Annotated in this window: 95 protein-coding genes and 2 tRNA genes (2 of these 97 cut by a window edge); 38 read left to right on the top strand and 59 right to left on the bottom strand. The window is 31.5% G+C overall.

Annotated elements, in window-relative coordinates:
• The 11 genes from EOV51_RS11530 to EOV51_RS11480 form a co-directional block, all read right to left on the bottom strand.
• Positions 1 to 635, bottom strand: partial view of a beta-N-acetylhexosaminidase gene (locus EOV51_RS11530; RefSeq protein ID WP_128152679.1) — the 5' portion only. 2,050 nt of this gene lie to the left of the window's left edge; the window shows 635 of its 2,685 coding nt (coding positions 1-635); its start codon is at positions 633 to 635; its stop codon lies off the left edge, out of view.
• A 28-nt stretch (positions 636 to 663) separates the two neighbouring features.
• The gene (locus EOV51_RS11525) at positions 664 to 2,235 is read right to left on the bottom strand and encodes an OprD family outer membrane porin (RefSeq protein ID WP_128152678.1); all 1,572 of its coding nucleotides are present in this window, start codon (positions 2,233 to 2,235) and stop codon (positions 664 to 666) included.
• 117 nt (positions 2,236 to 2,352) lie between these two features.
• Positions 2,353 to 3,153 carry a glucosamine-6-phosphate deaminase gene (gene nagB / locus EOV51_RS11520; RefSeq protein WP_128152677.1) on the bottom strand — a complete coding sequence of 267 codons (801 nt, stop codon included), beginning with the start codon at positions 3,151 to 3,153 and terminating at the stop codon, positions 2,353 to 2,355.
• Between the two features lie 4 nt (positions 3,154 to 3,157).
• Positions 3,158 to 5,146, bottom strand: a complete 1,989-nt coding sequence (locus EOV51_RS11515) for a glucosamine-6-phosphate deaminase (RefSeq protein ID WP_128152676.1) — start codon at positions 5,144 to 5,146, stop codon at positions 3,158 to 3,160.
• Between the two features lie 32 nt (positions 5,147 to 5,178).
• Complete coding sequence (locus EOV51_RS11510) at positions 5,179 to 6,042, bottom strand: ROK family protein (protein ID WP_128152675.1); 864 nt, start codon at positions 6,040 to 6,042, stop codon at positions 5,179 to 5,181.
• 462 nt (positions 6,043 to 6,504) lie between these two features.
• Positions 6,505 to 7,677 carry a C1 family peptidase gene (locus EOV51_RS11505; protein WP_128152674.1) on the bottom strand — a complete coding sequence of 391 codons (1,173 nt, stop codon included), beginning with the start codon at positions 7,675 to 7,677 and terminating at the stop codon, positions 6,505 to 6,507.
• 18 nt (positions 7,678 to 7,695) lie between these two features.
• Positions 7,696 to 9,312 carry a signal peptidase I gene (lepB, locus tag EOV51_RS11500; RefSeq protein ID WP_128152673.1) on the bottom strand — a complete coding sequence of 539 codons (1,617 nt, stop codon included), beginning with the start codon at positions 9,310 to 9,312 and terminating at the stop codon, positions 7,696 to 7,698.
• Positions 9,313 to 9,356: 44 nt separating this feature from the next.
• On the bottom strand, positions 9,357 to 10,061 hold the full coding sequence (dapB, locus tag EOV51_RS11495; RefSeq protein WP_128152672.1) for a 4-hydroxy-tetrahydrodipicolinate reductase: 705 nt from the start codon (positions 10,059 to 10,061) through the stop codon (positions 9,357 to 9,359).
• Between the two features lie 13 nt (positions 10,062 to 10,074).
• Entirely contained in the window at positions 10,075 to 10,689 is a 615-nt protein-coding gene (locus tag EOV51_RS11490; protein ID WP_128152671.1) for a DUF5683 domain-containing protein, read from the bottom strand.
• On the bottom strand, positions 10,686 to 11,570 hold the full coding sequence (locus EOV51_RS11485; protein ID WP_128152670.1) for a ParB/RepB/Spo0J family partition protein: 885 nt from the start codon (positions 11,568 to 11,570) through the stop codon (positions 10,686 to 10,688). Before EOV51_RS11485 ends, EOV51_RS11490 begins: the two co-directional genes overlap by 4 nt.
• 4 nt (positions 11,571 to 11,574) lie before the next feature.
• A complete protein-coding gene (locus tag EOV51_RS11480) occupies positions 11,575 to 12,351 on the bottom strand; it encodes a ParA family protein (RefSeq protein ID WP_128152669.1) in 777 nt (258 codons plus the stop codon).
• Between the two features lie 242 nt (positions 12,352 to 12,593).
• Between EOV51_RS11480 and EOV51_RS11475 the strand changes: the two genes are divergently transcribed.
• The 3 genes from EOV51_RS11475 to EOV51_RS11465 all read left to right on the top strand — a co-directional run bounded on the left by EOV51_RS11475 (position 12,594) and on the right by EOV51_RS11465 (position 15,065).
• Entirely contained in the window at positions 12,594 to 14,147 is a 1,554-nt protein-coding gene (locus tag EOV51_RS11475; protein WP_128152668.1) for a sodium:solute symporter, read from the top strand.
• On the top strand, positions 14,144 to 14,590 hold the full coding sequence (locus tag EOV51_RS11470; RefSeq protein WP_128152667.1) for a GAF domain-containing protein: 447 nt from the start codon (positions 14,144 to 14,146) through the stop codon (positions 14,588 to 14,590). Before EOV51_RS11475 ends, EOV51_RS11470 begins: the two co-directional genes overlap by 4 nt.
• A gap of 85 nt (positions 14,591 to 14,675) precedes the next feature.
• Entirely contained in the window at positions 14,676 to 15,065 is a 390-nt protein-coding gene (locus tag EOV51_RS11465) for a MerR family transcriptional regulator (RefSeq protein ID WP_128152666.1), read from the top strand.
• 64 nt (positions 15,066 to 15,129) lie between these two features.
• Here the strand turns inward: EOV51_RS11465 and EOV51_RS11460 are convergent, their stop codons facing one another.
• The 3 genes from EOV51_RS11460 to EOV51_RS11450 all read right to left on the bottom strand — a co-directional run bounded on the left by EOV51_RS11460 (position 15,130) and on the right by EOV51_RS11450 (position 19,726).
• Positions 15,130 to 16,980, bottom strand: coding sequence for an ABC transporter ATP-binding protein (locus EOV51_RS11460; protein ID WP_128152665.1), 1,851 nt, complete (start codon positions 16,978 to 16,980; stop codon positions 15,130 to 15,132).
• A 45-nt stretch (positions 16,981 to 17,025) separates the two neighbouring features.
• Positions 17,026 to 18,633 carry a BamA/TamA family outer membrane protein gene (locus EOV51_RS11455; RefSeq protein WP_128152664.1) on the bottom strand — a complete coding sequence of 536 codons (1,608 nt, stop codon included), beginning with the start codon at positions 18,631 to 18,633 and terminating at the stop codon, positions 17,026 to 17,028.
• Between the two features lie 151 nt (positions 18,634 to 18,784).
• Positions 18,785 to 19,726: an alpha/beta hydrolase family protein gene (locus EOV51_RS11450; RefSeq protein ID WP_128152663.1), complete on the bottom strand. Its 942-nt coding sequence runs from the start codon at positions 19,724 to 19,726 to the stop codon at positions 18,785 to 18,787.
• Positions 19,727 to 19,872: 146 nt separating this feature from the next.
• Here EOV51_RS11450 and EOV51_RS11445 point away from each other — a divergent pair, with 146 nt between their 5' ends.
• Genes EOV51_RS11445 through pafA form a run of 3 tightly spaced genes read left to right on the top strand, consistent with a single transcriptional unit; the run spans position 19,873 to position 22,810 of the window.
• The gene (locus EOV51_RS11445) at positions 19,873 to 20,208 is read left to right on the top strand and encodes a translation initiation factor (RefSeq protein WP_128152662.1); all 336 of its coding nucleotides are present in this window, start codon (positions 19,873 to 19,875) and stop codon (positions 20,206 to 20,208) included.
• A 53-nt stretch (positions 20,209 to 20,261) separates the two neighbouring features.
• On the top strand, positions 20,262 to 21,146 hold the full coding sequence (locus tag EOV51_RS11440) for a nucleoside phosphorylase (RefSeq protein ID WP_128152661.1): 885 nt from the start codon (positions 20,262 to 20,264) through the stop codon (positions 21,144 to 21,146).
• A 20-nt stretch (positions 21,147 to 21,166) separates the two neighbouring features.
• Positions 21,167 to 22,810, top strand: a complete 1,644-nt coding sequence (pafA, locus tag EOV51_RS11435; protein ID WP_128152660.1) for an alkaline phosphatase PafA — start codon at positions 21,167 to 21,169, stop codon at positions 22,808 to 22,810.
• Positions 22,811 to 22,841: 31 nt separating this feature from the next.
• Here pafA and EOV51_RS11430 read toward each other — a convergent pair whose 3' ends face one another.
• From EOV51_RS11430 to EOV51_RS11420, 3 genes are all read right to left on the bottom strand, one after another.
• The gene (locus EOV51_RS11430; RefSeq protein ID WP_128152659.1) at positions 22,842 to 23,228 is read right to left on the bottom strand and encodes a T9SS type A sorting domain-containing protein; all 387 of its coding nucleotides are present in this window, start codon (positions 23,226 to 23,228) and stop codon (positions 22,842 to 22,844) included.
• A 26-nt stretch (positions 23,229 to 23,254) separates the two neighbouring features.
• Complete coding sequence (locus EOV51_RS11425; protein WP_128152658.1) at positions 23,255 to 24,217, bottom strand: hypothetical protein; 963 nt, start codon at positions 24,215 to 24,217, stop codon at positions 23,255 to 23,257.
• Between the two features lie 68 nt (positions 24,218 to 24,285).
• Complete coding sequence (locus EOV51_RS11420; protein WP_228427784.1) at positions 24,286 to 25,710, bottom strand: amino acid permease; 1,425 nt, start codon at positions 25,708 to 25,710, stop codon at positions 24,286 to 24,288.
• A gap of 171 nt (positions 25,711 to 25,881) precedes the next feature.
• Here EOV51_RS11420 and EOV51_RS11415 point away from each other — a divergent pair, with 171 nt between their 5' ends.
• Positions 25,882 to 27,066 carry an MFS transporter gene (locus EOV51_RS11415; RefSeq protein WP_128152656.1) on the top strand — a complete coding sequence of 395 codons (1,185 nt, stop codon included), beginning with the start codon at positions 25,882 to 25,884 and terminating at the stop codon, positions 27,064 to 27,066.
• A gap of 2 nt (positions 27,067 to 27,068) precedes the next feature.
• Here EOV51_RS11415 and EOV51_RS11410 read toward each other — a convergent pair whose 3' ends face one another.
• The 4 genes from EOV51_RS11410 to EOV51_RS11395 all read right to left on the bottom strand — a co-directional run bounded on the left by EOV51_RS11410 (position 27,069) and on the right by EOV51_RS11395 (position 30,904).
• The gene (locus tag EOV51_RS11410; protein WP_128152655.1) at positions 27,069 to 27,926 is read right to left on the bottom strand and encodes a glycosyltransferase family 2 protein; all 858 of its coding nucleotides are present in this window, start codon (positions 27,924 to 27,926) and stop codon (positions 27,069 to 27,071) included.
• A complete protein-coding gene (gene recR, locus EOV51_RS11405; protein WP_128152654.1) occupies positions 27,927 to 28,541 on the bottom strand; it encodes a recombination mediator RecR in 615 nt (204 codons plus the stop codon). It abuts the gene before it with no gap.
• Positions 28,542 to 28,570: 29 nt separating this feature from the next.
• Positions 28,571 to 29,524 carry a thioredoxin-disulfide reductase gene (gene trxB, locus EOV51_RS11400; protein WP_128152653.1) on the bottom strand — a complete coding sequence of 318 codons (954 nt, stop codon included), beginning with the start codon at positions 29,522 to 29,524 and terminating at the stop codon, positions 28,571 to 28,573.
• Positions 29,525 to 29,674: 150 nt separating this feature from the next.
• A complete protein-coding gene (locus EOV51_RS11395; protein ID WP_128152652.1) occupies positions 29,675 to 30,904 on the bottom strand; it encodes a hypothetical protein in 1,230 nt (409 codons plus the stop codon).
• Between the two features lie 88 nt (positions 30,905 to 30,992).
• Between EOV51_RS11395 and EOV51_RS11390 the strand changes: the two genes are divergently transcribed.
• On the top strand, positions 30,993 to 31,934 hold the full coding sequence (locus EOV51_RS11390) for an HAD family hydrolase (RefSeq protein ID WP_128152651.1): 942 nt from the start codon (positions 30,993 to 30,995) through the stop codon (positions 31,932 to 31,934).
• Between the two features lie 14 nt (positions 31,935 to 31,948).
• Here EOV51_RS11390 and EOV51_RS11385 read toward each other — a convergent pair whose 3' ends face one another.
• Positions 31,949 to 33,142 carry an aminotransferase class I/II-fold pyridoxal phosphate-dependent enzyme gene (locus tag EOV51_RS11385; protein WP_128152650.1) on the bottom strand — a complete coding sequence of 398 codons (1,194 nt, stop codon included), beginning with the start codon at positions 33,140 to 33,142 and terminating at the stop codon, positions 31,949 to 31,951.
• A 169-nt stretch (positions 33,143 to 33,311) separates the two neighbouring features.
• Between EOV51_RS11385 and EOV51_RS11380 the strand changes: the two genes are divergently transcribed.
• Positions 33,312 to 34,214: a TIGR01777 family oxidoreductase gene (locus EOV51_RS11380; RefSeq protein WP_128152649.1), complete on the top strand. Its 903-nt coding sequence runs from the start codon at positions 33,312 to 33,314 to the stop codon at positions 34,212 to 34,214.
• 496 nt (positions 34,215 to 34,710) lie between these two features.
• Here the strand turns inward: EOV51_RS11380 and EOV51_RS11375 are convergent, their stop codons facing one another.
• From EOV51_RS11375 to EOV51_RS11360, 4 genes are all read right to left on the bottom strand, one after another.
• Positions 34,711 to 35,466 carry a hypothetical protein gene (locus tag EOV51_RS11375; RefSeq protein WP_128152648.1) on the bottom strand — a complete coding sequence of 252 codons (756 nt, stop codon included), beginning with the start codon at positions 35,464 to 35,466 and terminating at the stop codon, positions 34,711 to 34,713.
• Between the two features lie 294 nt (positions 35,467 to 35,760).
• The gene (locus EOV51_RS11370; protein WP_128152647.1) at positions 35,761 to 37,047 is read right to left on the bottom strand and encodes an adenylosuccinate synthase; all 1,287 of its coding nucleotides are present in this window, start codon (positions 37,045 to 37,047) and stop codon (positions 35,761 to 35,763) included.
• A gap of 200 nt (positions 37,048 to 37,247) precedes the next feature.
• Positions 37,248 to 38,081: a DUF4846 domain-containing protein gene (locus EOV51_RS11365; RefSeq protein WP_128152646.1), complete on the bottom strand. Its 834-nt coding sequence runs from the start codon at positions 38,079 to 38,081 to the stop codon at positions 37,248 to 37,250.
• 132 nt (positions 38,082 to 38,213) lie between these two features.
• The gene (locus tag EOV51_RS11360; protein WP_128152645.1) at positions 38,214 to 39,677 is read right to left on the bottom strand and encodes an aminoacyl-histidine dipeptidase; all 1,464 of its coding nucleotides are present in this window, start codon (positions 39,675 to 39,677) and stop codon (positions 38,214 to 38,216) included.
• A gap of 375 nt (positions 39,678 to 40,052) precedes the next feature.
• Here EOV51_RS11360 and EOV51_RS11355 point away from each other — a divergent pair, with 375 nt between their 5' ends.
• Both EOV51_RS11355 and EOV51_RS11350 read left to right on the top strand, forming a co-directional pair.
• The gene (locus EOV51_RS11355; RefSeq protein ID WP_181951000.1) at positions 40,053 to 41,417 is read left to right on the top strand and encodes an MFS transporter; all 1,365 of its coding nucleotides are present in this window, start codon (positions 40,053 to 40,055) and stop codon (positions 41,415 to 41,417) included.
• A 47-nt stretch (positions 41,418 to 41,464) separates the two neighbouring features.
• Entirely contained in the window at positions 41,465 to 41,932 is a 468-nt protein-coding gene (locus EOV51_RS11350; RefSeq protein WP_128152643.1) for a GyrI-like domain-containing protein, read from the top strand.
• A gap of 14 nt (positions 41,933 to 41,946) precedes the next feature.
• Here the strand turns inward: EOV51_RS11350 and EOV51_RS11345 are convergent, their stop codons facing one another.
• Positions 41,947 to 42,813, bottom strand: coding sequence for a BadF/BadG/BcrA/BcrD ATPase family protein (locus EOV51_RS11345; RefSeq protein WP_128152642.1), 867 nt, complete (start codon positions 42,811 to 42,813; stop codon positions 41,947 to 41,949).
• 171 nt (positions 42,814 to 42,984) lie between these two features.
• Here EOV51_RS11345 and EOV51_RS11340 point away from each other — a divergent pair, with 171 nt between their 5' ends.
• The 3 genes from EOV51_RS11340 to EOV51_RS11330 all read left to right on the top strand — a co-directional run bounded on the left by EOV51_RS11340 (position 42,985) and on the right by EOV51_RS11330 (position 45,519).
• Positions 42,985 to 44,286: an aminopeptidase P family protein gene (locus EOV51_RS11340; protein ID WP_128152641.1), complete on the top strand. Its 1,302-nt coding sequence runs from the start codon at positions 42,985 to 42,987 to the stop codon at positions 44,284 to 44,286.
• 34 nt (positions 44,287 to 44,320) lie between these two features.
• Positions 44,321 to 45,193 carry a cupin-like domain-containing protein gene (locus tag EOV51_RS11335; protein ID WP_128152640.1) on the top strand — a complete coding sequence of 291 codons (873 nt, stop codon included), beginning with the start codon at positions 44,321 to 44,323 and terminating at the stop codon, positions 45,191 to 45,193.
• A gap of 83 nt (positions 45,194 to 45,276) precedes the next feature.
• The gene (locus tag EOV51_RS11330; RefSeq protein WP_128152639.1) at positions 45,277 to 45,519 is read left to right on the top strand and encodes a hypothetical protein; all 243 of its coding nucleotides are present in this window, start codon (positions 45,277 to 45,279) and stop codon (positions 45,517 to 45,519) included.
• 72 nt (positions 45,520 to 45,591) lie between these two features.
• On the opposite strand, the gene EOV51_RS11325 is transcribed toward EOV51_RS11330, so the two are convergent.
• The 3 genes from EOV51_RS11325 to EOV51_RS11315 form a co-directional block, all read right to left on the bottom strand.
• The gene (locus tag EOV51_RS11325) at positions 45,592 to 46,794 is read right to left on the bottom strand and encodes an acetate/propionate family kinase (RefSeq protein ID WP_128152638.1); all 1,203 of its coding nucleotides are present in this window, start codon (positions 46,792 to 46,794) and stop codon (positions 45,592 to 45,594) included.
• Between the two features lie 209 nt (positions 46,795 to 47,003).
• A complete protein-coding gene (ahcY, locus tag EOV51_RS11320; RefSeq protein ID WP_128152637.1) occupies positions 47,004 to 48,317 on the bottom strand; it encodes an adenosylhomocysteinase in 1,314 nt (437 codons plus the stop codon).
• Between the two features lie 66 nt (positions 48,318 to 48,383).
• Positions 48,384 to 49,577, bottom strand: coding sequence for a DegT/DnrJ/EryC1/StrS family aminotransferase (locus tag EOV51_RS11315; protein WP_128152636.1), 1,194 nt, complete (start codon positions 49,575 to 49,577; stop codon positions 48,384 to 48,386).
• Positions 49,578 to 50,018: 441 nt separating this feature from the next.
• On the opposite strand from EOV51_RS11315, the gene EOV51_RS11310 reads away from it, so the two are divergent.
• The 3 genes from EOV51_RS11310 to EOV51_RS11300 all read left to right on the top strand — a co-directional run bounded on the left by EOV51_RS11310 (position 50,019) and on the right by EOV51_RS11300 (position 60,253).
• A complete protein-coding gene (locus EOV51_RS11310) occupies positions 50,019 to 55,079 on the top strand; it encodes a T9SS type B sorting domain-containing protein (RefSeq protein ID WP_128152635.1) in 5,061 nt (1,686 codons plus the stop codon).
• An 87-nt stretch (positions 55,080 to 55,166) separates the two neighbouring features.
• Complete coding sequence (locus EOV51_RS11305) at positions 55,167 to 55,376, top strand: heavy-metal-associated domain-containing protein (protein ID WP_128152634.1); 210 nt, start codon at positions 55,167 to 55,169, stop codon at positions 55,374 to 55,376.
• Between the two features lie 509 nt (positions 55,377 to 55,885).
• Positions 55,886 to 60,253 (top strand): T9SS type B sorting domain-containing protein, encoded by a 4,368-nt coding sequence (locus tag EOV51_RS11300; RefSeq protein ID WP_128152633.1) that lies wholly within the window; start codon positions 55,886 to 55,888, stop codon positions 60,251 to 60,253.
• Between the two features lie 81 nt (positions 60,254 to 60,334).
• On the opposite strand, the gene EOV51_RS11295 is transcribed toward EOV51_RS11300, so the two are convergent.
• Positions 60,335 to 60,757 (bottom strand): hypothetical protein, encoded by a 423-nt coding sequence (locus tag EOV51_RS11295; RefSeq protein ID WP_128152632.1) that lies wholly within the window; start codon positions 60,755 to 60,757, stop codon positions 60,335 to 60,337.
• Between the two features lie 73 nt (positions 60,758 to 60,830).
• Entirely contained in the window at positions 60,831 to 61,691 is an 861-nt protein-coding gene (pdxY, locus tag EOV51_RS11290; protein ID WP_128152631.1) for a pyridoxal kinase PdxY, read from the bottom strand.
• 208 nt (positions 61,692 to 61,899) lie between these two features.
• Here pdxY and EOV51_RS11285 point away from each other — a divergent pair, with 208 nt between their 5' ends.
• Positions 61,900 to 63,450: a Do family serine endopeptidase gene (locus EOV51_RS11285; protein ID WP_128152630.1), complete on the top strand. Its 1,551-nt coding sequence runs from the start codon at positions 61,900 to 61,902 to the stop codon at positions 63,448 to 63,450.
• A 333-nt stretch (positions 63,451 to 63,783) separates the two neighbouring features.
• Here the strand turns inward: EOV51_RS11285 and obgE are convergent, their stop codons facing one another.
• The 4 genes from obgE to EOV51_RS11265 all read right to left on the bottom strand — a co-directional run bounded on the left by obgE (position 63,784) and on the right by EOV51_RS11265 (position 66,525).
• Complete coding sequence (gene obgE, locus EOV51_RS11280) at positions 63,784 to 64,770, bottom strand: GTPase ObgE (RefSeq protein ID WP_128152629.1); 987 nt, start codon at positions 64,768 to 64,770, stop codon at positions 63,784 to 63,786.
• A 73-nt stretch (positions 64,771 to 64,843) separates the two neighbouring features.
• Entirely contained in the window at positions 64,844 to 65,422 is a 579-nt protein-coding gene (locus EOV51_RS11275) for an adenylate kinase (protein WP_128152628.1), read from the bottom strand.
• A gap of 16 nt (positions 65,423 to 65,438) precedes the next feature.
• Positions 65,439 to 65,978 carry a hypoxanthine phosphoribosyltransferase gene (hpt, locus tag EOV51_RS11270; protein WP_128152627.1) on the bottom strand — a complete coding sequence of 180 codons (540 nt, stop codon included), beginning with the start codon at positions 65,976 to 65,978 and terminating at the stop codon, positions 65,439 to 65,441.
• Positions 65,979 to 66,075: 97 nt separating this feature from the next.
• Positions 66,076 to 66,525 (bottom strand): universal stress protein, encoded by a 450-nt coding sequence (locus EOV51_RS11265; RefSeq protein ID WP_128152626.1) that lies wholly within the window; start codon positions 66,523 to 66,525, stop codon positions 66,076 to 66,078.
• A gap of 116 nt (positions 66,526 to 66,641) precedes the next feature.
• On the opposite strand from EOV51_RS11265, the gene rseP reads away from it, so the two are divergent.
• Complete coding sequence (rseP, locus tag EOV51_RS11260) at positions 66,642 to 67,973, top strand: RIP metalloprotease RseP (RefSeq protein ID WP_128152625.1); 1,332 nt, start codon at positions 66,642 to 66,644, stop codon at positions 67,971 to 67,973.
• A 55-nt stretch (positions 67,974 to 68,028) separates the two neighbouring features.
• Positions 68,029 to 68,102 (top strand) — tRNA-Asn (locus EOV51_RS11255).
• 176 nt (positions 68,103 to 68,278) lie between these two features.
• Here the strand turns inward: EOV51_RS11255 and EOV51_RS11250 are convergent.
• The 8 genes from EOV51_RS11250 to EOV51_RS11215 all read right to left on the bottom strand — a co-directional run bounded on the left by EOV51_RS11250 (position 68,279) and on the right by EOV51_RS11215 (position 78,695).
• Positions 68,279 to 69,538, bottom strand: a complete 1,260-nt coding sequence (locus tag EOV51_RS11250; protein ID WP_128152624.1) for an NUMOD1 domain-containing DNA-binding protein — start codon at positions 69,536 to 69,538, stop codon at positions 68,279 to 68,281.
• 114 nt (positions 69,539 to 69,652) lie between these two features.
• A complete protein-coding gene (locus EOV51_RS11245) occupies positions 69,653 to 70,513 on the bottom strand; it encodes a hypothetical protein (RefSeq protein ID WP_128152623.1) in 861 nt (286 codons plus the stop codon).
• A gap of 13 nt (positions 70,514 to 70,526) precedes the next feature.
• Positions 70,527 to 72,152 carry a DUF4280 domain-containing protein gene (locus tag EOV51_RS11240; protein ID WP_128152622.1) on the bottom strand — a complete coding sequence of 542 codons (1,626 nt, stop codon included), beginning with the start codon at positions 72,150 to 72,152 and terminating at the stop codon, positions 70,527 to 70,529.
• Positions 72,140 to 72,892, bottom strand: coding sequence for a hypothetical protein (locus EOV51_RS11235; RefSeq protein WP_128152621.1), 753 nt, complete (start codon positions 72,890 to 72,892; stop codon positions 72,140 to 72,142). The genes EOV51_RS11240 and EOV51_RS11235 overlap by 13 nt, the downstream gene beginning before the upstream one ends.
• Complete coding sequence (locus tag EOV51_RS11230) at positions 72,870 to 74,336, bottom strand: phospholipase effector Tle1 domain-containing protein (RefSeq protein WP_228427622.1); 1,467 nt, start codon at positions 74,334 to 74,336, stop codon at positions 72,870 to 72,872. The genes EOV51_RS11235 and EOV51_RS11230 overlap by 23 nt, the downstream gene beginning before the upstream one ends.
• A 134-nt stretch (positions 74,337 to 74,470) precedes the next feature.
• Positions 74,471 to 75,583: a DUF2931 family protein gene (locus tag EOV51_RS11225; protein WP_128152619.1), complete on the bottom strand. Its 1,113-nt coding sequence runs from the start codon at positions 75,581 to 75,583 to the stop codon at positions 74,471 to 74,473.
• 53 nt (positions 75,584 to 75,636) lie between these two features.
• A complete protein-coding gene (locus tag EOV51_RS11220; RefSeq protein ID WP_164875299.1) occupies positions 75,637 to 76,710 on the bottom strand; it encodes a DUF2931 family protein in 1,074 nt (357 codons plus the stop codon).
• A gap of 53 nt (positions 76,711 to 76,763) precedes the next feature.
• The gene (locus tag EOV51_RS11215) at positions 76,764 to 78,695 is read right to left on the bottom strand and encodes a type VI secretion system Vgr family protein (protein ID WP_128152617.1); all 1,932 of its coding nucleotides are present in this window, start codon (positions 78,693 to 78,695) and stop codon (positions 76,764 to 76,766) included.
• 843 nt (positions 78,696 to 79,538) lie between these two features.
• Here EOV51_RS11215 and EOV51_RS11210 point away from each other — a divergent pair.
• Together EOV51_RS11210 and EOV51_RS11205 are read left to right on the top strand one after the other, a co-directional pair.
• Complete coding sequence (locus EOV51_RS11210) at positions 79,539 to 80,255, top strand: hypothetical protein (protein ID WP_128152616.1); 717 nt, start codon at positions 79,539 to 79,541, stop codon at positions 80,253 to 80,255.
• A gap of 93 nt (positions 80,256 to 80,348) precedes the next feature.
• The gene (locus tag EOV51_RS11205) at positions 80,349 to 80,663 is read left to right on the top strand and encodes a hypothetical protein (protein ID WP_128152615.1); all 315 of its coding nucleotides are present in this window, start codon (positions 80,349 to 80,351) and stop codon (positions 80,661 to 80,663) included.
• Positions 80,664 to 80,858: 195 nt separating this feature from the next.
• Here EOV51_RS11205 and EOV51_RS11200 read toward each other — a convergent pair.
• The 3 genes from EOV51_RS11200 to EOV51_RS11190 all read right to left on the bottom strand — a co-directional run bounded on the left by EOV51_RS11200 (position 80,859) and on the right by EOV51_RS11190 (position 85,246).
• Positions 80,859 to 80,932: transfer RNA gene (locus tag EOV51_RS11200), tRNA-Arg, on the bottom strand.
• A 31-nt stretch (positions 80,933 to 80,963) separates the two neighbouring features.
• Positions 80,964 to 84,509 carry a glycosyltransferase family 117 protein gene (locus EOV51_RS11195; protein ID WP_128152614.1) on the bottom strand — a complete coding sequence of 1,182 codons (3,546 nt, stop codon included), beginning with the start codon at positions 84,507 to 84,509 and terminating at the stop codon, positions 80,964 to 80,966.
• Between the two features lie 113 nt (positions 84,510 to 84,622).
• Positions 84,623 to 85,246, bottom strand: coding sequence for a porin family protein (locus EOV51_RS11190; RefSeq protein ID WP_128152613.1), 624 nt, complete (start codon positions 85,244 to 85,246; stop codon positions 84,623 to 84,625).
• Between the two features lie 179 nt (positions 85,247 to 85,425).
• On the opposite strand from EOV51_RS11190, the gene EOV51_RS11185 reads away from it, so the two are divergent.
• From EOV51_RS11185 to EOV51_RS11160, 6 genes are all read left to right on the top strand, one after another.
• Positions 85,426 to 86,922, top strand: a complete 1,497-nt coding sequence (locus EOV51_RS11185) for a GH3 auxin-responsive promoter family protein (protein WP_128153346.1) — start codon at positions 85,426 to 85,428, stop codon at positions 86,920 to 86,922.
• 151 nt (positions 86,923 to 87,073) lie between these two features.
• Positions 87,074 to 87,928: a glycosyltransferase family 2 protein gene (locus EOV51_RS11180; RefSeq protein WP_128152612.1), complete on the top strand. Its 855-nt coding sequence runs from the start codon at positions 87,074 to 87,076 to the stop codon at positions 87,926 to 87,928.
• Positions 87,925 to 89,037: a hypothetical protein gene (locus tag EOV51_RS11175; protein ID WP_128152611.1), complete on the top strand. Its 1,113-nt coding sequence runs from the start codon at positions 87,925 to 87,927 to the stop codon at positions 89,035 to 89,037. The genes EOV51_RS11180 and EOV51_RS11175 overlap by 4 nt, the downstream gene beginning before the upstream one ends.
• Complete coding sequence (locus tag EOV51_RS11170; protein ID WP_128152610.1) at positions 89,034 to 89,828, top strand: FkbM family methyltransferase; 795 nt, start codon at positions 89,034 to 89,036, stop codon at positions 89,826 to 89,828. Before EOV51_RS11175 ends, EOV51_RS11170 begins: the two co-directional genes overlap by 4 nt.
• Positions 89,829 to 89,841: 13 nt before the next feature.
• Entirely contained in the window at positions 89,842 to 91,323 is a 1,482-nt protein-coding gene (locus tag EOV51_RS11165) for a lipopolysaccharide biosynthesis protein (protein WP_128152609.1), read from the top strand.
• Positions 91,324 to 91,442: 119 nt separating this feature from the next.
• Entirely contained in the window at positions 91,443 to 92,276 is an 834-nt protein-coding gene (locus EOV51_RS11160; RefSeq protein WP_128152608.1) for a hypothetical protein, read from the top strand.
• Between the two features lie 288 nt (positions 92,277 to 92,564).
• Here EOV51_RS11160 and EOV51_RS11155 read toward each other — a convergent pair whose 3' ends face one another.
• A complete protein-coding gene (locus EOV51_RS11155) occupies positions 92,565 to 93,512 on the bottom strand; it encodes an electron transfer flavoprotein subunit alpha/FixB family protein (protein WP_128152607.1) in 948 nt (315 codons plus the stop codon).
• Positions 93,513 to 93,544: 32 nt separating this feature from the next.
• Positions 93,545 to 94,291, bottom strand: a complete 747-nt coding sequence (locus EOV51_RS11150) for an electron transfer flavoprotein subunit beta/FixA family protein (protein WP_128152606.1) — start codon at positions 94,289 to 94,291, stop codon at positions 93,545 to 93,547.
• A gap of 285 nt (positions 94,292 to 94,576) precedes the next feature.
• On the opposite strand from EOV51_RS11150, the gene EOV51_RS11145 reads away from it, so the two are divergent.
• Both EOV51_RS11145 and EOV51_RS11140 read left to right on the top strand, forming a co-directional pair.
• Positions 94,577 to 97,735, top strand: a complete 3,159-nt coding sequence (locus EOV51_RS11145) for a TonB-dependent receptor (RefSeq protein ID WP_128152605.1) — start codon at positions 94,577 to 94,579, stop codon at positions 97,733 to 97,735.
• 25 nt (positions 97,736 to 97,760) lie between these two features.
• On the top strand, positions 97,761 to 98,531 hold the full coding sequence (locus EOV51_RS11140; protein WP_128152604.1) for a glycerophosphodiester phosphodiesterase: 771 nt from the start codon (positions 97,761 to 97,763) through the stop codon (positions 98,529 to 98,531).
• A 77-nt stretch (positions 98,532 to 98,608) separates the two neighbouring features.
• Here the strand turns inward: EOV51_RS11140 and EOV51_RS11135 are convergent, their stop codons facing one another.
• The 3 genes from EOV51_RS11135 to EOV51_RS11125 all read right to left on the bottom strand — a co-directional run bounded on the left by EOV51_RS11135 (position 98,609) and on the right by EOV51_RS11125 (position 100,706).
• A complete protein-coding gene (locus tag EOV51_RS11135; RefSeq protein ID WP_128152603.1) occupies positions 98,609 to 98,896 on the bottom strand; it encodes an ATP-dependent Clp protease adaptor ClpS in 288 nt (95 codons plus the stop codon).
• On the bottom strand, positions 98,886 to 99,719 hold the full coding sequence (prmA, locus tag EOV51_RS11130; protein WP_128152602.1) for a 50S ribosomal protein L11 methyltransferase: 834 nt from the start codon (positions 99,717 to 99,719) through the stop codon (positions 98,886 to 98,888). The genes EOV51_RS11135 and prmA overlap by 11 nt, the downstream gene beginning before the upstream one ends.
• Positions 99,720 to 100,238: 519 nt before the next feature.
• Positions 100,239 to 100,706 carry a hypothetical protein gene (locus EOV51_RS11125; RefSeq protein ID WP_128152601.1) on the bottom strand — a complete coding sequence of 156 codons (468 nt, stop codon included), beginning with the start codon at positions 100,704 to 100,706 and terminating at the stop codon, positions 100,239 to 100,241.
• A gap of 93 nt (positions 100,707 to 100,799) precedes the next feature.
• On the opposite strand from EOV51_RS11125, the gene EOV51_RS11120 reads away from it, so the two are divergent.
• Both EOV51_RS11120 and EOV51_RS11115 read left to right on the top strand, forming a co-directional pair.
• Positions 100,800 to 101,639: a hypothetical protein gene (locus EOV51_RS11120; protein ID WP_128152600.1), complete on the top strand. Its 840-nt coding sequence runs from the start codon at positions 100,800 to 100,802 to the stop codon at positions 101,637 to 101,639.
• 10 nt (positions 101,640 to 101,649) lie between these two features.
• Positions 101,650 to 102,264, top strand: a complete 615-nt coding sequence (locus EOV51_RS11115) for a deoxynucleoside kinase (RefSeq protein ID WP_128152599.1) — start codon at positions 101,650 to 101,652, stop codon at positions 102,262 to 102,264.
• Between the two features lie 211 nt (positions 102,265 to 102,475).
• On the opposite strand, the gene recQ is transcribed toward EOV51_RS11115, so the two are convergent.
• Positions 102,476 to 104,677, bottom strand: a complete 2,202-nt coding sequence (gene recQ, locus EOV51_RS11110) for a DNA helicase RecQ (RefSeq protein WP_128152598.1) — start codon at positions 104,675 to 104,677, stop codon at positions 102,476 to 102,478.
• Positions 104,678 to 104,766: 89 nt separating this feature from the next.
• Here recQ and EOV51_RS11105 point away from each other — a divergent pair, with 89 nt between their 5' ends.
• Complete coding sequence (locus EOV51_RS11105) at positions 104,767 to 105,729, top strand: KpsF/GutQ family sugar-phosphate isomerase (RefSeq protein WP_128152597.1); 963 nt, start codon at positions 104,767 to 104,769, stop codon at positions 105,727 to 105,729.
• 40 nt (positions 105,730 to 105,769) lie between these two features.
• Positions 105,770 to 106,606 (top strand): twin-arginine translocase subunit TatC, encoded by an 837-nt coding sequence (gene tatC / locus EOV51_RS11100; protein ID WP_128152596.1) that lies wholly within the window; start codon positions 105,770 to 105,772, stop codon positions 106,604 to 106,606.
• Positions 106,607 to 106,617: 11 nt separating this feature from the next.
• On the opposite strand, the gene EOV51_RS11095 is transcribed toward tatC, so the two are convergent.
• Genes EOV51_RS11095 through EOV51_RS11085 form a run of 3 tightly spaced genes read right to left on the bottom strand, consistent with a single transcriptional unit; the run spans position 106,618 to position 109,102 of the window.
• The gene (locus tag EOV51_RS11095) at positions 106,618 to 107,469 is read right to left on the bottom strand and encodes a fructosamine kinase family protein (RefSeq protein WP_128152595.1); all 852 of its coding nucleotides are present in this window, start codon (positions 107,467 to 107,469) and stop codon (positions 106,618 to 106,620) included.
• Between the two features lie 56 nt (positions 107,470 to 107,525).
• Complete coding sequence (locus EOV51_RS11090) at positions 107,526 to 108,407, bottom strand: hypothetical protein (protein ID WP_128152594.1); 882 nt, start codon at positions 108,405 to 108,407, stop codon at positions 107,526 to 107,528.
• Positions 108,407 to 109,102: a hypothetical protein gene (locus EOV51_RS11085; protein WP_128152593.1), complete on the bottom strand. Its 696-nt coding sequence runs from the start codon at positions 109,100 to 109,102 to the stop codon at positions 108,407 to 108,409. Before EOV51_RS11085 ends, EOV51_RS11090 begins: the two co-directional genes overlap by 1 nt.
• Before the next feature lie 168 nt (positions 109,103 to 109,270).
• Between EOV51_RS11085 and EOV51_RS11080 the strand changes: the two genes are divergently transcribed.
• From EOV51_RS11080 to azu, 4 genes are all read left to right on the top strand, one after another.
• On the top strand, positions 109,271 to 109,714 hold the full coding sequence (locus EOV51_RS11080; RefSeq protein WP_128152592.1) for an RrF2 family transcriptional regulator: 444 nt from the start codon (positions 109,271 to 109,273) through the stop codon (positions 109,712 to 109,714).
• Between the two features lie 20 nt (positions 109,715 to 109,734).
• A complete protein-coding gene (gene ric / locus EOV51_RS11075; RefSeq protein WP_128153345.1) occupies positions 109,735 to 110,445 on the top strand; it encodes an iron-sulfur cluster repair di-iron protein in 711 nt (236 codons plus the stop codon).
• A 10-nt stretch (positions 110,446 to 110,455) separates the two neighbouring features.
• Positions 110,456 to 111,667, top strand: a complete 1,212-nt coding sequence (locus EOV51_RS11070; protein ID WP_128152591.1) for a hypothetical protein — start codon at positions 110,456 to 110,458, stop codon at positions 111,665 to 111,667.
• Positions 111,668 to 111,770: 103 nt separating this feature from the next.
• Positions 111,771 to 112,316 carry an azurin gene (azu, locus tag EOV51_RS11065; RefSeq protein ID WP_128152590.1) on the top strand — a complete coding sequence of 182 codons (546 nt, stop codon included), beginning with the start codon at positions 111,771 to 111,773 and terminating at the stop codon, positions 112,314 to 112,316.
• Between the two features lie 64 nt (positions 112,317 to 112,380).
• Here azu and EOV51_RS11060 read toward each other — a convergent pair whose 3' ends face one another.
• The 3 genes from EOV51_RS11060 to EOV51_RS11050 form a co-directional block, all read right to left on the bottom strand.
• Complete coding sequence (locus EOV51_RS11060; RefSeq protein ID WP_128152589.1) at positions 112,381 to 113,661, bottom strand: replication-associated recombination protein A; 1,281 nt, start codon at positions 113,659 to 113,661, stop codon at positions 112,381 to 112,383.
• Positions 113,662 to 113,890: 229 nt separating this feature from the next.
• Entirely contained in the window at positions 113,891 to 114,271 is a 381-nt protein-coding gene (locus EOV51_RS11055; protein WP_128152588.1) for a hypothetical protein, read from the bottom strand.
• Between the two features lie 37 nt (positions 114,272 to 114,308).
• Positions 114,309 to 115,343, bottom strand: the 3' portion of a protein-coding gene (locus tag EOV51_RS11050; protein ID WP_370449519.1) for a GH3 auxin-responsive promoter family protein. 477 nt of this gene lie beyond the right edge of the window; the window shows 1,035 of its 1,512 coding nt (coding positions 478-1,512); its start codon lies off the right edge, out of view; it ends in the stop codon at positions 114,309 to 114,311.

The following is a 115,343-nucleotide window of genomic DNA, read 5'->3' as shown; positions in this document are numbered from 1 at the left end:
GATAGTAGGGTAATTGTTTGATCCTGTTCAAATCTACTTTCAGGGTTCATTAAAATGTTGTGATCTTCTGGAGTTCTCTTCCATAAATCTCCAGTAATCGGGCTTACATAAAAAGAGGTATCTTCCGTATCTGTATTTGTGATAATTTTGGGTTGAGCCTGTCCTGAAGTGACATACCATCTGGGCATTACATCTGTTTCCTGCAATTGCCAGTATTCTCCAATAATGGGTATATCAGTTACTTTGTTCGATTGAAAACCTGTAAATAGATTTGTTGGTTCCAATTTATGTAAATCACCGGTTATATGACTAATTTTGAATTGAGGATTATCTACTTTTAATATTCTTCTTATGCTGTGAAAATATATGGTCCAGTTTTTATCATTTATATCTTTACCTTTGTTATAAAATGATATAAGAGCTTTATTACACGATCCCCAATCAGCTCCCAGAGCAGAACAATCCACTCCGTGAGAAGCTGCGAAATTGTCAACGATTTTATAATTCAATTGTAATTGGCTACTCATTACATCTACAATCATCTGCTCTGAAGTATGGTTGTTTGTTTGTGCCACAATGTATGGAGACATACATATAAAAAAAGCAGTAATTAAAGAAATTTTTAAGGTTCTCATAATTTATTATTTTAGTGAGCTAAAGAGTTTATTTTTGTGGTGATAAAACCGTAAAAGGCAAAATCACAAATATTTTAAGGTCATGTTCATCCTGGAAAATGTTTCCATATCCACCAGACCACGGAGCGTTTTTCGAATTATTATTGTAATTGGTATAATGTATTTGAAACAAAGTACCTTTGAAACTACCTTTGGGAATAACATAACCTAAATCCAGATTCCAGGCTCTTTCCCAAATTTTCTGGGTTTGATCATATATTGGATTTTTGCTGGGTCGTGCATCCCAACCGTAAGCATAAGATGCTGCAATTTTAAAACCTTCAAGGAAAGAAAACAGATTTTTTAAATCATAACTTATTTCTCCAAAAATCGCTTTTTCATCATGAGCATCAAAATCAGAACGAGAATTCCACCAGATATCTAACCTTCCTTGCGTAGATGCATAAGCTGAAGTCATTCTTTGTAGGAAAAATCCTTGTTCACCTTTTGCCTGTACAGCTGTTCCCTCTAATTTCCATCCAACAGGGCCCGTTTGATAAAATAATGTGATTCCCTGTAACCAAGCCAATCCGTCATATACTTTTGTTCCTGAATGATCTTGATCCTGTGAACCGTAAAACTGGTAACTCATGCTTAGCGGATTGTTTGCAATATTTGTTTTATAAGATATTTTACCTAAATATTGATTGAGATAATGTGCACTTTGTCCAAAAGCAGCTTCCAATACCAAATTATTTTTAAAATCGTACTTTGCTCCTAAGGAATGCAAATAATTTACTCTTTCTGAATCAGGACCCATTCTGTAAAACTTATCCAGTTTTCTATACCAAGGAGTTTTATATCGATCGGTCCACATATAGGAGGCAGAAAGAACACCTGATTTTCCAAAGTCTAATACTGTTCCAACTTCGAAACCTTCATAAGTTCCAGGTAATAAACTCCAGTGTGGAGCTAACAAAGTCTGACCAGAAGGTTGAATATACCCTACTTTTGCCCAAAGATAATTTTTTAATCTAAAATCGATTAAGGCTTTATAAAAGCTTACTCCGTCAGAATCTTCATCCCAGGTTTCTCTCCAACGCGATTTATGGTTACTGAAAGCTATTTCACTAGGTAAAGTAGTTCCTCCGCTATGTGGCTGCCAAACTCCATAACCACCCAGTTCTACTGAAAACATTTTGGCTATAGGTGCCGATTTAAAATTTAATTCGGCAGTAAAAGTTGTTTGTATAATGTCATTTACATAGTCTTTGGTGATTACGTTTTTACGCTCTCTGTTCCTATCCCAAAAATATAATGTACCACCCAATGAAGATTTTTTTAAAAATCCTTTTTTACTATTTTGGGTAGTGAGATCATCAGCAGCATAAATTTCATTTTGTAATAAAGAATCGGGAGGTGTGTTAAGTCTCTCTTTTAATTTTGTGCTATCTGTGTCTATTTTAATATTCTGCTCTATTGAATAAAATATGTAATTAACCGAATTTAGGTTTATTCTAGCTTTAAAATCAGAATTATAATAATCTGATATTGCACAGATGCTACCGGATAAAAATATTGGAGAAAGCAGAATGAGTGATAATGAATATATATATCTCATTATTTTGTGGTTAAAATGTTAATATTTATCTGGCATTTACATGTAATTTAATAATATAAAGAATCTCCCCCTATATCATTTTATTAAATAAATGCCAGATAAGCAATAAGTTACTGTTTAATCTATGTGTATAAGATTATCTTTCTCTAATTGTTTAAAATACCTGTAGGTACCTACAGTTATTTCATAAACAGCCAGTTCATCACAAACAATAATACCTTTAGGATGCAACTGTAATGCTGAAACAGTCCATCTCTGGCTTATTCCTCCTTCAATCACTTTTGCAAGCGCTCTCGCTTTGCTGTGTCCGTTGGCTATTATTATAACTTCTTTAGCACTAAGAATAGTTTCAACTCCTACAGTCAAAGCCGTTTTAGGTACTTTGGTCATGTCGTTGTCAAAAAATCTGGAATTAGCAACTATCGTATCTTCGGTTAGTGTTTTAATACGTGTTTTAGATGTGAATGAAGATCCAGGCTCGTTAAATGCAATATGTCCGTCAGGACCAATTCCACCTAAAAAAAGATCTATTCCTCCAACACTTTTTATTTTTTCTTCGTAATCATTGCACTCTTTTTCCAGATCTTCGGCATTACCATTTAGAATATTTATATTTTCCTGCTGAATGTCAATGTGATCAAAAAAATTTGTTTTCATAAAAAAATGATAACTTTCCGGATGATCTTCTGCAATACCTACATATTCATCCATATTAAAAGTAATCACATCTTTAAATGTAACTCGTTTATCGTTATATGCATTGATTAAATATTGGTAGGTTCCTAATGGCGTAGAACCCGTGGGCAGTCCTAATACAAATTTTTTGTTCTTTTGCTGAGCTTTGTTAATTTCTTTTATGATATATTCTGCTGTCCAGTAAGATACAGAATTATAATTGGGTTGAATTAGTAATCTCATAAATTTAGTGTTGTAAAAGTTTATATTCTACAAATGCTTCAATAGCTTCGTAGCTTGCTAATCCCAGCTGATGATACTTTTCTGCTGTAGTCCTGTTTCTTTCTTCAGATCTTTGCCAGAAAAGACGTTCATCTGATCCTAAAAATGGAGCATTTTCCATTTGAGACTGATGTTTTAAAATAGCATTTCTTTTAAATCTAAGTTCTTCGGGTGACATAGGAACAGCCATTTCAATATGTTCAATTTCCCATTCCTGCCAGGCTCCTCTGTACATCCATATCCGGCAGTCATTAAGCCACTCTTCTCCCTTTAATTCATCAAAAGCAGCTAAAATTGCATCTAAACATACCTTATGCGTTCCGTGGGGATCTGCTAAATCTCCTGCCACAAAAACCTGATGAGGCTTTACTTCTTGTAATAAATTTTTAATGATTTTTACATCTGCTTCAGAAATCGGATTTTTCTTAATCTTTCCGGTTTCATAAAATGGAAGATCTAAAAATTTAGCTTTATTTAAATCTGCACCAACGTACCGACATCCATTTAAAGCTTCTTGTCTTCTTATATGTCCTTTAATGAATAAAATATCAGGGGTATCAGAATCTCCTTCCTTTTTTTCATGCAAAACATAATTTAAAATTTCTTCATATTTTTTTTGCAGTGCTATATTTTCAGAATCATATTTTTTCCTGACATCTTCCAACAAAGAAACATATCTGATAAGATCTTCATCTCCTACTGCAATATTTCCTGAAGTTTGGTAAGCTACGTGAACATCATGCCCTTGTTCTACTAAACGCCTGAATGTTCCCCCCATAGAAATAACATCATCATCGGGATGTGGGCTAAAAAGTATAATCCTTTTAGGATAGGGCTCTGAACGTTCCGGCCGATTAGTATCATCAGCGTTTGGTTTTCCACCCGGCCATCCGGTTATGGTGTGTTGTAAATCATTAAAAACTTTAATATTTACATTATATGCTGAATTATAAAGCGATAAAAGTTCTTCCAATCCATGATCCTGATAGTCTTTATTAGTAAGCTTCAAAATTGGTTTATCCAATTTTTCACATAGCCAGACAATAGCTCTTCTAATAAGTTTATTTGTCCAATTGCAACTGGACACTAACCAGGGTCTGTTAATTCTTGTTAGTCCGTATGCTGCGCTTAGGTCTGTGTAAATAGATGCATTGGAATGATTCTGAAGACAAGTTGCCGGAACGGTATCGGTTATGCTTCCTTCTACGGATTCATATACACTTTTAGATTTGTCTTCGCCCCAAGCTACTAAAGCTATTTCTTTGGACTTCATCAGGCTTGAAATACCCAATGTTATAGCACTTGACGGCACTTTTTCAATTGTTCCAAAAAAATTGATAGCTTCCTTTCTAGCTTGTAAATTTAAGAGTACTAAACGGGTAGACGAATTAATACTTGCTCCAGAAAAATTCAGGCCTACTCCTCCCCCTTGGCTTAAATTAACTAAAATATAATCTAGTCCTCCTTTTTCTTTGATTAATCTTTCATAGTTTTTGCAGTAGTCTAATATTTCTTCTTTAGGAATATTTCCTTCCGGAGAATGCACATTGCTTTTTTTAATATCTACCTGATCAAGTAATAACTCATTTAAAAGGCTTAAACATACAAGTGTTTGATTTTGAGGTTGATAAAATTCATAAGTATTAAAAACAATTACATTTTCAAAACTAAGACCTTCTTCTTTATGTTTTCTTACCAATTCACTATATATAGTTTGAAGCGCATAATCACCACATAATCCCAATACAAAAACTTCATTTAATTGTTGTTTTGATTTAATACCTTCGGCAATGGTATTTGCTATACCAATGGAGGCTTCTACCTGAGATTCAAAAATATGGGTAGGTATTTTTTCGTATCGGGTTAATACCGATAACTCATATTCATTTTCGGGTTTGTAAAATTGTTTAGGAACTGTATTTAATACAATTTTAGAGCTTAAATTAAATTTCATACGATTATTGTATTTAAAATTAAGATAATATATTAAACTGATTTAGATACTTCTCTATTAACTAAGGAAGCAGCTCCTAAAACGCTTATATCTTTAACTTCTGAAAGACGAATAACCAGTTTTTCGACATTTTTAGGAAATAAAAAACCTTCTAAATATTTATACATAGAAGGCGAGAAAAATTCAAAAGACTTGGAAACACTTCCACCAAAAACAATGGCCTGTGGATCATAAGTAAATAATACAAAAGAAACCAAAGCACCTACATGTTTACCAAATTCTTCCCAAATTTGCAAGGCTTCCGAATTTCCTTCTTTTGCCTGATTAAACAAATCAAAACTGGTAGTATGACTGTGGAAACGTTTGAAAAAATGACTACTGCAATATCCTTCGTACGTAGAATCTAAATAAGGTACGCACCCAATTTCTCCAGCGGCAGTATTTGCGCCAATATAAAGTTCATCATTAAATATAAGTCCTGAACCTAACCCGGTTCCCATAGCAACGCAAACAATATTGCTAAATTCTTTTGCTAAACCGTAATGTTTATGTCCTAATGCAAAGCAATTAGCGTCATTATTTACATAAGTGGGTACCGAAAATTCTTTTTCAAGTATTTCTTTAAGATGTACTTCTTTCCAGGAAGGTATATTATTTAAATTATATACAATTCCTAGTTTCACATCAATTGTAGATGGAACACCAATCCCAATACCGACTACATCTGGCGTAATTACTTCGTGAATCATGTTTTTAACCTGATTCACAATTACATCTTCAGGCTGATCTGCTTTGCAAGGCTCTTTAAGAATTTTAATTATTCCTGAGTCATCTACTAATGCCACACGAATATTGGTACCACCAATATCGATGCCAATTTTTTTTAAGTTGTTCATAATTAATTTTTTACTAATATATTATAAAATATATTTTAATTTATATAATAAGTATAAAGAGTTTATAGGTATTAATACTATTTGTATAGTAAACAAATATAAGTTAAAATCTTAATGTATCAAAATATTTTAGATTAGATATTGTATTATTTTATTATATTTATCTTTAAATATAAATATCAAAGCATAAATTATAATATATTTTACAATATGATTGTATTTTTTTAATAATATAATTAAATATAAATTAAGATTGGACTGAATTTTATGTATATTATTATAAGATAAAGTAGTGAAAAAATTAATTTAAATCAGTTTTAAATTAAATATAAAGGAGAAGATTAAAATCAAAGATTTGGTAATGAAATTGAAAAATAAAAATATTAAAATAGTTGGATATATAGTTAGCTGTAAAAAATTTGGAGTATGTAATTTATTTTTACATACTCCAAAAAAATATAATTAAATACTTAGTTTCTTCCTGATGGTTTTAGGTATTGCTGCCTTGTTAATTAATAAGGCAGTGGTTTTGTATTGAACATAGGGTTTTGTGACATATATATAGCCTTGAAAATCGTTGGTGATTCCCCATGAGTTTTTTACAATATAATAATTTTTTCCGGTTTGATCTGTAGCTGTACCTACTATATGCATACCATGATCATCTGTAGTAGTTCTATTATTAAATGCATCCTGACGCATTTGCTCCGTTATTAATTTATCAGGTTGAGGCTGAGTAAATAAATTTGCTTTTTGTTCAGCTGAAAGATTATACAAGTCTAAATCGGGTACATATGCAACTCCATTTTTCCAACTGAAATAAGGTTCACTTACATCTGTTGCCCATCCTACGGTATAGCCATGCTCTAATGCAAAATCTATAATTTGTGTTAATTCATTCATAGGAACATTATATGCATGATCTCCACTCCAGTTATCAGGTAAGGGTAAAAAATTTTGAGTGTAATATGGATAATCTTTGTACGAAGCTATTTCTACATAATCATTAGGATTTAATGCTATAATTTCCTTAGCAAAGGTTTGTGGAGTATACGTTTTCCCGTTGTAAACAAATGAATTAGGAACTACTCCTAAATATTTATCTAAAATATCAGAAAAATTCTTGGTCCAGTTTATATCTATGGGAGGAGTTTGATTTTTTAAAGACACCAAATATTCTTCCAATTCACTCTGCATTGCAGTAAAATTATTTTTTGTAGCCCCATTAATTAAACCTGTATATGCTTCTTGTGGAACAATACCATACTTTTTATACATATTAATAACATCGTGAAGTTCACCGCCATCGCCGTAATTAATTGATCCATCCATTAAAATATACATTTTGGCCTTATCTTCATAAGTCATTCTTGCTGTATAGATTTCCGCAATATCAACTACCTTATTGTATTTTTTATAAACTTCGGATTCTAAAAATGAATTTCCGGAATAACTCCAACAGGTTCCTGATGAACCTTGATTTTTAACTGATGTGTTATCAAGCTGTTTTATTATGGTAAACTGAAAATTAGTTTGTTCCGATTTATTATCTTTAATTCTATTAATTAAATCATCCTGTGCAAAAATTCCTGAATAAGTGAAAAGCAACATTGCAGATACAATTAATCTTCTCATATTTTTAATTTTTAGATTTTAGTTTTTCTTTTTTTGATCTTTCTTTTTCTTTTTTCCTTTATAATAATCATATGTAAAATAGATACCTAAAAGGATAAGGAAATAAGGAAGATAATTGGTTTTTTCATTTAAAGGAGTATCAGTATTAGGAATTTTAAACATTCTATCCCATCGTATTTTTTTCTTAGCCGGATGTCCAAAAGGATCATTTTCAAATAAACCTTGTACACTCAACCATGTAAATATTGGAGTTCCTATAATATGATCTTCCGGAACATAACCGAAATATCTACTATCTAAGGAGTTATCTCTATTATCTCCCATCATCCAATAATAGTTCTGAAGAAAAGTATATTGATTTGTTTCTTTTCCATTAATATAAAATTTACCTCCTTCTTCCTTCAATTCATTATGCTCGTAATTTTTAATAATTCTTCTGTATTGATCTATATTTTCTTTTGTAAGCGTAATTGTTTCTCCTTTCGAAGGAATTGCTAAAGGACCATATTGAGAGCCATTCCAACCGCTGTTAAGTGGAAATACAGAATTAGTTGTATCGATTTTAGTTTTTGCAGCATCTTTATATACAAGTCCGGGCTCTCCTTTTTTCTGAAAGGCTAAAACTAGAGAATCAACAGTGTTAAGTTCTTTTAATTTTGCTGCATTTTCTTTAGTTAGACCTCTGAAAAAATAGATTCTTTTTCCAAATTCATCCTGACCTTCCTGATAGGTAGCATAACCAAACATCTCTTCTATTTTTTTAGAGCTTATTCCTGCTTCTGTTGTATAAACAAAATAATTTCTTTGTTGTTCTTCATCTTTCTTTATAACTTCAGGTTTACCATTTACAAATAAATTACCATCTTCCAACTTTATTATATCCCCCGGCAATCCCACACATCTTTTTACGTAAGGGTCTTTACGATCAATAGCTGTATGTAACGAATCTGTAGGGTAATTAAATACCACGATATCTCCTCTTTTTACATGAGTCCACCCAGGTAATCTCATATAAGGTAGTCTGATTTGATCTACATAAGAATTTGTTTGCTTTTGTGGCTGCTGACTATCACCTATAGGAATTTTGTTTTGAAGAAACGGAAGTGCAACCGGAGTCATAGGAATTCTTATTCCGTAATTCATTTTACTTACAAATAAAAAGTCACCTACCAAAAGAGTTCTTTCCATAGAAGCTGTTGGTATAGTAAACGGCTGAATAATAAATGCATGAATTATTGTTGCAAAAACGACAGCAAATAAAACCGCTGAAATGAATGTTTCTTTCCTTTCTTCTTTTCCTGTATATTTAGTTTGAGGGGAATAGTTTATATAACCTAAAAATATTACTGAAAGCAATAGTACTAAAAGTGCATCTGTATTGGTTCTTCTATTAAAGTGTCTGATAAAATCAACCAATATAACCGCACACATGATAGGTCCCACGATAGGTATAAAAACTATAAATATCCACCACCAGGGACGGTGTATAATCTGTAGAGTTATTACGATATTATAAAATGGGATTAGTGATTGCCAGGCCTTTTTTCCTGCTTTTTGAAATAATTTCCACGTAGTTGCAAAATATAACAGGTTTGAAACTACAGCGAATAATAAATAATATTGTAATAAATGCATGTAATATCCTTTTAAGGTTTAATTATTGGTTGTTTATGTTTGGATTATTTAAATCCTAATACGTCTTTCATGGTAAAAATACCATTTTTTCCGATAAGCCACTGTGCAGCTAAAATAGCTCCTGAAGCAAAACCTTTTCTTGAATGTGCCACATGTTTAATTTCAATTTCATCGACTTCAGAACTATAAGTAACTGTATGAGTTCCCGGCACATCCTGCAATCTTTTAGCTTCAATTCCTAATTTATTATTTTCAGTTTTATAGGATAAATTCCATCCATCAAAACCATAAACGGGAATAATTTCTTCTGCAACAGTGATAGCCGTTCCACTGGGTGCATCCTTTTTTTGAGTATGATGTATTTCTTCTAAATGAACGGAATATTCCTGATGTTTTTGCATAATTTCAGCTACTTTTTTATTTATTTCAAAAAATAAATTAACACCTAAACTGTAATTAGAAGCATATATAAATGCTCCATTTTGTTTTTTACAAAATTCTTCAGCTTTAGCTAGTTGATCCAGCCAGGCTGTAGTTCCGCATACAACAGGAATTCCAATTTCCAGACAAGCCATTACGTTATCAAAAGCCGTGGCTGGTGTTGAAAATTCTATAGCTACTTCTGCTCCGTTTAAATTATCCTTAGTTGGTTTTTCTTCTAACTTTGCAACTATATGATGTCCTTGGGAGGTAGCTATCTCATCTATAGCTTTTCCCATTTTTCCGTAACCTACTAATGCTATTTTCATAAAATAATTGTTTTTAAAATGTAAAACTAAACGATAATCCTAATTTCTGGTTCGCAACTATCGAATTAGGATCTTCAATTATGATAGGTTTTACAGCTAAATCTTTATCTTTATCAAATATTGACAAGTGAGCATCTACTGCCGCATCTACAATATTTAACAGATAGGCTAAAGCTGTTAATACCACTGCATAATCCCTATATCTTCTTTCTGAATCTTCAGCATTTGCTAATACTTGAGGAGTAATTCCCTGTATACCTGAAAATTCATGTGTCTGTCCGTTAAGTTCTGCTAAATAAGCTCTGTGATATTTTTTATATCGGTTATCGTAATACTTAATAAATCCAATCCCAGTTCCTATAATTCCCAAAACAAGAGGAGCTTTAATATATTTTTTATTATAAAACTGCCCTAAACCAGGTAAAATGGCTGAATAAAGAGAAGCTTTGAGCGGACTTCTGGTTAAAGAAAGTGCAACAGAATCGGCAGCTATCTGGGGTACTGTATTTGAAATGACTATAGAATCGTTATTACCCAGTAAATGATCTTCATTAGTTTTCTCATTTTGAGCTGAAAGCATACAGCTAAAAATAAGTATAAAAATATATGTGAATGTTTTTTTTATCATTCTAATAATTTCTGAATTCTATCGAATTCATCAGATGATTCAAAATTAATGATAATTTTACCTTTACCTTTTTTATCAGCTTTTATTTCTACTCCTGTTTCAAAATAGTCCTCAAAGCTTTTTAATCCTTTTTTTAAATAGTTCGGTAATTCTTTTTCTTTCTTTTCTTTTTTATCTTTAGGATTTTTAAAAGTTCGTATGAAGCTCTCAGTTTGCCTTACAGATAATTGTTCTCTGACTATTTTTTCATAAACAAATAATTGTTGTTCTGTATCTTCTAATGAAATTAAAGCTCTTCCGTGACCCATAGAAATAATACCATCTCTGATTCCCGTTTGTATAATTGGAGATAGTTTTAGTAGACGCAAATAATTGGTAATGGTACTTCTGTCTTTTCCTACTCTATTACTTAAGTTTTCCTGTGTAATATGAATTTCTTCAATTAATTTTTCGAAGGATAATGCAACCTCAATAGGATCTAAATCTTTTCTCTGAATATTTTCAACTAAAGCCATTTCGAGAAGCTCCTGATCGTTAGCCAACCTTACAAAAGCAGGTAATTTTTCTAATCCTGCAATTCGGGAAGCCCGATATCTTCTTTCTCCGGAAATCAAATCGAATTTGTCTTCGTTTTTTCTTACAGTAATAGGCTGTATTAGGCCTAACTGTTTGATTGAAGCTGCTAATTCTTCTAAAGCTTTAGGATCAAAATTAGTACGAGGCTGGTTGGGATTAGTTATAATATCATCTAATGATATTTCTACTATGTTACCTACCAGTTCTTCAGCTCCTTGCTCTTCTGCCGAATTAACTTTTACCGTATTTTCACTTAATATTGCAGATAGTCCTCTGCCCATTGCTCTTTTTTTTGCTGAAGCCATGCTGTTACTTTACTTCTACTTTATTCTTGTTTAAAACTTCTTCTGCCAATAATATATAGTTTATCGCTCCTTTGCTCTCAGCATCATATTTTAGTATTGATTCTCCAAAACTAGGAGCTTCACTTAATCTTACATTTCTTTGAATTAAAGTGTCAAAAACCATTTCGGGAAAATGTGTTTTTACTTCTTCAACCACTTGATTTGATAATCTTAATCTTGGATCATACATGGTTAATAATAATCCTTCAATTGTTAACTCAGGATTATGTAATTTCTGAACACTGTTAATTGTATTCAATAATTTACCAAGTCCTTCCAAGGCAAAATATTCACATTGAATGGGTATAATCACAGAATCAGCGGCTGTAAGTGCATTAAGAGTTATTAAACCTAAAGACGGAGCACAATCTATAATAATAAAATCATAGTCCGATTTCAGATCTTTTAATGCTTCTTTTAACATATATTCTCTGTTATCTTTATCTACCAGCTCGATTTCAGCAGCAACCAAATCAATATGTGCAGGTATCAATACAACATTGGGAGAAGTGGTTGGCTGAATTGTATCTTTAGCTAAAGCACTATGCTCAAGAACTTCGTAAGTGCCTATTTCAACTTCTTCAACGTTAACTCCTAAACCTGAACTGGCATTGGCCTGAGGATCTGCATCAATAAGCAGAACTTTCTTTTCCAGTACACCAATTGCTGCCGCCAGATTAACTGCAGTGGTTGTTTTACCAACACCTCCTTTTTGATTCGCAATTGCAATAATTTTTCCCATCGGTCTATAAAATTTCAAGGTGTAAAAATACAATTTAAAAACGGTATTTTAGGAAAAAAATTATTAACATTAACAGTATTAACAATCCTTTAGGGTAAATGAATGCAGCTTATATTTCTAATATATAGGAATCTTACATAGATGACTTGTTTATAATTGATTCATAAAAATAATAAAACCATCATTTTATATTATTGCTTCCCGATTATATTTTTAAATTTGAGGCAAATTCGAATTTAATTATGAATATAACCCTATTATTAATTATCATTTTTGCCTATTTTATTGTTTTATTAGGGGTAGCTTACTATACTTCCAGAAATTCCGACAATCAATCATTTTTTATAGGAAACCGAAAAAGTAGTTGGTGGTTAGTGGCTTTTGGTATGATAGGCACAAGTTTAAGCGGTGTGACTTTTATTTCCGTTCCCGGAACTGTGGGCAAAGTAAGTACCAGCTATGCTTTCGGAGGTTTTGAATACTTTCAGTTGATTTTAGGGAATTTTATCGGATACGTAATCGTAGCCATGATTCTTCTGCCTTTGTATTATAAAATGAACCTAACTTCTATATATACATATTTAAGTAAAAGGTTTAATACGGAAGCACATAAAACCGGTTCTGCATTTTTTATTATTTCCAGAGCCATAGGTGCAACTGCAAGATTATATCTCGTGATAAATGTTCTTGACATTTTTCTTTTAAAAAGTTTGGGAGTTCCGTTCTGGGCTACTACGGTATTAATTCTGTTAATGATTCTATTATATACTTTTGAGGGAGGAGTTAAAACAATTGTCTTTACCGATACACTTCAGACTTCTTTTATGCTTATAAGTCTTATTGCCTGCATACTGTTTGTATTGAAAAGCCTGAATTTAGATTTTATTCAGGCAATTGATTCGTTAAATGCTGAAGGCTATTTACACACATTTAATTTTGATTATCATTCGGGGTCATTTTTTTTAAAACATATTTTGGGAGGAATGTTCATCACTATAGCTATGACAGGATTAGATCAGGAAATGATGCAGAAAAACATATCTGTAAAAAATCTTAGGGACAGTAAAAAAAACATGCTCACTTTTGCTACTGTACTATTACTTGTTAATTTCTTATTTTTATTTATGGGAGGGCTTCTGTATTTATATGCTATGAATCATGGGGCTGAATATGAGGTTTACAGTAATGGTGACGTTATAAAAAATATATTTGGATTTAGCGATTCATCAGGTGCGATAAAAAATATTATGGGAGATAATTTATTTCCTACCTTATCTTTAGGAGGATATTTCCCTCAATTGTTATCTATAATTTTTATTATAGGTTTGGTTTCTGCTCTTTTTCCATCTGCTGACGGAGCATTAACTTCTCTGACATCTTCTTTTTGTGTCGATATTCTAGGATTACCAAAAAAACAAAACCTTACAGAAAAGAAAAAGAAAATGATAAGAATCAGAATTCATTTGATTTTTACTTTTATTTTTCTTTTATTAATATTGGTGTTTAAGAAAATTAATAATGAATCTATAGTTTACATTATTATGGATTTAGCAGGTTTTACCTACGGTCCTTTATTAGGTCTTTTTGCCTTTGGAATTTTTACAAAAAAATCCCTTCCAAAAAACGGAATGATATTTACCGTTTGTTTAATTGCTCCTATTATCAGCTATTTAAGCAGAATGCTTATTTCTAAACTAGGATATGGAATCGGATTAGAATTAATAATCCTTAATAGTGGATTAACTTTCCTTGGTTTATTACTTATATCACAGAACAAAAACAAAATAAAGATATGAAAACATTAGAAAAGAGAACAGATATTATTTTAGAGTCATCTATAGATACAATTGATAAACTTCAAAAGATTTGTCAGCTTTTATATGATGAAATTGATTATTATAACTGGGTAGGTTTTTATTTTAAAAATGGTGATAAAGACGAGTTGAAACTGGGACCTTATGTCGGAGCTGCTACAGATCATATCATTATTCCCTTCGGAAAAGGTATTTGTGGACAGGTAGCAGTATCAAATGAAACCTTTATGGTTCAGGATGTGAATGAACAGGACAATTATTTATCCTGTAGTATTGATACTAAATCTGAAATTGTAGTACCTATTTTCAAAAATGGTAATAATATTGGTCAAATAGATATCGACAGTCACAAAATAAATCCATTTACTTTAGATGATAGAACTTTCCTTGAAAACCTTTGTGAAAAATTAGGTTTATTGCTTTAATTTTAGAATTTAGTTAAATTTAGTTAAAATATTAAACCTTTTCTTAGTTGCACTGTCAATAGTGCAAATGAAAAATAATAAAGTTATGAAAAAGGTATTAATAGTAAGCGCTTTTGTTTTAGCTTCCGGTGTAGCATTTTCTCAAACAAGTAAAAATGTAGAAGATCCTATCAAAAGAGAAGAAAGAGCTAAAGATCTTAAAGATAAAATGGCAAAAGAACTTAATTTGTCAGAAAATCAGATTAAACAAATCAATGCAATTGACGATAAATATAAGTCTCAGGAAGAATCTCTCCATGCACAGGCAGAAGCTATTCATGAAAAAAGAAAAAAGCTGAGAGAGGATAAAAAAGCTGAAATTGATAAAATTTTTACCGAAGAACAAAAACTTAAATTAAAAGACATGAAGGATAAATATCATGGTAAAAAGATGCATCATAGCGACAGCAGAAAAGGTAGCTCTAAAAGAAAATAGTCTAATTTATTACCCAATAAAAAATCCGGATGAATATCCGGATTTTTTATTGGTATATTTTTTCTTAAGCAAATTTTTGCATATCAATCAGGTTTTTATAGGTGCCGTTTTTCTCTAGCAATTCCTGATGTGTTCCTTGTTCTATAACTTTTCCTCTTTCCATTACAACGATTAGGTCAGCATTAATAATTGTTGATAAACGGTGAGCTATTACTAATGATGTACGGTTTGTCATAAGATTGTCTAAAGCTTCTTGTACTAAACGTTCACTCTGAGTGTCTAAAGCAGAAGTTGCTTCATCCAATATCATTACCGGAGGATTTTTCAGAATGGCTCTTGCTATGGCTATCCTTTGTTTTTGTCCTCCAGATAATTTAGCTCCACCTTCTCCAATGGAAGTGTCAAACCCTTCAGGCTGTCTTTCAATAAATTCTAATGCATTAGCCACTCTTGCAGCATTTATAACATCATCCATAGATGCATTAGGATTACTTAATTTTATGTTATTAGCTATCGTATCATGAAATAAAATAGATTCCTGAGTAACCATACCTAAAAGCTTTCGATAACTTTTAAGGTTCAAATCTCTTAAATCATGTCCATCAACCAATATTTTACCTCCAGAAACATCGTAAAAACGAGCCAATAAATTAGCTAAAGTAGTTTTTCCTCCCCCACTCTGTCCTACAATGGCAACGGTTTTTCCGATAGGTATATTAATTGTAACATCTTGTAAAACCGGTTGTTTTTCTTCATATTGAAATTCAACATTTTGGAAAGTAATACCCTGTTTGATTTCTGTTAATTCTACCGGATTTTCAGGTTCATATATTTGAACACTTGTTTCAAGAGTTTCAATCAGTCTGTCAGTAGATGCACTACCTTTATGCAAATTAGTTAAAGAAGTAGAAAGGGTTTTTGCCGGTTCCAGTAATTGAAAAAACAAACCTGTATAAACAAGAAAAGAAGATAAATCCATTCCTTTTCCTTCAAGAATCAGTGTACCTCCATACCACGTAATAACAATCATTGCTACCGAACCTAAAAATTCTGATGAAGGTGATGCCAGTTCATACTTTTTCATCATATTTATAGATAGTTTTCGCAAGTACAGCACGCTATTCATAAACCGCTGTCTCATGGTTTCTTCAGCATTAAATATCTTAATTACCTTTCCTCCGTTTAATGTTTCATCAATGATAGATAAAACATTTCCTGATTCATTAAGTCCTCTACGAGCATCTTTTTTTAAGCTTTTACCTATAGATGAAATAATCCATGCCATAAATGGTAAAACTACCAAAGCTATGACAGTCAACGATGGACTTATTATAAGCAAAGAGGCTAAAGTAATAAGAATAGAAAATGGAGTTCTGAATAATTCCAAAACAGCATTTAAAATATTTCCTTCTACCTCTCCTACGTCTCCGGAAAGTCTAATCATAATATCTCCTTTTTTTCTCTCCGTAAAAAAAGAAACCGGTAAAGCCAGAATTTTATCAAACATAGCCAGACGGAGATCTTTTGAAACTCCGCTACGTAATAGAACTATAAAATACTGTGCAATGTATCTGAAAACATTACGTAATAAAAATAAACAAACCACCGCTATACACAAATAGGTCAGAAACGTTTTAGCTCCTACCTGTTCTATATTATTTTGAAGATATAAATAAAATTCATATTTAAGCCGTGTAAACCAACCCGACCAACCGTCTGTTATTTGTTCCTGCACATGGGCAAGTGTTTCTTGTTGTCTTACACTTCCTCCCAAAAGCATGTCTAAAATAGGCATAATGGAAAGAACGGAAACTACAGAAAATAAAGAATATAAAATATTAAAAAAAACCCCTGAGAAAAAGTATTTCTTGTAGGGATAAGCAAATTGTTTAAGAATTTTTTTAAGTGAACTCATATGATGTAATAAGCTTACAAAGGTAATTAATTTTTTTTTGTTAATTTAAAAACTAGCCTGTATACCTATATGCACTTTTGAATCTGAAAAGTTGACCGGTTCTGAATCATATTTACCAACAGCATAATTAAGAGAAAATATACCAAAACGTGTTAAAAAATTAATTCCGATTCCGGTTCCTAATAAAAAAGGATGAGAATTTCTGTATTTATTTTCGGTCCAGGCTACATCGGCAAAAACTGTAAAAAACATTTCTTCAAAAGGAACATATCTATACTCTAAAGAAGCAGCCAGATAAGCATTTGCATATATAGATTGTTCATTAAAACCTCTTATGCTCTTTAGTCCTCCCAATCTATATAATTCATTAATTGTTAATGTATCAGATAATAATGTTGCTGCATCAATTCTGGATTTAATATAATGAGAAGATGAAAGTTTAAAGAGTTTTTCTATTTTAGCAGATAATTCATACTCAGTTAGATTGTTTTGGTTTTCCGGAATATTCCTAAAAATACTTCCTTTTATTGCATACAAATTTTTATTTCCCAGCAGGGAAAGATTACTTTTTTCCAAATATTGATAGGTTAATCCTAATCCTGACTTTGAAAAGTTACTGTTAATGGTATCTGAATTTAAAACATATCTAGAATTTTCAAAACTTCCCTCTACTCCTATTCTTTGGTTATAAGAATATTGATAGTATAAGTGCTCTTTAAGTTTTATATTAGCAAATGTACTGTCTTGCTTGAAAATGTTTAGTTGAGTTTCCGTTCCTAATTTTGTTTTAAATAAATAGGGTACATGAACCTGAAAATCAAAGTTCTGAGATTTTTCCGGCGTGGATAACCAGTTTAAATTTATGGTTTCAAATGAATTAAATATATTACCCAATGACAAACGTATCTGCCCGTTAAGCTTAAGTTTTCCGTTCTGATCGTTTCCAAAACCTAAAATTCCATCAAAAGAACTCGCTTTTTTCTTTTTTAAATATAAATATATAGCTGTCGAATCGGGTGTAAATAATACTTGAGGATTTTTATCTTCCAGAATAAAATTTGATGCTTTCAATTTATCCGATATTTCTTTAAGCCTTGAATCTTCATAAGGCTTACCTATAAAATCATATTCCAATTCTTTTTTTATTCCTTTCGGAAGATTTGTATACCCAGCAATAACAAAAGAATTAATTATTCTTTTATTGTTTAAATCAACAGAAACTGTAGCTTCAACCGGTAGCTTTGAAAAATTAAAATCTGTTGTAATCTGATTAAATGCATACCCTTTTTTAAGGTAGTAATAATGTATTATATTTACTAAAGAATCTACGTTTGAAGTAGAATAATCATGTTTTAAATGTACCGCCAACTGAGAAAGAGAATCAAGTTTTACAAGTACTTTTTTATAAAATACTCCTCTGGTAATATAAATATTTACATCTTTCTCCCCTTGTTTTACTGAATCTATTTTCAAGGTATAAAACCCTTGATTTACAAGTGAATCAAGTACAGAATTAATTTTTTTAGGTTGTGCTGATATCTTGAACCATAACTGCTTTTCAGTATAAAAATTTAATTTTTTATTCTGTTCCTGAGCAGATACTAACACAACAGACAATAAAAAAACTATATGAAACAGATATTTAACATTCATATACAGTCTGTTAAAAGAAGAATAATTTAAGATTTTAATTACAAATTTATAATTTATTATTAAGATTAATACAAATACTCATTACTGTTGTTCTCAATATAAGTGATTGGAAATAATTGCAAAGATTTTAATGCTTAGAGTTTTGTTCAGATTAATTTTTTGAGTTTAAAAATTGTTTATTTACTTTCTTCCATTTTTCAGGATATTTATTTAAATAACTTTGGTGATATGATAACGGAAACAACATAGATGTTTTATCTTTACTTTTAAAATTAGTATAAATTCTCTCTGATTCATTTACAGGTATTCTTGGATCCCTGCCTCCGTAAAGAAATAAAACAGGTATTTCGATTTTTTTTGCATATTCATCCGGATTCATTTCAAAAGCATTAAAACCGTTAACTACTCCTCCCCAGAAGGTAACTAAATACGAAAGAGTCTTTCCTACATAAGGTATTTTCATTCGAACTTTAACAGCATCAATCATTTTACCGTACGGAGCTTCCAGAATAATACCTTTTACATTTAAATGATAATCATGCTGTGCTTTGATTATGGCTGCTGCACCCATTGAAAAACCTGCCAAAAATATATTTTCTTCATTAAGATCATTACGTGCATATTCATACGCTTGTCTGACATTTTCCGCTTCTTTATATCCAATGGTACACTGATTACCGGATGAATTACCGGCACCATTAAAATCGACTAACAAAACACTATATCCCAAATCTTCATAAACGTAGGCTCTATCCAGCATTGTTGACTTCTCTGCACGAAAACCGTGAAAAAGTAAGATAATGCCTTTAGATTTTTTTTCTGGTGATAATAGCCAGGCTTCTAAAAACTTGTCTTTTCCCAACTTAATTTTTTTTACTTCATAACTTTTTTCCGGTAAAATATCAGAACTGGGTTTAGGTATATCAATTCCCTTTATCAATGTTTTAAAATCCAACTTTAAATTACTTCCGGAAGTTTGTTTCTCAACAAAATGAGTAAGGCTATATGCTTGTAAAGCTAAAAAAGCATTAACAATTAAAAACAGGGATAGTATTATTATAATAAAGAACTTTAACCATCTATTTTTTATCATGAATCCAAATATATATATTAATTAAATAAAAAAACTTTAAGCTGTTTTTAAATTCAAACTATGTTATGAATTGTATTAATAATAATTTAACTCTAATATCTGTTAAAAATTATTAATTTCGTGTATTAAATTTAAGATATAATTTTATGGATCTTCAAGACCAGTTAAAAAAACTTTTTCCTGAGCATGAATTTCAGGAAGGAGAACAACAATCATCTGAAGAACATTCTTTGTTTTTACAGGACGAACCTATAGTGTGTAAATATGAAAAAAAAGGAAGAAACGGGAAACCTGTAACTATTCTTGAAAATTACAACGGTTCCGATGAAGATTTAAAAATGCTTGCAAAAGATATAAAATCGAAATTAGGTGTAGGCGGTTCTGTAAAAGATGATACGATTGTAATCCAGGGAAATTTCAGAGATAAAATAATGGAACTCTTAAAAGAGAAAGGTTTTTCTGTGAAGCGGGTCGGCGGTTAATCCGAATTCAGAAAAAATATAAATTTTAGTTCTTAATTCAAACCACATGCAAAATGACACAAAAATTAGCAAATTCAGAATTAATTCTGAATCCAGAAGGTAAAGTATATCATTGTAATTTAAAACCTGAAGAGCTTGCAGATACTATTATATTAGTCGGAGATCCGGATAGAGTTCCTAAAGTATCAAACTACTTCGATACCATTGAAGTTGCTTCTCAAAAACGGGAAATAGTTTCACATACCGGTACGTACAAAGGTAAAAGACTTACTGTAATTTCTACAGGAATGGGAACAGATAATATTGACATTGTTCTTAACGAACTTGATGCTTTAGCAAATATAGATTTTGAAAATAAAGAAATCAAATCAACTCCTACCCAGCTCACTTTCGTACGGTTAGGAACCTCAGGATCTTTACAAGCAGATATACCTGTAGATAGTATAGTTGCTTCTGCTAAAGGTTTGGGATTTGACGGGTTAATGAGCTTTTATAATCATACTGAGAGCTTTTATTCAGATCAAATGATTGAGGAATTTGTCAATCAGACTCAGTGGAATTCTAAAAGAGCACTACCTTACCTTGTAGATTGTTCCGAAGATTTGTTACATCATATGACAAAAGACTCATCCATTTATCAGGGAATTACAGCAACAGCGATAGGATTTTACGGACCTCAGGGAAGAATTTTGAGGTTGGATCTGGATGATCAGGCTATGAATGAAAAACTTGCAAATTTTCATTATCAACATCATAGAATCACAAATTTTGAAATGGAAACATCTGCCATATATGGCTTATCCAAGCTTATGGGGCATAAGGCTTTATCATTAAATACCATAATAGCCAATCGTGCTTCAGGTACATTCAGTACTGATCCGTACGCTGCTATAGATTCAATGATAACATTTGCCCTTGACAGACTTAGTAAATTTTAATCTTATCTTTATTTAATCAAATGAAATATATTAAAATAAAAGCTTTTAAATTGTTTTTTTTAATCGCTTTAACCGTAGGATATTCTTTTTCCTATGCTCAAACTGAAAGGCCTAAATTAATTATTGGTATTGTCGTTGATCAAATGCGAATGGAATACCTTTACAGGTACGATCCTTATTTTTCAAATAAAGGTTTTAAACGATTGATAAAGGATGGATTTCTTTATTCAAATATGCATTATAATTATGTACCTACACACACTGCACCTGGACACGCATCTATATATACAGGTACCACACCTGTAAATCATGGAATTATGGGAAACAGCTGGTATAACCGGGAACGTAAAAAGAAAATGTATTGCACTGAAGATGATACAGTAAGTCCTTTAGGAACACCGGCTCAGGAAAGTGAAGGTAAAATGTCTCCTAAAAATTTACAGTCTACAACCATTACAGATGAATTAAAATTGTCAACAAATTTCAGAGGCAAAGTTTTTGGAGTAAGTATGAAAGACCGGGGGGCTATTTTACCTGCCGGTCATTTTGCCGATCGTGCGTACTGGCTTTCGGATAATGGAAACTTTATCTCAAGTACATTTTACGGTAAAGATTTTCCTGCTTGGGTAAATACGTATAATCTGGAGAAAAAGTATATGAAATATATTAATGAAGGCTGGAACCTTTTTAGAGATAAATCTCTATATAAAGAGAGCCTTTCAGATAATAATTCGTATGAAATGATGTCATTTACGGCAGATCAAAAAGCTGTATTTCCATATAATTTAAAAGAAGCTTACGATAAACAAGGTGCAAAAGTTTTAAAATCCACTCCTTTTACAAGTGATATGATCGTTGATTTTGCTAAAGAATTAATTGTCAGAGAAGATTTGGGTAAAGATGCTGATACTGATTTTTTAGCTTTAAGCTTTTCTGCCACTGATGTGATTTCTCACATGACTTCGCCAAGATCTATGGAAACTCAGGATACTTATATGAGATTAGATGAAAATATTGCTGATTTACTCTCATTTTTAGATGCCAAAATAGGCAAAAACAATTACTTATTGTTTTTGACAGCCGATCATTCCGGTGCTGAAAACCCTCTTTACTTAAATGATAATGGATATGAAGTTGCTTCTATTGATTACAAAGAAGTAACAAAAAAACTTAAAGATTTTTCTGTACAGACTTTCGGAAAAGATTTTATTGAAACTTATTCTACACAAAACATATATTTGAACGAAGATGCTATTGCATCATCAGGTAAAAACCCAAATGAAATTATTGAAAAATTAGTCTCTTATGTAGAAAGTTTTCCTTGGGTTAAACGAGTGTATACTGAAGCTCAAATTTTATCTGCTAATCCTACTGATGAGCATGCTTCAATGATTTTCAGAGGATATGATAAAACTCAAAACGGGCAATTATATGTTCTTTTAAAGCCTGCATATATGGAATATATGAAGGAAGGAACTACCCATGGTGCAAGCTATACTTACGATACGCATGTACCTGCTCTATTTTACGGCTGGAAAATTCATCATGGAATAAGTCATAAAAAACAAGTGATTACCGAAATAGCCCCTACTTTGTCTCAAAAAGTACAGATTACATTTCCTAATTCAACTTCTGCTCAGGTCCTTAATGAAATTTTAGAATAATTTTTTAAAAATTAGAGTTGAAAGACCTTGGCTATTGAACTATTAACTTCAAATTCTGAGGTCTTTCAAAATTATCACCTGTAATTTGAACTATATATACTCCTGATTCAAGCTCTGAAATTTCCATTTCAGATTTATTATTCACTTTTTTTATCAACTTACCTTCTTGGTTATATAAAAATATTTTTTTTATTTTATCAGGATTTGTACACAGGATGCTAAATCTGGAAGTTGCTGGATTGGGCGAAATTTGGTAGTCTGTTTTCTTATGAGTAGTTTCATCAACAGCCAGCAATGGATTGATTATATTCATGGTTAACAAAGCCCAACCTGCATCTCCGATATAACAAGGAGGACTGGGGTATAAACCGTTGTATTCTCTGAGAAGCAAATTAAGTTGCCTATTGGCTTTATTCAAATTTTCATTTTTAGAAAATATATAACCTACAAAAGCATTAAAATATTGATTTTTTTTTCGGAGTGCCAGTCTGGAAATTTATGTTCAACCATTTTTCTTGAGTATTCTGAGCGCAAATCACTGAATTGATCCACTTCAAATAACTGTGGCCATAGCGTAGGTACTATTCCTCCCTTATTTCCATACCAAATATCGGGATTCGAATTTATATTCAGTTCCCATTTATATAAATCTGTTGTATAATCATATGATAAATTTTGAATTGCAACCTTACAATTTTCAGCTTTATTTTGATAATATTCTGCTAAAACCTGGTCATTATAAATTTCATTTTCTATTTTAGATAAATACAAAAAACCTTTATAAACTTCACAATTGTCCATCGTATAATAAGCAGAATAATCTTTTTTGGCAATAGTCAAATTATTTTCTTTCAAAAGATTATTTATAACATAGTGTGCAGAAAGTTCTAATTTCTTTTTAACATCAACAGTAAAAAGTGTTAAGTCTTTGGAATGTTTATAATACTCATAAGTAACAACCCAGAAAAGTGCTAAGGCACTGTCTTCGGCATCTATATCATTGCAGAAATATTTTAAATTTTTATTGATACAAGCAGTACCTTCTCCTGAAAGGGTATAATAATGATTTAAGATATTACCTCTAGAATCTAAATGCTTGATAAACCAATCTATCCATAGTTTCACAAAATTAAACTTATCAGAATGTTTACTATTTAAAATACCTAAACAAGCAATATGGCTGAAATAAGGATAAACAGAAAAATACGCATTCCCTGATAGGGAATCTTCTATTACCGGATAGTCACTTGTTTTTATCGCACCATACGAAGTTAATTCACGATTAGTATATTGCTGACGAAAAATATACCCGGCTAACCTATCTCTATCCTCCTCTGTAAAGTTTTGACTATATGCTGAATTATGGATTTGAAAGACAAGTAAACAAATTATAAAATACTTTTCCATAAACTATTGATTAAACAAAATTGTTTATCTCAAATATAATTGTTTAGGTAAAACTATTTCATTAAAATTTACTTTTTATTGACCATAAAATAACTAATATACAATATTATAACCCAGACAGGTATTAATTCCACGGATAATTCCATGCCTGTCATCCACATAATCGGTAAAATAGCTGCAAGAAAAATCAAACAGATATAATTTCCTACAGGATACCAGAAAGCTGGAAATTTAGTTTGAACTATCCCCTGTTTTATTTTATTTTTTTTGAAGTATAAATGGGTTAGGCTTATCATTATCCAATTAATAATCAGTGCAGAAACAACTAAAGACATAAGATAACTAAGAGCTTTTTCCGGAATTAATTTATTAATAACAACACAGATTGCAGCAAATACTGCCGACACTAGTATTGCCATAATAGGAACATGGTTTTTGTTTAAACGAATTAAAAACTTAGGTGCGTTGCCTTGTACTGCAAGGCCATAAAGCATCCGACTATTACTATAAACACTACTATTATATACGGATAAAGCTGCTGTTAACACTACTAAATTCAAGACATTTGCAACAATACTGGTGAAATAAAAAGTGGTACCTAATATAGTGAACTGAAACCCTTTTAGTGAGCTGAATATAGTTACAAAAGGACTGCTCCCCGGGGTTATATCTTGCCAGGGAGATAAGGAAAACAAAATAATTAAAGCTCCAACATAAAAAATTAAAATTCTATAGATTACCTGATTAGTTGCTTTCGGAATGGTTTTTTCAGGATTTTCAGCTTCTGCAGCAGTAATGCCTATAAGCTCTAATCCGCCAAAAGAGAACATAATAAAAGCCATAGCTGCTAATAAGCCCTGATATTTACCTTCTGCATCTAATGAAAATATTCCTTTTGGAAAAAAACCACCGTCATTCCATAAATTAGAAATTCTGGCTTGTGGACCTGCACTTCCGCTTATTAAAAGATACGCTCCAAATGCAATCATCGCTACAATGGCAAATACTTTTATAATTGAAAACCAGAATTCAGCTTCTCCGTAAATTTTAACATTCGCAAGATTCAATAAATTAATAACAACAAAGAAAAAAAGACTGGATAACCACAAAGGTATTTCAGGCCACCAAAACTGTACATAAACACCTATAGCAGTTAATTCTGACATGCTGACCAATATATAGAGTATCCAGTAATTCCATCCGGAAGCAAAACCGGCAAAATTACCCCAGTATTTATATGCAAAATGGCTAAAACTACCCGATACAGGTTCTTCAACGACCATTTCCCCTAATTGTCTCATAATCATAAATGCTATAAAACCTGCAATGGAATAACCTATAATAACAGAAGGACCAGCCAAAACAGCTGCCGGACCTATTCCTAAAAATAATCCTGTACCTATGGCTCCACCCAAGGCAATTAACTGAATATGACGATTAGAAAGGCCTCTTTTTAATCCTTTTTGTTCTTTAGACTCTTTATTTTTCAAGATCTTTGTTATTTTAAATTGACAGCTTCGCAAATATAACTGAAATGAGCTTAAATAAAAAAGAAAACCGTTCATATTATCCTGTTTAATATATTTTTATTTAAATCTTTAGAATCAAAACATTTCTGTTTAAATTTGCAACTTGTTTTAAACAATTTACCTGATATATTACTCATGTACAAAGAATTTTCTCTTTCTGAAAAAAAACGGATTCGTTCCGGAGTTTTTGCTTTTTATTTTGCACAAGGAATATGTTTTGCCAGCTGGGCAAGCAGGATACCAGATATTAAAAATTACATGAACATGGATGATGCTTCATGGGGAAATATTCTTTTAATGCTTCCTATCGGGCAAATTTTAGGTATGGCTCTTTCGGGATTTCTTATTTCTAAATTAGGAAGTAGAAAGGTCTTATTAATTGCCCTGCCTTGTTATAGTTTATGTCTAATAGCTATCGGATTGTCTCCTAGCCCTTTATTACTAGTAACCAGCCTTATTTTATTTGGTTTTTTTGGTAATTTTTGCAATATATCAGTAAATACGCAAGGAATTATAGTTGAAAATATTTATAATAAATCCATTATGTCTTCTTTTCACGGAGGTTGGAGCGTAGCCGGTTTTGTAGGATCTTTATTTGGTTTATTACTTGTTAATCTGGGGCTTGAACCTTATCAGCATTTTATACTGATTCTTTTTATCGTAGTTATATTTATGGTTATAAATTATAAATATTTACAGCCTGACATGAAACCCCGAGAGGTTAAAATTTCTGTAGATTCTCCGGTTGAAAAAAAGAAAAATAAACCGGAAAATTTTTTATTTTTCCTGGGTATAACAGCTTTCTGTGGAATGGCTTCAGAAGGAGCCATGTTTGATTGGAGTAGTATTTACTTTGAAAAAATAGTTAAAGCACCTGAAAATATAGCTCCTTTAGGTTTTGCTGCTTTCATGGTTATGATGGCTTCTGGTAGATTTTTCGCTGATGCTGCCACCCGTAAATGGGGAAGGTTAAGAATTGTACAAATTTCCGGAATCTTAATTTCCTTCGGGTTATTTTTAGCTGTAATATTTCCTCACATTATCGTCACTACTATTGCTTTTATGATTATAGGATTAGGGGTTTCAAGTATCATCCCTGTAATATACAGTCTGGCCGGACAAAAAACTAAAATTCCTACAGGCATGGCACTTACTATTGTTTCCAGTATAGGATTTATCGGTTTTTTATTAGGCCCTCCTATCATTGGTTATATTTCTCATGCAAGTAATTTAAGATACTCTTATGCTTTAATAGGAATATTTGGAATTTGTATTTTTGTATTATCATCCAAATTAAAAATATTTAAAGAAAAAAATTAAATTTATTTCTTTTTTAATTTATCAAGAGTTAGTGCAAGATAATATCTGACATTTAAACCCGTAAGAAGTAGTATATAAAGATAATAAGGTCTTGAATAATATTTTTTGATAAATATTTTCATGGCTCCAAAAAATCTTTGATAATATTGTTTATTTTTGACTGTTGATTTTCCTTTGTAATGTACAACTGTAGATTTCCCATAGTAGTAATTTTGATATCCTAATCTTAAAATTGTATAGCTAAGATCAATATCTTCTCCATACATAAAATAGGATTCATCAAATCCTCCCGCTTCTTCATAAACTTTTCCGGAAACCCAAAAAAAAGCTCCTGTAAGAATTTCAATTTTCCCGATTTCATATTCACTTATACTAACATTGTAATATCCTTTAGACTGTATATTTTTGGAAAAAAATTTCAAGTACGAAAAAAGCTTACTGAATGTATTACTAGGGTTAGGTATGTTTCTCTTAGATTCTAAGCGATAATTTCCATGTTCATCAGTCATACGAACACCTATAGCTCCCAAATTCTGTTGGTTTTGTGAAAAAACATATAGTTCTTCAAGTGCTGTTTGTGATACTATGACATCGGGATTAATAAAAAGTATATATTTTCCTGAAGACTTTTTAAAAGCTATGTTGTTAGCTTTTGAAAAACCTAAATTTTCAGAATTTTGAATCCATGTAATTTGAGGAAAATCTAAAATTATAAATTCATAACTCCCGTCAGACGAATCATTATCTATTACTATAATTTCAACATTTAAATTTCTAGAAGCATCATTAACACTTTCCAAACAACTTTTTAAATAAAATTTCGAGTTATAATTAACTATAATAACAGAAAGTTGTATCATTTATTTTAGCCCCTGCTGATAAGGAATCCTGTTTTGTATGGACCGTATTAATGTTAATTCATCTGTATATTCAAGTTCATCGCCAACCCCGATTCCCCTAGCTATTGTCGTGAATTTTGCGCTCGTTTCTCCAAGCATTTTATATAAATAAAACATCGTAGTATCCCCTTCAATAGTTGCGCTTAATGCAAATATAATTTCCTGAGTATTTTCTTCTTTTACACGAGTAACTAATGGTGTAATACATAAATCCGATGCACTAATACCTTCCATGGGAGATATTCTTCCTCCCAAAACATGATATTTACCACTAAATTGTTGGGTACTTTCAATAGCCATAACATCTCTAACATCTTCTACTACGCAAATAATATTTCCATCACGGTATGGATTTGCACAAATAGAACAGATTTCAGTATCAGATAAATTATTACATTCTTTGCAATGTTTTATATCATGTACTAAATGCCCCAATGCCTGTATAAGATTATCAGTCTGAATTTCTGGTACATCTAGAAGGTGTAAAGCTAAACGTAAAGCCGTTCGTTTTCCTATACCCGGAAGCTGTGAAATTTCTTCCACAGCTTTTTCTAAAATTTTACTGGAAAAATTCATTTCCTGAATTATTTTTCACCAACAACTTTTTAATGTCCTATGGATGTTAAATATTTTTCTGCATCCAAAGCTGCCATACAACCTGAACCCGCAGCAGTAATTGCTTGCCTGTAACGTTTGTCTGCAACATCTCCGGCAGCAAAAACTCCAGCTATATTTGTTTCTGTAGTAAAAGGTTTTACTGTAAGATATCCGGTTTCATCCATATCTAATTTTCCTTTAAATATATCTGTATTAGGTGAGTGTCCAATAGCGATAAACAGACCGTCAACGTCAAGAATTTTTTCTTCTTGGGTTAGATTATCAATGACTACAGCCTGAGAAACCAAATTATTTTCGCCTTTAAGATTAGTTACTTCGTGATTATACATCAATACTATGTTGGAGGTAGCTTCTACTCTTTCTTGCATTATTTTAGAGGCTTTGAGATAATCTTTACGAACAACCATATAAACAGTTTTGCATATCTTAGCCAGATAGGTAGCCTCTTCAGCAGCCGTATCTCCTCCACCTACAACAACAACGTTTCTACCTCTGTAAAAAAAGCCATCGCAAGTAGCGCATGCTGATACTCCTCCTCCACGATATGTATCTTCAAATTCTTTTCCCAAATACTTTGCACTTGCACCGGTAGAAATAATAATCGTATGTGTCTGGTATTCATTACCGGAAGAAGTTTTTATTGTGTGAAATTCTTTTGAATTACTACCAAAAACAACTTCTGTGACTTTGTCTACGATAACTTTTGTACCAAATTTTTCCGCCTGATTTTGTAATTGTATCATCATTTCGGGACCGGTTATTCCTTCAGGATAACCCGGAAAGTTTTCAACTTCAGTAGTAGTAGTTAACTGCCCACCCAGTTCCATTCCTGAAATTAAAACAGGGTTCATTTCTGCACGTGCGGCATAAATTGCAGCAGTAAATCCCGCAGGACCAGAACCGATAATAACAGTTTGTAAAATATTTATATTTTCTGACATTATTTATGTATTAATGAATACTGCTAAATTACAAAATTAATAATTGAGTTGTCTTGTTGTAATATTTAATTTTCAGATACTGTTATTATCAATATCTTTCAACAGACTATTTAATTTTTATTTTTTTTATAACCATTTTAATTTCAGTTATTAAGGAAATAAAAAAGGTTTCTTTTTTTTAATTTTATAATAGGAACTTAAAAAATAGATTAATTCTTTTCTTGATTCTCTTATACATTCATTTATCATATCATAATCTGTTGGAAAAGCTACTGGTGTTTTTTTTATCAGATCTAATTCCCTACGATTAAGAGCTCTCTCATCACCTTCAAATTCAGCAAATACAGATTCAAAAATAAATTTAGAAGTTATAGATGATTCACGTCTAACATATCCATATAAATCATAAATTTCAATATTTCCATTTGGATCATAAACTTCAATAGTTGCATCTAATTTAGCATCTTTTGTCCTTTTAAATTCAGTAACTGTAGCTCTTACTATAACATGCTTATCTACTTTTTTAGTATTCCCTAAAGAATCTTTTATAACATTACCCCTTCCATCTTTTTCATATTCCCAGCCATCAACAATATCTTTATCAAAGTTTTTTGATTTTTTTGTAAAATCATCTTTTCCAATATATAAACGATTCAAAACTACCCTTATCTCATGATCCATATTATAAGGTTTACTGGTAGAAATACGCATCCAGAAACTATTTACTTCATTATTTAAGTTATATAAAAGATTATCTTTAAAGTTTTCAGGCAGTGGATGACCTGTTTGATTTACCGCAGTTACATACATCCTTTCAATGCCATTTTTGTAAGCCTCTTCTAATTTAATATTTACATCTCTGTAATTATAATCTACTTCCTGTACTTCTTTTAGTAGATTATATGCTGATCTGGCATTACTTTTTTTCTTAGTTGTCAAATATTTAAGCGCAGACGTATAGTAGTCGTTTAAAAAATCTTCTTTTGCTTGTTCAAGTTCTAATGAATAGTTTTTTACTGAAAATTTTAATTCTTTATTGTTTTTATATAAAGGTAAATAAGGTTTAATAAGGTTTTCTCTATCATATAAAGTCTTGACCAAATAATATATATCTTTATAATTTGGATCTGATTTTGTTCTCATATTTTGTAAACGGAATTCATCTTGTCTATTTGCTAACATATATGAATTTTGTAATAACTCTAATTGTTTGACTTTTTTTCTCTGACTTGAATTTTTAGAAAAAAGTTTTATAGAGGTTTCAAAGGCTTCTGCATAATTACCTTTAACCATTTTATTGCTTGCAGATTTATATGCACTGCAATTGTATAGTATTGATAGCAATAATGAAAAAATGGAAAATTGAGTTAATTTTTTCATAGTAAATGTTTTTAAAATTTTCATAGTAATATGTTAGTTTTGTTGCTTAGGTTGTAACTTTACAGTCAAACTTAATGTAAATTTAGTTATGAATAAATTAAATATAACGCTTTTTTTATACTTATTATTATTAATACCTTGCAATTCGTCATCTCAAGCGTTTAGAAAAATCAATGGTTTTTCTAAAGCTGTTAACGAACGTTTAGAAATTTTCCTGAATTCTACAATTACAAAAACTGATCGAAAAGTTGCTGTTTTTGATTGTGATGGAACCCTTTTGGGTCAAGCTCCTTTTTATCTTTCCGAAGAAGCTATTTACAGCTATGCTAAAGCCAATTTTTATAAAAAGGAAGATGAACTTTCCAAAGTAAAAATGAATTATGTTTACGAGCTATTGCATCCTAAAGAAGAATACGATTATTTACAAAACAGTCTGAATTTTCTGGCAGGTTTATCACCTAAAGAAATAGAGCAGATAGGACTACATACATATCATGAAAAATTTCATGGAAAATTTTATCCTGAAATGAAACAACTTTTAGAAAATTTAAAAGAATATGGATTTGAAATCTGGATAATTACTGCTTCAACTGAAGTTTTATATCAAGGATTTATTAATCAGGAATTAGGAATTCCAAAAGAAAGGATAATTGGAATGAAATCTGTTATAACTGCTGATAATATTGTTTCCAATCAACTAATGATACCATACCCTCAAGACAACGGTAAAGCAGAAGCCATTAATACCTATATTAAAACTCAGCCGTTATTAGTTGCAGGTAATAGCCGTGGTGACATGGAAATGATGAATTTGGCTTCAAAAATAAAAATTATAGTTAATCCAGATAACACATATATTGAAAATGGAAAACATTTAGGAGCTATGAAAGGTTATACTGTTAAAGAGTATTGGAATCAAGATCCTGATTGCTTAGAAGTATATTGTAATGATGTTAACGATCATAAAATTTCTTATGCAAGTGAAGAATTTGGTATTACACCGAACCAGGAACATAAAAAAAATAAATAATTTTTTGTTAACTTTTAAATAATTCCTAATTCATTTCCGGTTTCTTTAATAGCATTAATAGCCTTGTCCAGATTATCAAGAGAATGTGCAGATGAAATTTTAAGTCTTACCCTGGCTTTTCCTGTAGGTACTACCGGGTAAAAAAAACTTGTACTCCATACTCCCCTGTTAAAAAGATTATCAGCAAAATCCTGAGCTAGCTTTGCGTCATATAACATTACTGGAATAATAGATGATTCACTTTCCAAAGTATCAAAACCTAAATCTGTAATTTTTTTTCTAAAGTACTTGATATTATTTGATAGATTAATCGTGAGATCTTGATTTTGAATTAAGATATTAATAATTTTATCTTGAGCGTCTATTACTGGAAAGGAAAAACTATTTAACGTTTTTTGTGATTTATAACGATGTTTTATCTGGTCAATAATATCTTTCTTTCCGGATACAAAATGTCCCAGATTTTTACCTGAAATATTCCCCAAAGATGATACAATCAAATCTGCTTGATTTTTAATTTGATAGTACTCATAAGATCCTCTTCCAGTTGTACCTAAAACTCCCGTTGCATGTGAATCATTCAGCAAAATTACAGCTCCGGATTTTTCTGCCACATAACATATATTCTTTAAATCAGCAATAGTTCCATCTAAACTAAAAACTCCATCTGTTACTATAAAAATGTTTTTATAATCAGATAGTTTAGCTTTTTTTAACTGATGATTTAAATCATTTATATCATTATTTTTATAGGAAAAAAAAATTGAATTTCCTGATTTAATACAATCAATTAAAGTATAATGACATTGTTCATCATAAAAAATTATATCCTTTTCAGTAAATAAAGAATCAAATATCCCCCCATAAGCATCCTGAAATGTAGTGAATAATAAAGTACTTTCCTGATTAAGAAATTTAGATATTTTTATTTCAAGTTGTTTAGTTAATGATCTTATTTCATTCATAAAAGGTGTTGTTGATAATCCATACCTTTTAGCAGAATAAAAAGTATCAAAAGTATCACTGGATTGATAAGTATAATCTAGCCCCAGATAATTAGAAGAACAAAAATTTAAAATTGTTTTTCCATTAATGATATTTTCAAAACTTTTAGAGGAACAAACATTTTTTTCTTTTTGGAATGTTTTCTTTTTATTAATCAATTCTAATTCTGAAGCTGAATAAGACTGGTTATCTTCTGAATACATATAACAACGTTTTTCTAAGGTTTCTCTAACAAATATAATAATATTCTAACAACGATTTTATTAATTAATATTATATTAACACTGGTCTTTAAAACAGGGTTATTGGATTCTTTAATTTATTCATAATTAATGAGTACATTTGTAATTAAGTGACTTAACACTAGATAACATGAAAAAAACAATACTTATTACCGGAGCAAATGGAGGGGTTGCTCAACATTTATCTTCTCTACTTAAAGAAAATTATAATCTTCGTTATTTAACACGTAACAAAAAAAAAGAAAACGAATTTGAATGGGATCTTGTCAATAAAAAATTAGATATCCGGGCATTGCAAGGGGTTAATAATATCATACATTTAGCCGGTGCAGGTATCGCAGATAAACGATGGTCTCAGGAACGAAAAAAAGTTATACTATCTAGCCGAATTGAGTCAGCTCAATTATTATTAGAATCTTTAAAAAAACATTCTTTGCATATTGATTCTTTCATTTCTGCGTCTGCTGTGGGTTACTACGGAATGAAAACATCTGATAAAATATATAATGAAATGGATAAGCCCGGTGATGATTTTTTAAGTGATGTGTGTATACAATGGGAACAGGCGGCTGATAACTTTCTTTTAGAAAATGTTGCGGATAGAGTAGCTAAAGTTCGTTTGGGTGTTGTATTGTCAGATAGTCCCAAGGGGGTTATGGAAATAATAAAAAAAACTATAAAATATTATGTAGGAGCTAATTTGGGCTCTGGTAAGCAATATATGCCTTGGATTCATATTGATGATTTATGCAATATTTTTAAAGAAGCGGTAATAAATACTGAAATTTCAGGCACATATAATGCAGTTGCTCCTGAACCAACTACAAACAAAGGATTTACTCATTTATTGGCAGATATGATGGACAAACCTTTAATTATGCCTAATATACCTGGGTTTTTAATAAAATTAGCATTGGGTGAATCTGCTGGGATGATTTTAGAAGGTAGCAGGGTGTCATGCGATAAGTTATTGCAAAGTGGTTATAAGTTTAAATATCCTCAGCTCAGAGAGGCTTTGCAATCTTTATTATAAAGTTAAATTCTTTAGAAATGTTTTAGAATGTATACACAGTAAAATATTTATTTAAAAATAAATACGTACTCTAAAAACTATTTAATTTAAATCAGATACTAAATAAATTTAATATATATTAAGAAAAATAATTTTGAAAATAAAATTTTTATTGTAAAAAAACACTAATATAACTATAAAAACACTATAATATTACGCTTAAAGCAATAGTTATTATTCATTAAATTTACAAATTATCCTTTATTCTAATATATTTATTAAAATTTACACTAAATTATTAATAACGCTATGTTTTATGTATTAAAGTTAAGTATTTGTAACAGTGATAAATTATTATTCATTTTATTATTTTAGATAAAATAAAATTACTATTTTTGAGCAGGTATAAAATTATAGACAGATTATGCTAGTCCAAAAAAAACCAATCTTATAGTATACTATACAAGATTGGTTTTTTATTTAAATATTTTGTTTTAACAATTCTTCTTTTAAATTCCTACATTTTATTTTTAGGATACTGTATGTAAAAATTAGAGGCAGTCTTTAAAATATATTCTTCATTAGATGCTGTATCATCAATATAAGATTCTTCCACAGGCTTATCATCATTACCATATAAATCTTTGTAAATATTTGCCCGGATATAATGAAAGTACCTGCCGTCTTTGACAATTAAAGAAAGTGCAGTTAATATATCTTTATCTTTAGAATCCTTATATTTATAAAAATCAATAAGAAAAGGAATAGCTTCAATTGCTTTTACTTTAACTAAAGCTTTTTTGTAATTCAAGCCTATAAATTTATCCTTTAAACATGATTCTTTAATAAGCGCTATAACTTCTTTTTTATTACTTGTTAGAAAGGAGATTTGTCTGTCGCTCCATTTTTTATTAGATTTAAAATCGGGCAAATAACCAAATATTATATTTTCTTCATCAGAAATTGCAGGAATATTCAAGTTATTTTTGCTAACGGATTCAGGATATAGCATGGTATAAGTAAACTTTTCTTTTACAGAAAGTTTTTCAAAATCTTTGTCTGATAATTTAGGAATATCATTTTTAGTATCCTGATTGAGTGATTCTGAAGATTGTTTAAGTTTAGATATCAGCTTTTCAACTTTAGATAAAGCATAGGATGGAACAGCTTCTTTTAAACGGGAATCTTGATATTTTGTTATATTAATATCTTCCTGAGCACTTGCAAAATTGACAGCCCATAAAATACAAAAGAGTAAAATTGTTTTTTTCATAATTAGATTAACTTCATAAAATTTGTATACTTATGCATAAAAATAAAAAAAGAAATAATAATAAACATTCAAATTGTGAAAAATATTCTTTTTTATATAAATAAAGTTATAAATTAAACTTTATTTTAAAACAAATATATAACAATATCTAATCCAATATATATTTTAAAATAAATTAAGAGATAGTCATTAAGAAACTTTAAATCTTATAATAAAAATTTATACTTATTTTAAGATACAAACAGGGATCCATGGTTAAACATAAATCCCTGTAGATATACTAAATTATGTATTTTAAAAAATATTTGTCCTGATTATATTTTGAGAACGTTCCGGACCAACGGATACTAAGTATACATCAATACCCAAATAATCTTCAATAAAATGCAGATACTCCTGAGCGACCTGAGGCAATTCTTCGAAAGTTTTCACATTTGAAATATCTTCTTTCCAACCCGGTAATTCTTTATATACAGCCTGGTAACCTTCCAACTTCTCTGTTGTTGCAGGAAATGAATCTATAAGTTTACCCTCAGAAGTTTCATAAGCAGTGCAAACTTTAATGGTTTCAAAACCGCTTAAAACATCTAATTTTGTAATTACCAAATGAGTTATTCCGTTGATCATACAAGAGTATCGTAAAGCGACCAAATCCAGCCAACCGCAACGTCTTGGCCTTCCTGTAGAAGCACCAAACTCATGTCCTATCGTTCTTATATGCTCACCTGTTTCATCTTCAAGCTCGGTAGGAAAAGGTCCGTTTCCTACACGTGTGCAATATGCTTTTGATACCCCGATAAGATTTTGAAGGCTTGTGGGAGGAACTCCTGCTCCTACAGATACTCCTCCGGTAGTTGGTGAAGATGAAGTAACATAAGGATATGTTCCGAAATCAACATCCAGCATTAAGGCCTGTGCTCCTTCAAAAAGTATATTACTATCTTGTTGAATGGCATAATTTAATTCAAATTCACTTTCAATTATACGGTTTTTTAATCTCTGACCGTATTCGTAGTACTTTTGAAAAATGTCATCAAAATATAACGGTTCTTTATTGAAAAGCTTTTCGAATAAAGCATTTTTAACCAATAAATTTTCCTCAATTTTAGCTTTAAGAATTTCAGGATTTAATAAATCAATGGCTCGAATTCCCACCCGGGCCACCTTATCCTCATAACAAGGCCCAATGCCTCGTTTAGTTGTTCCTATCTGACTTTTACCGGCAAACTCTTCCCTGTAAGTATCAAGCAGAATATGGTATGGCATGATAATGTGTGCACGACTGCTAATGTAAACATGATCGGTTGCTAATCCTCTTTTTTCAATCTGATCGATTTCATTAAAAAATGCTTCCGGATTAACAACAACTCCATTTCCTATAATACATTTACCTTTGCACTGAAGAACTCCGGACGGAAGAAGATGCAGTACAAATTTATCTTCGCCTACATATACTGTATGACCGGCATTATTTCCTCCTTGATATCGTACTACATAGTCAGATTTTTCCGCTAAAACATCTGTTATTTTTCCTTTTCCTTCGTCGCCCCATTGCAAGCCGACAACAACATACGTTGACATATTTTTTGTTAAATTTTAGTTATTAAATAGTTTCAGGAAAGAAACACAGAGTAGATTCTTTCCTTACAAAATTAAAAGAATTATTGAAATAAATTCATTTTTCATAATAAAAATCAATTGTTTTTTATCAACAAAAAATTCTTTACTTGTTAAAAACTTTCATCTTTTCAAAATTATCTCAAAGAGCATACTCGATTATTTTAAAACTCTTTTAAATCTCTTATCGTGAATTTCCATTCCGGTGTCTTTACTATTTCGTCATCTAAATTTAATTCATACCAAGGCGATAAATCCAAATTATTTAAATTTTTAACTATATGTATACTTTGTGCAGGCATGTAGCTTTGTGCCAGCATATAAACTTTTTTATTGTTTTTAGGATTAACTGCCATATCTACGATAATCATAGCATGTCCCGGTGATCCACCTTTTATAAATACATCTCCTATTTTCATATCTCCGTATCTTTTTATTTTCATTTCTGAAGATAATGAATATGTACCTGCGTAAATATATGTATAAAATAAATATTTTTTAAAATTTGAATAGCTATAATCCGGATTCTCTTTCCTTACCCATTTAAATTGATTTCTTACAAATTGTACTCTGAAACCCTCTGCCCATTTCTTAAATTCTATATTAAAATCTTTATTAAAACTAAAATGAATGTCAGAAAATCTTTTTTCACCATATAAGTATTCTGCACGTAATCTTATGACAGCATCAGCACATTGTTGTAAATTCTGGTCACCAATATCTATATTTAAAATCGCTGCATGTATATTTTTAGGTTTTAATCTGCCATCGTAATAATATACTTTTGCTGTGTCGGGCAATAATGGAAAATTACGTAAATAATGTTCAAACGAATTATCCTGTACTAAAGTTCTTACATATCCTGAAGGTACTTCAAAGCGACTCTGTATTGTATTTCCTTTGGCTATTACAAATGATTTTTCATTTTTAAAATTAATAAAGTTAATGCTATCATTGCTCTTGGAAACTTTATTTCTTGAACATCCAGTTAATAACATAAAAAAAAGCAAAAGGACAAAAAATACTTGATTTACCATGTATAACATTTATTTGTAAAACGATTATAAAAAAGATATAGTATATAAAATAATAAAGCCTGATTACTTAATCAGGCTTTATATTTATAAATTTTAATGTCTTGCCGGTATATTTTTTAAAATTTCAAGTAAATAGATCCAGTATTTCTGAACTGATGAAATGCTGACTTTTTCTTTAGGAGAATGAGCTCCTTTAATCGTAGGACCAAAAGATATCATCTCCATTTCAGGGTATTTTTCACCAATAATTCCACATTCCAGTCCTGCATGACAAGCCATAACCATTGGTTTTTCTAAATTTTGATCTTGATATATTTTTATTGCAGTTTTAAGAATTTCTGAGTCAGGATTAGGTTTCCATCCAGGATATGAACCTGAAAATTCAACATTCATTCCTGCAAGATTCAAAACAGATTTTAAGGAATCAGCTAGCCATAATTTACTACTTTCTACGGAAGATCGGGTTAAACACAAAATTTTAGCTTTTCCATCGATAAGTTCAACTCTGGCTATATTATTAGATGCTTCAACCAAATCTGCTATTTCAGGACTCATTCTAAAAACACCATTATGCAATGCTGTCAGAGCTGAAACAAATGTAAAAGTATCCTCCTTAGTTAACGTTTGATTTTGTGAATCCTCCCAGCTTAATAAAATTTCTAAATTTTCTTCAATATTTTTGAATTCCTCTACTATATCTTTTCTTAACCGATCAAAAATACTTTCGATGGTATTCTTTTTTTCATTAGATATCACAAACTTAACTGTTGCTTCGCGAGGGATTGCATTTCTTAATCCTCCCCCATCGAAAGATTCAACTTTAATACCTGAATCAAGAAATGCATAAAGAAAACGGCTGACCAATTTGTTAGAATTTCCTAATCCCTTGTGAATATCCATTCCAGAATGGCCTCCGTGCAAACCTATAATTTTTAATTTTGCACTAATTTCATGAGAGTTAGCGGTTTCAAGCGGGTACGTTTTGAAAGCTGAAACATCGATTCCTCCAGCACAGCCTATGTCAATTTCATCGTCTTCTTCAGTATCTAAATTTAAAAGTATATCACCTGATAAAAAACCTTCCTCCAGTCCAAAGGCTCCAGTCATTCCTGTTTCTTCATCAATGGTGAAGAGTGCTTCTATATCGGGATGTTCAATATTATCTGATGCAAGAATGGCCATTATTGAAGCCACTCCAATCCCATTATCTGCGCCTAAAGTAGTTCCTACTGCACTCACCCAGTCTCCTTCAATCTGCATTTTTATACCCTCTGAGTCGAAATCAAAATTTACATCATTATTTTTTTGGCAAACCATGTCGAGATGAGACTGCAAAACCACCTTTTTTTTAGTTTCTAAGCCTGAAGTTGCAGGTTTTTTTATTAAAATATTTCCTACTCTATCTTCTAAAGTCTCTAAATTTAAAGAATTACCAAAATTTTTAATAAATTCACGTACTTTTTCTTCTTTTTTTGATGGTCTCGGAACTGCATTCAAATCAGAAAAAAAATTCCATAACTTGTGTGGCTCTAATGACCTTATTTCTTGATTTATCATATTATTTTCTAAAATTTACAATTTGTATTTTTCAAAGTTCGTAATTTTTCATTTAAACTTAAAATTATTAAAATTGATTCTTTACTCATTAATACCAATCTTACTTATCTTGAACTTTCGTTAATTTAAATCCATCATTAAAATGCTTTTTTTTATTTAATAACTTAATAACTCTAATTTATTCCTGAATTTTGTTTTAAAATGACACACAGCTGGTTTTAAACTAAATATGTTACATATAAAATAATTTTTAGCTAATAATCAGAAAAAATAGAAATTAAAATAAATAAAAATATATTAGTTTATCAACCATTTTTCCTTTAATTTGAAATAATTTTCACATATATACGTTATAAACATATTAAAAATAATACTGTGAGTTTTAAAAAAAATGATCCTAAAATAATAAAAGGCTGGGTATTTTACGATTGGGCCAATTCTGTATATTCACTCGTAATTACATCAACAATATTTCCTATTTTTTATTCAAGTCTTACAACCGACACATATAAGAAAATATACAACTCATATCAGGATGTCTGGTTTGATGAGCCCATTCAATCAAAAATCGAAATTTTAGGCCATTTTTTTGCTCCTGATGCATTATTTAGTTATTCTTTAACTATTTCTTTTATTCTTGTTGTTTTATCTACTCCTGTTTTATCTTCCATAGCGGATGTAACAGGTACTAAGAAAAAATTTCTGAAATTTTTCTGTTATTTAGGCTCGTTTTCCTGCATGGCTCTTTTCTTTTTTACGGATAAATCAAGAATAATCTATGGATTATTTCTTAATGTTACGGCAAGTATTGGCTTTTGGGGAAGTTTAGTCTTCTATAATTCGTATCTTCCTGATATAGCAACTGAAGATGAACAGGATAGAGTTTCAGCAAAAGGTTATATAATGGGGTATGCAGGTGCAATGATATTATTGATTCTTTGCCTTGTTCTTATTGAAAAAGTAGCTAATGTTGAAAATAAAGGATTTTATACCCGCTTAAGTTTCATTTTAACTGGAATCTGGTGGTTAGGATTCGGACAATATACTTTTTCTGTTTTGCCTGACAATCCTAAACAATCAGGAGTTAGAAAAAGAAGCCTTATACTAAGCAGTTTTTCTAATCTTAAAAAAATACAAACTGAATTATTCGAAATAAGAAACTTGAAATACTTTTTATTTAGTTTTTTCTTCTACTCTATCGGAATTCAAACTATTTTTTTAATGGCTGCTTTATTCGGAGCCAATGAAATTAACCTCAATAGTTTTAAACTAATCATCTCTATACTTCTCACACAATTAATTGCTATAATCGGAGCTTATCTTTGTTCGGCTTTATCTAAAAAAGTTGGTAATAAAATGGTGCTGATTATTTGCATCTGTATTTGGATAGGTATTTGTATTGCCGGTTTCTTACTTGATAAAACCAATCCCAATATTGAATATTATTTTTATGCCGTAGCCGGAATGGTAGGTCTGGTTATGGGAGGTATTCAGTCTATATCCCGCTCTACGTATAGTAAAATGCTTCCAGAAAAAGATCAGCATATTACAACAACTTATTTTAGTTTTTATGATGTAATTGAAAAATTTGCTATAATTGTAGGTTCATTTATTTACGGACTTTTAATAGATTTAACTGGAAACATGCGTTATTCGATTCTTGCTATGTCAGTGACATTTATTATAGGTTTGTTTTTCATGTTTTTTGTTAGATTTAAAAATACAAATACAATTAATTAATAATGTAACCGATTATTATAAACTTAAAAGCAAATATTTTAGATTCAATGAAAAATTTAGAAACTATCCAGGAATTTTCAATCATTGGAATTTCTGTAAGAACAAATAATACTGATAATAATGCATCTGTAGATCTTGGTGTATTATGGGAAAGATTTTATCTTGAAAATATAAGAAATCAAATCACTAATCGTATTTCTGAAGATATATATTGTGTGTATACCGATTATGCTTCTGATTATAAAGGAGAATATACGGCAATTATTGGTTATAAAGTAGATTCTATTGATTTTATTCCTGATGGGATGACGAGTTGTTCTATTTCACAAGGAAATTTTCTAAAATATAATCTGAAAGGTAACATTGCATCTGTTGCAAGCGTATGGCAAAAAATATGGGCAGAAGATTCTGTACTGAATAGAGAATATAGTGCTGATTTTGATGTATATAAGAGCATATCCACAGATATAGATCATATTGATATGGATGTCTTTGTCGCTGTATCTTTACGCTAGTTGACTTTATTTATTTATTTTCTTAAATTAGGAAGAATATAAATTAAATGATATTTTACCAAATTATCAATGGGTTTTTTCACAATTTCTCCAACGGAAACGTGATATTCTGAAGCAACCGTTTTAATGATATCTTCATAGTAATGGGCTATGGAACCGATAAAATTTATCTCTACCGATTTTGCTTCAGCAAAAATAAGAACCTGATTTTCAAAAAAAGCTTTAAATGATTCATAAACAAGATTTAAAATAAAAGGTTCTCTTTTATGCTCTGCTATAAATCGATTAAAAGTAGCTATATAGGAATTAGCCTTAGGTTTTTGATATACATTTTCTAAAACATCTTCAATTGATAAATTATATCTTTCTTTAAAAGCCAAAGATAAATATTTGGGCATTTTATCTGTAAAAAATGAATGCAACAACTTTTTTCCTAAATAAACACCACTTCCTTCATCGCCCAGAATCCATCCCAGCGAAGGAGTTTCTTTTTTTAAATTTGATCCGTCAAAATAGCAAACATTAGAACCTGTTCCTAAAATGCATATAAGTGCAGGTTTTCCAAAATATGCAGATAGAGCTGCTCCTTTTAGATCATGATCAACCTTAATTTGTGCATTTACGAAAATTTCATTTAATGGTCTTTTAATGATATTATTTAACGCGTCTGAAGAACAACCGGCTCCATAAAAAAAAACAAACTTAATTTGTGAAGAAAGTTCCATCAGCTCCTTCATATTTATAAGTGCATTTCTTACTATTTCTGAATTTACAAAACGTGGGTGAAGTCCTTCAGATTCCATTTTTTTAATCTCTTTACCATCAAAACTTACAACTACCCAGTCGCATTTTGTTGAACCTCCGTCTGCAATTAATATCATTTATAAAATTTTAATATGCTAAGTTAAGTTTTTAATCATAAAAATTGGAAAACCTTTATACTAAATATAATTATCTTCATATTTATAAGTTTTTAATACTTAACTTATTAATTTATGTATAATTTAAAAGTTAATTCTGTAAATTTGATATTCTAAAATTTATATAAATATATGACAACAAAATATGCTCCTATAGACAAAAATTTGTTTATCAAAAACAGACAAAAATTTGTTCAGAAAATGGCACCGAAATCCATAGCATTTTTTAACAGCAATGATATTTATCCTATCAGTGCAGACAGTACTTTACCTTTTCAACAGCACCGCGACATATTTTATCTTTCTGGGATAGATCAGGAAGAATCAATATTGGTTATCTGCCCCTATGCATATCTGGAAGAACATAGAGAAATGTTGTTTGTAAGAGAAACAAACGAACATATAGCCGTTTGGGAAGGTGAGAAATATTCTAAAGAGCAGGCGTATAATGTTTCGGGTATAAAAAACGTATATTGGTTACAGGACTTCAATAAAATCATTGAAACGGTAATTCCACAAATGGATAATATTTATATAAATATAAATGAACATTATCGTGCTGAAAAAGTTGTTGAAACCCGAGAAGACAGATTTATAAAAAATTTGCAGAAAAAATACAGGGCTCATAATTATCTGAGAAGTAACCCTATTCTTCAGCATTTACGCTCAATAAAAGAACCTGAAGAAATTGAACTGATTCAAAAAGCTTGTAATATTACTGAAAAAGGATTTCGAAGAATTTTACCATTTGTTAAACCTGGTGTATGGGAATATGAAATTGAAGCTGAATTACTTCATGAATTTATGACCAATAGATCGAAAGGATGGGCTTATACACCAATTATTGCATCTGGAAAAAATAGCAACGTTTTACATTATATTCAAAATAATAAAGATTGTAAGGATGGTGAACTGATACTTTTGGATGTTGGTGCTGAATATGCAAATTATTCTTCGGATATGACCAGAACTATTCCTGTAAACGGAATCTATTCGGATAGACAAAAAGAAGTTTATCAAGCTGTAATGAATGTAAAAAATGAATCTACCAAGTTATTAATTACCGGGAATAACTGGTATAGTTATCATATTGAGGTTGGGAAAATTATGACAGAAGAATTATTAAAGCTTGGATTGTTGACCAGAGAAGATATAAAAAATGAGGATCCAAAATGGCCGGCATATAAAAAATATTTTATGCATGGTAATTCACATCATATGGGACTGGATACTCATGATTACGGAATACTTACTGAAACCTTTGTACCCAATATGGTTTTTACTGTAGAACCTGGAATTTATATTCCGGAAGAAGGTTTTGGAATAAGAATTGAAGATGATGTCGTTATCCAATCTAATGGAGAACCTTATAACTTGATGAGAAATATACCTATTGAAATTGAAGAAATTGAAGATTTAATGAACTCTAAATAAAACTATTAAACCAACCTTAAAAAACTATTATTAAATGTTTAAATACAGAGAAATTGAAAGAGTAAAAACTATATCAAAACAGGATTTTTATCAAAAATATTACAAAACTCAGACTCCGGTTGTAGTTGAAAAACTAACAGAGGAATGGCCGGCCTATAAAAAATGGAGTTTTGATTATATTAAGCAGGTTGCAGGTGATAAAATTGTTCCTTTATATAATAATGATCCTGTAAGTGCTGATAAAAAAGTAAATGAGCCTGATGCCCGAATGAAAATGTCTGATTATGTTGATATGCTTCTAAAAGGACCAACGGATCTGCGTATTTTTTTATTTAATCTTATTAAGCAGGTTCCTGATATGCAAAAAGACTTTTTCTTTCCTGACCTAGGGCTGAAATTACCAATAAAAGATTTACCTATGCTTTTTTTCGGTGGTCAGGGCTCCAATGTTTTTATGCATTTTGACATTGATTTGGCTAATATTTTACATTTTCATTTTGATGGTGAGAAACAATGTATTCTCATGTCTCCTAATGATACAAAATTTATGTATAAAATTCCCTATGCTACTATATGTAGGGAAGATATAGATTTTGATCATCCGGATTTTGAAAAATGGCCGGGACTAAAACACGTAACCCCTTACCGTGCAAGATTAAGTCACGGAGAAATGCTTTATATGCCGGAAGGCTGGTGGCATTATATGCAATATCTTACCCCTGGGTTTTCTATGAGTTTACGTTCTTTAGCATTAAAACCTGCTAATTTCACCAACGCAGTTTTAAATATTTTCGTTAAAAGAATTTATGATAATTATATGCGAAAGCAAAAAGGCCAAAAATGGATTGATTATAAAAATGAACTAGCTATTGTTAACACTAATAAAGTTTTAGCTTCCATTCACTAAGAGCTATTTTTTTGTATATTCAAAATAATTTTTGACAAACTAAAATTAATTATTACATTTGGAAAAATAATATTTATAAAAATATGACAACATTACTTTACATCGGTGTATGGCCTTTCGCTAAATTTGTAGGTTTTTTATTATTTTTAACTATTGCATTAGCTGGTTTCTGGTGTCTGACATTTCTTATTAGCATATTACCTTATTGGCTGACATACGGAATTGCAGAAAATGCCGGAAAAGTGAATGCTGATGTTAAACCTGAAGATGTTAAAAGGAAAACATTGCCTCAACAAGAAGGTATCGAGGTTGTTTATACAAAATAAGTTTTCAATTTACTATAAATAAAAAAAACTCCTGAATTTCAGGAGTTTTTTTTATTTATAGTAATATCTGTCTTAAGATATAAATTTTAGAGCTTCATTAGCTATTTCCAGCTCTTCATTTGTCGGAATAACTAAAATTTTGATTTTTGAATCATTGGTTTGAACTTCTACCACATCATCCGGAGAGTTTAAATTTTTATTTTTATCTTCGTCAAGTTTAATACCAAAGAAATCCAAATCCCTACAGATAAGCGAGCGTAAATTGAAGTCGTTTTCGCCAATTCCTGCAGTAAAGACAATTGCATCTGCTCCGTTTAATGCTGCAAGATAAGAACCTATATATTTTTTAACACGATAAGCATATAGATCCAGACATAATACTGAGTCAGGATCGCCATTATAATAAGCAACTTCTACGTCTCTCGCATCACTCTTTCCGGTCATTCCTAACATTCCTGAATTTTTATTTAACAAAGTGTCCAGATCTTCAAATTTAACGCCACATTCCCGAACCATATAAAATAAAACTGAGGGATCTATATCTCCGCTTCTGGTGCCCATAACCAAGCCGCTTAATGGCGTAAATCCCATTGATGTATCAATGCTATGTCCATGTTCATCTACTGCAGTAATACTTGAACCATTGCCTAAATGAACTGTTATTACTTTTGCATTATTATTTTTAAGATAGCTTGCTGCCTGAGCTCTAACGTATTTATGACTGGTTCCGTGTGCACCGTAGGCACGAATCTTGTGATCAGTATAAAAATTAGCAGGTATAGCATATCTATATGCTTTAGGTGGCATAGTTTGATGAAAAGCTGTATCAAACACTGCTACTTGCGGGGTATCAGGAAAAAATTGCTGAGATACTTCTATCCCTAATAAATTTGCTGGGTTATGAAGTGGAGCCAAAGGACTCATTGCTTTAATTTCATTTTTAACCTCATCCGAAATTAAGGTAGGTATACTAAATTCTCCTCCCTGAACTACCCTGTGACCTACAGCTTTAATTTCGGAAGGATCATTAATTACTCCGATTTCTTTATCTGTTAATAATTCGACAATTAATTTCATACCTTCAACATGGGTCGGAAATTCCTGCTTTATTACTTTTTTTTCAAGAACATTGTCTTTCAAAAATCTATGAGTAATGGTTCCACCGGTAGTTCCTATACGTTCAACTAATCCTTTCGATATCACAACAGAGGAATTCATTTCCAGCAATTGATATTTGATGGAAGAGCTTCCTGCATTTATAACTAATATTAACATATTGTAGATTTGATTTATTATTGCAAAAATAGTCTTTTTAATTGGATTTATTTTAGGACTATACAGATAATATAGCTTATTGTTTAAAACTTTATAACGATTACTTAATTATAAAAAATCACTTCAATTAATAAAATATTATTCTTTAAATCATTAAAAAACAAAATCCGGAAGTAAATTCCGGATTTTTTTATTATTGAAACGCTAAATTAATATCTGTATTCATCAGATTTAAACGGTCCTTCAACAGTTACTCCAATATAATCTGCCTGTTTGGTTGACAGAGTATCCAATTCTACACCAATCTTAGCTAAGTGTAAACGAGCCACTTTTTCATCCAGATGTTTTGGCAAAGTATAAACTTTATTTTCATATTTTTCTGAATGTAACCACAGCTCTATTTGTGCTAAAGTTTGATTACAAAAAGAATTGCTCATAACAAAGCTTGGATGTCCAGTTGCACAGCCTAAATTTACCAGTCTGCCTTCTGCTAAAACAATAACGTCTTTTCCTTTTAAAGTATATTTATCCACCTGTGGTTTAATAGTTACTTTTGTATTCCCATAGTTTGTATTTAACCATGCCATATCAATTTCATTATCAAAATGTCCAATATTACAAACTATAGTTTTATCTTTCATCATTTCGAAATGTTTTCCCTGAATGATGTCACAATTTCCTGTACATGTTATAACTATATCTGCCCGAGAAATAACATTATCCATTTTTCTTACTTCAAATCCATCCATAGCAGCCTGTAAAGCACATATAGGATCTATTTCTGTAACAATTACTCTTGCTCCCGCACCACGGAAAGAAGCCGCAGAACCTTTTCCTACATCACCATAGCCTGCAACCACTACAACTTTTCCTGCAAGCATAATATCTGTAGCTCTTCTGACAGCGTCTACTGCTGATTCTTTACATCCGTATTTATTATCGAATTTAGACTTTGTAACAGAGTCATTTACATTGATTGCAGGAATAAGTAACGTTCCGTTTTTTACTCTGTCATGCAACCTATGTACTCCGGTTGTAGTTTCTTCGGAAAGACCTTTAATACCTTTGACAAGTTCTGGATATTTATCCAAAACCATATTAGTTAAATCTCCACCGTCATCTAATATCATATTTAAAGGCTTTCTTTCTTCACCGAAAAATAAAGTTTGTTCTATACACCAGTCAAATTCTTCATCATTCATACCTTTCCAAGCATAAACTGGTGTTCCGGCTGCTGCTATAGCCGCTGCTGCATGGTCTTGAGTTGAGAATATATTACAAGAGCTCCAGGTTACTTCAGCTCCTAATGCCTGTAAAGTTTCAATTAGAACTGCCGTTTGGATAGTCATATGCAAACATCCCGCAATTCTAGCTCCTTTTAATGGCTGTTCGTCTTTATATTCTTCACGTAAAGCCATTAATCCCGGCATTTCCGCTTCTGCTAATTCAATCTCCATTCTTCCCCAATCTGATAAAGACAAATCTTTAACTTTGTATGGAATATATTCTGTTTTTGTACTCATATCTACTTTATAAATTTTTAAATTATTCTTTTTAATTAAGAAATATAACTGTTAAATTTTATATATCTAAGAAAGTTGGTTTTCAATTGTATTTTTAATGATCTCTGCCTTTTTGGTTAACTCCTGCTCAGTCCAGAGTAAAGAAATCGGAATTGTTACTGTTTTGCTCATTATTTCATTTGATTGTGAATAATCTGCATTTGCATAATTAGGTAATAATTCTTTATGTTCTTTATATAGAGGTGCCAATGTTTTTATCAATTTAAGATGATCCCATTTTCTTATATAGTGCCAGTTATTATCAAACCAATATGCATTACCAATTCCATTGGAAGCTAAAGCTTGAGATACATTTCTGGCTTTTTCCTGTGATGGAAGAAATATGCTTAAAAAAGATGCATTGTCTCCATTTTCATCGGGAATTCTTCTGAATTCTAATCCTTCAATTGTCTGTAATGAATCTTTAATAAACTTCTTGTTTTTTCTTTGTATTGATAAGATAGTGTCCAGTTTGCCGAATTGAGCTAAACCTACAGCCGCATTTAATTCTGAGATTCTGTAATTTAATCCTAAGTATGGATGGCTTTCAGCACCACGGTTGGTTCCTACATGATCATGCCCATGATCTGTATACTGGTCCGCATGTTTATAATATTCTTCATTATTTGTAATCATTGCTCCTCCTTCTCCACACGTAATCGTTTTTACAAAATCAAAAGAAAAACAACCTATATCTCCTATCGTTCCTAAGTATTTTCCGTTATAGGTAGCTCCAAAAGACTGACATGCATCTTCAATAAGAAGGATACTATGTTTTTTTGCAATGGATTGCAATGCAGAAATATCAGCCATTGAACCGCACATATGTACAGGCATAATCACTTTTGTTCTGGAAGTAATAGCATTTTCAACAGATTTAGGATCCATTGTAAGTGTATTATCAACATCTACCAGGACCGGAATAGCTCCTACGCCTAAAACTGCTTCAAAACTAGCAACAAAAGTAAATGTCGGAAGAATTACTTCGTCTCCGGCTCCTACACCTGCAACATTTAAAGCCGTTATTAAAGCTGTAGTTCCACTACTGGTTAATTGTACGTGGCCAACATGCATTTTTTTCTCTATGGCATGTTCCAACTCTTTAGCTTTCCAATGATTGTTTCTTACAGATTCAAAATTGTAACGCATTAAAATTCCACTTTCAATAACATCATTCAGGTGTTTTTTTTCTTCTTCACCCCAAAGCTCATATCCTGGCATATATTATTTTTTTAATTATTTAAATAAAATGATTAACAAAGATAATGATTTGACGTGAAAAAATTTAAATCTTTATGAAAGAAAAAGAGGGGATATACAAGCAGGGTTGATTTCTAAGGATAAATAATTGATAAGACTAATTAAATTCCTAATGGGCAGAAAGTCAATTAACTGTATATTCCCCTCGCTAAGAAGACATATCTTAATACTATTGTTTTCTAATGAACATTAATATTCCGTAAATGTAATAATAATTTTCAAATATCAATATTTTTTTTAATAAAAAAGAAAAAAACCTATTGCTTTATATTATTTGTTATTATTTTTAATAATACATCTAATATTGACATTTTATTATTAATTAATAAATATCCTTGCTTGTATTATATTCAAACACTATTTTTAATACATTTGCATTAATAACACTTAAGAAACTTTATCATGGGTATAAGAATTTTGCCATATTACATTATCCTGTCATGCTTGTTGGGCTCCTTCAGTTTACTATCAGCACAAATTATATCTTCGTCTGCTATTAATATCAAAGACCAGAATGGTAATTCAGGATCTATTTTAGTTAATTGTGACTATAAATTTGATATCAATGGTTGTATTTCTTTAACAGCGGAATACCCTGAAATCAATTCATCAACAGACTATTCTGTGACTTCCATAAATTATAGTCCCATTGGTAATTTTTCTGAAGGAAATGAGATTCTTATCGATAGTGATGATAAATGGAGCAATGTACAGAATCTTCCTTTCAACTTTTGTTTTTATGGTAAAACCTATAATTCTATTGTTGTAGGAGACAATGGTGTCATAAGTTTTGATACGGAATCTGCCGGGACTGAATGTCCTTATACTATTGCCGGCTCAATACCTAGCGAAGCACTAATTCATAATGCCATATTTGGAGCTTATCATGATATGACCAATGATAATGATGTATTTGGTTGTATCAGCGATTGTGGGAAAATATCTTTATATACGACTGGCACTGCTCCGTTTAGAAAAGCTGTTGTAAATTATTACAGAATGAATCATTTTGGTTGCGAAAATGTAAAATCTACTTTACAAATTGTATTATATGAAACAACGAATATAATTGAAGTTTATATTAAAGATAAACCTTATACTTGTGATATAGGTAATGAAAAAAGAGCTTTAATAGGTATCAGTAATGAAGATGGTTCTAAAGGAATATCCCCGTCAGGAAGAAATACAGGAATATGGGAAACACAAAATGAGGCTTGGAGATTTACTCCCTCCGGAGCAAACAGCACGTCAGTTAAGTGGTATGATTCTAATCATAAAAACATTGGTACAGGTAGTACTGTGAATATATGTAACAAGGAAAATCAGTCCGTTTCTGTTGAAGTTACCTACAATACTTGCACTCCTGTTACTTTAACAAATTCTATAAATATTAATTATTCTTCGGACTATCCAGTTATCAAAAGTGTGATTCATAATGAATGTTATGAAGGAGAAACACCTAATCAACTCGTAGATTTTGAAAATCTTATACCTGAAGCTGTAGGAAGCCAAACAGGATTAAAAACCACTCTTCATAAAACACTCTCTGACGCAAAAAATGGTATTAACCCTGTGAGTGGATTGAACACTTACTTAATGAATACTCTTACTCAAACCTTTTATTTAAGAGCCCAAAGATCTGATTCCTGCTTTGATACTTCTGCACTGACAATCAATTTAAAGAGAAAACCAACACTAACAGAAGGAAAAGCTATAATTGTTTGTAGTGAATCAACAAGCGGATCTGAATTAATTTATCTGGGAAATTATAATGCTCAAATAACAGGGTATGAATCATGGATGAGTTTGAGTTACTACAATAGCTACGAAGATGCTACTAAAGGCATTAATCCTATTACAAGCTTACAACTCTTCAATACAACTAAAGTGTATGTTAAAGCTTCTAATCCTGATATGCCTGAATGTTTCTCAATTATACCGGTTTCTTTTACGCTTCTTCATGCAATTAAAGCTGATTCCATTGAAATAAATCTATGTGATGATGATTTAGATGGTAAAGTTAATTATGATTTAACCTCATATCAAAACACAGTTGAAAACAATCAGTCTTTTAGTTTTAGTTATTATGTTTCTCAAAAAAATGCGGAAGAAAGTGTTAATCCAATCTCTGATCCGAAAAATTATTTAGTACAAAATAATACCATTATATATGTTAAGATAGAACAAGATGGAGCCTGTTCCACCATCAAAACTATCACATTTAAATTTAAAAATACAGGTGTAAGTAACCTTACTGTAATTACATGTGATGACGGTACGGGGAAGGCTGTTGTTAATTTAGAGTCTTACTACAATCAAATGGCTGAAAATTCAGATATAACACTTGAAGGAATTTATCTTACTTATCAAGGAGCTGCATCCAAAGATTTATCTCAAAAAATTTCAAATCTTTCCAGTTTTACGGTTATAGCACCTTCTACCACAGTCTATGTTAGATTTACGGATAATTCAACTTCCTGTAACTTTATTCGTTCTATTGAATTTAAAATTATACAGAAAATCGAAAAAAAACCTGAATATTATATTTGCGATATTAATAATAAAGGAGAGGTAAATTTTTACCTACCCAATTTAAATTCATTATATTTAGCGGGTTACCCAACCTCAAGTATTACTTATTATGGTTCTTTAGAAGACTATAATTCTGGAAAAAATCCTATTACTTACATACTAGTTAAAGGTGAAACAACAGTTTATGTAAAAGTAAATGTTATATCAGGATGTGCTTATTTATATAAGGTAAATCTTAAACTTAAGCCTTTTACAGTAAATAACGTTGAAAACGTTGCGGTTTGCGATCAAGAAAATGACGGTAAAGAAACATATAATTTAAATAATCTTCCTACTCTTTTCAACTTAAGTAATTACATAACTATTTTTTATTATAGTTCAGAAGAATCAGCACTTGTTGAATATAATCCTATTGTTTCTACTTCTGCTTATTTAATAACTGCTCCAACTAGTAAAATATATATGAGAATAAATTATGTGGATACTTGCCCAACTATTATACCTGTTCAGTTTGATCTGATTGAATCTGTAATTACTAATGATTTATCCCCTATCAATGTTTGTGATAAAGATTTAAACCAAACGGAAATAGTTGATCTATCTTCTTCAATTACAGAAAGTGGTATTGATAGTTCAAAAATTTCAACGGAGTTTTATCTTTCCCAAGCTGGTGCTGAAGAGCAAAAAACAACAGAAAAGATTAATGATATAAAAAATTTCGTAGTAAATAAACAAGTAACTACGGTTTATATAAGATTTCAAAATAAATTTACTGGTTGTTACTCAATAAAACCTCTAAGTATAATTATGAATACATATCCGGTTGTTATTAAATCCGAGTTGTATGTATGTGATTTTGCAAATGACGGAAAAGAAAATATTTCATTAAGTTCATTAAATTCTCAACTAGTAAACGATACTAAAGGCTTTTCTTTTAGCTATTATACCACTGAGGAAAATGCTTTAAACCTGCAAAATGAAATTACTACTTATGATGTTACTACTTCAACAACATTATACGTAAGAATTTCTTCAAACTCTGCATGTTATGTAATTCAAAAGATTAATTTTCAGTTATCATCCCCTCCTACCGTTTATAGTCAAGTTATTGAAATATGCGACAATAATGCTGATAATAAGGAAGTTGTTGACCTGACCTTGTATGAAAAACCTTTAGTAAACAATACAGTAAACACTTATACATTTACTTACTACATCTCATATGAATCAGCTTACCAAAATTCTCAATCAATAACCAACGCTAAAAATTATACAATTACTAGTTTTCCTGCGACTATTTATGTAAGAGTTCAAAATTCTCTTAACTGTTTTTCAATAGCTGAGTTAAATTTTAATACAGCTAACATAATTAATGCTAAAAATGGAATTGCTAACTTATGTGATAATAATTCTGATATGCAAGAATATGTTGATATAACTTCTTATGTTTCAAACATGATCATATCAACAAATCAAAATATAACTATTTCGTATTATAAAACAGAACAAGGTGCTAATTCCAAAAATTCAGCGGACTTGATTGATAATCCGGAAAAATATTCTGCAACATTTGCGCAGGAATATGTTTGGATACGGTTTGATAATCCGGATACCGGATGTTATACTATACGTTCTCTTGAAATTAATATTACTCCTCTTCCTAAACTAATTAATGGAAAATATTTAGTATGTGATACTAATATCGATAATCGTTTTACACTTAATCTAGATGATTTGAGATACGTAGTTATTTTCAATCCGGATGGTTTTACTTTTACTTATTTTCATTCAATTTCTGATGCTCAAAATAATAATAATCAAATAACTGATTTTCAAAATTATACAGTTGAAAAATTCAATGAAGACATTGTTGTAAAAGCGACTAATGAATATGGTTGTAGCTCAATAAGAACCGTTACCTTATATACGGCTGATAAAATACCGGTTTCTACGGAATCTGTTATCATAGAAAACTGTGATAATGATTTTGATGGTCTAACTAGTTTTGATTTAACATCTGTTACTTCTGACATTACAAAAGATTCTACAGCCATATTTACTTTTTACAGTACACTTATAGATGCTCAAAATCAAACGAATAGTATTAGTAATCCTTTAAGTTATAGTAATATTAATCCTGTTAATGATATGGTATATGTTAGAATATCTTCTACTAAATATTGTCCGTCATTAAGTAGCATAAATTTAAAAGTTCTACCCGTTCCGGTAAGTCCTTTGGAAAAAGATCTAAAAATTTGTCCTAATGGTATTTTAGTACTTAATGCAGACACTGGAAATGAAGAAGATTATTATGAATGGAGTACTGGTGATAAGGGGTATAATTTACATTCAATAACAATTAACAATGCCGGAACTTATCAGGTTACAATAACAGGAACCAACGGATGTAAATATACTTACAAAACAATAGTAACAGAATACTCTAAAATTGTTATCACTGACTTATTTGAAGGAGATGATTATATTACAGTAATTGCTGAAGGGCCTCAACCTCTTGAGTATTCAATGGATTTAATAAACTGGCAGGATCAAAACACTTTTTACAATTTAAAACCAGGAGTATATACTTTTTATGTACGTTCAAAAGCTAATGGATGTATTTCCGTTCAGAAAAAAGGAGTTATCTTTAAAGTAACAAATACTATAACGCCTAACGGAGACGGATTTAATGATAATTGGCAGTTATGCGGATTAGAAAATTTTGACTCTCAACCATCAAAAATAAAAATCTTTGACCGATACGGTAAAGAAGTATTTTCACAAAGCTCAAATACTTGTTTCGTATGGAATGGTTTTTACTTAGGAAGGCCATTGCCTACAACTTCATATTGGTATGTCATCGATATAATTGATGGAAGACAATTTACCGGATGGATATTACTCAGAAATTATGATGAAGATTTTCGCTAAACCAAATTAAGTAAAAATTAACCTTAATTTTATAATTTTAATGTATTGATTAAATAGTAAATTTGAATAAAATAAAGACTTAATAAAATGAATGAATTCAAGTTTAAAACAAATATAGATTGTGGAGGCTGTGTCAATGCTGTTACAAACTATTTAAATGATGTTAAAGGTATTCTTAGATGGTCTGTGGATACTTCTATACCTGAAAAAATTCTCACTGTAGAATCAGATACAGCAACAGATGAAGAGATTATAAATGCTGTTAAAAAAGCCGGTTTCAATATTGAAAAAATATAAATATAAATTTAAATTTCATTAACAAATTATATAATACGTTGATTTACATTAACGTATTTTTTTTAATTTTTAATTTAATTTCTATAACTTTTTTGCACTAAAAATCTTTATCCATATAATTATGAAATCATTAAATTATTAATTATTTAATTTGTAATTCAATTGCAACATCAACCTACATTAAAGTAATAATTTAATCATAGAGATACTTATTAAAAAAATTGAATTGTAGAGATATAACAAGTTCTTGATTAATGAGAATAATTACTATTTCTAATTACTTTTTATAAATATTTTAAATTTTGTAGAAATTTTTATGATAATCATTATAGTAATTTTAATATGTTATTTTAAACATAAATAGTTGAATGTTAATTTTATATCAAGATATATCAAAAAACATTTATCGAATATATACAACTTTTGTAAAAACATTATAAAATTTATTATTTTTTAATCAAATGTAAATAATAACAATTAATTTTGCAGATATTGTAATTTTATATACTATGAATAAACGGTATCTCTCACCTGTATTTACTTTGTTCCTATCTATTTTTATAACTTGTACAACTTTTGCTCAAGCTACAAAAGATCCGGTCATTCAAATTGTTGATCATAACTCTAATCCAAATCCTATTATTTCTTGCGATTATAATTTTAACAGTTCCAACAAAAATTGTATTACTTTGACTGTAAATTATCCGGAAATAAAAAAAACGTCTGATTATTTGGTTAAATCAATTGACTATGTTCCTATAGGTAATTTTTCAGACGGAGCAGAAGTTTCCATAAAAAAAGAAGATGACTATTGGAGTAGCCTAATTGAAATACCCTTTACTTTTTGTTTGTATGGGAAAAATTTTAATTCATTAATCTTAAATGATAATGGTTCCATTTCTTTTAATACTCCTGATTACGCGAATGAAGGAGCTCCTTACAATCTACCTATAGCTAATGACGAAATAAGTTCTGTATTAAACGAAGGTAAACTATTATCGTATTCCATTTATGGATTATTTCACGATTTGATTCTTGATCCAAATTCCTTGGAATGTTTATCAACCGGAGGTTGTGGCAATATAAGCACATATACTACAGGAACAGCACCATATAGAAAATTTGTTATAAATTATAACAATATGAATCACTATGAATGTACCAGCAACATAAAGTCAACGTTTCAAATTGTTCTTTACGAAACGACAAACATTATTGATATATATGTAAAACAAAAACCAAATTCTTGTAAAAAAACTAAATTTGAGAAACGTCCGAATGTTGCTTTAATAGCAATAACAGATGGTAATGGAAACGGAATAGCCCCTGCTAATAGAAATGATATTTCAGAATGGGACACGGAAAATTCTGGTTCTGAAGCTTGGAGATTTGAACCTCAGGGTAATATTACTCCGGGAATAACCTGGTACGATGCAGACTCCAAAGCTATAGCATATAATACAAAATCAATTGAAGTTTGCCCAACTTCAGATACTACTTATAAAGTGGAAGTTAATTATAACTCCTGCGGTGTTGACAAGATATTAACTTCAATACCTATAAAATTTAACTTAGAATTTCCGGTAGCAAAATCGATTGAAAAATATACCTGTTTTAATTATGGTACACCAATTACTGTTGACTATGAGTTACTAGCTAATGAAGCTACTTTGGGGAATCTGGAAAAATATAATTATTATTATTATACCAGCTATGAACAAGCGGTTAAAAATTTACCAGCTGACAGAGTATCACCTATTTTTACATTAAACACCTATGCTTCTAAACTGATTTATTTAAGAGTTGAAAACAAAAACAATCCAGATTGCAATACAATAGTTAATTTAATATATCATTTTAAAGAAAAACCATATCTAACTGGAGAACAAACATTAAATCTATGTGAAAAGAAAAATAAGGAAACTATATTTATTGATGTAAAAGTAAATGGTATCTTATCTTTTGATGAATATAATCATAATTGGAAAGGACTTTATTTTTATACACTTGAGGAAGCTCAAAATTATAAAGAAGGTGGAAACATTCAACCTATTGATGTTTTAAAACTTGGCACTCCACCTAGTTCTATTAAACTTTATGCAAGAATTTTTAATTCATTTGTACCTGAATGTTCTACCATTATTTTACCAGTAAAAATAACAGTTAATGAACAGGTTGAATTAACAGAATTACCACCATATACAAGTTGTGAGCCTTATTCTTTCGATGATGATTTAACTAAGCACATAATCAATGATTTTCCGGATTATCAAAAATATTCATTTACTTATTACAAATCATATGATAATGCAAAAAATCAGGTCAATCCAATTTCAGAAAATACATCTGTATATCCAAACGTAACTAAATATCCTGTTGAAAATGGTGTAACAATCTACATAAGAGTTAATAATTTTGGAAATGAATTTTGCCCACCTATCATCAAACTTAGTTATTTATTACGGTCTGGTAGTATTAAAGATATAGAGTTCAAAATATGCGATACTGAAAATGAAGGAAAAGTTGAAGTTGACTTAGAATCTTATTTTAATCAGGCAAAAGGAAGCACTATAGTTTCAAATGTGAAATATTATGATTACTTAGGTGAGATAAGTTATGATAAAATAAAAAAATACACTATCAATAATACAACATTTATAACTGTATCATACACTGAAGATGGCTGTGATTTTTCAATGACTATTATTTTAGTTTTTCAAAAATATATTCAAAAAATAACGAGTTATCCTGTATGCGATTTATCGCATAGCGGTAAGGAAAACTTTTCGCTAAAAACATTAGATAATTTATTTATACAAGGTTTTCCTCTTGAATCTAAAATATTTTATTACTCAAATGAAAAAGATTTAGGAACAGGTAAAAATACAATTAAAGAAATGGATGTTATTGCAAACCAAGATAACTTTGTTTACATCGAAATATTGGTTTGGAACTCTTGTCGATTTTATTATAAACTACCTTTAAAATTAGTACAACAGGTTTTTGCTAATACCAATAATTATAAAGCTAAAATATGTGATAACAATCTGGATGATAAAGAAATTCTTGATCTTACCATTTATAATAACAATGTTATTGAGGCTACAGATTTAAGTAATTACACTTTTTCATACTATTTAACATATAACGATGCTCATAGTTCTTCCAATGCTATTGTTTTACCAACTAAATTTTTGGTCCAAAATCTTTCTTCAAGAATTATCTATATTAGAATTAATGATTTGAATTCGACTTGTTTCAGTATTGTTGAATTAACATTTGAAAATATAAACTCCATTGAAGCACAAAATGCTATTGAATATTATTGCGATATTAAAGGTAATGGTTATAAAGATAATATTAACCTCTTATCAATCATCAATGAGAAAATGATATCTGACTCTCCTTATGCTTTAAAAATATCATTACACGATAAAGAAGAAGACGCTAACAAAATGTCTGTGACATCAATAAATAAAGATCCTGAGCAATACTTCTTTAATAATGAAGCGCATATATGGGTCAGATTTGAAAAAGATGCCTGTTATGTAGTAAAAAAATTGAGTTTATACATGGAAAAAACTCCAAAACCCCGACCAGCTTTTTATACAGTCTGCGACGAAAAATTTGATGGAGTTTACATTTTAAATTCAAAAGATGTAGAAGCAATTAATGCAATGATTATTAGAGAAAATACAGATCAATATACTTTCAATTATTATCAAGATAACGCCGGAACTATTTTAATAGATCCATTGACCACCGTTTTAACCTCCCTTCCAAATTCAAATCATGTTTTATATGCAAAAGCTTCTAAGAACGGATGTGAATCATTAATTACATCAATTACCATATCAACTGTCAGTCAGGTGCCTTTAGTTTCTATCAGTGAACCTGCAAAACAATGTGATGATAATTTTGACGGAATTGCTTCTTTTAATCTTTCAGAATACGTTAAGCAATTACATGATCCTTCTCAGCCTCTTCCTGAAAATCCTCAATACAGTATTTACAGCTCATATGATGATGCCCGCAATCAGAATAATCCAAAAAGCTTAACAAACTATACTAACATTAAGCCTAATGAAGACGAAGCTTATGTAAGAGTTAGCTCTACCTCTCATTGTCCTTCTATCATGAAAATTAATTTGGTCGTACTGCCATTGCCTGTCAGTTCATTAGCTAAAGAATACAAAATATGTCCTAATGAATCTTTAGTTATTAACGCTGATACCGGTAATACAGAAGATTATTATAAATGGAGTACAGGAGAAGAAGGAACCAATTTAACAAAAATTACCATTAACTTAGCAGGAAACTATTCAGTTACAATATCAAAATCCAACGGATGTAGTTTCACTTATACAACATCAGTAACTTATTACGAGTCAGTAATTATAAAAAGTACTGATGCAGGTAATGATTACATAAGTGTAAATGCAGAAGGACCCGCCCCTCTAGAATATTCAATTGATAAAATAAACTGGCAGGACAGTAATGTATTCAATAATCTGGAACCGGCTATATATACCATCTATGTACGTTCTAAAAATACACCATGTAATCCGGCAAGTACCAAAGCCGTAATTTTTAAAATTCCTAATCTGATAACTCCTAATAACGACGGATATAACGATTCCTGGACCATGTGTGGCTTAGATTTATTCAACGGTGAAAAATCTTCAATAAAAATCTTTGACCGATATGGTAAAGTTATATTTGAGGAAAACTCCGACACTTGCTTTGTTTGGAATGGCTACTATTTAGGCAGGCCATTACCTACCAATAGTTATTGGTATTTGATAAATATACCTGATGGAAGAAAATTCACCGGTTGGATTTTATTAAAAAATTATAATAGTCTTCAGATGAAATAAACGAATAAAATATTAAAACAAAATAACGCCGGAATATTTTCCGGCGTTATTTGTTATCACAAGTGATTTTTAATTAATCTTTTATTTTTTTACTAACACCAATTCATTTTTACCATTTAGGTCCTGTTTCATGATTTGGAAATTAAGTACATTATCCTTAAATGTTTTCTTTAAATTTTTGCAAAAACCTCGTACCACTAAAGAGTCAACCTGAAAATGTAATTCCTCATTTTCAGTTATCTTATACTTACCATAAGTAGACGGAAAACAATCATTGCCACAAGGTGCAGTATAATAACTCTCATAAGTTAAATCATCATTTAATTTCAATCTGTTGCCATATACATAGAATTCAGAATCTTGCTTATATAATTTATATTCATTGAGATTTTCATATCCGATGACCGCATTGGTTGACCACTCTCCCACTAAGTTATGAGATTGGGCAGATACAGATTTACTTAAAGTTAAAAGTGCGGTTATTAATAAAAATTTTATTTTCATGTTGAACTGGTTTTCACTATAGATGCTAAAAGAATTAAAAATCCATAATTATTTAAAAAATAATTCTTACTGATTACAGTCTGATAGCTTCAAATAATTGGGACGGATTTACAATTTCATCCTGAGCAGCTACTAATTGTAACTCATATTCTCCTAATTTGTGAGTTTCAAGCATTACAGAGTATACGGCAGAAGTCGTATGCTCTAAAGCCTGTTTTTTCGTTTTACCTAACAACAAATGAGTCAATAATAATCCGGAAGTTAAATCTCCTACTCCTACGGGCTGACGTACACCAAAATCTACCAAAGGACGTGAAATATGCCAGTTTTCTTCTTTTGAAACCAATAACATTTCAAACATATCGGATCTATATCCGGCTCTGCTCAAATGTTTTACCAAAACCATCTGTACTCCCTTGTCAATTAATATACGGGCCGCTTTAATAGTATCATCAACAGAATTTATTTCCTGATCGGTTAATATTTCCAGCTCAAGTAAATTGGGTGCCATAATGTCACTTATCTGTATGGCCTGGTTTTTAAAAAAGTCAGACACTCCCGGAGCTACAATACAACCTTTTTCTGGATGCCCCATAACTGGATCACAAAAATACAAAGCATTAGGATTCTTAGACTTAACCATTTTTACAATTTCTAAAATAGATTTACCTTGTTCGGGTGACCCAATATAACCGTTAAGAACAGCATCACATTTTTTAAGCTGATTAATACTATCAATTCCTTTAACAATATCTAAAAGATGATTGGCTGTCATAACCTCTCCGGTCCACTGACCATATTGCGTGTGATTAGAAAACTGTACTGTATTTAAAGACCAGACCCCCACTCCACATCTCTGCATTGGAAATTCGGCCGCACTGTTCCCTGCATGTCCGTAAACAACATGAGATTGAATTGATAAGATATTTTTCATTGACTTTATGGTAAATTTATTAATAAACAAATTTACAAACTTTTATAACCATTTTAACAATTAAAAGAAAGGCTGTAAGTAAATATCCATAATATATAATAAAAAATTAAATTCATGTTAAAAATCGTTAAAGCGCAAAAATCATTAATTTTTTGGTATTACTTTTGAAAGTGAATAAGCATTATAACAAGTTAATATAATTTGTACTATGAAAAAAAATAGATTTGAAATTAAACGAATTGCTTCTTACATTATAATTGGTGTAACCAGTGCTCTGGTATCAGTAGGCGCTATCTCATTCGCCATGAATAAAAATACCAAACTAGGCGATTTCGAATTATTTAAACAAGATAAAAAACAAGAGGCTTATTTTACCTCTGCATCTTCTAATTTATCTAATTATAACCCACCGGATCTTACTCTTGCAGCTGAGAAAACAATTAATGCAGTGGTTAGCGTAAAAAGCTATGCTGCGTATACGCAACCTCAAAGAAAACAAATGATAGATCCTTTCGATTTCTTCTTCGGAGATCCTTTTAACAGCTCTCCACGTCAAAAACAACAGCAGGATCCTAAAGATACCCCAAGTGGTCTGGGCTCCGGAGTTATTATTTCTTCTGACGGGTACATTGTTACCAATAATCACGTTATTGACGGTTCTGATAAGATTGAAATAACTCTGAATAATCAAAAAACATATACAGCTACTCTGGTAGGAACTGATCCTAACTCAGACATAGCTTTGTTAAAAATTGATGAAAAAGGACTAAGCTTTTTAAACTTTTACAATTCTGATAATGTAAAAGTAGGTGAATGGGTACTTGCCGTTGGTAATCCTTTTGGCTTAACATCAACAGTAACCGCAGGAATCATTTCGGCAAAAGGAAGAAGCCTGGATCTGTTACGATCTAACTCAAGAGCTCCTATTGAATCATTTATTCAAACCGATGCCGCAGTTAATCCCGGAAACAGTGGAGGTGCTCTGGTTAATACCAATGGAGATTTGATAGGAATAAACACTGCAATTTCTTCACATTCCGGAACCGGAACCTTTGAAGGATACAGTTTTGCAGTACCTTCCAACATTGCTAAAAAAGTGGTTGAAGATATCCGTAAATACGGTATAGTACAACGAGGATATTTAGGAATCGGAGCTTTGGATTTAAGTGATGCCAGCGCCGTAAAACAATATAATACTCAAAATAAAGCTTCATTAAAGCCACAACAAGGAGTATTGGTAACTGAGGTTCAGGAAGACGGAGGAGCTAAAGATGCAGGAATTAAAAAAGGAGATATCATCACCCAGATTGAGGGTAATAATATCAAAAATTTCCCTACCCTTTCTGGCATTATCGGTGAGAAAAGACCCGGAGACGAAGTAAAAGTGACTGTTTTAAGAGACGGATCTTCTAAAACATTTACCGTTAAAATTAAAGATGCAAAAGGTGGAACATCAGTTAAAACCAAAGCAGATTTAAGTGTAGCTGAAAAACTGGGTGCCGAGTTTCAGGAGCTTACCGAACAGCAAAAAGTAAACTATGGTTTAGAAAGCGGAATTGGTATTGTTAGTGTTGACAACAACGGAAAACTAAAAGCTGCGGGAATAGGTGAAGGATTCATTCTGATTGAGGTGAACGATAAACCCGTGAATAGTGAAAAAGATATTGAAAAAATACTAAAGAACTATAAAGGTACGGTTTCCGTAAGATACGTAGATCCGTATGGAAGAATTTACCGTAGAGGTTTTAAAATGGAATAATAAGTAGTTTATCATATAGCTAAATAAGTTTAAATAAAAATGCAACTGTTTATTTACAGTTGCATTTTTTTATTCCATAGACTATATAAAACACAAATTATATTTTGGATTATTTTAATCACTTTTTGCAATTTCAATGGTAAGTAATCATAGTTATATTAGGGTTTATTAAACACTTTCTATATTCCGTGTCAAAGAAAAGACCAAATACCAAAAGTTACTGTTTTATAAGTATTAATTTTTCACTAAAATTATTCCTGTTATTATAAATACAAAACTTTACCATCTTACTGATAATAAATTAGTTAGGGATTTAAAGAAATAAAACTTTGTTTAGCTATGCAACATTTTCCAAAGTTCATCTTTTAATTCTACAAGATGGGCTCCGGTAACCGCTGAAATAAATATCAGTTTAAAATCTTCTGGAAAGGTTTTTCTTATTTCCTCTTCCAGTTCCTCATCTATCAAATCTGATTTAGAGATGGCTACTAACTTACTTTTATCAATGAGTTCCGGATTATATTCTTCCAGCTCTTTAAATAAAATCTGGTATTCTTTATAATAATCCTCAGCATCCGCAGGTATTAAAAATAACAATACAGAGTTTCGTTCAATATGTCGTAAAAATCGATGTCCTAACCCCTTTCCTTCGGCAGCACCTTCAATAATTCCCGGAATATCTGCTACAACAAAGGACTGATAATTTCTGTATTGAACTATTCCTAAATTGGGCACTAAGGTTGTAAATGCATAATCGGCTATTTTAGGCTTAGCAGAAGTAATAGCAGACAATAAAGTGGATTTTCCGGCATTTGGAAAACCTACCAATCCTACATCTCCCAATAGTTTCAGCTCAAGCAAAATAGAAGCCTCTTCTCCGGGAAGACCCGGCTGTGCATATCTGGGGGTCTGATTAGTCGGTGATTTAAAATGTGAATTACCTAAACCACCTTTTCCTCCTTTTAATATAATTATTTCCTGCTTATCCTCCGTAATTTCGCAGATAACCTCTCCATTTTCATCCTTAGCTACTGTGCCTACGGGTACTTCAATGTATATATCAGTTCCATTTGCACCTGTCAGTTCCTGTTTTCCTCCCGGTTTACCATCATTTGCTTTTATATGTCTTGAATATTTTAGAGCTAAAAGTGTCCATAGCTGGGCATTTCCTCTTAGTATAATATGACCACCTCTACCTCCATCACCTCCATCGGGTCCACCTTTAGGTATATATTTAGCTCTGTGTAAATGAGCGGATCCTGCACCTCCATGTCCGCTTTTACAATATATTTTCACATAATCAACAAAATTTGACTGCATAACTACTTTTTCTTTTTATAAAAAAAGGATTACTATTTGCAATAATAATCCTTTTCGCTTTATTTTTTTATTATTATATCCATTTAACCAGCACATCTGATAATATGGCTGTTATTTCTTCCCTGTTTCCTTCTCCTTCAATATCAACAAACTTTTCCTGATCTATGTAGTATTGAGAAACTACGGCTGTTTTATCGTAATATTCTTTGATCCTATTTCTGATGATGTTTTCATCAGCATCATCGGATCGGCCGCTGTCAATACTTCTTTTCTTAATTCTATGTACGAGAGTTTCATCTTCCACGTTTAAAGCAATCGTTACTTTAACAGTGGTTTGGAAAAGCTCTTCAAGTAAAGAATCTAATGCTTGTGCCTGACTGGTAGTTCGGGGATATCCGTCTAGGATAAATCCTTTTTGCTCAGAATTTCTTTTAAGTTCATCCTTAAGCATTTCTGTAGTTAGTTCATCCGGCACCAAACTTCCTTTATCCATGTATGATTTTGCCTCTATACCCAGCGGAGTATTGTTTTTCATGTTGTATCTAAACAAATCTCCGGTGGAAACATGTTTTAACTGAAATTTTTCGGCTAAAATCTCTGCTTGGGTACCCTTTCCGCTTCCCGGGGGGCCAAATAACACGATTATGTTCATTTTATATTGGGTTTGGTTACTCTTCTTTTAGCTGATACAGATCTTTGTAATTTCGTCCTAAACCATCATAATCCAAACCGTATCCAACCACAAATTTATTAGGTATATTCATCCCTATAAGGTCTATATTTAAATCTTTTTTATAAACTTCGGGTTTGAAAAATAAGGTAGCAATTTTAATGCTCTTCACAGGTTTCATTTCCAACAGGCTGTATAAATATTCCAATGTATTCCCCGTATCTATAATATCTTCTAAAATGATAACATGTCTATTGGTTATATCAATAGTTACATCCGTTACTAACTTGATTTTTCCTGAGCTTTCTGTACCCTGATAGGAGGCCAGTTGTAAAAAACCTATCTCACAATCACCTTCATATTGTTTTAGAAAATCACTGAAAAACATAATTACTCCATTTAAAACACCTAAAAAAACAGGTACTTCATCTTTATATTCTTCATACAGGGTATTTGTCATTCGTTTAATTGCATGCTCAATTTCCTGAGAGGTAACAAAAGGAGTAAATGTCTTATCCTGAATTTTAATTTCTTTCATATAAATTTAAATACAGCGCAAATATAATGATATTGAATTAATTTGAAAGTCCGTTTTAAGTGAAAATTCTTTTTTATACAGATGTTTTACTGAATTGTTACTTTTCTGAAAATTTACTGGGTGGAACAATTAATACCGGAACTTCCGATTTTTTTATAACATCTTTGGATACGCTTCCCAAAATGGCTTCCATGATAACACCTCTGCCATGTGAGCCCATAACAATCAAATCTGCATTTCTTTGTGTGGTTTCACTGAGTATCACTTCAGCCGGTGTTCCTTGCTTAATTATGATTTCAACTTCCACTCCTTCTCCTTTTAATTTCTTTTCATAAGTAACCAACTGTTGTGTCTCATCTTTCATTCCAGCTTCTTCAAGCTCTGGTAAATACTGAAATCCGATATCTCCGATTACAAAGCCCAAATCCAAACTGGCAACATGTAATAAATATATTTTGCTTTGAGTGGCTTTGGCATAATAAACTGCTTCTTCCAAAATATGATCCGTAGATTCGGAAAAATCTACAGGTACTATCATTGATTTCATAATCCTAGGTTTTAATTATCTTTCTTTAAAGATAAATATATTTTTTTAATTTTATTATAAAAATCCTTATATAATAAATTTTACTACTTTTGCAGACTAAGATTTATAATAAGAAAATGCAATTATTCACACAAATAGCTCAATTACTACTATGTCTTTCTATATTAGTAGTTCTTCATGAAGCAGGACATTTTTTTGCTGCTAAATTTTTTAAGACAAAAGTTGAAAAGTTTTATTTATTTTTCGATCCCTGGTTTTCCTTATTTAAGAAAAAAATCGGAGATACGGAATACGGAATAGGCTGGCTTCCTTTAGGTGGTTATGTAAAGATAGCCGGAATGATTGATGAAAGTATGGATACGGAACAAATGAAAAAAGACCCGCAACCGTGGGAATTTCGTTCCAAACCCGCCTGGCAGCGTTTGATAATTATGCTTGCCGGTATTATTGTCAATATTATTCTAGCTATCGTCATATATGCATGCTTGCTAATGACTACCGGTGAAAAAACCATTGATGCTCAAAAACTGACTAACGGATATTCATTTTCCGAAGCGGGTAAAAAGTTAGGATTTAAGGATGGGGATAATATTTTAAAAGTGGATGGTAAAACCATAGCTTCATTTAATTCTTTACCTATAAATATTTTATTTGGTGATCATGTTACCGTTCAGAGAGATGGAAAGATTATTAATTTCAATCTTTTGCCCGAAGAAAAAAAACATGTTTTAACAAGTGAAGGCCGAGGATTCATTTCACCAAGGATCATTACCCGTGTAGATTCTGTACTTTCAAATGGTACAGCCTATAAAGTTTTGCAAAAAGGTGATGTAATCACAGGAATTAATAATACCCCTACTCCGTATTTTGATCAGTTTAAAACAGAATTAACCAAACATAAAAAGGATACTATTAAGCTAGATATCATTCGTAACCATCAGGCTTTAGTAAAAAGTATTTATGTACCCGATAGTGTAGTCTTAGGATTTTCAACGGATGTAGTGGCTTCATTAAAAAATGCGACCACTTATAAAAAATACGATTTTCTAGATGCCTTCAAAAGAGCTCCGGTTTTGTCATGGGAAATGTTAGTAATGCAGATTAAACAATTTAAGTTAATTATTAATCCTAAAACTGAAGCATACAAACAGGTTAGCGGTCCTTTACGATTATATAAAGCATTCTCCCCTGAATGGAACTGGGAACAATTCTGGAGTTTTACTGCCATGTTTTCTATTTGGCTGGCTTTTCTAAATATTCTGCCTATTCCCGGATTAGACGGCGGACACGCCTTGTTTACTATAGTTGAAATGATTACAGGACGTAAATTAAGCGATAAAGCTATGGAAAAGGTTCAAATGGTTGGAATATTTATTATATTGGGACTGATGATCTTGGTTTTCGGAAATGATATCTGGAACATTGTTCAAAGCATAATTAATAAATAAATTACAAATAAAATTTTGTAATTAAAAAAAAACTAATATATTTGCACACGCAAAATCCTCCTTAGCTCAGTTGGTTAGAGCATCTGACTGTTAATCAGAGGGTCGCTGGTTCGAGCCCAGCAGGAGGAGCAAAATTATAAAAAGGTTATAGATTCTTACATCTGTAACCTTTTTTATTTACTAAAATTTGCCTTTTTTCTGTAAGTTGTAATTATCATCTGTTTATTTATTCACTAAATCCGTGAATCATTTTTTATCCTAATAAAAAGTAATATAACTACTACTCACTATATCTAAATACGTATTTAATCTGCATATTTCCATATAAATCCTCTACAGGTTTTAATATTTCCTAAAACTGCATCACTTACACTGCAATGAGATGCATTAACAAGTTTAGCTGCCACAGTGATACTTGGATATTTAGCCAGAAAATTACCGGACAGATCATATTGATTGACTGCTCTTATTTTTTGTTTAGGAGGCGTAATTTTTTTAGGTTGTTTTCCTTCCAGCCAAATAAATCCTTTGGCATGATTCGTATTAGATTTGATGGCTTTACGTATTCCTGATTCTGATAAACCTGTCTTTTGAGCAGCTTCTTTTATACTTGAAAAAATTTTTAATCGATTGCCTTGTAAATCAAACTGACTAATTACTTTAAAGGTATTAAAAACTAAATCTGCAGTTTCTATTTTTTGAGGAGCAGATCCTTCTTTCCATATAAATCCTCCTGCTGTATGACCTTTTCCTTGAAGACATGAGCGGATACTCCCTCTGTTTATTTTAGTAAGCTTTTCAGCTTCTTGTATATTTTTGTATCCGGCCACATATTTTCCTTTTTTGGTATAACAACTTAGAGGTCTCTTAGCTATAGTGAGTTGGACAGAAGGAACGTCTGAGGGATCATTTCCATTTTTCCAGATAAATCCTCCGGCATGTAAACGTTCTCCTAAAACAGCTTTCCCAATGGATGTAGAATTTATCCCTGTTAATTTAAAGGCTTCTTCCCTGCTGATATAGGTTTTTATGTATTTCCCTTCCAGGGTATATTGAGATACAGGCTTGAGCGCACTCATGCGAAATCTATCTTTAGATTGCTGGGAAAAATTGTAATAAGATACTTTTTTGAGCCCCGACGCTATAAGTTTTTTTGTTAGTTCGGAAGGGGTAATTATGTAAAGATTCTCTGCCATATTATTTAAGGGATCATTATCCTTATGCATTACATACAGATGTTTCTTTTTTATATCCGGCAATCGCTTAATAAAAATTGAATAGACCATTCGGGATGTCATAAAAGTTCTTTTTTGATAATCCTGGCTGACTTCAAACTGTAAACATCTTACCTTTCCTTTTGTGTATTGTTTCTTTTGACTTAAAATAAGATCAGTGCTTCTATATTTAATACCTTGTAATGAATAAAGTTTTCTGGCCAGAGATTTAACTCTTCCTTTATTAGAAATCATATAAGAGCCCTCATAACCCGGAATTTCTTTCCAGATTTCCCCTTGCATATCTTTTAAAGAATGGTTTTCGTACGGATATAGACCTTTTATATTCATATTTGTAAGATAAATTACCTTCTATTGAAACTGTAAAACTAGTATATTTTCAGATAAAAAACTATCAATCATAGTATTTGTTCAATGTAAAGTATTTTTATATTCTAACAAAATTTATGGATTTTCTTTCAACCATTTTTGCCATCTTTCGGCAGTTTCGGCATAGGTACAAATTATAATTTTACCATTTTCTACATAATAATCCAAATGATGTACCGGCAATATTTTTTGAATTATTCCAACCAGTGACATTTCTAAACTAATATCATCTCCTCTTTGAATATTATTGGTTTCAATGACTTGTTTTACCCCTTTGGATAATTCTATTTTTCCATGAGATTCTTTGACATATAATTCCATCTCTTCTTTTAACTTTGAAAATTTAAACGTAATTTTTTGAGTAGATAGAATAGCGCTTACTTCTCCTCCTACCGGAGCATTGGGTAGGTCCAGATTATTCAGCACAACCACAGCGTTTTCTACTATGGTTGGTGTAGTACTTTGGGTTAAAACTATAATCTCAGCAATCAGTTTACTGTCATTTATAGATTTTATAACTTTTGCATCTTCCTTACGCTCATCTCCAAATTCTGCCATAAAAGAAATTGCCTGAGATATTAAATTAGGAATCCTATAGTTTTCTGACTTATCTCCCATTGCATTAAGAACTCCTATAAGATGCATATCTATGACTCTTTCCTCTGCAACCGGATCAAAATCTATTAAATCTGGTTGTGGTTCAGGTTTCTGTCTGTTTAATAATTTTTTTAGTTCGTTTATAGTTAATTTTTTGTTTTCTGATAAATTTAACTGATTTATTGATTCTATTCGTGTAAAAAGACTTACCTCGACATTCACTATTTTTTTGTATAATTCGGAATTATTCATAGTCATATTTTTATAATTAGTTACATTTTGACCTATGCATGAGGCAAGGTTGAATATTATTGCTGTTACGATTAATATTTTTTTCATTTTCAGCTTTTTATTAAGGACCTGTATATATTGCAGGATGTGTTACTATTGAACTTGTTGTAGTTGCATTCCATATTTGAAGGATTCTCGATTCCCAAAAAACATTTTTTAAGGTTAATGGTTCTGGCGGAGGAATGATTCCTTTAATATTACCTCCTGTCAAATTTATTACAGTAAGTACATCAGGAACATCTAAATTAAGGTGAACCCTCGTTTCAAAATCAATATGTGTATAAGCCCAGGGCATTGTAGCACTTGCTATATCTGAAGAAGGCTTATCTTTTAAGGTTGCTGTTTTACCTCCATTTGAAATGCTATATACCCCATCAGCATATCTGGGATTTAATCCGATTCTATCCAATGTCCAGTCTGGATAATGGCTTATATGTCTTTGATTATAATCTCGTACAGTAGGCCTTGTCATTCGTTTAGCGGCATCCCATCGCTCTCTTCCTCCTTTTTTCCATTGAACAAAGGTATACATTTCTGTTGTGTTCGGTTCTTTGACCGTAAAATCAGCAGAAAAATCTTTAATTTGTATCCCAGAGGAATTCGTTGCGTATAAATTAACATCTATTTCCAAACTAACTAAATTATTAGAAATCTCCACCGATTTTACTAAACTTTCTTGTTTTACTGAGGAAGCCGCTTGAAATGATAAAACCTTAAAATAAATTTTCATGCTGGTAAAATCGCTTAAAGGCTGTCTTGCCAAATCTCTCCACCAGTCTAAGGGCATGGTATAGGATGCTTTTCCGGAGGCATCCAGTTTTAATGCAGTATCTCCGTTAGTATAGCTGCTAAACGTTTTTACAGGCACCCGGTCTTTCGGTAAATTGTTTTTATCCCAGCTACCGGCTATACCAACCGTATTTTTCAATAATTTTTTGTCTATTTTGACCACCTGTATATCTATAAATTCTCCCGGAGTTCCCTCCGAAATATCAAATTCCAGATTGGGATAAAGGGCGTTGAAAAGAGTTCCGTCTTTTTTTAAAACCACGGTATATTCATTTTGTCGGGCTTTAATCTGTATTTTCTTCTTAGGAGCCGGAACCGGAGCTGCTTCCGGATTTATTTCCGGTTCGTTAACCTGTCCGCTGTCGGTTATTTTCACCTCTACTCCTCCATACAGGCAGGGAATAGTGCTTTTTAGCAGTAATGGCGGGCGCTCCTGAACTTTCATCATTCCGGTTTTTTTCCAATCTCCTAAAGTCATTGCTGCTTTACAGGGCAGGGAACAATTCGGACTTTTTTTACAGTTTCCCGTAAAAATAAGACTGAAGGAACTTTTTTCTTCAATGGTTGCCGTTTTCTTTTCCTGTGTGGACGGTGTATCAAAATTCACCTTAAGAATTCCTTTCGGAGCCGTGCATAAGGAACATTCCAGTTCGGCTCCGTCAATAACCAGTAAATCCTCTAACGCTGCCTGCCTCTCTTCTTTTCTTTTTTTTCGTTCGGGCTCCAGATATTTGCTGTTTTCTTCCTCCAAAAGTAGTATTTCGCCGTTTTTTTTATCTTCCGGCGTGGCGGTTCTGCCCATGGTAGGAAGTTCTTCAAATTCTTTTTCCTTTAGGTCTCTTTCCTTTGCTTTTTCCAGCATTCGGGAATAGTTGCTTCTTTTATTCAGCCAACCCATAGTACGGTGTATTTTGTGTGATTATATTGATGAGTTATTTTCAGGGATGCTTCCTGTAAAATTCCTGAATTATATATAAAACTGCCCAGGTATAAAGAGCCGGAATCTGTTTGTGCCGGTTTTCCTTTTACGGTAAAAGTAGTTTCTTCGTTGGCAGAATGGGATATATACTTCCAGTTTTCCGAAAAGATATCCTCTGAATATGGAAATACAATTTTCCGCATAACGCTTTCATCAGGTGTAAGACTCCCCAGATGACTCCCGTTAAAGAACATGCCGTACATAGTATAACTGAGTATATACTCCGATATTTTTTGCTCGTCTTCCAGCACCTGGCTCAAAAAGTCAAAATAATTTTGTACGGAAGCTCCCCGATTGAAGGTTTCCAGCTGTTCCCGTTCCTGATGCCAGCGTTCTTTGATTTTTTTTAAGTTTTTAATGGAAACTATTTTTCCCTCACCGGTGAGACAGATTCTGAGATCATCAAAAATATAGGCTGTTTCCTTAAGCAGATTAAAAGCGGGAGCTGTTGTACCTTGTATAAATTCCGTCTGAAAACCAAGAAGATGGAAATGATGCAAACCGTTAGCCTTTCCGGTATACATAATCCCCGTGTTCCTTATCCATATTTTCTCCCTAGATTTTGCGAAACCTTCCCGCAAAGTATGGCAGGTTCGGAAACGGTAGCGGTAAAGTTTCCGGGGCTGCATTTGTATGTTATCCAAGGGTTCCGTCTGCATTATAAAACTGTCTTTTTCTGTTTGTATTTGGTTCATAGCCCAATTTACCCCAATACGATGACCAATGCAGGTATTCGTTCCTTAGTTTTTTTAGCTTTCTATCCCAGTCCTGCACACAAATAGTATCCAGCTCCGTTTCTCTCTCGGGGGGTGATTCCGATCCGGTATTTTCGGTTAGAGCCTGAGGATTGAGCGAACTCCTTTCTTTTCTTAGTACCCAGTCTTCATTTTCCTCCAGGGTATATACCTGCAACCGCTCTTTGATGGTTTGAAGAAATTCATTGCCTTCTAAGGAATATTTATCAATTTCTCCGGGTATATAGGCATTTCCCATATAAATTTGGGATTCGTCCCTCATAAAATGGAGAAAAATATAACTGTATTCTTTTCTTAGGTTTCGTTCCCCTATAATTTCGCAGTATGAGCGTTTTCTTTCATCAAAATCAATGAATTTTAATTGCAGATCTGTGTACCAACCACTTTGAAGAAGTTCCTGGTAATAGTTTTTAGCTTTCTTATAATTCCATCCACTGCTTCTTTGTATAAGCCTTTTTTCACTTCCCGTATCGGTATAGTTGGTATAACTGCCGCCAATATCGCTGTGCACGCCCGGAAAGTTCCTTTCTATGCGTTTTTCACCGGGTTTTATCCGGGTAAGGGGGAAATAGGTACGGTGCTCGTCCATGGAAGTGAAGTGAACAATTTTCTGCGGATTGCCCAGTTCGTCCAGATGCAGTTTTTTAATTTTTTTTCTAAAACTGGGGAATATGAGGCTGTCGGGGTCATAAGACGCTACCGTATCGTAAATTCCCAAAAAACGCACCCGTACCTGTACAGCTTCCACCAGTTCCCGATCCATTCCTGCTTTAAGCAGGGCAAGACCAAAATTGCCCATGGCAGGCAGTTTTTGGTTTTTTAGCCATTGTTGGTCTACCCGTTTCCCTTCATGATCTTTATAAATGGCGGACTGTATACCTGCATGCCCCGTCTGGCCGGGTTCTGTTTGTGCTGCATATTCCCTTTTTTGCAGGTTATAGGCACAATACCGAGCCGCAGCTGCCCCCCGGCTAAAACCAAAAATATCCAGAGTGATGAGGATTGTTTTAATATCATCTGGTTTTTTGGTCAACTCTCGAGCTTTATTAACTCTCTTAGCCAGTTCTTCACAGCCTTTGGTAACCTTTTCCGGAATGCCGGTGTCGCCGCTTCCGTAGGCATAACCCCGGGTGGAATCCCCCTCCCAGACCTCGGTGCCAATGCCTTCCACATAAATGGTATAAGGTTCATCACAGCTCATGGATTTGCGGGCCACATTGGAAAAATCGTTCAGGTAACTGTTGTTTTCAATATCTACCCGTTTCCCAAACAACCAGTATTTCTTTTTCTGGGCCATGGTGGTGTAGATTTCTTTTTCTTCTTTTGTAGGCGAGCCGTATCCGTCCACCCCTCGTACCTTTTTCCATATTTTGGTATTTTCCCGATTGTTCAGCGTGCCGTCAAAAAACAGCCCGTAGGTTAGGGAAAGGGTACCGGGCGTGTCCTCCGGTTTTCCGGAATTATAGACCAATACTTTTCCCATTATATATCTATTTCGCTTCTAAATAATCCTATTTTTTTTCCGTTGGCCTCCAGCCATACGGAGGCATCCGTTTGATCCTGGCTGATTCGTATCGTTAGCCGCAATTCTTCCCCGGGACTCAATTGACTGCCCAGTTCCTCAAAGGCCTGAAATATTTCTTCTTCCTCAAAGGTTACTGCTCCGCTTTTTAAAACCTTGTTTTTATCTATCCAGCTAAAGGTTATTTGTTTAGGAACCGGCCGGGAGGTGGGAGTATTCCATTTAAGTTCCTGCGGGATGCGGAACTGATCAATCTGATTATCTCCAAAGAGAATTTCCATTTCCCCGTTATACAAGAATAAGGTTATCCGGTTAGTTAAAATATCCTGATTAGGAAAAGTAAAATTTACCTTCCAGGGATAAGGTTTACGATAGCTGTCCCACAGTCCGAAAGGAATGGGTTTCCCCTGATGGGCCTGCTGCACTTCCGGGGGTACTATTCCCGGGTTTTTCATTACCGATTCCTGATATTCTGGCCTAAGCATACTATATACCGGTTCTTCTTTTAATTTATCAATAACCTCTTGCGGAATAGTTGTTTTATTTGCCTGGTATCTTCCTATTTCTATCTGTCTTCCTACACCTCCTACCCAGATAACGACCACTCCTCCGGGGGCAAAGCCTACATTTATCAGATCATATTCCCTTTTAAAAGGTTCCGGCCTTTGCTTGTTCATGGAAGGTGTGTAATAGCCCCGGGAGAAAAGCCGGTAGATTTTTTCCCGATCAATGGCTGTATCTACTTCGTAAAAGGTTTTTTCGGCATAGGAAATCCAAATCACATGCAGACGTTCTGGCAGGGGTTTGAGCCCATTGCTCATGCTTCGCCCTTCACTTCCCCAACCATATTTACCAGTGTGTATTCCAGAAAATAAGCTGGTAAATCTGCCATCGTTGGATTCCAGCCCTCCTCTAAACACATCTACCGGATAGCCAGACGGACAGGAAATCGTTTCTTTCCATTGAAATTTTTCATTCATCTGTTGTTTGTTTTGGTCCTGACAGGAAACTGCTACGACCGAATTAAGTATCAGTAGCACAAGCAGGTATTTTTTTATCTTTACAGGATTCATTTTTTTATCTAATTTAAAACTTTATTTTTTAGCGGTAACAGTTTTTGTTTATCTCAAAATATTTTTACCTCGCTTTGGTGTAAGCCTGTTTTTTTTCCGTTGGCCTCCAGCCATACGGAGGCATCCGTTTGATCCTGGCTGATTCGTATCGTTAGCCGCAATTCTTCCCCGGGTCTCAACTGACTGCCCAGTTCCTCAAAGGCCTGAAATATTTCTTCTTCATTAAAAGTAACGGAACCGGCAAAAATTTCTTTATTCTGAATCCTGTTAAAATTAATTTGTTTAGGATCCGGCCGGGGGGTGGGAGTATTCCATTTGAGCTCCTGCGGGATGCGGAACTGATCAATCTGATCATCTCCAAAGAGAGTTTCCATTTCCCCATTATACAAAAACAGTGTCATGTCATCCAAAACCGCTTCTTCAAGAAGAACAAAATTAACCTTCCAGGGATAAGGTTTACGATAGCTATCCCACAGTCCGAAAGGAATGGGTTTCCCCTGATGGGCCTGCTGCACTTCCGGGGGTACTATTCCCGGGTTTTTCATTACTGATTCCTGATATTCTGGCCTAAGCATACTATATACCGGTTCTTCTTTTAATTTATCAATAACCTCTTGCGGAATAGTGTTTTTTTTTGCCTGGTATCTTCCTATTTCTATCTGCCTTCCTACACCCCCTACCCAGATAACGACCACTCCTCCGGGGGCAAAACCAACATTAATAGTTAGGTATGATTCTTTAAAAGGTTCCGGGCTTTGCTTGTTCATGGAAGGAGTGTAATAGCCCCGGGAGAAAAGCCGGTAGATTTTTTCCCGATCAATGGCTGTATCTACTTCGTAAAAGGTTTTTTCGGCATACGAAATCCAAATCACATGCAGACGTTCTGGCAGGGGTTTGAGCCCATTGCTCATGCTTCGCCCTTCACTTCCCCATTCTCCATTGTCTACAATACCAGAAAATAAGCTGGTAAATCTGCCATCGTTGGATTCCAGCCCTCCTCTAAACACATCTACCGGATAGCCAGACGGACAGGAAATCGTTTCTTTCCATTGAAATTTTTCATTCATCTGTTGTTTGTTTTGGTCCTGACAGGAAACTGCTACGACCGAATTAAGTATCAGTAGCACGAGCAGGTATTTTTTTATCTTTACAGGATTCATTTTCAGCTAAAAGGTAAGGTTCACCCTTTATTGATTTTAGCATCAATGGCTCCTACAATGGTTGAAATTCCTGCACTTTGAACCCAAAAATCGCCTCCTATAATTTTATAGGTCGAAGTTGAGGTAGTTTCTGATAAATTTCCGTTTACGGTTACCTGTTTATTTTCATACACCCTCTGATTATACGAAAAAGAAGTATGAGTATGAGCCTGAGCTACCTCTAGCTCATTATCATTTCCTACCCGGGTGCTCAGGTTATTGCCTACATTGATCGTAAAATCATTTCCTACAGTAAAATCCATATTTTTAGGTGCATTCACAGAAATGTTGCCTTCCCCGTCCATAAACATTTTATTTCCACTCGGATCCTCCATGAGTATAGAACCTTGTCCTTCGGCATCGTTGAAAACAATCCTGGTTCCACTCCTCGTTTGTAATACTTTAATGTCATTTCCTTCGGTGTAATAAGCAGCTATCTCTCCTCCATTATAGGCAGTTCCCAAAACTATTGGCGCTTCCACATTTCCTCCCTGAAAAGCACATACCACAGTTTCGCCAATCTCCGGATTAAAATAGGTTCCCTTATCGGTTCCGCTGTGGGGCTGTATGATCTGTATCCACGGAGTTTGCTGATTGTTCGGTTTTTGCCAGATAAATTGCACACGGACTCTTCCCATTCGTAAAGGATCTTTGTTATCGGTCACGGTAGCATGTTGTATCTGGGCTTTAGGTGTATCCTGCTCATTATAATACGTGGGAACCGTTAAATCTTTTGGAACTCCTACAAAGGTATTGGTATAGCCTTCGCCATCCGAAAATTCGTGAACGATTTCTGTGATACGGTAGGATTCTATAGGAATTTTGCCTGTTTTAAAAGTTGTATTGCCCGGCATGTAGGCATTCATTTTAGCAATATCTCCGATTCTTACTTCAGGATTATTGGTGGTTGCTTCTATAAAAACCAGGTTTTGCTGCTTCTTTCTTTGTCTGAGCACAGACTCTTCTATATCCACCTGATTTTTATGCAGCAGACTCTTATCATAATGTGCAGTAGGAATTGCTGTAAATAAAGTTTCACTGGAGTTAACCGCTGACTGTTGAAAAGGATTTTCTGATTGCTGCACTGCCTGACTTTCTGAATGTATGGTATAATCGGAAGCTTGTTTAGGGTCGTAAGCTGTGTAAGAAAATTTTTGGGGTCCGGTTTCCATTTTCAGTTCAAAATCGTAGATATCTTCTCCTTCGGTAAGTTCTACTATGCGGCTACCCCAAGCTGAAAAGCTGAATATTTCTCCAGTATAAAATAAATACTCCCCATATCTTTGAGCTAAATTTTTAAGAAACTGGAGGTCTGTCTGATTATATTGGGCTATATATTTTAATTTATCTTTAAAATTCGGATTAACATCAAAAGAGACTAAATTCTGCGGATATTCTTGAGTTACTTCTTTTATAATCTCTTCAAAGGTTTTATCTTCGAAACTGCGACAGTGAAGCCCGTTGTCCATAAGGTAAGCAGGGGATTTTCCTTTAATGATAATTTTTTTTACCCCGTCTTTCTTTTGGCTGGAGACAGAAGTAATAACACCTGTCCAAACAGATGCTGCCTTCCCCCACTGGCGAAAGGTAAAGCTAATGCGGCTGCCCAGATACTGCCTAGAATTCTGTAATATATAAGAATCAGACTCTCCAAACTCATCCGGATCAGCGGTCAGAATGAATTCGTGATCCGCATTGAGTTTCTGGGTTAATTTTAATTGTATGCAGGTATTTGAAAAAAACGGGGTTCCATTGATTTGTACTCCTACATTAACAATATGAGAGTCTCCGTACAGGTTTTCTTTATTTCCACCGTATCGGGCTATACTTCCACTACGCTTGTTAAGTTCTTCTATTTCTTGTTGACTGAATAATTTGAAGGATTTGTCTTCATCGGATGAGAATGGTTTCATAAGCTATATAACTAATTATTAAAATTAAAAATATTACAAAAAATAAATATAAGGTAAATTTATCAATTATTTTAATATAATAATTATTTTTTAATAATATAATGAATTATAGTAATAATATCAGGTTTTAACCTTACTGAAATCTTATTCATGATATTTTTTATATTTATTAAAAAATAACCATTTATATCTTTCTGTTTTTAATCGGCTAACCATGACTGGGACAGAAAAAATAAAGCTATTTTAATGGTTATCACAGCACGAATGTTTATATCATGAAGCTATCAAAATATGTATATCTTTAATAGTACAATTTTTTTGATTTTATCCCTGATATTTCAATGCTTTTAAATTATTTAACACCAAGTGATATTATTCTCTTTATATAGTTTAATGACCGCGGAGTGAGCCCTCATAATGCTCTTGATATCAATCTCACCTATCTGGGACTCAAAGAAGGAGCCGAAATACTTTTTAAAGGTGAAACGATAGAAAATCTTATTGGTTAAATGATGTGTTAAAACAAAGAGAAATTATTGCTGAAATTATTATTGCTGAATTAAATTAAATAAACAATGACATAAGACAGTTTAATGGGGATGTACGGAATGGTTTAACTGATAATTGGAAGGAGTATAGAGAAAATACGGGAATCGACTAAATATTAATCAATTTAGAAATAAAGACCTAATAAAAAAAGATACTATTTCCTTAATTGAAAAGGTAATTTTTCTCTCCTTTTTTATTCCTTACTGTCAGATGATACCTGATACCGAGGCTATTACTAATCTTATTATTTAAGTTAAATATTATTATATTTGGCTTAGAATTAAAACTAGTTTTATGAAAATAATTAAAAAACTATTATTATGTTGCTTGTCATTAATAATATCTATTTCATTAGTTAATGCTCAGGAAAACAATAACATTACTGCTCAAGAGATTGTAACAAAATCTATTGATGCTATGGGGGGTGAAAAATATTTAAAAAGTATAAAAACCCTTTATACTGACATGAGTACTGAAATGGAAGGTAGAAAAGTAAATTGGATAGTAAGGGAAATGATTCCAAATAAAGGTTCATTTGAAATTAAATATGAAGGGAGAATAGTTTATAAAAATTTTTATGATGGAAAAAATGGCTATGAGTTTGTTCGTGGAGAAAAAGTAAAAGCAGATCCGGCTAAGTTTAAAGATAAACCGTATAAAGAAAATATATTTAATGAACTTGATTATTTAAATTCAGATTCATGGAAATTAGAATTAATTGGAGACGGAAACGTAGACTCTAGAAGTTGCTATAAAATTAAAGCTTCATTAATAAATGGTTTAGTTAAAATATTATATTTTGACAAGGAAACTTTTCTTACTTTACGATCTGATAAGATTAAAAATGCAGAGAAAGATTCATTTACAACAACTATTTTTTCGGATTTTAAAAAATTTGATGATTTAATTCATTATAGCAAAATTAAAGTTGGAGATTCAATAGACTTTCAGACTATTACTGTTGATGAAATAATTATAAACAAGAATATATTAAATAAAGACTTTAAATAAAAAAAATCATTAATTGGACGAAAGCCGCTTTATAATATAATGCGGCTTTCTTTTTTCCTTTTTTATTCTTTCTTCTCTTTCCATTTTTGTACTATGAAGAATCTGATAGTTAAATTTCACCAGGACTTGAGTCTGCATAAGATGAAAGCTTCTTACTTGGATGAAAGCGTTAAGTTAACAGAATCTGAAGAAAAATTACTGGAGCAGCTCCGGTATATCTTCAGCCATCAGTTAAAAAATAACTTTACGAAGCAACAGGCTATAGAAAAGTTTAACTGCATTAAATTTTTTTCCGGAACTTTTAGATTTAAAGAAATTCTTACTCTACTTTTCTTATGCGTTATTTTTAAATATATCATAGGCAAACCACTTTTATCAGGATTACTTCTTAAGCTAAATCTTTTATAAATCATAGTATATAATTTTTTGGCGACACCAACACGTAAACGGGGATCACGGATGGTGTCATTAAATTGTAAAATACCTGTTCTTCCTTTAACGTATATGAACAAAAAAAGCATCTATAAACCACTTTATCCATGATTTATAGATGCTTTTAAATTTAATTTCAGAATCCGAATTTAATCGTTGTCTGTTACTTAGTGACCGCGGAGGGATTCGAACCCCCAACCCTCAGAGCCGAAATCTGATATTCTATCCAGTTGAACTACGCAGCCTCCTTTTTAGTTTTGCAATATTAGTAATAATTTACTCTAACTTCATAAAAATATTTGAAATTTCTTCAGCTTTTTCCTGTACGTACACTGAATCAATAGGATACAATACCTGAAATATCATTTTGTATGTATAATCCAGGTTCTGCAAAGAAACATAATCGTTTTTCGCATTAGTTTTTCCCAACATTTCAAATTTCTTTAGTCTTTCATCTAATGGTTTAAAAGATTCAGCTATATAATTCACCGCTTTTTCCTTTTCACCCAAATCTATATAAGTCTCCACCATATTACTAACTATAAGTCTGTAATAAGAAGATAATTTATACATATCGTCTGTTACGAAAGTTTGCGATTTAAGTGGTAAAGCCAAATAGTAGTTTAACTCTTCCAATACTTGTTTTTTGTATTTGTCTGCTAATGCCAATCCTTCTTTTTCTTTTCCTATATAAAAATAGGCACTTATAATTGAATTAAATGAAGGACTTGCCGGATATAAATCCAGTGGTATTTCTGTATTTATTAATTCTAAAACATCATTGGCTCTTTTTTTATCACCGGCTTTTGCTAAGGCAATCGCTGCTGCTCCGCAAGACATTCGGTAATTGAGGATATTACTTCTACAAGTTTCATCAAAATAAGCTTTGGGATCTTTCAGATTACCAAACTTATAATTCATAACCAAATGATAAAGTGTATTCGGATTGATTCTCCCTTGAGTTACTCCATCATCTTTTGTATAAATCGGAACTAATTTGGAAACCAGTCCCTGATATTCAAGATAATTTTGTGAATACATTATATTGGACTGTGAATAGGTGCCTCCTGAACTGAAATATATAGATCGGTCCCAATTATAATTGGCAAACAGATTTAATACCGCCAAAGCATCCTTATTTATTCTTGATTTATTTAAGGTTAGGACCACATTGTCAACCATGAGATTCTTATCTTCCGGTTTTACAATTCCATATTTTAACGCATTGGCTTTGTTTACCGGAATATAAATTTTATTTAAAGGTAAAAATCCGTAATCTCTACCTCCAAAATCCTTTGCATATAAACTTTTTACCGCTTTTTGAATTTTTTTATCTTTAAGAAAAGCAATAGCATCTTTGGCTGACATACTGTCCTGAACCGCATATTTTTTAAATGGAGCAAATTCAGCAGGTATGCTATCATTAGGAAAAGAAGCAAATAATTGCTTCCAGGTATTATGAGACAAAAGAATAACCTGATCGTTTACTCCATCTCTATATTCTTCATGGCTCATTGATGATGGCAATGCCGGAGCTTCATACGTTTTTCGAAGTACCTGATCTATATACCAGGCAGTACCTAATAAGGTATAATTCACCACTTTTGCATCCGAACGGAATTCTTCTGTTTCCTGTAATGCCCATAGAGGATATGTATCGTTGTCTCCATATACGAAAAGAATAGGATTATTTTTATCCAACCCTTGCAAATAACTTTTTGAGAAATCATATGCAGTATATCTCTTACTTCTGTCATGATCATCCCAGTTTTGAAAACCTACTAAAACAGGCACTCCTAAAGTTATAAAGCCTAATGTTAGAGCTACTTTTTCTTTTTTCAGTAAACTTAGTCCATACATTATGGCAGTGACTCCTAAACCTATCCAAATAGCAAACGTATAAAAAGAGGTTACTAAAGCATAATCCCTTTCCCTGGGCTCAAAGGCCTTGATACTTGTATAAAGGATAATTCCTGCACTGGATAAAAGAAACAAGGCTACTAATGCAAAATTTCTACCCGGATCCCGATTTAATTGAAAGAAAAACCCAATCAATCCTAATATAAGCGGAAGGAAAAAATAAGTGTTGGTCGCTTTGTTTTTATATATAGCTGGTAATTTACTTTGATCTCCGAGATGCCAGTTATCAAAAAAACTGATACCGGTAATCCAATTGCCTTTGGTATTTTCATAATATCCCTGATAATCATTTTGCCTTCCTGCAAAATTCCAAAGAAAATATCGTATAAACATATATCCCATCTGATAAGTCATCATGAAATCCAGATTTTGAGATACTTGAGGTTTCTTCACCTTGATCAGGCTGCTAAACTTATTATATGCAGCTATATCTATTTGATCGTGAGATTTTAAATATTTTAAGGAATCAACCACTTTTTGCTGTTCAGCTGCTACTTTAGGCTGAATCTGATTATATAATTGATCATATAATCCCTGCATTTGTTCCTGCGGCAGATTACTTAAATTATTACTTTGAATATAATCTTCAATATAACTCTCTGTAGTGCTTTTGACATAATCAGGATTAGCCGTAAAATCAGGGTAGCCTTCCATGAGTCCGTAATTTTCCATTACTCCTGAATCCGGATTGTACATCCTTGGTAGTATACTTACATGTTCCGGATTAAATTTATAAGACCATCTTCTGCTGGTTTCCAAATATCTTCCTGTTTTTTCATCTTTTTCATATACCGGGCCATTATCTTCAACCCCGGTTATTCCCTCCGGATCCAAATATGCCGTATAGTTCGCTCCATAAAATACAGGCCAGTCACCGTACTGAGCTCGGTTATAATAGTCAAGCATTCCTATGGCGTTATCCGGATCATTAAGATTGATCGGAGGATTAGCATTGGCGCGTATCGGTAAAACTATCCAGCTCGAAAATCCTATCAGCATAAACCATATGGATAATATGATGGTATTGGCAGTAACATATTGTTTTTTTACCGTGTATTTTAATGAAAAATAAAATACCAGAAGTATTACCAGAAAAGCAAATACAGAACCTGTGTTGAACGGCATTTGAAGATTATTCACAAAAAATATTTCAGACTTACCAAAGAAAGCCATGGTAAGTGGAAATATGATTTTAAATACTAATAAAAATACGAACCCTACTACTATGTTTGCGATTATAAAACTTTTCCAAGTAAACTTGTATTTTTTAACATAATAAATATATCCTAATGTAGGAACAACTAATATAACCATTAAGTGTACTCCTACTGATAGTCCTATAAGAAGTGAAATTAAAATTAACCAGCGATCGGCTCTGGGAGAATAAAAATCATTTTCCCATTTGCACATTAACCATAATAATAATGCTGTAAAACAGGATGCTGCCGCGTAAACTTCTCCTTCAACCGCAGAAAACCAGAAGGTATCCGTAAAAGTAAATGTTAAAGCTCCTACAGCTCCACTCAACATGAGCATGATCTTTTGAAACCGGGTAAAATTTTCGGGCTCCGTATCCACGAAAAGTACTTTTCTTGCTATATGGGTAATCGTCCAAAACAAAAATAAAATTGCAAAGGCACTCATAATGGCCGACATAGCATTTATCACTACAGAATATTTAGTACCATCTCCAAAAGCCAGCATTGCCCAAACAGCTCCTAAAATCTGAAAAAAAACAGCTCCGGGAGAGTGAGTAACTTCAAGTTTTACTGCTGATGAGATATATTCTCCACAGTCCCAAAAACTGAAATTTGGTTCAATGGTTAACAGATAAGTGATTGCTGCTATGAGGAAAACAGCCCAACCGGTAAGATTATTTACTTTCTTATAGCTTGAATTCATTGTGCCTTTATATATAATTTGCGAATATAGTAATAATATTAATTTTGTGTGGAACTGAATAAAGTTAAAAAAGTTAAAACTCTGTTAGTTCCGCCACGGTTAATTTATAAAAATTAAAAGCTATACCCTACTCCCATAGACAAAACCTGATTCCGGATTTCATAATTGTAATAATAGTCACTTTTGGATTTATTAACATTTATAAACCCCAGATTATATCGTAAAGTAAAATTTAAACCGTTTTTCAATTCATAATTTGCTCCGGCATTTATGCCCACATCAAAATTCCTTAGGTTTTTATCTCTTTGATTTCTGACAGATTCCGGATACATGTAATTATTTCTTATTTTATGTTTTTTATATAGGGCAAAATTTACCTGAGGTCCCACTTCTGCTCTTAATCCTTTAATGATACGGTATTGAAACATCAATGGAATAGTAATGTAATTTAATACATACTTTTCATCGTAATAAGAATCGGTATGCCAATAATTCCAACCCCATGTATCGTCTGATTCTGCTCCCTGCATGGAGAATAAAACTTCGGGCTGAATTGAAAATCTTTCTGCTACTTGTACTCTTGCATAGACGCCTCCATAGACACCGGCTTTTGCATTATTTGTAGACATGTCACCATACAGAGAAGATATATTGATTCCTGCTTTTACTCCCAGTTTAATTTGTGAGTTTCCAATAAAAAAAGAAAGCAATAACAAAAGAGTTAGTTTTTTTTTCATAAAAAAGAGATTTATATTGTTAGTTGATTAATTTATGTATCAATGACAAAGATAGTTATTATAAAATTACCTGTATTTACCTTTTATATTAAAATACAAATACTTTTTTTCATCTGAAGAATAGAAATAAAATTAAATTCCGATATTTGAACCATAAAAATTTTGATAGAGCTAATCGTATGGGATTTTTTAAAAAGAAACTGGCTTTGTTTTGGTCGTCTGTACATGATACTAAGGAGAACCAATGGATACAAAACCCCATAGAATCTCAAAACAAATGGTTTTCTGAGCTTATTTTAAAAGGTTGTAAAACTCAGTTTGGTAAAGATCATTCTTTTTCAGCAATCAATTCTATAAAAGATTTTCAAGATCTGGTTTCAATTTCCGATTATGAAAATTTAAAACCCTATCTGGAATCAGTAAAAAAAGGAGAAGAAAATGTGCTTTGGCCGGGCAAACCTCTTTATTTAGCCAAAACTTCGGGAACTACTTCTGGTACCAAATATATACCTATCACTAAAGATTCGGTACCCTTTCATATTGACGGTGCAAAAAGTGCTTTGCTACACTATATTCATAAACGAAAAAATGCAGATTTTGTAAATGGCAAAATGATCTTTATTCAGGGGAGCCCTGAACTTGAAGAAGTCAATGGCATTAAAGTTGGAAGACTTTCCGGAATCTCTGCTCATTTTGTACCCCAGTACCTGCAAAAAAACCGTCTTCCTTCCTGGGAAACTAATTGTATAGAAGACTGGGAAACAAAAATTGATCAAATTATTGACGAGACTGTTCATCAAAACATGTCTTTAATCAGTGGAATACCTCCCTGGCTGGTTATGTATTTTGAAAAACTGGTTGAAAAAACGGGAAAATCAGTTAGCAGTTTATTTCCTAATCTACAGTTATTAGTCACCGGTGGGGTAAATTATAAACCCTATGAAGAAAAAATTGAAGAATTAATCGGAAAAAAACTGGACATTATACAAACTTACCCTGCATCTGAGGGTTTTATTGCGTTTCAGGATAATGTTGATAGCGATGATCTTTTATTAATGGTAAATCATGGGATTTTTTACGAGTTTATTCCCGCTGAGGAAATAGGCAAAAAAAATCCGATACGACTCACTTTAAATGAGGTGGAATTGAATAAGGATTATGCTATCATTCTTACTACCAATGCAGGATTGTGGGCCTATGAAATAGGTGATCTCGTGCGTTTTGTTAGTAAAAACCCTTACAAAATACTGGTTTCCGGAAGAACTAAGCATTTTACGTCTGCTTTTGGAGAACATGTTATATCGTATGAAGTGGAAGATGCTATAAAAGAAGCGGTAGAAAATACTCAAACCGTGGTTCAGGAATTTACCTTAGCACCTCAGGTTACTCCGAAAGAAGGTCTGCCCTATCATGAGTGGTTTATAGAGTTTGAAAAAATGCCGGATGATATAAATTTATTTGCTAAAAAACTGGACTCTGCACTTAGGTGTAGGAACACTTATTACAATGATTTAATTACAGGTAAAATTTTACAGCCTCTAAAAATTTCGCTAATCAGAAAAAACGGCTTCAATGATTATATGAAGGAAATAGGAAAGCTAGGAGGACAAAATAAACTCCCACGTTTATCTAATGATCGTAAAATTGCTGATAAACTAACTAAGTATTTATTGTAAGTTATCATAATCTTAATTAGTTATTTAGCTATTCTCTTATAATTCATAGTCAGATTACTAACACACCCCTATAAATCTTCATGTATATATTTAAAAATATATAAGAACAAAAGAACAAAAATCAGTTATATTTGTCCAAAGAAATTTAAAATTGAAGTTAGTTGTTGTAGTACCGGTATATAATGAAGCCAAATTTTTACGTGAATGTTTGGAATCATTTGCAAGTCAATCGTATAAAAATATTACCTGGATAATTGTAAATGATGCTTCCACCGATGAATCACCGGAAATTATACAAAATTTCATTCAGGATAAATCTGAATTTTTATTCGTGAATCTGACTCATAAATCAGAACACAAACCGGGTGCTAAAGTTGTACGTACTTTTTACAAAGGCTTGAATTCTGTTAATTATAAAGATTTTGACGTAATTGCAAAATTAGATGCAGACATAATACTTCCTCCGGATTATTATGAAACCATGATTACGGAACTTGAAAATAATCCAAAAATCGGTATGGTAGGCGGTTTGGTTTACGTTGAAAAAAACGGCATCTGGAATCATGAAACCATAGCAAGCAAAAATCATATTCGCGGAGCTGTAAAAACTTACAGAAAAGAATGCTTTGAAGATATTGGCGGATTACGAGAGACCTTAGGCTGGGACAATCTGGACGTATTATTATCTAGAATGAAGGGTTGGGATGTTAAAGTTGTAAAAAATGTCTGGGTAAAACTTTTAAAGCCTACGGCTCATGTATATAATGATACCAAAGCGCTTAAACTAGGAAAGTATTTTTACAATATCGGTTTAGATCCTGCTCTTTCGTTTATTTCGTGTGCCAAAGCTGCATGGAACGATCGTTCTGTATCTAATTTCTTCATTTCGTACCAATCCTATATATCTATGGTCATAAATAAAGAAGAAAGAAAAATTACACCTGATGAAATTTCATTTATCAGAAAATACCGCTGGAAAGAAGTTTTAAATAAATTCGGTATATGAAAATTGCCATTCTGGAGTTTGAAACCCATACTCATTTATTACTTCAATGGGATGCTTTATTGCAAAATTCAGGAATAGATTATCATTTTTATATTTCATCATCTATTTCCTGTCTAATTCCAGAAATTCCGGATTCACTAAAAACTGTACTGGAAGTTAAAGATTACCCACAACTCTCTGATTTTTTAGCTGATAATGACCTTATTATATTTAACACATTACATCGTAATTTTCAAAAATTTAATTTTTTATTTAAAGAAAAAAACACTCAAATACTTGTACATAACGGAAATTTTTTTTTCAATTCGCGAAAACCGGATTGGAAATTGTTTTTAAAAGTAAAAAATTTACACCTTCAATATTATTACCTTAAATTAATTTTTAAAGAAAATATATATTTTACTAAAAAAATAACTTGTGAAGCGAAAGCATATGCGTTTCTTAATGAAAATATAAAACAACATTTTAGTACTGATGAGAAAAAATATATAACCTTGCCTCTTATATACAATAAATTTAACGTAGAGCCTAGTGAACAGAATAAAATTAATATCGTTATTCCGGGAGAAGTTTCTCAAAGCAGGAGAAATTATCAATTAGTTTTTAAACTATTGAAATATTTATCTCCAAAACAGATAATGAAATTCACTTTTTTGGGTAAAATTTCTGACCAGTCGATGTTACAATCCTTACATCTTCTCAAAAAAAACAGGAATAATTCTGTTGAAATTTCGTATTTTAGAAAAAGAATTCCTCAATCTGAATTTGACTTGATCATGAACGAATCTCATTTTGTATTATGTCCTTTACATAAAGAAACTCAATTTTATTTACAAAAAGAAATATATGGTCAAACTAAAGCCAGTGGAAATGAAGCTGATTGTATTTCCTATGGCAAAATAGGAATATTTCCACAACATTACCCGTTGAGTAACTGGAATTCTCTTTATTATGATTCCGCTGAAAACCTTAAAACAATTCTGGAAAATCTTACTATACAGGAATATCATAAACTAAAAAATAATCTTGAAGCTCAATTACCTTATTATGACAAAGAAAAGGTAAAAGAAAAACTTATTAACATGTTAACTATTTTATCCCAATCATGAATTTATTACGTAAAAAGGCAATTGATTTGGCTTATTCTTATTGGCCTTCACTATATAAAAAAAGATTTTTTAAAAAAATAAATCAGTTAAATGCTTTAAACATTAAACAAAGAAATGTAGAATTTGAATTTCTTATTCTCTCTCGTTTTCTTGATAAAGACAGTGTTTTTTTTGATATTGGTGTAAATATGGGATATTATATTTACTATGCGGAACAACTGGTACACCCTGAAAATATTGTTGGATTTGAGCCACATCCGGAACTATATAAAAGAATTAAACATTTATTTCCTAAAATACATACTTCTAATATTGCTTTGAGTAATACTTGTGAAGTTCTCAATTTTAAAGTTCCTATTATCAATTCTCATGAAACAACCGGACGCGGTACTTTAAACACTGAATATAAAGAAGAAAATGAAACTTCTTCAAAGATTTACGAAGTACAGACCGAAACTCTGGACAGATTTATAAAAAATCATCAGATTGAAAAAATTTCATTTATAAAAATTGATGTTGAAGGAGCTGAAATCAAGGTGATTGAAGGAGCTAAAGAAACACTAAGAAAATTTCGTCCGACACTATTAATAGAGGTTGAAGAAAGACACCATAATCAAAATATATGGAATATTATACAGCCTATATTGGAACTTGGTTATCTGTCTTTTTATCTGGACAGAGAAACCCTTGAACTGAAAGAGTTCACCTCTTCTACACCTACTTATCAGAATACATCTGAATTACATAATAAGACAACATATATAAATAATTTCATATTTTTATCAAAATAATTTTACTAATTCTATGGGTGTAGTCGCTAGACAAGGAATTAAATACAGTATCATCAGCTATTTAAGTTTTTTACTTGGTACATTTTCCACAATTTTCATATACCCGGCAGATACCACTTTTTTGGGTCAATTACGATTTATCCAGCCTTCAGCTGAAATTATTTTTCCTTTTGTCGTATTTGGTCTCAGCTATGCTAATATTAAATTTTACCAACAATTTAAAGCTAAAAATCAAAATCTGGATTTTTTAGTTTTTTCTATAAAATTTATTGTAATTAGTTTTCTTATCATTTGTCTACTTTATTGGTTATTTGCCAGTCTTTTTCCTTCAATTGGAAATTCAGACTCCTGGAAAATGAAACAATATGTGCTTCCGGTTATACTTATACTTGCTTTATCGCAGTTATTTTCAAAATATATTTCAAACTTTAAACGTGTTGCCATAACTGGAATATTTGAAAATTTCTTCCCAAAATTAGGATCTTTAGTTGCTTTTATCTGCTTTGTTTATCTGGGTATTTCTGAAATTAATTCTTTATATATTTTTATATTTTTCTTTTTTGCCGCTCTGGCAGGTCTTATTGTTTATTTTCTCAGACTGAACAAAGATAAACCTAGTGGTAGTCTCAGTATTCTTTCCAGTAAAAACTTTCGTAAAGAATTATTTTATTTCTGTATTTTTTCTGTTTTAGGAAGTATAGGAAATCAGCTGGCATTACGTATTGATAACCTGATGATATCCGAATTGATCAGTTATAAACAAAACGGAATATATTCAATACTTATGTCTATCGTAGGATTTCTTTCAGTACCTCTGGCTGGTGTTTTTGCTATTTCAGGTCCTATTATAGTTGAAAAACTTGAAAATAATCAACATGCCGAACTTAATGACTTTTACCAAAAAATATCCAAATTTTTATTTTTATTCGGAACGGTATTACTATCCTGTATATTTGCCGGATGTGATTATCTTTTTTTATTAATGAAAAACGGACACGAACTCAGCGAGGCTAAATCTATTATTTATATTCTGGGTATTGCTACTCTTTTTGATATATCAACTGGATTTAACAGCCAAATTATAACCTATTCTCGATATTACCGGTTTAACATTTATGCAATGCTTCTACTTGCTGTATTAACCATTAGCTCTAACTGGATCTTTATTGTATATTTTAATCTGGGTATTGAAGGTGTTGCAATGGCTACAGCAATATCTCTTACTATATATAACATTATTAAACTAATTTTTAATTATAAAATATTTAAAATTCAGCCTTTTACCCGAGTATATTTATATATACTGATAACCGGAATTTCAGCAGTAATTCTGGCATGGTCGATACCTGATACCTCCAATAACTTAATCAACCTCCTTTTAAAGCCATTGGTTGTGATAATCATTTTTCTTATCATAAATTTGTGGCTTAAATTTTTTCCGTTTAAAGAAATTTTTTCTACAAATCTTAAGAGTTTTTTGAGTGGAAAAAAATAATTTGTACAATTTTTGTAAATATTATAGACAAAGTATACTATTTTATAGACAGTCTCAGTTATTAGTATCTATTATATAAAAAGTATTTAATGTACTTTTGTCATCTTAAGAAGCAATATATGAAATTTATTTGTACGATCCTGTTTACCCTTTTAAGTCTGTTACTTTTTTCTCAGCAAAAAAAAATTTTAAAGGGAAAGGTCTATATAAATGAAACGGGTGAATCTGTTTCGGGTATTTATGTTAAAAATCTTAATTCTGATTATACAACTATAACGGATTTAATTGGAAATTTCTACATACCTGCCGAGAAAGGAGACGCAATAGTTTTTCAATCCTACAACATTGAAAAAAGAACTGTAATCGTAACTTTTCTTATGCAAGAGAAAGGTATAATGTCTATTCAGCTGGATGTAAAAGAAAAGCAATTGGATAACATCTACATAACTGATTTTAAAACTTACGGCAATATAGAATTAGATGTAAAAAGGATTCCTATGATGAATAAAACGAATGAACTTATGGCGAAATTAGGTAACTTATATCCTACCATGAAAATGGATGGAAGCACTGATGTTGCTACGGAATCAGCTAAGCTAAGTACTATGAAATTTGGCATTGATGCTGTATTTGATGTTCTTTCAGGAGATAATAAAAGAAGAGAGAGACTTTCTGCTTATGAGGAACAGATTAAAGAAATTAAAACTATTCATGAATATTTTGGGGATGAATATTTTTTGGGATTAGGACTTGAAAAAAATCAAATTGATGAATTTATTCTTTATACTTACCTAAATCATGATGTAAGATTTTATTATAAACATGGAAATTATTTTCAGATTTTAAATACGTTTGACAAAAACATACTTGCGTTTAAAGCTAGAAAAGAGAACAAAGTTATTTCTTCAAATCCCAAAATAGGGGAAACTTATTTCCCAGATAAAAAGGAATAATATTCTTACGGATAATCTTCTATATAAATTAAAAATCTATGTACATAGTTAAATAGGTTTAACCGGTTTTATTTAATTAGTAATTATAATTTTTCACATAACTATGCTTTTTTTTACTAAATAAAAAGAGAGCTTAGAAGTCTTTTTTTAAAACTGGCTATTTAGAATAACTATTTTAAATGATACACATTTTAAAAAATCAGATTAAAATTTACTATTTATTTACAAATAGCAAGAGAGTACCTAAAAAGATACTCTCTCAAACCAGCCCTGTCAAAGGCCTATATATTAACCTTTAAAAACCTTCAATTTTTCAGTAAGCTTAGGTACTACTTCAAATAAATCACCTACTACGCCATAATCAGCCGATTTAAAAAACGGTGCTTCAGGATCATTATTAATCACAACAATAGTCTGACTATTGTTTATACCGGCTAAATGCTGAATAGCACCGGATATACCAATAGCTATATATAATTTAGGTGCGATAGCCTTTCCGGTTTGTCCTACGTGTTCAGCATGAGGTCTCCATCCTGCATCAGAAACAGGTTTGGAACAAGCTGTTGCTGCTCCTAAAACATTGGCTAAATCTTCAATAATTTTCCAGTTTTCCGGACCTTTCATTCCTCTTCCTGCACTTACAACAATTTCAGCCTCTTTTAAATCTATTTTTCCTGTATTTAATTCTGAAGATTCAACTTTATAACCAGGATCTGTAGGTAAATTTACCTGCGGATTTTCCTGAATCCCTTGCACAGGGCTTTCTTTACATCCAACGGAGTTAGCAGATACAGTAATAATTAACTTAGATGCTGTGGTTTCTACCGTAGCTATTCCCTTTCCTGAAAATACATTTCTCTTAACTTGAAAAGGAGAGGCTGATATAGGGAGAGAAATTACATTAGTAATGTATGCAGCATCTTTTTCCTTTACTAAAAAAGGAGCTATAGAAGCACTTTCGTTAGAATGAGAAAATAGTATATAATTTCCATCGGCCAATTGTGAAATAACTCCAGCAAAAACTTTAGGATCAAATACTTTTAAAGCTTCATTTTTTACATTTAAAACTTTAGTGGCACCATATTTATATAAATCATCAGGTGAATCGTCTGAATTAATAGTAATAACTGTTACCGTATCACCAATCATGTCTGCCAGTGTTTTTGCATAAGAAACAACTTCAAATGAAGATTTCTTATATTTTCCGTTTGAATTTTCCGTATATGCGTAAATCATTTTTTCTTTTTTAAATTAAACCATCATTATGTTTAGATAACTTTTGCCTCTTCATGTAATAATCGAACCAATTCATCAAGATTATCTTTATCTACCAAAACAACACTGGAACGGGTTTTGGGCTTTTCATAAGCTATAGTTGAAACTTTAGATCCGGAATACTTGGGCTCGATAACTGTTAATGGTTTAGTTTTCGCAGTCATAATACCTCTCATATTAGGAATTTTTAATTCATTTTCCTGTACCAAACCTTTCTGACCTGCTAATACCACCGGTAAATTAAGAGAAATAACTTCTTTACCGTTATCCAGCTCACGGGTTACCTTAGCTATGTTACCCTCTACCTCAAGACCTATAACAGCATTAACAAAAGATAAATCCATTTCCGCAGCAGTCAAACCCGGAACTAAACCTCCGTTATAATCTAACGATTCTTTTCCTAATAAAATTATATCATAATTTCCTTCTCCTGCTACGGCTGCAATTTCTTTAGCTACAATTTCACTGTCAAGCGGTTTTGCATTAATACGAATAGCCTCTTTTGCTCCGATTGCAAGGCATTTTCTCAGTACGGGTTCTACCGAACTGTCTCCTACGGATAAAACCGTAACCTCAGCTCCTTGTTGCTCCTGAAGATAAACTGCTTTACTTAAACAGAACTCATCCTGCGGATTTATAACATATTGTATTCCATTAGTATCAAATTGAGTATTATCTTGGGTAAAATTAATTTTCGATGTAGTATCTGGCACACTACTTATAGCTACTAGTATTTTCATCTTTCATGTTTTTTCTAAGGACTAATATAATAAAAAATATTATGCGTGCATAAGAAATGCTTTTTTTATTTATAATTTATCTAAATATTAATGTATAAGTTTTTATATGTACTCATGTATTAATGTAATTATACGTACTATTTATCCTTTATATAAAACTGAATAAGATATATGAATTGATTTTAATGTTATAAATCAATCTTAGTTACTTTGTAGTAAAATATTAACTTCATAGTAATATAGTAATAATAGATTTGCTATAACAATACAGCATAAAAAACAGCTATGAAAATATTTTTAAGAATAATATTTGTCTTTTGCCTTTTTTATTGTCATGAAATCTTTTCTCAGGGAATTAATGGTAGTATACAGGGTAAAATATTGGTAGATGATAATAAAAACCTAAGCTCTATATGGGTGGAACTGGTTAACGAATCAAATGGCTTTAGTACACGAACACAAACTAATACTACAGGTGAATATTATTTTCAGCAACTTCCACTGGGGGGGCCATACAATTTAAAAGTTACAGACGATAACGGCGGAGAATGGGAAGAAAAGGGATTTATACTTAATCAGGGAGATCAACTTACTGTTGATTTTAATTTACAAGATCAATTTTCTCAATTAGAAGAAGTGATAATCAATGCAGCTCCTGTAACTAAGACCATAGCTAAAATAGGCGCGGTTACTTCCGTAACGGCAACCGATCTGGCTCGTTTACCTGTTAATGGAAGAAACTATACTTCTCTAACAGATTTATCTCCCTTAAGCAGTGGTTCCAACTTATCAGGGCAGTTAGGATCTTCCGTAAATTTCACAATAAATGGGATGACTGCTAAAAACCCAACTTCCGGAGGTAGTACTAATCGTAACGGAGGTCCCTATGCTATATCGATGGAAGCTATAAGAGAATTTGAAATTGTAACCAATCAATACGATGTAACCTACGGAAGAAGTGGTGGCGGAACCATAAGTTCGGTGACAAAATCTGGTACGAATACACTTAAAGGTAGTTTGTTTACCTTTGGTAGAGCTGATTGGCTTTCCAGTCCATACGATATAAGAGGAAACAAACGAAAGGCTGATTTCTCAACTTACCAATATGGCTTTTCCCTTGGCGGTCCGATAATCAAAAATAAAGCTCACTTTTTTATTGCCTGGGATCATCAGGATGATAAACGTCCGATTTACATCGCAGATATTCATAGTATAGAGGATGAAAAAAGATATAATGTTTCACAAACAACCTTAGACAGATATCTCGCCATTGCCAGAAATAAATACGGAGTAGCTTCTTCTCCTCAATTTGGCGCTTTTAATAAAAAACAAGGTACAGATGCAGTTTTTTTTAAGTTGGATTGGCAACTTAATGATACTAATTTGTTTACGCTTCGTAATAATTACATAAACGATAGTAATCATCAGGCAATCGGCGATAACACATCTATAAATTTATATGAGGTATATGGAGATGTTAAATCTGTAGACAATAGTTTAATGGCTTCTCTCCGCTCTGTCTTTTCAACCCAAGTGACTAATGAGCTTAAAATACAACATTTATATACAGCTGAAAAAACATCTCCTAACAAACAATTACCATCTCAAAACATACCCAGAGCTATTGTAGAAAGAGTTGAATCTGAAATTGAGGGAAAAATGGCTTATACATCTATACAGCTGGGAGGACAACGATATATACCTGAAAATTTTTATAACAATGTGATACAATTGGTGGATAATATATACTACACTACTGATCGTTTTAAATATACTCTGGGTATTGATTTGATGTATACCCATATGAATTCACGTTATGGTAGCGAAGCTAATGGTCGGTTCTATTTTTCAGGTTTGGATAATTTTGATACCATGAAACCCTATCGATATACCAGAGAAATATATACTTCGGATGAAGAAAGGGTCAAACAAAATATTCTTGCATCAGGAGTTTATGGACAACTTCAGACACAATTATTCAACGGGTTTCAAATGACAGCCGGCATTCGACTTGATTATACTGATTATATGAATACAGGAAGATTTAACTCTTTAGTTTTTGAAGAACTAGGTATTAAAACCAATAATAAGCTAAATACATTACAATTTCAACCGAGAATACAGTTTACCTGGGATATAGATAATCAGCATAAAGATATATTACGTTTGGGCGGGGGAATTTTCGGTTCAGACATAAATAATTATGCATTAATAAATAATATGGTGTTTGATGGATCCCGTATGTCTTCTGTAGACCTTGTCGGTAGTTTTGTACCTACACCCGATTTTATAAGCTACAGGGAAAATCCTTTATCGGCTCCGGGAAAAAATCTCTTGTCAGACCCCAGCATTCCTCGTATGACAACTATAAATACCAATGCAAAAAATTCAAAAGTTCCTACAGTTTACAAGGCAAACTTTACCTACTCTCATTTTTTTAACAGCAGGTTTAAAATCGGACTCAGCTTTTATACTACACTGGCACGTCATAATTATATGTATATCGATAGAAATATGGTAGATGAACCTTTTTTCAGAATTGCTTCTGAAGCAAACCGTGCTGTCTATGTTCCTGTATCTGGTATTAATCCTGTGAATGGTGTTGCAGACTGGACAACCGGAAGAAAAACCAGCAAGGTGGGCCGTGTTCTGGAACTAACTAGTCAAGGAAAAATTAATCAATTTGCTTTTATTTTTGATACTTCTTATAAATATCATCAAGACGGACAGTTTTCTTTTAGCTATACATGGAATGATTCTAAAGATAATACTTCTTATAATGGAAATGTAGCTAATTCTGCAACCTTATCCTTAATGGTTAAAGAAGATCCTCGCAATCTTAGGAATATGACCTATTCTGATAATCAGTTTCGCAATAAAATTATTTTTTACGGAACCTCTCCTTCTTTCTGGGGCATTAATATAGGACTTAGATTTTCAGGTTTCGGAGGTACCCGGTATTCATTAGCTGTAAACGGAAATGTAAATGGTGATTTTGTGTCCACCAATGATTTAGCATATATTTATAATCCTGATGATTTGACAACACCTGCCCATATCAGAGAAGGATTACATGCCATTCTAGCAAACCCGAAAGTTGAACAAAGTTTTAAAAACTACATCAAAAAAAGTTATGGTAAAATTGCTGAAAGAAATGGTGGTGTTAATCGATTTTACGGCACTTTCGATCTCAGGATATCTAAAAAATTTAAAACTATATTAACTCAAAATATTGAGCTGTCTGTAGACATATTTAATTTTTTGAACTTATTGAATAAAGATTGGGGAGCTGGATATTTTCTGGGTAAGCAGTATATTTATTCTATAAAAAGTTTTGATGCGGATAAAAAGGAGTTCGTTTACACGGTTAATCCTAATGCCGGTATTTCTTCTAGAAACGGTAACCCTTATCAGATACAGATAGGTATTCGATATAATTTTTAAAAACATAATCAATTAATATTATCCAATGAAAAACGCAATTGTAATTTTATTATTCATGAATATAAATTTGTTTTATACCCAAACACGTGTAATTGCACACAGAGGTTACTGGGATACTGCGGGCAGTGCACAAAATTCTCTGGTATCTTTATCCAAAGCAAACGAAATAAAAGTTTATGGTTCTGAATTTGATGTTTTAATAACTTCAGATGGCATCCCTGTTGTAAATCACGATGATGACATACAAGGTCATGTAATTGAGAATACACCCTACTCCCAACTAAGTAACTTAAAACTTCCAAACGGAGAAATTCTTCCTACACTGGAACAATATCTCATTTTGGGTAAATCTTTTGCGGATTTACAATTAATTTTAGAAATTAAACCTCATAAAAAACAAGAAAACGAAAAAAGAGCTGTTCGTGAAGTTTTGGCTTTAGTAAAAAAATATAATCTTGAAAAACAAATTGAATTCATATCATTTAGTATGAATATTTGTAAAGAACTAAAATCTAAAAATCCGAATTCTGAAATATATTATTTGGGAAGCGATGTAAGTCCGAAAACAATCAAAGAAATAGGGTTAACAGGGATCGATTATTATTATAAAGTTTTATTAATCTCTAAACCTGAATGGTTACAGGAAGCAAAAGAAATGGGTTTAAAAATTAATGTATGGACTGTTAATGAAGATAATGACATGCATCTGTTAATTGATAAAAAAATAGATTTTATAACGACGGATGCACCAGTAAGACTTAAAAATTTGCTACAGCCTTCATCTTTAATTAAGTAAATTAACCTTTCAATTTTTTGATCAAAACAAAAAAACCTTACCGAATAGTAAGGTTTTTTATATTATTATATCAACAGTTATACGACTTCTGAAGACAGACCTCTTCGTAATAAAGCATTATTCATGGGAATGAGATCTTCAAGAGAGCCTGTTTTAACCTCACATTTTCCTTTGTAATGAACCAAATAGGTACACTGCTGGGCCTGCTCTAAACTATGACCACATACTTCAATCAGGCTATCGATTACAAAGTCAAATGTATTAACATCATCATTATGAAGAACTATTACATGTGGATTTTCTTCTTCCACTAATGTATCTACATTCTCCTGTTCTTTCCAATTAGGCTGATTATTATAAATCATGGGTTAATAATATTGAAATCCAGTTATTTTTTGACCACTTCTGAACAAAATTTAAGCCATACTTTTCACATTCATTGATAATATCTTCAAAATCATGTTCATATATGCCACTTAACAATAATTGACCGGAAGCATTTAAATTTTCCGCATATATATTTATATCCTGTAAAAGTATATTTTTATTTATATTAGCTAAAATTATATCAAATTTATGATGACCTAAAAGGCTTGCATCCCCTAATTTGATTTGAATGGATATTCCATTTTTCGTAGCGTTTTCCACTGCATTACCATACGACCACTCATCAATATCTATAGCTTCCACAAAGTTAGCTCCTTTCATTTTGGCAAAAATACCCAGAACTCCGGTACCACTTCCCATATCCAATACATCTTTGCCTTCAAAATTCATAGATAACATAGCGTGGATCATATTGTAGGTAGTTTCATGATGACCTGTACCAAAAGACATTTTAGGTTCAATAATGATAGGGTAAGGAATATCAGTTCTTTTAGGATGAAAATCTGCATGGAGATAAACCTGATCTTCAATGTTTACAGGTGTAAAGTTTTTTTCCCATTCTTCATTCCAGTTAATATCAGGTGACTTTTGCCTTTGATAGGTAACTTCGACTTGATCTGAGGATAAAACAGGAAGTTCTTTTACAAGTTGTTCGTCATCTGAAGATTCTTTAATATAAGCCATAAAACCTGTATCTGAATCAACAAAACTTTCGAATTCTAATTCAGCCAGATAAGCTATTAAAATATCTTTCCATGGATTCAGAGGTTTTACCGAAAATTGGTATTCTATATACTTCATATATATTATTTGCGAACGCAAATTTAATTAAAAACAAGAAATGGAAAAATCTCAGAACTACTATTTAATTTAAAAAATCAAAAAACATCCGAATCCCTGAAAAGAAAATCAACAAAAGAGTACACTATTTCGTTTATTGCACTCTTAATTTAGTCGATTAAATAATAAAGTTTTTAATGTTACATTAGAGCCCAGCTTTTAACTTAAATTCAAAATTCTCTTACTATAATCAATCTTACTTTCCTGTCTATAAGAAGAAGTATTATCTTCAACTTATTAGCAAAATTCGGAAGAAATTTTCAAATAAAAATGAGGAAATCCTCAATTGATAAAAAAAAACATATTATATAACAAATATGTCAAAAAAATTTTAAAAAAGATATTTTATACCATATTTTTTTTCAGTGTTTTCATTTATAATATAACGTATAAAAAAACTAAAATATTTGAAATTTTATATTAAAAACGATATTTAAATGCATGATTTTAGTCTATTTACGTATAATAGAAACAATTTCGTTATTCAAGTATTGTAACATATATTGACAGATTTTCACCTTTTTCATCTCTGTAAAAGCGTTTAACACCAGATTCAATTTTATATAAATCTTTATTCATGTAAGGAGAAATTTTCATTTTATCATCATCACCCAGATATCCCAAATCATATCCTTGTTCATTTAAAACTACAATCTCGCCGTTAAATTTGTCTCTATCCTGCTGAAGAATAACTTCATCATAGCTTCCCATATCCAATAAAAGCATCTGACGGTTTCTGCTTGTTCTTTGTGCATTATCCTGAGTCCCTTTTACATTGAATTCGAATTCCTGAATAACTGTGATGAATCTTTGCAATGGTCTGGATACTTCTTTCTTTTCCAGATCTGTGGTTATTGTAACATCTCGCTTTTTATTTTTAGCTATAAAATAAAATAATATTGCAGCTAAAACCACTAATGCTGAAAATATCCAAAGAAAAGTATTCATTATTTATTTATTAATAATTTCCGCAAATATAATAATATAAAAACATGTAATAATTAAGTATTTGTTTATCTTTACCTATTATAAATATAATTTATGAAGTTTATTTTAGTATTGATATTCTTTGTTTCTTCTTATAACTTTCAAGTAAAAGCACAAATTTTTACTTTAAAAGATAGTATTACGATCGATATTCCTGATAGTTATATATTATTACAATCAGATGCTTTTAATTCTTTATATTTTGCCTCTTACCAAAATAATTCGCTCATAAAAATAACCCAGGATTTTAAAAAATATACTTTTGAAAATTTCAATCCTACCAAAAAATTATTTATTGTTAATTCCTTATTTGTAGTTATGTGGGACAAAGTGAATAAAACATTGGAATTTTTTGATGATAAACTAAATCTTACTCAGGATCCTGTGAAAATACTGCCTGACCAGATAATTAACTCACAACTTTTATATGTTCAAGATAATAAAAACCTGACCTATTTTGATGAATTTAATTCCGGTTCTTTTATACAATATGATTACAGGAATGATAAAAATCTTGTATTTTCTAATTCTTTAACCGGCAAAATTCTAAAAGATTTTCAATTAAAAGACATTTATGCGACGAAATACAGCCGTTACCTTTTAGCTAAAAAGATTTCTAAACAAGATTCCCTTAACAACTTTAGAATTATTCGTCAAAATAATATGAATGGTGAGGTTCAATATTTTGATATTCCGGATTTAAATTATTATTTCTGGAATGAGAACAAATTCGAATGGATTGATAAAAATTATTTTTACTCCTATGATTTTGAAAATGAACCTAAAAAGATTCAACTCCCTGCAAAGGCTGAAAATTATTACATATTAAACGATCAATTATTTCTATGGAAATCTAAGGTTATGTATCTTTACACTCTGAAATCAGAAATTTAAATCTTAACCCATGCATATTGCAATAACCGGAAATATAGGAGCTGGAAAAACTACTTTGACTCAACTATTAGCCAAAAATTACCAATGGATTGCTCAGTTTGAAGATGCGGATGACAATCCTTATCTGGATGATTTTTATTTTGACATGGCAAAGTGGTCCTTTAATCTCCAAATTTACTTTTTAAGTTCTCGCTTTAATCAAATAAAAGAAATTAGAGAAAGTAAAAAAAACATTATTCAGGATCGTACTATTTATGAGGATGCATATATTTTTGCGGCAAATTTACATGAGATGGGATTAATGCAGACCCGGGATTTTAATAATTATCTTAATCTTTTTAATTTAATGAAAGATTACATTCAGGCTCCGGATTTACTTATCTATCTTAGAGCTTCGATCCCAAAACTGGTAAGTCAGATACAAAAGAGAGGGCGAGAATATGAATCCTCTATCAGCATAGATTATTTGAATCGTCTTAACGAAAAATATGAAGAATGGATTTCTGGTTATAAAGAAGGAAAATTATTGATTGTTGATGTTGATCAAATAGATTTTGTTGACAATAAAGAACATTTGGGACTAATTATCGATCAGGTGGAATCTAATATCCATGGCCTGTTTTAGCATAACGCGAGTTAAATTGTTACTTTTTTGTAGATATAGTTTATTATCATTTTTGATTAATATAAAACTAATAAGGTAGAAGCTTTATAATATTTTTTATATACTTATAATAAAAATATATCTGATAAAACAAAACTTCATCTTACATTCCGATTTTTACTAAATAGAAATTTAAGATAAAGATTTGTAAATATAATTTTAAAGTAATTTATTAATTAGCTACATCACTTATAAACTTGATTCTCATAATTCGTAATTCATCATCAGAATAATCATCACCAAACTCTTGTAACAAAACGGACATTTTATCACTTTCTGACTCCATTAAAAAGTCTATGATTTCCTCCTGTTGATCATCATCTAACAATTCATCAACATAATAATCAATATTTAACTTAGTTCCCTGATAAACAATACTTTCCATTTCACTCAATAAATCATCCATGGAAAGATCTTTAGCTTTGGCTATATCTATCAAATCTAGTTTTCTATCAGTACTTTGAATAATAAATACTTTATGTGAAGATTTATTTGCAACATGTTTTATTACCAAATCTTCTGGACGTACAATATCATTTTCTTCTACATATTGTGCAATATACTCCACAAATTCTTTTCCGAATTTCTTGGCTTTGCCCTCACCAACACCAAAAACATTAGCTAATTCCTGTAATGTGGTAGGATATTGAAAAGCCATATCTTCAAGACTGGGATCCTGAAATACGGCAAAAGGAGGAATATTATTTTTTTTCGCAACTTTTTTACGAATATCCTTGAGATCATCAAACAACTTTTTATCAAGAGCATTCCCTCCTCCTGTAGGCTGAACAGCAATCTGATTCTGTGCATCAATTTCCTTTTCAAAATCAATGTCCTCTGCCATTAATATTTCTCTTGAATTTTTTAAAAATTCTTTTCCTGAAACTGAAAGTTTTAATACTCCGTAAGTTTCTATATCTTTAATTAAAAAATCATGAACAATAGCCTGCCTAATCACAGATTTCCAGAAATTGTCAGTTTTATCTTTACCTATACCAAAATAATCTTCCGTTCCTAATTTATAGGATTTAGTTATTACAGATTCTTTTCCCATAGCAACATTAACCAAATCTTTCAATTTTAATTTTTCTTTGGTTTTTTCTACTATAGAAAGAATTTGTGACACCTGCTCAGATACATCAATTAATGGTTTAGGATGCAATGCGTTATCATCCATTTTTGCTCCCAGACCATTTATTTCATCAAATTCTTCACCGAAATAATGTAGTAAATATTTTCTTCTGGACATTGAGGTTTCAGCATATCCTACTACTTCCTGAAGAAGCTGTAAGCCTACTTCTCTTTCCGAAACAGGTTTAGCGGCTAAAAATTTTTCAAGTTTTTCAATATCCTTATAATCATAAAATGCTATACAATGGCCTTCGCCTCCGTCTCTTCCTGCCCTACCTGTTTCCTGATAATAACTCTCTAAACTTTTAGGAATGTCATAGTGAAAAACAAAACGAACATCCGGTTTATCAATACCCATACCGAAAGCAATAGTTGCACAAATTACATCAACTTCCTCCATCAGAAATTTATCCTGGTGTGTAGCTCTGGATTTTGCATCTAATCCTGCATGATAAGGTAATGCATTAATTCCGTTAACTCTGAGAAGTTCCGCCAGCTCTTCAACTTTTTTTCTGCTTAAACAGTAAATAATTCCTGATTTTCCCAGATTATCTTTTATATATTTAATGATTTGTTTTTCAGGATTAACTTTAGGTCTTACCTCATAAAACAAATTAGGTCTGTTAAATGAAGATTTAAAGACCTTGGCATCCGTCATTCCTAACGTTTTCTGTATGTCGTCCTGCACTTTAGGTGTTGCGGTAGCAGTAAGTGCAATAATAGGCGTTTTCCCTATTTTTTCTATGATAGTCCGCAGATTTCTATATTCTGGCCTGAAATCATGACCCCATTCAGAGATACAATGTGCTTCATCTATTGCAAAAAAAGATAATTTTATAGTTTTAAAAAAATCAATATATTCTTCTTTGGTCAAAGATTCCGGAGCTACATATAATAATTTGGTTGTTCCGGAAGTAATATCATCTTTAACTCTTTTAATTTCTGTTTTATTTAAAGATGAATTCAACACATGGGCGATACCTTCCTGAGAAGAAATGCCCCGTACAGCATCAACTTGATTTTTCATTAAAGCTATTAAAGGAGACACTACTATAGCTGTTCCTTCCAATATTAACGCCGGCAACTGATAACATAAAGATTTTCCTCCTCCTGTTGGCATTAAAACAAATACATTGTTCCCTTCCAATAAACTGGAAATAACCTGTTCCTGCGGCTCTTTAAATGAATTAAAACCAAAATACTTTTTTAATGACTTAGGTAAGTCTTTTTCTAAAGATTTCATTCTTTAACTTTAGTTTTTTAATTAAATTTGCCATTATTAAAGTTTAAAAATACAATTTAATTTCAAAATACAAAAAAATATTATTTAGTTTGGAAAATGAAAATATATTAAAAGCCGGAAAAGAAACTATTTTGTTTGAAATTACAGAACTGAAATCTTTATATAACCGATTAGGTAATGATTTTATAACTGCTGTAAAATGCATTCTGAATTCTAAAGGAAAATTAGTTCTTTGCGGGGTAGGTAAAAGCGCTCATATTGCTAATAAACTCGTAGCTACATTTAATTCTACCGGAACTCCTTCGCAATTTTTACATGCCGCAGAAGCTAAGCACGGAGATCTGGGATTAATTACAAAAGATGATGTTGTTATCTGTATTTCTAACAGTGGAACTTCTTCTGAAATTGTTGAGGTAGTCCCTTTTCTTAAAGATTATTCGTCCAAGTTAATAGCTATGACTGCTAACAAAAATAGTATCTTAGCAGAATATGCCGATATATTTCTTGATACTCATATAGAAAAAGAAGCAGATCCTAATAATTTAGCCCCTACCACATCTACAACGGTACAACTTGCTTTGGGAGATGCTATAGCTCTTGCCTTACTACAAGCCCGTGATTTTACATCTTCTGATTTTGCTAAATTTCATCCGGGGGGAGCATTAGGTAAAAAATTACTTTTGAAAGTAGAACAAGTGATTAAACAGGATCGAAAACCGGAAGTAAATTTATCAGCCCATTTAAAAGAAATTATTAACTCTCTGACTTATTCTTCATATGGAATAACCGTCGTTATAGAAAATGATGTTGTTAAAGGGGTCATAACTGATGGAGATTTAAGAAGAACTTTGTCCAAAGATATTGATTATAATGAATTAACTGCTAAGGATATTATGTCATTGAATCCTAAAACCATCCAGAAAAACGAACTGGCTAGTAAAGCTTTCGAAGAGCTGCGTGAAAATCAGATTGGTCAGTTGGTTGTATTAGAAGGGGATAAATATATTGGTATTATAGATTTACATACTTTGTTAGACGAAGGGTTTAAATAATAAAAAAATTATAACTTCGTAAACTTTTATAAAGTAACAGATGAGTAAAAAGAAAAAAATCAATACTGGCGAAATGCCATTTCTTGCCCATGTAGGAGTTTTAAGAAAGCATATACTTCGCTGTTTGGTTGCTGTTTGTGCAGGAGCTGCTTTAGTAGGATATAAAATGCATTTTGTCATGGATCATATAATTTTTGGTCCTGTTCAAAATGATTTTATAACATTCAGAATAATGAACACGGTGAGTGGTTTGTTTGGATCTAAAGAAGTTTTTAGCATGCCAGCTCATTTTCCGATTTTAGTAAGAAGAATATTTGAACAGTTAAATACAGCTTTTTATGTGGCTGTTGTCGGAGGTTTTATCTTGGTTTTTCCATATGTGATTTATGAAATGTGGAAATTCATAGCTCCTGGTTTAAAACCTAATGAAAGGAAAAATTCCTTGACATTTTTTTTATCAACTTATTTTTTATTTCTTTTCGGATGTTGTTTTGGATATTTTCTCATTACTCCTCTAACTATGCATTTCGGGTATTTTTTCAATATTTCGGACACTATCAATATACAGATAGACCTTTCCAATTACATTAGTATTTTGTTACAAACTGTTTTGGGTATGGGATTGGTATTTCTTTTACCTGTAATTGTATATGCTTTAACTGCTGTAGGTATACTGACTCCAAAATTTTTAAAAACTTACAGAAGACATGCTGTAATTGTTATTTTGATTTTAGCAGGTTTTATTACTCCCGGCGATATACCTTCCATGCTGGTTGCTTCTATTCCTCTATATATGTTGTACGAAGCCAGTATTTTAGTTTCAGCCGTAGTATATAAACGAAATTTATCAGATAATAAAGAAGTTTTAAAATCTTAATGGTTTAAATTTTAACTAAACTTTTTTAATACTTTTTTAACTTCAAGTAGATAGTTTCCATTAAAAAGTATAGCATGTACCATTAGGGGATACAATTGGGTTAAAGGTAACCTTTGCTTCCAATTTTTTTCAAGTGAATACTCTTCTGAGTATGCTTCATAAAAACAAGAAGGAAAGCCCCCAAATAGAAGAGTCATACCTAAATCCATTTCTCTATGTCCATAATATACTGCCGGATCTATTAAAACAATTTTGTTATTGCTTGAGACCAAATAATTTCCACTCCATAAATCCCCATGCAGTAAGGCGGGTTTTTCCTCCGGAAAAATTTCATTCAATTTTTTACATACATTTTGTCCTTGATTTAATTCCTGAGCGCCAATTTTTTTTTGATTAAATAGTATATGAGCTAATTTTAATATTCTACATTCTGAATAAAACTCTTCCCATGTATGAGAAGGTGTATTTATTTGCTTAATACTTCCAATATAATTATCCTCTTTAAAACCGAAACAGGGCTGAACTATTTGGTGCATTTTAGCAAGGGAAACACCAAAATCCTCCCATGAAGTTGTTTTGCTTCTATTATCTTCAATCCATTCTAATACTAGATATTGAATATTATTGGATTCTCCTGTAGCTATTACTTTTGGTACGGAAACGAATCCGGAATCTGACAAGTATAATAATCCGTTAGCTTCTTTTCTAAACATTTGAGGATAGGGTTTTGCCCTATTTAACTTTATAAAAAAGTTTCCATTTTCTGTTTCAACCCAAAAAGAATTGTTAATATCTCCTCCTGAAAGAGACTTATATCTGATTATTTTGAAGGGCAATTCAGAAAATATAAGATTTAAATCCATTTTTTACTTTAATGTCAGTAATACAAAAATACTATTTATTAAAAAACAGTACTTTTTTACCCTTCAGTTTTTTCCTTTTTAATTACGTTACCATTATGATAATAAATAACCTCAAAAATATTATTTGCAAAAGATTTATAAGTAACGCTATCGGCTTTTTGACCAGGTACATCTATTTCCTCATTAGGTAAAAATATTATTGTTCGTGAGGTATAATCATCATTTTTATATAATAATCTTTCGACCAATATAGACTTATCATTGTCCGAACTATATTTTTTATGCCACCCCTCTTTCTTTTTATTTACAAATCCTCCCTCCCATTCAAGTTTATTCGTATCATTGTAGAATTTAATATAACCGTTTCCATTATTACCTAAATCCACTTTGTATAGTTCTTTACCCTGTTCAGTGTATACAATATAGGTATTAATAAAATTATTCCATCCATCCTTTTCATACTCAATGTGTAGCTTTCCTGAAGGATAAAATATTTGTTGCTTTCCTTTTTCCTCATCCTGTTCATATTTATGAATCTCGGCAGGTTTGTCTGTATTTATATTATAGTAAATGAGATTTCCTTGTAAATAACCCAGTTTATTATAACTTGATTTTCTAATTAGCTTCCATTGTCCGGATTCTGACTGTTTCTGAAATGCTAACCATTCACCTAGTTTACGACCTTTATCTAATTCTCCTTGAGAATATAATTGCTTTTCTGCTTCGAATATTTTAAAATATCCTTGCAATAAAAATTTTTTATTATAAAAAACAGTATCTGTTTCTTTTATATATAAAGAATCAATCGGTTTATTAAAAGTAGAGTCTTCATATTTTATCATAATACTGTGTACTATTTTGGCAGATTTAACTTCTGTATTTTTAGTACAGCTTTGCCATACTACAAATAAAACAAAATATAATAATTTTTTTTTCATTAAAATACTCTTAAAAATTTAATGTCTTTTTTATTTATTAATCTACTATTTTGAGTATCATTGCATTTTTCTGTACCAAAATCACTACTGCCTCTTCCTGCTCCTCTGGAACAAAAACTTACTTTATCTTTAAAAATCAAACCTTCTTCCATTACCTGACTTACTATCTCTACATGCAATCCACTGTAAAAAGATACAATATCACCTCTTTGTACTTCGCTCTTTTTAATTTGTTTAAATATGCCTTCCTCATTCCAGATTTGTTTTGCTGAATAATATTTTGATGAAGAAGTTAAACTATTTTTGCCTGCCATATACAAGGCTTCACCGACAAACAAATTACATGTCCACTTTGCTGAATCTCCATAGAACACTACATAGTATCTTTGATCCCATTTGTCATAAGCTTTTTTCAGACTTTCATAATCAGAATCCTTGACATATTTATTTTTATCCATGCCAGCTAAATACATAAGATAAAATTTTTGTGAATTCACAAACCATTCAGGCTCTGTCCATTTTTGAGAAAAACCTTTAGAGTTAATTGGGAATTTTGGAGGTTTTCTTTTAGCTCCGGCAAGATTAGGGTTTTTAGTGAAAAAAAAGCCTTTTTCATTATAAAACTCTTCATAACTTTTCATTAATATTGAATCAGAAGCCAATTGTTGTGCTTTTAATGCTATTAATTCTGACATAAACTAAATTTTATACTTAAATATCAAATATAATATTTATTTATATATTATTATAAATATTTAAAGCCTTATTATTTCTGCATAAGTAAAATTAATATTTATTTTTCATAAAAGACATTTTTGTCCTCTATTATTTTTTATTATATTTGCAATGAAAAAAAATTATTTATGTTTTCAAAAAGTTGTGAATATGCCATCCGGGCAACTCTATTAATAGCCAATCATTCCTGTAAAAATCAAAAATCAGGGATTAAGGAAATTGCAGAAGAAATAAATTCTCCTGTCGCATTTACAGCTAAAATATTACAAATACTTACTAAAAATAAAATCATTAAATCATTTAAAGGCCCTACCGGAGGTTTTTATATTGAAGAAATATCTCTTGAAAAAATAAAACTTTCCGATATAGTTACGGCTATTGACGGTGATTCGGTATTCAGGGGATGTGCACTAGGACTTCCGCAATGTTCCGAATTGACTCCTTGCCCTGTCCATGACCGCTTTAAACATATCCGTGAGGAGCTTAAACAAATGCTTACTAAAACATCTTTACAGGATTTGATGCTGGGAATAGACCACGGACTTACTTTTTTGAAAATTGATACCTATTAAATATAACAATTATGAATGCAATCTTTAATAAAACCATTGGTGAAATTGTAGCTGAAGACTTTAGAACTGCTGCTGTTTTTTCTAAATATAAAATTGATTTTTGCTGTAGAGGCGATAAAACTGTTGAGCATGTTTGTGAAAAAAAATCTATTAATTCTGATGAACTGGTTAAAGAACTTGAAGAATCAATAACTTCTAAAAACGAGTCTGTAGATTTTAATTCTTGGCCTTTAGATTTATTAGCAGATTATATAGTTAAAACTCATCACGAATACATCAGGGAAAAGGTTCCACCATTAACACAATTTTTAACCAAAGTCTATAAAGTACATGGAGAAAGAAATCCTGAACTAAAAGAAATACTTGAACTTTTTTTACAATCTTCCGAAGATTTGCTTACACATTTAAAGAAAGAAGAAATGATACTATTTCCTTTTATACGCAAAATGGTTGAAGCAAAATCTAGTAATCAACCGATGCAACCGGGGCATTTTGGAAGCATTGAAAACCCAATAGCCATGATGATGGATGATCATTCAGTTGAAGGAGACAGGTTCAGAAAAATTTCGGAATTATCTCATGGATATACTCCTCCTGAAGGAGCTTGTAATACTTACAAAGTTTCCTTTTCAATGCTAGATGAATTCGAACAAAATTTACACAAGCACATCCATTTAGAAAATAATATCTTATTTCCTAAATCTATAAAAATGGAGGCGTCTTTTAATTAGTAAAAAACCAATGAAAAAAAGCTGGGTCATAATTAGTCTTTTTTATTTTTTTCTTGCTGCATTAGCCGGATTAATTTTAAGATTTTCCCAGCTTTATAATCTTCAAATTCCCTATAATAATTTCTTACATACTCATTCTCATATAGCATTATTAGGATGGTTGTTTTTAATGTATTATACCATAATTTATGATCAATACATACCTGATAATCAAAAAACAAAACGTAGTTATAACATACTTTTTCAATTAACCCAGCTAAGTGTTTTAGGGATGCTGGTCAGCTTTCCCTTTCAAGGATATGCTTTTTTTTCAATTTTATTCTCTACCTTATACATTGTATGCGCATATGTATTTTGCTATGTCACCTGGCGTTATCTTTGTTGGAATAAACCAGATCAGCTTTTTTTAAAAACATCCTTATTTTTTCTGCTGCTTTCAACATTGGGTATCTGGACACTAGGGATGACAATAGCTAAGCTTGGAAAAGACTCTGTTTTTTACTCTATATCCGTACAGTTTTTTTTACATTTTCAAATAAACGGCTGGTTTTTATTTGGCTTACTGTCTTTTATTATTAATGTATACCATAAATACACTAAAGAGTTTCCAAAAAAAATAAATTGGTTTTATATATCAAGTTTGCTTGCTACATTATTGGGTTTTGCACTCCCTCTAATGAAGGATTTAAAATTAGATATCCTTTATTGGTTGCAAAATACGGGAAATATATTTCAATTGTTTTCTCTTATATATTTTATTAGGTATATTCATCCAACATTAAAAAAAGCATTTAAACTTAAAAGCCATTATATTTATTATATTTATATAGTTTTTTTAATTGCCTATACATTTAAATCAATCATACAATTACTTTTAATACTTCCAGAATTAACAGAATATTCAATCTTAATCAGAAATCTGTATATTGGATTTATACATCTAGTTGTGTTAGGTATGTACTCTACATTCTTATTTATTTATATTGGATTTTTTTCCTCATTTAAAATCAATACCCAAATTTTTTATTTAGGGGCTATAGTTTTTACCGTAGGATTTTTAAGTACAGAATTTTTACTTTTTTTACAAGGGATATCTTTATTTTTACCATGGAAGGTATCTTTAATATATTTTCAAATGATTCCCTGGTTTTCTCTATTTCTTCTTTTTGGAATCTCAGGCATTATAATTAGCATAATGTTTACATCCAGAAAAAGAATATGATCTAAAATAATAAAACTATACGAAACTAATAAATATCAGTTTTGCAAATAACTAAATTATAAGTAAATTTAATTTAAAATTTTTTAATAAAAATCAGTTAAACATGAAAAAAATAACAAAAATATTAAGCTTACTAGCTTTAGGACTTTCAATGACTATTATATCTTGTAATAAAAATAGTGAAAATTCAGGAAAATCGGATCCTCTAGCAATTGCAGCCAATACAACAGCTGAAGACATACAAAAATCTAAGGAAGAAAGGCGTGCAAATTTACCTGAAAACGTACTGGAAATTGAAGGTGCTGATAATATGCAATACGATATTACAGAGTTAAAAGCAAAGGCTGGAAAACCAATTACTTTAAAACTTACTCATGTAGGAAAAGCCAGCAAAGCTGACATGGGCCACAATCTAGTAATTTTGAAATCAGGAACCGATATAGATGCTTTTGGACGTGAAGCTTTAAAATTTGCTTCCAATGATTATATTCCTACAGATACTTCAAAAATAATTGCACATACAAAATTATTAGGGGGTGGTGAATCAGATACAATTACTTTTACAATAAATGAGAAGGGAACGTATGATTTTCTATGTACTTTTCCAGGACATCATGTACTGATGAGAGGTAAATTAATTGTAGATTAAAATATATATATTTACTAACAAGCAGACTATTAATTGTCTGTTTGTTAGTTCAGTAATAATAAAATTAATAGTTATACTTATCTTTCCATAAGCTTTTTAAATATTCTTTTATTTTACTTTCTTTAGAGTTAATTCCCGGAATATAAAAAGTTTCATTAGATGCTTCTTCAGGAAGAAAATCCTGATATACAAAATTACCAGGGTAGTTATGCGAATATTTATAATCTACACCGTAATTTAAATCTTTCATCAGTTTAGTAGGTGCATTTCTAAGATGTAAAGGTACTGGAAGATTACCTGTTTTTCTTACAAAAGAAATTGCAGAATCAATTGATAAATAAGATGCATTGGATTTTGGAGAGGTTGCAAGATAAATCGCACATTGACTCAATAATATTCTGGATTCAGGATTCCCAATGACATTGACTGCTTGAAATGTATTATTTGCAAGAATCAATGCTGTAGGATTGGCCATTCCAATATCTTCAGAGGCTGAAATTACCATTCTACGGGCTATAAACTTTATATCTTCTCCTCCTTCTAACATACGAGCCAGCCAATATACCGCTGCGTTAGGATCAGATCCTCGTATAGATTTAATAAAAGCTGAAATTATATCATAATGCTGTTCTCCATCTTTGTCATATAGGGCCATATTTTCCTGTATAACCTTCTTCACTTCATCATTTGTAATATCAATGGATTCATTATCCTTAAATTGCTGAACAACTAAATCTAGACCGTTTAACAATTTTCTTGCATCTCCTCCTGAAAATTGCATGAGAGCTTCTTCTTCTTCCAGATTTATTTTTTTCTTAGACAAAAAAACATCTTCGGTTACAGCTCGGTGGAGTAAATTAGACAATGCTTTTTTATCTAAAGAATAAAGGGTATATACCTGACAACGGGATAATAATGCGGATACTACTTCAAAACTAGGATTTTCTGTGGTTGCACCAATTAATACAATCCAACCTTTTTCTACAGCTTGTAAAAGACTGTCTTGTTGTGATTTATTAAATCTATGTATTTCATCTATGAATAAAATGGGACTTTTGCCGCTAAAAAGATTTTGTTTCTTAGCTTGTTCAATAACCTCTCTAACCTCTTTCACTCCTGAACTTACTGCACTCAGAGTATAGTATTCTCTTTTCGATTCGGATGCAACTATTTCAGCTAAAGTAGTCTTACCCGTACCCGGAGGTCCCCAAAGAATCATAGATGCAATATTACCACTATCTACCATTCTTCTGATAGGAGCTCCTTCACCAATTAAATGTTCCTGATACTGGTATTCATCTAAAGTTTTAGGGCGCATCCTTTCGGCTAATGGGGGTTGATTCATATTATAAGTAGAATTAAATGAATAAATAAATGTACAACCAATTCATATTGTATCAAAAATAATTTATTATATATTTTTTAATACTTTGATAATAAAATCGTTATTAACAATTTTATTATCAAAGTACATTATTATAACTCTATTAAAATTATTAAGCTTACAGAGTAAGTTTTTAAAATGTTTTTAAATAATTAATTGGATTTTAAACAATGGAAATACTTAATTTATGTTAGTTTTGATAAATAACTTTTCCATTTTTTTTAAGCAAATATTTACCATTTACATTATCAACTTCCCAAACTCCGTTTTTCCAGCTTTTGTCATTTTGCTTAATTAAAACGACAGATCCGGGAACTGAAGCCTCAAACACTTCAACCTTATCTTTAACCTTTAAAACGTAAGCAGCTGAAGTTGAAACACTTACAGGAGACAATTGAACTCCATCTTCAAATGTACGGATACAATCATTTTTTAACTGAGACCACTGGTAACCTGCGGAACCTTTACATCCGTGTTTATCGCTGTCATTACCAACCAAAGTCTGATTGGCGGGACGTGAACATGAGCATAAAATACATAAAACTCCTGTTAAAATTCCTAATTTTTTCATAAATTTATATTTAAATTTTATTTTCAAAAAAAGGACTTTATTTTATACTTAATATTGAATCCAGATATTCACGATCATTAGCAAGTCTGGGAACTTTGTTCTGACCTCCCAGTTTACCTCTTAGCTTCATCCAGTCATAAAAAAGATTTTTACGTACAGAATGTACTATCGGAAGATTAAGTGTCATATTATTGTATCTTTTAGCTTCATAATCTGAATTAAGTCTTTGTAACTCTTTATCCAGTATTTGAGTAAAATGATCTAATGAATCCGGTTCTTTTGTAAATTCAATTACCCATTCATGCGCACCCTTTTCTTTTCCATTCATAAAAACAGGCCCTGCCGTATATTCGGATATAATTGCTTTTGTCTTTTCTTCAGCTATTTTAAGAGCTTTTTCGGCATTTTCAACCATAAGTTCTTCACCAAAAGCATTAATATAAAATTTAGTTCTGCCTGTTACTTTTATTCTATAAGGTATCTGAGAAACAAATTTAACCGTATCTCCAATTATATAACGCCATAAACCACCATTTGTACTTATAATCATTGCGTAATTAGTATTTAACTGAACTTCTTCTAAAGATACTATCGTCGGATTCTCATTATAAAATTCATCCATAGGTATAAACTCATAAAATATGCCATAATCTAACATGAGAAGCATATCCTTAGATTGATTAGTATCCTGCATAGCAAAATATCCTTCTGAAGCATTATAAATTTCATAATAATTTATAGGTCTTGAAAATATAGAGCTATATTGTTCCGCATAGGGAGTAAAGCTTATTCCCCCATGGAAAAAGCACTCAATATTAGGCCAGACTTCATCTATATATTTTTTTCCAGTGGTGTCTAATACTTTTCTCAACAAGACCATCATCCAAGAAGGAACTCCGGTGAAACTACCTACATCCTGAGATAAAACCTGCTCAACTATTGCCGGCATTTTAATTTCCCAATCTTTTAATAAGGAAACTTCTTTATCGGGTGTACTTTTCCATTCAGCCCAAAAGGGTAAGTTATCAATAAGTACAGCAGAAAGATCGCCATATTTGGAATCAAAACCATC

The organism is Apibacter raozihei, assembly GCF_004014855.1.
GTDB lineage: Bacteria > Bacteroidota > Bacteroidia > Flavobacteriales > Weeksellaceae > Apibacter > Apibacter raozihei.
Note: the sequence above shows the minus strand (reverse complement) of the source record. Positions and strands in the feature narration are given on the sequence as shown.

Coding starts and splice junctions, on each gene's coding strand:
- EOV51_RS11445 (WP_128152662.1), top strand. CDS start 19,873: ATGGATCTTCAAGACCAGTTAAAAAAACTTTTTCCTGAGCATGAATTT.
- EOV51_RS11190 (WP_128152613.1), bottom strand. CDS start 85,246: ATGAAAAAAAAACTAACTCTTTTGTTATTGCTTTCTTTTTTTATTGGA.
- EOV51_RS11295 (WP_128152632.1), bottom strand. CDS start 60,757: ATGAAAATAAAATTTTTATTAATAACCGCACTTTTAACTTTAAGTAAA.
- EOV51_RS11345 (WP_128152642.1), bottom strand. CDS start 42,813: ATGATATTAATTGCAGACGGAGGTTCAACAAAATGCGACTGGGTAGTT.
- EOV51_RS11390 (WP_128152651.1), top strand. CDS start 30,993: ATGAATAAATTAAATATAACGCTTTTTTTATACTTATTATTATTAATA.
- EOV51_RS11465 (WP_128152666.1), top strand. CDS start 14,676: ATGAAAAAGGTATTAATAGTAAGCGCTTTTGTTTTAGCTTCCGGTGTA.
- EOV51_RS11425 (WP_128152658.1), bottom strand. CDS start 24,217: ATGGAAAAGTATTTTATAATTTGTTTACTTGTCTTTCAAATCCATAAT.
- EOV51_RS11525 (WP_128152678.1), bottom strand. CDS start 2,235: ATGAGATATATATATTCATTATCACTCATTCTGCTTTCTCCAATATTT.
- EOV51_RS11455 (WP_128152664.1), bottom strand. CDS start 18,633: ATGAATGTTAAATATCTGTTTCATATAGTTTTTTTATTGTCTGTTGTG.
- EOV51_RS11090 (WP_128152594.1), bottom strand. CDS start 108,407: ATGAAAAAAAAATTATTATATTTTGTTTTATTTGTAGTATGGCAAAGC.
- EOV51_RS11415 (WP_128152656.1), top strand. CDS start 25,882: ATGTACAAAGAATTTTCTCTTTCTGAAAAAAAACGGATTCGTTCCGGA.
- nagB (WP_128152677.1), bottom strand. CDS start 3,153: ATGAGATTACTAATTCAACCCAATTATAATTCTGTATCTTACTGGACA.
- EOV51_RS11285 (WP_128152630.1), top strand. CDS start 61,900: ATGAAAAAAAATAGATTTGAAATTAAACGAATTGCTTCTTACATTATA.
- EOV51_RS11145 (WP_128152605.1), top strand. CDS start 94,577: ATGAAAATATTTTTAAGAATAATATTTGTCTTTTGCCTTTTTTATTGT.
- tatC (WP_128152596.1), top strand. CDS start 105,770: ATGAGTAAAAAGAAAAAAATCAATACTGGCGAAATGCCATTTCTTGCC.
- rseP (WP_128152625.1), top strand. CDS start 66,642: ATGCAATTATTCACACAAATAGCTCAATTACTACTATGTCTTTCTATA.
- dapB (WP_128152672.1), bottom strand. CDS start 10,061: ATGAAAATAGCATTAGTAGGTTACGGAAAAATGGGAAAAGCTATAGAT.
- EOV51_RS11330 (WP_128152639.1), top strand. CDS start 45,277: ATGACAACATTACTTTACATCGGTGTATGGCCTTTCGCTAAATTTGTA.
- EOV51_RS11080 (WP_128152592.1), top strand. CDS start 109,271: ATGTTTTCAAAAAGTTGTGAATATGCCATCCGGGCAACTCTATTAATA.
- EOV51_RS11150 (WP_128152606.1), bottom strand. CDS start 94,291: ATGAAAATACTAGTAGCTATAAGTAGTGTGCCAGATACTACATCGAAA.
- EOV51_RS11385 (WP_128152650.1), bottom strand. CDS start 33,142: ATGTATTCAGAAGATAACCAGTCTTATTCAGCTTCAGAATTAGAATTG.
- EOV51_RS11225 (WP_128152619.1), bottom strand. CDS start 75,583: ATGAATCCTGTAAAGATAAAAAAATACCTGCTTGTGCTACTGATACTT.
- EOV51_RS11055 (WP_128152588.1), bottom strand. CDS start 114,271: ATGAAAAAATTAGGAATTTTAACAGGAGTTTTATGTATTTTATGCTCA.
- EOV51_RS11165 (WP_128152609.1), top strand. CDS start 89,842: ATGGGTGTAGTCGCTAGACAAGGAATTAAATACAGTATCATCAGCTAT.
- EOV51_RS11450 (WP_128152663.1), bottom strand. CDS start 19,726: ATGATAAAAAATAGATGGTTAAAGTTCTTTATTATAATAATACTATCC.
- EOV51_RS11395 (WP_128152652.1), bottom strand. CDS start 30,904: ATGAAAAAATTAACTCAATTTTCCATTTTTTCATTATTGCTATCAATA.
- EOV51_RS11070 (WP_128152591.1), top strand. CDS start 110,456: ATGAAAAAAAGCTGGGTCATAATTAGTCTTTTTTATTTTTTTCTTGCT.
- EOV51_RS11485 (WP_128152670.1), bottom strand. CDS start 11,570: ATGGCTTCAGCAAAAAAAAGAGCAATGGGCAGAGGACTATCTGCAATA.
- EOV51_RS11245 (WP_128152623.1), bottom strand. CDS start 70,513: ATGAAAAAAATATTAATCGTAACAGCAATAATATTCAACCTTGCCTCA.
- EOV51_RS11085 (WP_128152593.1), bottom strand. CDS start 109,102: ATGTCAGAATTAATAGCATTAAAAGCACAACAATTGGCTTCTGATTCA.
- EOV51_RS11140 (WP_128152604.1), top strand. CDS start 97,761: ATGAAAAACGCAATTGTAATTTTATTATTCATGAATATAAATTTGTTT.
- EOV51_RS11505 (WP_128152674.1), bottom strand. CDS start 7,677: ATGAGAAGATTAATTGTATCTGCAATGTTGCTTTTCACTTATTCAGGA.
- EOV51_RS11185 (WP_128153346.1), top strand. CDS start 85,426: ATGGGATTTTTTAAAAAGAAACTGGCTTTGTTTTGGTCGTCTGTACAT.
- azu (WP_128152590.1), top strand. CDS start 111,771: ATGAAAAAAATAACAAAAATATTAAGCTTACTAGCTTTAGGACTTTCA.
- EOV51_RS11160 (WP_128152608.1), top strand. CDS start 91,443: ATGAAATTTATTTGTACGATCCTGTTTACCCTTTTAAGTCTGTTACTT.
- EOV51_RS11300 (WP_128152633.1), top strand. CDS start 55,886: ATGAATAAACGGTATCTCTCACCTGTATTTACTTTGTTCCTATCTATT.
- EOV51_RS11475 (WP_128152668.1), top strand. CDS start 12,594: ATGAATATAACCCTATTATTAATTATCATTTTTGCCTATTTTATTGTT.
- EOV51_RS11460 (WP_128152665.1), bottom strand. CDS start 16,980: ATGAGTTCACTTAAAAAAATTCTTAAACAATTTGCTTATCCCTACAAG.
- EOV51_RS11340 (WP_128152641.1), top strand. CDS start 42,985: ATGACAACAAAATATGCTCCTATAGACAAAAATTTGTTTATCAAAAAC.
- EOV51_RS11375 (WP_128152648.1), bottom strand. CDS start 35,466: ATGAAAAAAACAATTTTACTCTTTTGTATTTTATGGGCTGTCAATTTT.
- lepB (WP_128152673.1), bottom strand. CDS start 9,312: ATGCATTTATTACAATATTATTTATTATTCGCTGTAGTTTCAAACCTG.
- EOV51_RS11490 (WP_128152671.1), bottom strand. CDS start 10,689: ATGATAAAAAAAACATTCACATATATTTTTATACTTATTTTTAGCTGT.
- EOV51_RS11515 (WP_128152676.1), bottom strand. CDS start 5,146: ATGAAATTTAATTTAAGCTCTAAAATTGTATTAAATACAGTTCCTAAA.
- EOV51_RS11365 (WP_128152646.1), bottom strand. CDS start 38,081: ATGTTATTAACTGGATGTTCAAGAAATAAAGTTTCCAAGAGCAATGAT.
- EOV51_RS11315 (WP_128152636.1), bottom strand. CDS start 49,577: ATGCCAGGATATGAGCTTTGGGGTGAAGAAGAAAAAAAACACCTGAAT.
- prmA (WP_128152602.1), bottom strand. CDS start 99,719: ATGAAGTATATAGAATACCAATTTTCGGTAAAACCTCTGAATCCATGG.
- EOV51_RS11210 (WP_128152616.1), top strand. CDS start 79,539: ATGAAAATAATTAAAAAACTATTATTATGTTGCTTGTCATTAATAATA.
- EOV51_RS11215 (WP_128152617.1), bottom strand. CDS start 78,695: ATGAAACCATTCTCATCCGATGAAGACAAATCCTTCAAATTATTCAGT.
- EOV51_RS11325 (WP_128152638.1), bottom strand. CDS start 46,794: ATGTTAATATTAGTTATAAATGCAGGAAGCTCTTCCATCAAATATCAA.
- EOV51_RS11470 (WP_128152667.1), top strand. CDS start 14,144: ATGAAAACATTAGAAAAGAGAACAGATATTATTTTAGAGTCATCTATA.
- EOV51_RS11305 (WP_128152634.1), top strand. CDS start 55,167: ATGAATGAATTCAAGTTTAAAACAAATATAGATTGTGGAGGCTGTGTC.
- EOV51_RS11195 (WP_128152614.1), bottom strand. CDS start 84,509: ATGAATTCAAGCTATAAGAAAGTAAATAATCTTACCGGTTGGGCTGTT.
- EOV51_RS11440 (WP_128152661.1), top strand. CDS start 20,262: ATGACACAAAAATTAGCAAATTCAGAATTAATTCTGAATCCAGAAGGT.
- EOV51_RS11510 (WP_128152675.1), bottom strand. CDS start 6,042: ATGAACAACTTAAAAAAAATTGGCATCGATATTGGTGGTACCAATATT.
- EOV51_RS11265 (WP_128152626.1), bottom strand. CDS start 66,525: ATGAAATCAATGATAGTACCTGTAGATTTTTCCGAATCTACGGATCAT.
- EOV51_RS11335 (WP_128152640.1), top strand. CDS start 44,321: ATGTTTAAATACAGAGAAATTGAAAGAGTAAAAACTATATCAAAACAG.
- EOV51_RS11275 (WP_128152628.1), bottom strand. CDS start 65,422: ATGAACATAATCGTGTTATTTGGCCCCCCGGGAAGCGGAAAGGGTACC.
- EOV51_RS11170 (WP_128152610.1), top strand. CDS start 89,034: ATGAATTTATTACGTAAAAAGGCAATTGATTTGGCTTATTCTTATTGG.
- pafA (WP_128152660.1), top strand. CDS start 21,167: ATGAAATATATTAAAATAAAAGCTTTTAAATTGTTTTTTTTAATCGCT.
- EOV51_RS11240 (WP_128152622.1), bottom strand. CDS start 72,152: ATGGGTTGGCTGAATAAAAGAAGCAACTATTCCCGAATGCTGGAAAAA.
- trxB (WP_128152653.1), bottom strand. CDS start 29,524: ATGTCAGAAAATATAAATATTTTACAAACTGTTATTATCGGTTCTGGT.
- EOV51_RS11060 (WP_128152589.1), bottom strand. CDS start 113,661: ATGAATCAACCCCCATTAGCCGAAAGGATGCGCCCTAAAACTTTAGAT.
- recQ (WP_128152598.1), bottom strand. CDS start 104,677: ATGAAATCTTTAGAAAAAGACTTACCTAAGTCATTAAAAAAGTATTTT.
- EOV51_RS11310 (WP_128152635.1), top strand. CDS start 50,019: ATGGGTATAAGAATTTTGCCATATTACATTATCCTGTCATGCTTGTTG.
- EOV51_RS11115 (WP_128152599.1), top strand. CDS start 101,650: ATGCATATTGCAATAACCGGAAATATAGGAGCTGGAAAAACTACTTTG.
- hpt (WP_128152627.1), bottom strand. CDS start 65,978: ATGAAAGAAATTAAAATTCAGGATAAGACATTTACTCCTTTTGTTACC.
- EOV51_RS11370 (WP_128152647.1), bottom strand. CDS start 37,047: ATGTCAACGTATGTTGTTGTCGGCTTGCAATGGGGCGACGAAGGAAAA.
- EOV51_RS11235 (WP_128152621.1), bottom strand. CDS start 72,892: ATGCAGACGGAACCCTTGGATAACATACAAATGCAGCCCCGGAAACTT.
- EOV51_RS11480 (WP_128152669.1), bottom strand. CDS start 12,351: ATGGGAAAAATTATTGCAATTGCGAATCAAAAAGGAGGTGTTGGTAAA.
- obgE (WP_128152629.1), bottom strand. CDS start 64,770: ATGCAGTCAAATTTTGTTGATTATGTGAAAATATATTGTAAAAGCGGA.
- EOV51_RS11205 (WP_128152615.1), top strand. CDS start 80,349: ATGAAGAATCTGATAGTTAAATTTCACCAGGACTTGAGTCTGCATAAG.
- EOV51_RS11410 (WP_128152655.1), bottom strand. CDS start 27,926: ATGATACAACTTTCTGTTATTATAGTTAATTATAACTCGAAATTTTAT.
- recR (WP_128152654.1), bottom strand. CDS start 28,541: ATGAATTTTTCCAGTAAAATTTTAGAAAAAGCTGTGGAAGAAATTTCA.
- EOV51_RS11155 (WP_128152607.1), bottom strand. CDS start 93,512: ATGATTTACGCATATACGGAAAATTCAAACGGAAAATATAAGAAATCT.
- EOV51_RS11350 (WP_128152643.1), top strand. CDS start 41,465: ATGAAAAATTTAGAAACTATCCAGGAATTTTCAATCATTGGAATTTCT.
- EOV51_RS11360 (WP_128152645.1), bottom strand. CDS start 39,677: ATGATAAATCAAGAAATAAGGTCATTAGAGCCACACAAGTTATGGAAT.
- EOV51_RS11120 (WP_128152600.1), top strand. CDS start 100,800: ATGAAGTTTATTTTAGTATTGATATTCTTTGTTTCTTCTTATAACTTT.
- EOV51_RS11095 (WP_128152595.1), bottom strand. CDS start 107,469: ATGGATTTAAATCTTATATTTTCTGAATTGCCCTTCAAAATAATCAGA.
- EOV51_RS11380 (WP_128152649.1), top strand. CDS start 33,312: ATGAAAAAAACAATACTTATTACCGGAGCAAATGGAGGGGTTGCTCAA.
- EOV51_RS11175 (WP_128152611.1), top strand. CDS start 87,925: ATGAAAATTGCCATTCTGGAGTTTGAAACCCATACTCATTTATTACTT.
- EOV51_RS11250 (WP_128152624.1), bottom strand. CDS start 69,538: ATGAATATAAAAGGTCTATATCCGTACGAAAACCATTCTTTAAAAGAT.
- pdxY (WP_128152631.1), bottom strand. CDS start 61,691: ATGAAAAATATCTTATCAATTCAATCTCATGTTGTTTACGGACATGCA.
- EOV51_RS11125 (WP_128152601.1), bottom strand. CDS start 100,706: ATGAATACTTTTCTTTGGATATTTTCAGCATTAGTGGTTTTAGCTGCA.
- EOV51_RS11135 (WP_128152603.1), bottom strand. CDS start 98,896: ATGATTTATAATAATCAGCCTAATTGGAAAGAACAGGAGAATGTAGAT.
- ahcY (WP_128152637.1), bottom strand. CDS start 48,317: ATGAGTACAAAAACAGAATATATTCCATACAAAGTTAAAGATTTGTCT.